The organism is Marinobacter sp. (genome assembly GCF_039977835.1).
In the GTDB taxonomy this organism is placed as follows: Bacteria; Pseudomonadota; Gammaproteobacteria; order Pseudomonadales; family Oleiphilaceae; genus Marinobacter.
Genome location: NZ_JBDWCL010000027.1, coordinates 1 through 95465 on the forward strand (window position 1 = coordinate 1; position 95465 = coordinate 95465).

Consider the following 95465-nt stretch of genomic DNA (forward strand, 5'->3'; position numbering starts at 1 on the left):
AGCCACTCGTTCAGGCTCGGGGGAAGAAGCAGTTCCTGATCAGGTGAATAGGGGCGGAAGGTGGTTCCCATCGGATTCTCCGGTGCTGAAGAATTTTTACGTATTATGCCAGAAGGTGGCTCCTGCCGCGCAGACTCCTAGTTAACTTCTTTGCGACTGGTGTAATGGTGGGCGTCAGCGCCTGGGACTGTCGCACCAGTCTCAGCCGTGGTGATATGGATGCTGCCCTTGGGCATGGTTTGGCTGTGGCTGGCGGCAGCGTTTTCCTCGCATCCCCTTTGCTGGCCGGATTGCTGGCGGTACCCGGTTGGGGGTGGGCGTTGCTCGGGCTGGGTGTTGTGTTGGGTGGTAGCGTGTTTGCCGCTATTGTTACCGACAGCGAAATTGAGCGTGTGCTGAAACAGGGTCCCTTTGGTCTGGGACCGGCCCATAAGGGGCTTCCTGCTGACGATGCCGTCTACTATCCCCAGTTGCTGAGCCAGCTCTCCCCGGTAACGGTATCCGCCGAGCGCTATGGAAACCTGAGTGGCGCGGAACAGGCGATGTTCGCGAACCATAGCCCCTCCCCGGACGACTATAGGGTGACCGTGCGTTCTCCCCTGATCAGTCGCTTCAAAGTTGGCCAGAGTCCTCAGGACAAGGCAGGTGGTAAGAAGCCAGACTTGAGGCTTGGGATTCAAGAGTTGGAATACACCCATAGTACGATGCAGACCCCCGCCGGTCAGGTCGATGAATATCATTTGAGCCGAAACACACCTTTGAAAAAGGTGACAACCTGGGTTCCTGTGCCGGAAGACCACGCCGTGCATTTTCTGATAGAACGGAACCTGGCCGGCAGCGAAACCCATGCGTTTGGTGATAGTGAAAGGCGAACCATCAGCCTGAGGGTGGTCTTGCAGGCAAGGATCGAGAGCGAAATAGGGTCATTCAGGGCCCCTATGCCGGTACTTGATGATTACGAGGCGTTTGATACCAGTCGCCACAGTGCGCTGCCGGACAAACAGCCCCAGGCTTTGAACCCGTTTGATAATGAGCCAGTGCCCTACTGGACAGTGAAAGAGGTTGCCGTGTGAGCGAGAGTGGCCAAACAAACAGTCAAGGGAAAACCGGTTTCCGGGCGGATCAGATTCCGGCATTGCCGGAGTCTCCAAAGAAGCGCGAACGACTTGGTGAGGACCTTCAACCTGTTGGTGACTACGTCGGTATCGAGCCCTATTACCGGGCGTGTGAGGATGTAGGCGCCGTCCAGCATCAGAACCAGGACGATCCAGATGGCTTTGAACTCGGGGAATGGTGGTGGGACCAGCGGCAGATTCGCTTTCTCAGCGGTAAATCGTTTATTGGTCTTTCTGCTCTGGTTCTGTTGATACCTTATGTCTGGGGTGGTGTAGTTTTGGTCGGTGGTGGCGTCGCCACAGTGTACTATTTGCTTCTCATTACAACTGATACGGCATATTTTCTTCGAGTTCTAGTGATTCTGTTTGCAGTTTTCGTTTGGATGCCAGTTTCATTCTATATTCTCATAAAAACTATGCCCTTGGTTGTGGGTGGCTTCGCCTTTCTGCTGAGGCCATTCGACAAACTACTGGGTAAACTCTTGGACCGCAGCCTAGAGGCGGGTGAAAGCTCCTTCAATCGTGAGACGGGTGAGGTGAGCTTTCCCCTGTCGGGAGGAAGGAGGCTGACAGCCCCGTTTGTGGAGTTCGATGCCTACGTGGAGCGGGTAATCCAGCATGGTGGTATTTTCTACCGTTTGATCTTTGTTCACCGCTACACCGCCAAGCAGTTCATCCAGACTTCCATGGGCCGTATTGAGCCCACGAAGGAAGAGGTTATGGCTCTGTGGGACATGCTCCAGCGATACATGGATGTTTCCCAACCGTTGCCGGATATGCCGAGGCTGGAGCCCTTCCGTCACCAGGACCCCGTAACAGCGGAATATGACCAGAAAACCGGACGCAACCCCCGATTCTGGCGTGATCTGGATCTGGACGCCTGGAAACAGGGGGAAGGGGCCGAATGGCTGAAGCGTCAGGCGGAATACCCCTGGGACAAGCGCACCTGCCGGCTGACGCCTCAGTTGGGAAAGGTGTCCACGCAGGCGTACCGGGAGTTGCGCCCGCAAGACGCTTATCCTGTTTGACTGCCAGTCGTCACGGCGCGCTGCCGGATGGGAAACTCCAGGCCTTGAACCCGTTCGACAATGAGCCAGCGCCCTACTGGACAGTGAAAGAGGTTGCCGTGTGAGTGAGAATGGCCAAGCACATCGCCAAGGGAAAACCGGTTTCCGGGTGGATCAGATTCCGGCATTGCCAGGGTCTCCAGAGAAACGTGAACGACTTGGTGAGGACCTTCAACCTGTCGGTGATTACGCCGGTATCGAGCCCTATTGCCGGGTGTGTGAAGATGTAGATGCGATTCAGCATCAGGACCAGGAAGATCCGGATGACTTTGAGGCCGGAGACTGGTGGTGGGATCAGCGGCAGATTCGTTTTCTTAATGGCAAGGCATTTCTTGGTCTCTCGGCTTTGCTGCTGTTGATACCTTATGTTTGGGGCACGGTTTTAGTTGGTGGCGGTGAGATGTTCGTTGTCTACTGTTCCTATTTAGTGACAGAAGAGGCGCCTCGCTTTGTTCGGTTCTAGCAGCCTGTCGGACTTGCACCTGACAGGCGTTATTTAACGTTGTCTGTTCGCTTGGTTTCCCGAGTTTGACCGTTAGGTGGTCATCAGGGAGTCCAGATTGGCCTCTATGGCACTTTTAGGTGCTCCAGATAAGGCCTTTGGGTGGGTGAAAAGGCCCTCACTGCGCCATTTTCAACACGCTCATCCGCTTCACATTCCACGCCAGCGTGGCTAACGTCCACTCGCCCGCAACTTTCTCCAGCCCCCTCATCGAGAACTGTCTCAAGCCCATCACCTGTTTGATAATTCCGAACACGGGCTCCACCGTTTGTTTTCGCAGTGCATACAGTGCTCGTCCGGACTGGGTTGTTAACTGGTGTTTCATCTGTGTCACCGGGTCGTCCGTGACAGGCGCCGGATGATCGGGTGCGAACCGATCAAACACGGATAAGTGGTGTTGATCGCGCGCCACCGCCAGTGACGGCCGGATGTTTTTCTCCCTGCATGCCTGGACGTTGGCTTTGCTGAAGTACCCTGTATCGGCCAGCAGATCCGTCACGGTACCCAGGGCTTGCGGCAACGCGCCTATCCGGGTGATGGCTGGAGCGATCTGTTGTTTGTCGTTTGTCGCCTGGGTCATGTGCGTACTGATCACCAGCATCGTCTCGGTATCCACCCCGGCCTGAGCGTTGTAACACTGCTCAAAGCCGCCGCCGGAGACGGGCATGATGCGCGATTCTTCATCGGTCAGATTCACCTGATCGGTATCCCGAGGGCCGGGCTGCGGTGGTTTAGGCGCCCGGCCCCGAGGCTTTTTTCCGGCGTCCCTCTGGGCCTGCCGTTTGGCCTGTTTTTGCTGGTAGTCGGCCTGTTCCTGTTCGAAGCGCTCTTGCGCTCGGGCCTCCATCGTCCGCTTCGCTTCCGCCAGTGCTTCCAGCCGGGCTTCACGCCGGGCGATCTCAGCGGGGATGTCCATGCCCTCAACCACCGGCGCCTGATCTGCCGCCTCTGCTTGGGCGGCCAGTGCGCTCACTTCCGCCCTGAGTTGCGTCTCGATCTTTTTTGCATGTGCATAGGACAACGCTTTGTGCTTACTGGCGTTCGCTTTCACCTTGGTGCCATCCAGAGCGATCCGGCCCAGCTTCACCAGATTCATTTCCCTCGCCAGCAGCAGAACCTGGACAAACAGAGTCTCAATCTGCGGAAGGAAGCGTCGGCGGAAGGTGGCAATTGTGTCATGATCCGGATGCGTGTTGGCCGCCAGATAACGGAACGCAATCGAGTCGTGGGTGGCGCGTTCAATCTTGCGGCTGGAGAAGACGCCGGTCGCGTATCCATAAATCAACAAGCTGAGCAATACGCCAGGATGATGGGCCCGCGAACCGCGCCCCGTATATTGCCGGGTGAGCTCAGACAGATCGAGTTGATCAACCACTTCAACGACAAACCGAGCCAGGTGATCCTCAGGCAACCAATCCTGAATGGAAGGGGGAAGCAGGAAGTCAGTGTCCCGATCAGCAAGTACAAAATGTCCCATCATTGAAGTCCGGTTATGGCCCCTGTTGTATTGATTATCTCACTTCGACACTGCGTGGTTAAGTCCGACAGGCTGCTAGGTTATTCTCTTTGCTGGCCTCACTTGGATGCCAGTTTCATTTTATATCCTCGTAAAAACGATGCCTTGGGTCGTCGGCGGCTTTGTCTTGGTACTGAGACCATTCGACAAGCTGCTGGGAAAACTCCTGGACCGTGGCCTGGACGCAGGCGAGAGCGCCTTCAACCGGGACTCAGGCGAGGTCAGCTTTGCCCTGTCGGGAGGCAAGAAACTGACGGCGCCCTTTGAGGAGTTCGATGCTTACGTGGAACGCGTGATCCAGCATGGCGGCATTTTCTATCGTTTGATGTTCGTTCATCGCTACACCGGCAAGCAGTTCAGCCAGACATCCCTGAGCCGGATTGAGCCAACCAAGGAAGAAGTCATGGCTCTGTGGAATATGCTGCAGCGATATATGGACGTTTCCCAGCCGCTGCCGGACATGCCAAGGCTGGAACCCTTCCGCCATCTCGACCCGGTGACGGCAGAGTATGACCGCCGTATCGGGCGGAATCCGCGGTTCTGGCGTAGTCTGGATCTGGATGCCTGGCAACAGGGCGAAGGAGCCGAGTGGCTGAAGCGCCAGGCGGAGTACCCTTGGGATAAACGCACCTGCAAGCTGACACCGCAGATCGGAAAGATTTCCATGAATGCCTATAGGGTAAAGGTGGCGTCCTTAAGTGACCTCGGAGAGGTTAAAGCATCGACAGGGTGAGTCAGAGGCATGGGCCTCTGACTCAGAACGTCTAAGCCTCCCTCAATTCCCGAGCCGCAGCCACCATCTCCCTCAACGCCGGAATCACCTCATCCCACGACCGGGTTTTCAGCCCGCAGTCCGGGTTAATCCAGAGCCGTTCTGCAGGAATCCGTTCCGCAGCCTTGTTCATCAGCGAGACGATCTGCTCAGTGCCCGGCATATTGGGTGAGTGGATGTCATACACCCCCGGGCCGATGTCGTTGGGATACTGGAAGCCCTTGAATGCGTCCAGCAGCTCCATGTCGGACCTGGAGGTTTCGATGGTGATGACATCGGCGTCCATGCGGGCGATGGCTTCGATGATATCGTTGAATTCCGAATAGCACATGTGGGTGTGAATCTGGGTTTCGTCTTTCACACCATTTGCGGCTATGCGGAAGGCTTCGATGGCCCAGTTCAGGTAGCTCTGCCAGTCGCTCTGCCGCAGGGGCAGGCCTTCACGGAGCGCGGCTTCGTCGATCTGGATGATGTTCACCCCGGCCTGTTCCAGGTCCAGCACCTCTTCGCGAATAGCCAGTGCCAGTTGCAGGCAGGTGTCTTTCCTGGGCTGGTCGTCGCGGACGAAGGACCAGTTCAGGATGGTGACCGGGCCGGTAAGCATGCCTTTCAGGGGCTTGTCGGTCAGGGACTGGGCGTAGCGGATCCAGTCCACGGTCATGGCTTTTGGTCGGGAAATATCGCCGAACAGGATGGGTGGTTTTACGCAGCGTGAGCCGTAGGACTGCACCCAGCCAAAGCGGCTGAAGACATAGCCTTCCAGTTGTTCGCCGAAGTACTCCGCCATGTCGTTGCGTTCCGCCTCCCCATGGACCAGTACATCCAGCCCCAGCTTTTCTTGTTGCTGGACGCAGTGGCGAATTTCCTCGCGGATTCGTGCTTCGTATTCCTCCGGCTGGAGTTCGCCTTTGCGAAACCTGAGTCGCGTCTGGCGGATGTCCTTGGTCTGGGGGAAGGAGCCTATGGTGGTTGTTGGGTAGCGAGGCAGCTTCAGGTGGTTTGCCTGGATGGCTGAACGTAGCTGGTAATCGCTCTTGCGCTGCCCCAGTTCGGGTGTGATCGCCGCGACTGCTTCGCGGACCTTTGGGTCTCTCACCCGTGAAGAGTTACTGCGGCTATGGATCGCTGCCGCATTGCTTTCCAGTGCTTCGGCGACCAAATCCCGACCTTCAGTGAGGGCCGTTGCCAACAGCTGTAGTTCTTCCAGTTTCTGCCGCGCGAAAGCCAGCCAGGAGCGGATTTCAGGATCCATGGTGGTTTCATTGTCCAGGTCTACCGGCACATGGAGGAGCGAGCAGGACGGTGCAAGCCACAGCCGCTCCCGCAGTTTTTGGTGCAGTGGTTCGAGCCAGTCCAGGGTTGCCAGCAGGTCGGTTTTCCAGATATTGCGACCGTCGACCACGCCCAACGAGAGCACTTTGTGCCCGGGCAGCCAGTCGGTTACGCGGGCAACTTCGTCTTTGGCATTGATGGCATCCAGGTGCAGGCCAGCCACCGGCAGTTCGCAGGCCAGTTGCAGGTTTTCGCGAAGCTGTCCGAAATAGGTGGTCAGTAACAGCTTAACCGGGCTTGCCTTGAGGTTGTGATAGGCCAGGTTCAGGGCGTGCCGCCACTCGCCGCCCAGTTCGGTAACCAGTATTGGTTCGTCGATTTGTACCCACTCTGCACCATTGTCTGCAAGAAGCTGCAGTAGTTCGCCGTAAACCAGCAGCAGGTTGTCCAGCAGGCTGAGCCGGTCGGTCTCGTCCTTCGACTTGCCAAGCCAGAGATAGGTGACGGGGCCGATGATCACCGGTTTGGCGTTCACGCCTGTTGCTTTTGCTTCCGCCAGTTGCTCCAGCAGCCGCGTTGGATCAAGGGCGAACCGGGTGTTGGCGTCGAATTCCGGGACAATATAGTGATAATTGGTGTCGAACCACTTGGTCATTTCGCCGGCGTGGACGCCGCAGCATTCGTCGTCAGCGGGGGAGCGGCCACGGGCAATTCGGAAATAGCGGTCGAGAGCGTTTTCATCGGCCTTGCCGGCACGGTCTGGCAGGTTGCCAAGGGTTGCGCTCATGTCCAGTACCTGGTCATAGAGGGAAAAGTCTCCCACCGGTGCCAGGGTCAGTTGCTGTTGGTCTTTCCAGTTGCCAGCTCGGAGTCTGGCAGCGGTTTCCCGCAGGGACTCTTCGTTCAAGTCGCCTTTCCAGAATCCTTCTAGGGCAAACTTCAGTTCCCGGCGCTCGCCGATCCGGGGAAAACCCAGATTGTGTGTGGTAACCATGGTGAATCTCCTGTTCGTTGTTCTCAATCAGGCACCAAGGCTAGCGATGATGGGTCATGAACAAAAATGGTATTATCTCATCAATCCATGAAATTAATTCAATAAAGGCCTTGGCATGATTGAACGTAACCACCTCGAGATCGTCCGTGAAGTGGATCGGTGCGGTTCTCTGACAGCAGCAGCGGAGGCCCTGTGCCTGACCCAGTCGGCGCTCAGCCATGCGGTGAAAAAGCTGGAGCAGCAGCTTGGCACCGACGTATGGGTTCGGGAGGGAAGGAAACTGCGGCCGACCCAGTCGGGCCTGTATTTGCTGTCGCTGGCGAATCGTTTGTTACCGCAGTTTGAGCATGCCGAGGAGCTGGTGGGCCAGATTGCCCGCGGCCAACGGGGCAGCCTGCGGATCGGGATGGAATGCCATCCCTGTTACCAGTGGCTGCTCAAGGTGGTGGGGCCATACCTGGAGCAGTGGCCGGGTGTAGATGTGGATGTGAAGCAGCGCTTCCAGTTCGGTGGCATTGGCGCACTGTTTGGTTACGACATCGATGTGCTGGTAACGCCGGACCCGTTACACAGGAAGGGACTGGTGTTTGAGCCGGTGTTTGACTATGAGCAGGTGCTGGTGGTGCCTCGGAGCCATCCATTGGCCACGAAGCCTTGGGTGGAGCCTGCGGACCTTGAAAGCGAGACCTTGATTACCTATCCGGTGGATGCGGAGCGGCTGGATATCTACACCCGGTTCCTGGTGCCGGCTCACAGCAGCCCGGCGCGGCACAAGACCATCGAAACCACGGACATCATGCTGCAGATGGTGGCAGCCGGGCGCGGCGTCTCCGCGCTCCCCCGGTGGCTGGTGGAAGAGTACGCTCACCAGATGCCGATCAAGCCGGTGAAGCTGGGGCGCAAGGGTATTGATAAGCAGATTTTTCTTGGCCTTCGTGAGCGGGATGCCAATGTGGACTACCTGCAGTCGTTTATGGCAATGGCCCGGAAGACCACCTGGGGCCTGGTTTGAATGTGTTTTCTGGAGTTACATTGCCCGGGATGTTCGCGGGGGCGTCTTTCTTCGGTTAAAATGCGCGAAATTATTCATCGGGGAATCTGACCATGAGCGAAACACCCGCAGACCTGAAATACATTGAGACTCACCAATGGGTGCGTGTGGCCGATGATGGCACTGCAACCGTCGGAATCACGGACTTTGCCCAGGATCAGCTGGGGGACATCGTTTTTATCGGTGTTCCGGATGTGGGGGCAACGGTGACCGGCGCTGAAGAGGCGGGTGTTGCGGAGTCTGTGAAGTCGGCGTCAGATGTGTTCAGCCCGGTGACTGGTGAGGTGATTGAGGTCAACGAGAGTCTTGAGGATGAGCCGGAAAAGGTGAATGAGGATCCTTATGGCGATGGCTGGCTGTTCCGGGTGCGGCTGGCGGATCCGGGGGAGCTGGATGGGCTGATGGATGCTGTGGCCTATGCGGAGCATGTTGCTTCTGAAGAGTGATCTGATCTTTGGAGCATGGATCAAGCCGGGTGGGCCTTCCAGAAAACGCCTCAAGACGTCCCTGTGCGGCTTGGGCTCCGCCATCCATGGCTCCGCACATTTCTGGAAGGCCCACCCGGCTTGATCCCCGGTCTGCAGCGCTGGACTCGTCTATACAAGCACTAAGCTTTCTTTTTATTCTTTCTTCAGGCGGCTCTCTATGAATTTCCCGGTTTTATACCTCCGAAAAGGCGCCGAGCGCAGGCTCAGGGCTGGTCATCTGTGGGTTTACAGTAATGAGGTGGATACCCGCCGATCCCCACTTACAGAGTTTGAAGCCGGTACTCAGGCTGAGTTGCGCGCTGCCAATGACAAGCCGATGGGGACGGTGTTTGTGAATCCCCATGCTCTGATATGTGGACGTCTGATCAGCCGGAATGCTGCCCACGGCATGACGCCGCAAAGGCTCACCGAGCGGGTTGAGACGGCGCTGGCGTTGCGGGAGCGGTTATTCGATAAGCCATTTTATCGCTGGGTTTTCGGTGACAGCGACGGGCTGTCCGGGTTGGTGATTGATCGGTTTGCTGATGTGGTGGTGGTTCAGATCTCCACCGCCGGCATGGAGCAGATGAAGGAGTCGATTGTCCGGGCCGTGCAAAGGCTGGCTCATCCTCGGGCGATTATTCTCAAGAACGACGGCAAGATGCGTAAGGTGGAGGGGCTGGATACCTACGTTGAGCAGGCCCATGGGCCGGAAATTGATCTGCTGCCGGTTGAAGAGAACGGGGTGCGTTTTGAGGTGCCCATGGAAGGTGGACAGAAGACCGGCTGGTTCTATGACCACCGCATGAACCGTCAGCGCCTGCAGGCCTATGCGCCGGGCAAGCGGGTGCTGGATGTTTTCAGTTACGTGGGCGGCTGGGGTATTCAGGCGGCCTGTGGGGGGGCTACGCAGGTGACCTTTGTGGACAGTTCCGCCGGTGCCATCGACTCGGTTCACCACAATGCGAAGATCAATGGGCTCGACAACATCGAAACCATTGAGGGCGACGCCTTCGACGCCCTGAAAGCGCTGTGTGACGAAAAGGAAAAGTTCGACATTGTGGTGTTGGACCCGCCGGCGCTTATTCCACGGAGGCGCGACCAGAAGGCCGGGGAAGAGGCTTATGCCCGCCTGAACCAGTTGGGGTTGAGGCTGCTGGACCGGGATGGGTTGCTGGTGTCGGCTTCCTGTTCCATGCATCTTTCCCAGGAGAAGCTGACGGACATTATCCGTAGCAGTGGCCGCAAGATTGACCGGTTTGTGCAGTTGCTGGAGCAGGGGCACCAGGCGCCGGACCATCCGGTTGTTCCGGGAATTCCGGAGACGGATTATATCAAGAGCTGTTTTGTCCGGTCTTTAACAGGGTTTCTTTAAGCCTCGAGGTGGTCATTAACCTCTAAGGCTCATGATTTTCCAGCCGTTTTCTTTTGCAATGCATTCAAGTGTCGGATCCGGATCTACCGCTACAGGATTCGCTACTTTGCGCAGTAAGGGTGCATCGTTGTGTGAGTCGCTGTAGAACCACGCACCGTCCAGGCTTTCCCCTGTTGATTCGAGCCAGTCGTGCAGGCGGGTTACCTTGCCATCCTGAAAGCTGGGAACACCCGCAACCGCTCCCGTGTAGCGTCCGTTGACCAGCTCCGGCTCGGTGGCGATCAGATGCTCAATGCCCAGAAGTTCCGCCACTGGCTCGGTGACAAAGCGGTTGGTGGCGGTGATGATCAGCAGCGTATGCCCCTGGTCCCGGTGGCTGTTGAGCAATTCTGTGGCGCTGGCTTGCATCATCGGCCGGATTTTTTTCTCCACGAACTGCTCACGCCAGGCCATAAGCTGCTTCATGTCGTGCCTCGCCAGAGGCTGCAGGGCGAAGCTCAGGTAGCGCATGATATCCAGTTCACCATTCAGGTACTCCTGATAGAACCTGTCATTGGCCTGCCGATATTCCTCTGCATCCACAATGGACTCTTCCACCAGAAATTCGCCCCAGGCATGGTCGCTGTCCCCGGCGAGCAGGGTGTTATCAAGGTCAAAAATCGCAAGGGTCAACGTCGGTACCTCCGGCTGGTATGGCGAATGTCACAGGCGCAACAGTCTAGCATGACATGCCGCCGCCGGCTCCGTTTGCCGAAGCCTTGGGATTCTGTAAGAATGAGAGCAACTTGGATAAATCCGGCTGGTGAATTTTTAATCCGGCCAACCGACTTTTAAGAGGACTGTGCCGTGATAGATTCAGACGGTTTCAGACCCAATGTCGGAATCATTCTGGCCAATCACAGGGGGGAAGTCCTCTGGGCAAGGCGAATAGGGCAGGACTCCTGGCAGTTCCCTCAAGGTGGCATCAAGCACAACGAATCACCGGAGGAGGCTCTCTACAGGGAGCTGGCAGAAGAAATTGGTCTCGGGACAGACGATGTGGAAGTCATCAGCTGTACCCGTGGCTGGCTGAGATACCGCCTCCCTCGCAGGATGGTGCGGCACAATTCGCACCCCATCTGTGTGGGACAGAAACAGAAATGGTTCCTGCTGAGGATGCTTTCGCCGGATGCGCAGGTGCGCGTGGACGGCACGGACTCGCCGGAATTCGACGGCTGGCAGTGGGTGAGTTACTGGTACCCTCTGGGGCAGGTCGTCTCGTTCAAACGTGAAGTCTATCGACGTGCGCTGCGAGAACTCGCACCGCGACTGTTTTATGACATGGAACAGTGGCACCGGAGCGAGCAGTCCCGGCGTACGAAGGATCAACAAAAATGACGGATTGAACCCGCCATGCTGAGCATACTGCGAAGTCTTGTACAAGAGGTAAACAGCGCCCGCGATTTGCAGGAGGCGCTGGATATTATCGTTTCGCGTGTGCAGAAAGCCATGGATACCGAGGTATGCTCGGTCTATCTCCTTGACCCGGCCACTAACCGCTACATTCTGATGGCCACAGAGGGCCTGTACCAGCAAGCCGTCGGCCAGGTTAGCCTTGGCTACTCCGAGGGCCTGATCGGCCTGGTGGGCTCACGTGAGGAACCCATCAATCTAGAAGATGCACCCTCTCATCCCCGCTACCGTTATTTCCCCGAGACGGGTGAAGAGCGTTTCCGCTCGTTCCTCGGTGTGCCCATTATTCACCACCGTCGGGTGCTGGGCGTTCTCGTTGTTCAGCAAAGGGAAAGTTCACGCTGCTTTGATGAAGGTGAAGAAGCCTTCCTGGTAACAGTGTCGGCGCAGTTGGCCGGTGTGATCGCTCATAGTGAAGCCACGGGCGCCATCAGCGGCCTATCTCTGACCGGCGAAGAAGCCACGGACGTCAGCTTCAGTGGCGTGCCGGGGGCGCCGGGTGTTGCCATCGGTAAGGGTGTGGTGGTCTATCCGGCCGCGGATCTGGACGTTGTGCCGGAAAAGCCCACGGATGATGTCGAACTGGAATTGTCGCTGTTCAATGGCGCAGTCACTGCGGTGCGCGAAGATATCGAGCGGGTGGCGGCCCGCCTGGCTTCACAGTTGCGGCCGGAAGAACAGGCGCTTTTTGATGTATACCTGCGCATGCTGGGTGACGATGCCATGCCGGGCGAGGTCTCCAATCGGATCAGGGAAGGTTTCTGGGCCCAGGGTGCCCTGAAGCAGGTGGTTCAGCAGTATGTGCGTCACTTCGAGATGATGGAGGACCACTACCTGCAGGAGCGGGCGGTGGATATCCGCGATTTGGGTCGCCGTTTGCTGTCTCACCTGCAGGAAGGGGAGCAGAAAGACACGGTTTACCCCGACAACACGGTACTGGTCAGTGAAGAGCTGACCCCGGCCATGCTTGGGGAAGTGCCCAAGGGGAAACTGGTTGGCCTGGTGTCGGTGAAGGGCTCCAGCAACTCCCACGTGGCCATCCTCGCGCGTGCCATGGGAGTGCCAACGGTCATGGGGCTGGTGGATATCCCGGTGAACCAGCTGGATGGCAAAGACCTGATTGTGGACGGGTTTGAGGGTCAGATCTTTGCGTCTCCCTCGACGGATCTGCGGAATTTCTACCAGGAAATCTGCGACGAGGAAGACGAGCTGGTCAAGGGGCTGGAGGCTCTGCGGGACCTGCCCTGTGAAACCACGGATAACCACCGGGTATCGTTGTTGGTGAACACCGGCCTGATGACGGATGTGGTGCGCTCGCTCAGCCATGGTGCCGAGGGCATCGGGCTGTACCGTACCGAAGTGCCCTTCATGATTAAAGATCGCTTTCCGTCCGAACAGGAACAGCGGGAGTATTACCGCGAGCAATTGGAAGCCTTTGCCCCCAATCCGGTCACCATGCGCACGCTGGATATTGGCGGCGACAAGGCTCTGACCTATTTTCCGATTCAGGAAGAAAACCCCTTTCTCGGCTGGCGTGGTATCCGCGTAACCCTGGATCATCCGGAGATATTTCTGGTTCAGGTGCGAGCCATGCTCAAAGCCAGTGAAGGGTTGAATAATCTGCAGATCATGCTGCCGATGATCAGTAATATTTCGGAAGTGGAAGAATCCTTGCACCTGATTTACCGGGTCTACCACGAGGTGAGGGAAGAGGGTTTCAACATACATATGCCCAAGGTCGGGGTGATGGTTGAGATACCGGCGGCGGTGTACCAGATTCGCGAATTGGCCGACCGTGTCGATTTCCTGTCGGTGGGCTCGAACGACCTTACCCAGTATCTGCTGGCAGTGGACCGCAACAACCCGCGTGTGGCCCAGCTGTACCATTCCTACCATCCGGCGGTCTTGCAGGCGCTTGTCCGGGTTGCCCAGGATGCCCATGCAGTGGGCAAGCCGGTGGGCATTTGTGGCGAGCTGGCGGGGGACCCCGGTGGTGCCCTGCTGCTGATGGCCATGGGGTACGATTCGCTGTCCATGAACGCGGCCAGCCTGCCCAAGGTCAAGTCTGTCATCCGCAGTGTCAGCCGCGAATGGGCGGCCCAGCTACTTGAGGATGTGCTATTGCTGGATTCCCCTCACGTTATCAAGAGTTGTGTGGATCTGGCGCTTCGCAATGCGGGCTTTAGCCGTTATCTGCGCCCGGGCAAGTCAAGCTCCATTGCCCATGCCGAGAAGGCCCTTTCCTGATGAGTTGCTATCTGTGGGGTCCATATAGGGTGTGCACTCTAAATTGGGCTGCTACGGTGGAAGGCATTAGCCACCAGTACCCGCAAGGGGATAGCGAATAATGGCAGCAACGACAGCAATAAAACCCCGGCCCCGAATCGGCCTCGCACTTGGAGGCGGTGGCCCCCTGGGTGGAATCTACGAAATCGGGGCGTTGCGTGCGCTGGATGAGGCGCTGGACGGTCTCGATTTCAACGATATTGATGTGTACGTCGGCGTGAATGCCGGGTCTTTTGTCGCTGCGAACCTGGCTAACCAGATGACGACGGCCCAGTTGTGCCGGATTTTTGTACGCAACGAGGCTGAGGTTCACCCATTTCACCCCGAGGTGTTCTATCGCCCGGCATTCCGGGAGTTGGGTAGCCGTCTGCTGGCGGTACCCGGTCTGGTCACCACTGCGGTTCGCAGGTTTATTAATAACCCCTATGATCAAAGCTTGCTGGAGGCGATGACAGTCCTCGCTCAGGCGGCGCCGGCGGGGTTGTTCGATAACGAGGGTCTGCATGAATATCTGCGGCGGGCTTTTACCATGCTCGGCCGTACCAATGATTTCCGGCAGCTTCGTCGCAGCCTGTACATTGTGGCCGCGGATGTCGAGAGCACCGAAGCCGTCTGTTTCGGGGCCCCGGGGTTTGACCACGTGCCCATATCCAGGGCGATTCAGGCCAGCATGTCCTCTCCGGGTATTTATGTGCCGGTTGCCATCGATGGGCGCTTCTATGTGGACGGCACCCTGAGAAAAGGCCTGCACGCGTCTGTCGCTTTCGAAGACGGCGCTGATCTGGTTTTTGGGGTGAATCCCCAGGTGCCCATTGATGCCAGCGCAGCGGTGCGGGCCGGTACCATGGCGCCGGGGGAACTGACTCGCTCGGGCATGCCCAACCTGCTGTCCCAGATGTACCGAACCATGGTTTATTCCCGCATGCAGTCCGGTATCGCCCAGTATGCACGAGATTATCCGGACAAGGATATCCTGTTGTTTGAGCCCACCCGCGACGATGCCAAACTGTTTTTCTCGAACGTATTCAGTTTCCAGTCCCGCCGGATGGTGTGTGAGCATGCCTACCAGATGACCCGACGTGACCTGCTGACTCGTGCGGATGAGCTGGAACCGAGGCTGGCGAAATACGGCATTCGCCTTCGCAGGGATCGCCTGGAAGATGAGCAACGGACCATCAGCACCAGTCTGTATGGTGAAATGTTACCGCTCTATGTTGCGAAGGGGCGCAAGAAGAAGGCCCAGAAGGGGCGTCTGGCAACGGGGCTGGATAACGTGTCGGAGCTGTTCAGCAAGGCGTTGTAGAGTGTATTGAAAGAAAGAGGAAGGCAGGGCGCCATTTTTAGAGGCGCCCTGATTGAGCGAGGCCTGAGTCAGAGAATATAGCGGCTGAGGTCTTCGTCTTCTGCCAGTTCACCGAGTTTCTCATCCACAAACTCGGCGGTTACTTCAAAGTTTTCGGTAACCTGATCGCCAGCCTCAAACGACAGACTTTCAAGTAGCCGCTCCAGCACAGTGTGCAGGCGCCGGGCACCGATATTCTCGGTGGTCTCGTTGACCTTGTAAGCTACTTCCGCAATACGGGCGATAGCAGCTTCCGTGAAGGTCAGCGTAACCCCCTCAGTGCCCATCAGTGCTTCGTACTGCTGCACCAGAGAGGCGTCCGGCTCGGTCAGAATTCGCTTGAAGTCGTCCGGGGTCAGCGCCTGCAATTCCACACGAATGGGCAGGCGGCCCTGTAGCTCCGGAATCAGGTCTGACGGCTTTGAGAGGTGGAAAGCACCGGATGCGATGAACAGAATGTGATCTGTTCTTACCGCGCCGTACTTGGTACTGACCGTGCTGCCTTCTATCAATGGCAGAAGGTCCCTCTGCACGCCTTCCCGGGAGACGTCCGACGAGGTGTTTTCTGAGCGCTTGGCCACTTTGTCAATTTCATCGATAAAGACTATGCCGTTCTGTTCAACGCTCAGAATGGCCTTTTGCTTGATCTCTTCCTCGTTGACCAGCTTGGCGGCTTCCTCATCGCGAACCTGCTTCATGGCGTCTGCCACTTTCATCTTCCGGGTCTTGCGCTTTTCCGAGGACATGCTGGAAAACATGTTCTGCAACTGGCTGGTCATCTCCTCCATACCGGGGGGCGCCATGATCTCAACACCGGCGCCGGTGTTACGCAGATCCACCTCGATTTCCTTGTCGTCCAGCTCGCCTTCGCGCAATTTCTTGCGGAACAGCTGGCGGGTGGAGGAGTCTTCCGCTTTCTGGCTGTCCTCCTTGAAGTCCCGGGGTGGTGGAAGAAGAGCGTCCAGTATGCGTTCTTCGGCGGCGTCCATAGCACGATGCTCGTGGCGCTTCATTTCCTTCTCGCGCAGCATCTTGATGGCCATGTCGGCGAGGTCGCGGATGATGGACTCCACATCCCGGCCTACGTAACCCACTTCGGTGAACTTGGTGGCTTCCACTTTCAGGAAGGGGGCATCGGCCAGTTTTGCCAGCCTGCGGGCTATCTCGGTTTTGCCGACGCCGGTAGGACCGATCATCAGTATGTTCTTTGGTGTGATTTCTTCGCGTAGCCCACTCTCAAGCTGCATCCGGCGCCAGCGATTACGCAGGGCAATGGCGACCGAACGCTTGGCCTCTTCCTGGCCTACGATGTGTTTGTTGAGCTCGTGGACGATCTCACGGGGGGTCATTGCAGACATGCTAGCTCCGGCTCAGTCGTTGGCAGACAGCACTTCAAGGGTGCGATTGTGGTTGGTGTAGATGCAGATGTCGGCCGCGATATCCAGGCCTTTCTCCACAATCTCGCTGGCTTTCAGGTCGGTGTTTTCCAGCAGGGCCCGGGCGGAAGCCTGGGCAAACGGTCCGCCGGAGCCGATGGCGATGAGTCCCTGCTCGGGTTCGATAACATCACCATTGCCGGTGATGATCAGCGAGGCGGTCTTGTCGGCAACGGCCAGCAGGGCTTCCAGGCGGCGCAGGGCCCGATCCGTTCGCCAGTCCTTTGCGAGTTCCACAGCGGCGCGGGTCAGGTTGCCCTGGTGTTTCTCCAGCTGCGCCTCGAAGCGCTCGAAAAGAGTGAAGGCATCTGCGGTGCCGCCTGCGAAACCGGCCAGCACCTGGTCGTGATAGAGCCGGCGAACCTTTCGGGCGTTGCCCTTCATTACGGTATTGCCGAGCGAGACCTGGCCGTCGCCACCCATGGCAACTTCATCGTCGCGCCTGACAGAAAGTATGGTAGTCATTATGGCTCCACTTGCCTGATAGAAAACGGTATTCAGCAGTTATGGAGGCGGGTGCCTGCTTTTCAAGGGTGGCAGGCAAGAGAGTCGGGGGGCGGCTCAGCCCTCCTTGGGAATTTTCCGGACCAGGGGCTGAATGTTCAGTCTGACCAGTTTGTCGACGGCGGCGTTCATCTGGCTGCGGGAAGTAAACGGGCCCACGTTCACCCGATACCAGGTACTGCCACTGTCAAGATCGATGCGTTTGACCTCGGCCCGCAGGCCCTGGAATGCAATCTCGGCTCGCTGCCTCTCAGCGTCCTGTTGTTTGCGGAACGAGCCGGTCTGCACCATATAATCGAATGTTTGCTGATTGGGTCCTGGTGTATATTCTTCCACCTCTGGCGGAATAACTTCGGAGTCGGGCAGCATGTCGTAAAATCGGAACCCTGGCTTTTCCTCCTTGGCCGTGGTGGCCGGGGTCTTTTCTTTGACCGCAGGGGGCTGGGCCGGCGCCGTTTTCGGTGGCTGCTGGTCGGGTGTTGGCAGTGAATTCAGATAGGCAATAAAACCGATAAACCCACCAACGGCGGCCAGGGATAATATCCAGCGCACGGAGAGGCCTCCGTGCTGCGTCTTTGCCGCTGCCGGCCGTCTTACGGGCTGTTTCGGTTTCCGCGCCGGTTTTGCTGTTCTTGTCGGTGTGGCCGACTTGCTGGCTGGTCTGGATTTGCGCGCGTAATCTCGGGACATGCCGGGTGATTTCCTGTTGCTTGCCTGGATATTCAGATCGGTGATACAGAGCCGTAACCGCTACATTTCTTCCGGGGCGCTCACTCCGAGCAGGTCAAGGCCGTTGGCAATGACCTGTCGGATGGCAAGGTACAGTGTTACCCGTGCATCACGAACGGCGGTATCCTCGATCAATACCTTGTGGGCGTTGTAATAGGTGTGGAACTGCCCCGCAAGGTCCCGCAGATAATGAGTAAGATGGTGGGGTTCCCGCAGCCTGGCAGAGCTGGCGATAAGCTCGGGGTATTTGGCCAGCTGATTCGCCAGATCCTTCTCCTCGTCGAGCGTTAACAGTGACAAGTCCCCAACACACTCCTTCAGCCCCCGTTCAACCCCTTCCTCGTTCAGTTTTCTCAGCACACTGCAGATTCGGGCATGGGCATACTGAATGTAATAAACCGGGTTTTCATTGGTCTGGGAGCGGGCCAGGTCGATATCGAAAGTCAACTGGGAATCCACCCGCCGCGCGGCCAGGAAAAAGCGGGTCGCGTCACGGCCCACTTCATCAATAAGGTCGCGAACGGTGACGTAACTTCCGGCGCGCTTGGAGATTTTCACTTCCTGGCCGGAACGGGTCACCATAACCATCTGGTGCAGCACGTAGTCTGGCCAACCCTGGGGAATGCCCGCTTTCAAGGCCTGGAGGCCAGCGCGAACCCGGGTAACGGTGGAGTGGTGGTCCGCCCCCTGCTCGTTGATGACAGTGGTAAAACCTCGCTGCCACTTGTTCAGGTGATAGGCCACGTCCGGCAGGAAGTAGGTGTAGCCGCCATCCTTTTTGCGCATCACCCGGTCTTTGTCATCGCCGAACTCAGTGGTTTTCAGCCACATAGCGCCGTCGTGCTCGTAGGTGTAGCCGTTTTTCTGCAGGCGTTCAACGGTTTGCTCTACCTTGCCGTCTTCATAAAGAGAGGACTCCAGGAAGTACACGTCGAATTCCACGCCAAAGGCTTTCAGATCCAGGTCCTGCTCACGACGCAGGTAGGCAACGGCGAATTCACGGATAGCCTGCTGGTCTTCCGGGTCGGCCTTGCCGGTGACTTCGCGGTCATCGGCGGTGACGGTTTCGCCGGCCATGTAGGCGTGGGCCACATCCGTAATGTAAGCACCACGGTAGCCGTCAGCGGGCCAGTTCTCGTCTTCAGGTGTCAGCCCTTTGACCCGCGACTGAACGGACAGCGCCAGGTTATTGATCTGGGCGCCGGCATCGTTGTAGTAGAACTCACGGGTAACATCGTAACCGTTGGCCTCCAGCAGGCGGCTCAGGCAGTCACCGATCGCCGCGCCACGGCCATGGCCCACATGCAGGGGGCCAGTGGGGTTGGCAGACACAAACTCCACCTGGACCTTCTCGCCCTTTCCGTTGTCGTTGCGGCCGTATTGCCCGGCCTGGTCAAAAATCGCGTTGACCACTTCAAAGGCGCTGGCTGTGCTCATGAAGAAGTTGATAAAACCTGGCCCGGCAATCTCCACTTTCTCTACCGCTGCACTTTCCGGAAGTCTGTCGACCAATGCTTCTGCCAGCTTTCTCGGAGGACAGCCAGCCGCCTTGGAGGCCACCAGAGCAATGTTACAGGCGTAGTCACCATGGGATTTATCCCTGGTGTTGTCTACCTGTGGTGTGAACGTCTGGTCGGCGGGCAGGGCGCCTTCGGATTGAAGGGTGGCCAGTGCAGACTGGAGCAGGTCGGATACGGTCTCTTTCATGCTGGCGGATGACTCGGGTTACAGAGAATTGGAGAACGGCGGCATGTTGTCCGCCGGAGAATCGAAGGGCGTTATTATCGCGGAAAGTTGGAGTGTTGGCAAAATGCCCGGCGCTGGGGCCGGGCTAGGAATAACTTATAAGTTCACAAAATCTTCCACCGGGTTACCGCCCGGAGGCGTCACTACCACTTTCAAAATAGAAGGTTCGGTAGCAGTCGCATCTGCTTCAGCATCTACGCAAGCAACATACGCTGACTCTGCGACGAGATTCTTACCGCTGCCAATTGTTTTGCTGGCTTGGCTTTCGGTGATAATGGTGCCTGCTGTAGTTGAAAACTCAATTGTTGTGCCGCTAGGTGGGGCAACGGTGGTCGGGCCATCAACTTCGTCGTTAATGGTCGTTGAAGTTGAAGCACAATATTCACCCCCGCCCGCATCAGTCAGCGTTACCTGAACGTTGTCCGAGCTACTTTGAACTAGTGTTGAAATGTTTTCCAGCGTAGCAAACTCATACGAACAGTCGCTAGACGGGAGGTGACAGTCCGTCCCAGATATAAGCCGCTCACCTTGCGTATATGCAACAATTTCAGGGCGGGCTTCGCGCGTATTAAGGCTCTCCCACGTTACTGTACATGTGCCGGAATCATTGAGTTCACAATCAGGAGTGATTTTGCCGTTAGATGTTGTGAAGTTGATGATTGTGTTGCCACGAATGGCATTTCCTTTTCGATCTGCGGCGTCGACTCTAACCTCAACTTGAGTGCCATTGATTCTCCAGGCATCAGGTAAAAAGGTATTGAGCCCTAACGCAAAATTACGCTCTGTAGGAATGTAAGAATTGATAGCGATCGGGGCAGAGGTTGTTTCGATTGGCTCTCCTTCGGAGTTTGTTGTGCTGGCGATAACGCGAACAACTTCATGGGTGGAGCCTGCACGTACTACGGCGCTCACATACCCCTCAGAGTCCGTTGTGCCGGTTTCGCTCGACAATGTGGAGTCGCTATCCGCAGGGAAAAGGCGGAAAGTTACATTTTGCTGTTCGACGCCATTGCGGTTCTCATCTATCAAACGGAAAGGAACGTCGGACACGGGAGCCCGGGCTTCGGTCGCATTGCCGGAGGTGTCCGTCGGGGAGATAGAGTTTGGTTCTGGGGGGAGCGTTACAAATGCAAGAGGTTCAGATGCTTCAACGTTTAGCATGACGCTTGCTTCTGCGCCGGCTGCTCGTGCAGTTACGAGATCGTCGCCAACGCACCCCGCTGCAGTGTAGGTTGTCTGGGCTATGCCAGAGGAGGCCGTGACTGGGTTGGCGGACAGCGTCGCCCTACCTTGGTCGACGCATCTCGAGGTGAAGCTGACGCTCATTTCTTCGCCTGTTAGAAGGGTGTTTCCGTTCTGTTGGTCAACGATCGAAACTTGTAGGACTGCTTTGCCGCCCGGAAGTAGTGCATCATTTTCCCCTGGCGCCAAGTTTGTGGTGGATGCCTCAATCTGTCCTTGCGTAAAATTTCCCTCTGAACCGGTCCCGAGTGCTATCACAGAAGTGTTGGAAGCTTCGTCGTCACCAGAGTTGTTGCCAGTTGAATCATCTCCACCTGTTGAGGTTTCCGGGTTTGAGCCATCTGAACCAACATTCACAATTGGTGCGGAGTCATCGTCTCCTCCACAAGCGGCTAACAATACTGCTAACGACAAAGCTGACGCACGCGCAAGGAATTTCCCTGACATTTCTTATCTCCAGTTTTTTTAATTACAGCAAAAGCCATTTCGCCGCGCATTCCCTGCATGAGACACGCAAGCTCAGGTATTTCCGTGGATTTACATTGTTAGTTTGCTCAAAATCATAGCACAGGATGTGTAGCCGGAATGGTGATTCATATTCATTTTTGAAAAAGTTTGTAATGCAGTGCGGTAGAAAGGTAATAAACAGATCAGCCGGTCTCCTGAGGGTCCACATCGATCATCCATTTCAGTCCGGCGGGCTGTTTCTTTTGGTCCAGTGTCTGACAAGCGCCAGCAAGCTGACGGTTCAGGTATTTGCGGTTGCTGCAAAGCAGAACCAATTGTGCCCGATGGCGGTCTGCCCGGCGTGCGATCAGGGCGGGGAGAGGGCCCCAGACTTCCACCCTGTTGGAGAGTGCCTGCGGCTTGATGGTATCCAGCAATTGCAGGCTTTTTTCCATTGTTTCTGCCTCAGCCCTGAAAATGGCCATGGCACGGTAAGGGGGTAATTGCCCCGTTTCCCGCTCTGTCAGCATCTGGTCGGCCAACGGCAGGTAATAGCCTTCGGCCAGGGATCTCAGCAGTGGGTGGTCACTATGGCAGGTCTGTATCAACACTTCCCCGGGCTTGTCCCCGCGGCCTGCCCGGCCGCTCACCTGCAGCAGGGTCTGAATCAACTGTTCGGGAGCGCGGAAGTCCACACTGAACAGCCCACCGTCGGCATTGACCACAACCACTAAAGTAACATTCGGGAAGTCGTGACCCTTGGCCAGCATTTGCGTGCCTACCAGAATGCAGGGGCGACCGCTGTTCACCGTCTTGAGGATTCCCTGGATACTGCCCTTGCGTTGGGTGCTGTCCCGGTCCACCCGTACCACGGGTGTTTCGGGGAACTGCGTGGCCAGAATGTCCTCTGTGCGCTCGGTGCCCTGGCCTACCGGTTTGAAGGCGTCGCTGTCGCACTTCGGGCAGTGGTCCGTGGCGGCGGTCTGGAAGTCGCAGTGATGACAGCGCATGGCGCGGTCCCGGCGATGATAGGTGAGCCGTGTGTCGCAGCGGGGGCACTCGACCATATGGCCGCAGTCAAAACACATCATGATGGGGGCAAATCCCCTGCGGTTCACGAACACCAGCGCCTGCTGGCCGTCCTGGAGGCATTTTTCGATGGCCTGCGCGGCAGGGCGGGACAGCCCACCTTCCAGAGGGCGGCTGCGGATGTCCAGTAGTTTGATGTGCGGTGGTCTGGCGTTGCCTGCCCGTTCTTCCAGCTTGATCAGGGCGTACTTGCCGGTCAGCGCGTTATGGTATGACTCCAGGGAGGGTGTGGCCGAGCCGAGGATGATAGGGCAGCGATTGAGATGTGCCCGATAGACGGCCACATCCCGCCCCGAGTACCGAAATCCCTCGCCCTGCTTGTAGGAGCTGTCGTGCTCTTCGTCCACGACTATGGTTTTCAGGGCCGTAAAGGGTAGCAATACCGCGGAGCGGGTTCCGATCATTATGACCGGCTCGCCGTTGCGGACCTTGAGCCAGGTAGACAACCGCTCCCCATCATTCAGGGACGAGTGCCATACCACAATGCGTGTGCCGAAGTAATGCTCAAAGCGCGCGACGGTTTGTGGGGTGAGGTTGATTTCCGGAACAAGCACCAATGCCTGATCGCTTTCGCCCAGATAGTGTTTCAGATAGTAGAGGTACAGTTCGGTTTTGCCGCTTCCGGTAATGCCAAACAACAGGGATGCGGCAAAGCCGTTGTCAGGCACGGGGAGCTGACTTGCGGCATCGAGCTGCGCCTGGGAAAGGGTTGGTATACGGTTGCGGATTTCTTCGGGGACGCCGGCCGGGTCGGGCGGTGGCACCTCGCAGATCAGTTCCTTACCCTGAAGGCTTTTGACTTGCGACTGGGTAAAGCCGGCCCGAACGATCTGTTTGCTGCTGACGCTCCCCCGCTGGCGTTGCAGCCAGCCCAGAAGTTCTTTCTGCCGTACTGCATTAGCTGGCAGAACGGCCGGGTCACCGCAGGCTTGCCAGTAGGTTTCTTTTTTCTCTGTTGCAGGTCTTCCGCGACGAAGGGCGGGTGGCAGCGCCGTGAACAGACACTCACCCAGCGGATGCTGATAGTAATCCGCTGCCCAGCTTAACAGTTTGAAGGTTTCCGCCGGCAGTGCGGGCCACTCTTCACAGGCCGATCTTACCGGTTTCAAGGTAATGCCCTCTGGCGGCTGGACATCTGAATCGACAACAAGGCCGGTGGCAGACTGCCGCCCGAAGGGTACAGTCACGCGCTGGCCCGGTTGGAGAGTCAGGTTGTCCGGCACCAGATAATCAAACAGCCGCCGGAGAGGGCGGTTCAATGCTATGCGCGCAGTTCGGGGCACATGAGGCTCCATGGGGATGATAAGACGGTCCGGGACTTGCCTGAGGCGACAATTGCAAGTAAGATTCGCGGTCTGTTTCCGGCAGGGCATGATTGTGCCCCGTCTTGTCAATTGATTCAAACGTGCGGTGCCTGGCACCTGGAGCAATTCGAGCTCCCGTGATCAGGTAGCGGCACGACCCGACAGAGGTTCGCCATGAAAGAAGGTATTCACCCCAAGTACGAAGACATTAACGTTACCTGTTCCTGTGGTAACGCCTTCAAGACCCGCTCTACATTTACTCAGGATCTGCAGCTGGATGTGTGTTCCCAGTGCCACCCATTCTACACTGGCAAGCAGAAAGTGATGGATACCGGCGGGCGTATTGATCGGTTCCAGAAACGTTTCGGTGGCCGTATCGGCGGAAAGAAAGACTGATACCGTACTGAGACAAAAAAGCGCCTTTCGAGGCGCTTTTTTTGTGTCTGCCTTTTGTCCCGGCGAGCGCCATTCAAGCGGGGATGTACGCAAAATGGCTTATTGACTGATCGAGAAATGGCCAGTGGGGCCTTGTCTGATGTTGACCTTCACGCCATAATGTCGCGCTCCGCTGGGCAAGCCCCGGTGGCTTTTACCTTTTAAACGTGACAAACGGAACAGTGGCAATGTCTCAAGATCTGAAAGAAGCAGCCCTTGAATATCACGCCAAGCCGCGGCCTGGTAAGCTGAGTGTTGAAATCACCAAGCCCACCAAGACCTCCCGCGACCTTTCTCTGGCGTACAGCCCCGGGGTTGCCGAGCCGGTCCGCGAGATCGCGAAGGACCCAGAGAACGCGTACAAATACACCGCCAAGGGCAATCTGGTGGCCGTTATTTCTGATGGCTCCGCGATTCTTGGCCTGGGTAACCTGGGCCCTCTGGCGAGCAAGCCGGTAATGGAAGGCAAGGGCGTACTGTTCAAGCGCTTTGCCGGTATTGACGTGTTTGATATCGAAGTCAATTCCGAGAGCCCCCAGGCATTTATCGAAACGGTTGAGCGTATCGCCGACACCTTCGGCGGCATTAACCTGGAAGACATCAAGGCGCCGGAGTGTTTTGAAATCGAGCGGGCACTGATCGAGAAGTGCAACGTACCCATCTTCCACGATGACCAGCACGGTACTGCTATTGTAACGGCAGCCGGCATGATCAACGCACTGGAGCTTCAGGGCAAGAAGATCGAGGAGGCCAAGGTGGTCTGTCTTGGCGCTGGCGCTGCAGCTATCGCATGCATGAAGCTGCTGATCAGCTGCGGTGTTCGTTCCGAGAACATCTTCATGCTGGACCGCAAGGGTGTGATTCACTCTGGTCGTGAAGATCTCAACCAGTACAAGGCGATGTTCGCCAATGACACCGACAAGCGCACACTTGACGATGCGATGGACGGTGCGGATGTATTCCTCGGTCTTTCCGGCCCGGACCTGTTGAGCGCCGAGCAGCTCAAGCTGATGGCGCCAAATCCTATTGTGTTTGCGTGCTCCAACCCGGATCCGGAAATCAGTCCGGAAGTGGCGTTGGCTACCCGTGATGATCTGATCATGGCAACCGGCCGTTCAGATTATCCGAACCAGGTAAACAACGTGCTTGGCTTCCCGTTCATCTTCCGTGGTGCGCTGGATGTTCGTGCCACCGCAATCAATGAAGAGATGAAAGTGGCGGCCGTTCACGCGATTCGTGAGCTTGCCAAAGAGCCGGTGCCGCTGGAAATCTGCGAAGCCTATGACGTTGCCAGCTTCGAGTTTGGCCGGGAATATATTATTCCCAAGCCGATGGATGTGCGTCTGCTGGAGGTTGTTCCAGCTGCGGTTGCACGCGCCGCGGTTGATTCGGGAGTTGCCCGCAACGGCTACCCTGCTCATTACCCGTTGAAGTCAATGGACGACATTATCTGATCAGTCGTTCCGGGCGTTTAGGCCACAAAAAAACCGGCGGAGTAACATCGCCGGTTTTTTTGTGGCCGTAGAGTGAGAAGCCGTTAGTCGGACCGATCAGAAAATCTGTCTGGACAGGCCTCCATCGTCACCGTTCTCATTGCCACCTGAGGACTCGTCTTGCGGGTCTAGCGGGGGTGGCGCATCCTCCTCTTTAAACAGTTCAAACATTGCACCTTCCTGACCGGGACGTGCGCGCTTGCCGGTTTCCGGGTCGATACGGATGTTGACAATTCCGTTGGGCCTGGGCATCAGGGAAGGGGGCTGACCTTCAAGCGCCACCTTCATGTAGTCAAGCCAGACCGGCAGGGCGGTGCTGGCCCCGAATTCACGCCGGCCGAGTGGCTGGGGCTGATCGAAACCAACCCATACTGTTGTAGCGATGTTGTGGTTGAATCCGCCAAACCAGGTGTCGCGCTGTTCGTTGGTAGTGCCGGTCTTGCCACCGATGTCTTCTCTTCCCAGTGCCAGCGCTCGTCTGCCAGTACCCAGCCTGATGACGTCTCGCATCATAGAATGGAGGATATACACTGAACGCTCATCAGCGAGTCTTCTTGCAATTCGGGCATTGCGATCTCCTGCAGCGATCTCTTTCTGCGCCTGCTGGCAATTGTCGTCACAAAGGATGACCTCCGGCGCTTCGAAAATATCGTCGCCGGTGACATCTGAGATACTGCTGACGAGGTAGGGTTCGACGTCATAACCGCCGTTAGCGATAACTGCAAAGCCTCGCGCGAGATCCATGGGGGTCAGTAGCCCGCTCCCGAGCGACAGTGACAGGTTTTTCTGCATGTCCTCAGTGGGTATTCGCAGTTGGTCGAGGTAATCGATAGTGTTCTGTATTCCCAGGTCCCTCAGAAGGCGTACGGAAACCAGATTCCGTGAGCGGTACAGGGCCTCCCTCAGGCGGGTAGGCCCATAAAACTGTCCTGAGGAATTTTGCGGCCGCCAGGCTGTTTCGAGTTCAGAGTCTTCGAAGACAATGGGCGCGTCATTATAGATCGTTGCCGGAGTCATTCCCTGTTCAAGGGCGCTGAGATACAGAAATGGTTTGAAGGTAGAACCTGGCTGTCTTTTAGCCTGGGTTGCACGGTTGTACTTGTTCTGGCTGAAGCTGTAACCGCCTGCAAGAGCTTCAATGGCCCCTGTTTGCGCATCCAGTGATATCAGGGCGCCTTGAACCCTTGGAACCTGAGCCAGGGCAACCCGCCTGACGTCAGGTAAATCTCCGACCGGCTGGTCGTTGTTTTGTCCGGAGTCTTCTTCGGCACCGTCGGCTGGTGGTTCCGGAGTCATGATAACCATGGGCTTCACATAAACGATATCGCCTGCTGAAACCACGTCAGAGGGCTTCTCGGGTTCCGGGCCAGTGAGGTTCTCGGTCTTGTATCGTCGGGCCCACGTCATGGTGTTGAATGCCATGACCGATGTGCCCAGCCCGCGGGCGTGAAGGTCCACCTCGCTGTCTGCGTCTCGCACGTCAGTGACAACGGCGGGGACCAGTTCCGCTACGCGTGGATAATTGGCCATCAGATTGTTCAGGTTGTCCGGGGCCAGTTCGTCTTCGCCAACCTGGCCAATCGGGCCGCGAAAGCCGTGGCGTCGGTCATACTCCTCCAGGCCTCGTCTCAGAGCCAGGGTGGCTTCCCGCTGTTTCTCGCTATCCACAGTCAACTGTACTGTGTAGCCATCCGTGTAGGCAGCATCTCCGAAACGCCTGACCATTTCCGCGCGCGCCATCTCCGCCACGTAGTCTGCGTCCACCTCTGTGGAGGCCGCGTTGAAGCTTGCGGTCAGCGGGGCGTTGGAAGCCAGTTCATAGGCGTCCTGGGAAATGTATTCCAGATCCCGCATGCGACCCAGGATCCAGTTTCTGCGAGCTTCCGCGCGACTTGCATTGGCAAGGGGGTTATAGGCTGAGGGTGCCTTGGGTAGGCCTGCCAGCATGGCCATTTCTGCCAGTGAAAGTTCGGTCACTGGTTTGTCGTAGTAAACCTGGGCAGCGGCAGCAATCCCATAGGCGCGATTGCCGAGATAGATCTTGTTGAGATAGAGCTCCAGGATGCGGTTTTTATCCAGTTCACGCTCAATCTGAAGAGCCAGAAGTATCTCGTTGAACTTGCGAATAAACGTCCGGTCGCGTGACAAAAAGTAATTTTTTGCAACCTGCATTGTGATGGTACTGCCCCCAGACTGGATCTCTCCGGTGGAGACCAGTTCGATGGCAGCCCGCATCAGGCCTTTGAAGTCGACCCCGAAGTGCTCATAAAAACGGGCGTCTTCAGCTGCCAGGAAGGCATGTAACTGAATTGTAGGGATCTGTTCGATTGTGATAGGTGCCCTTCTCTTTTCACCGAATTCTGCTATTAATTTGTCGTCTGCGCTGTACACCCTCAGAGGGGTCTGCAGCTTGATGTCCAGGAGTTGTTCGACAGGAGGCAGCCCCGGACGAAGATAAAGGTAAAATCCTGACGCCACGATTGTGGCGAGACTGAATCCAGTGAGAAAAAGCCATGCAAACAGGCGAGATGTACGTAACAAGTGAGACATTTTTTTCTGACAACTGTTGGATATAGGTCTATCATTTGAGAAATTGCTTTAGGAAGGGCGAGCCACTTCCCGGGTACAATGTTTCCCAATTAAAGAAGAACGAGCATTGTAGACGGAAAACTGAAGAAATTCTCTTAAATAAAAAACACATATGAAAGAGCTCCGTCTGGAGCTTTTATAACCCGGTGCATGTAACCAGGTATAGGGTGAGCGCGTGTTCGGATTGTTCGGAAAGAAGTCCAGTGCTGTCTTGGGTGTGGACATCAGCTCCAGCTCGGTGAAGCTTCTGGAATTATCAAAGCAGGGCGACCGCTTTAAGGTCGAGAGCTACGCAGTAGAGCCGTTACCGGCAAACGCTGTTGTAGAAAAAAACATCACGGATGTCGAGGCGGTCGGTGAGGTGCTGAAACGCGTCGCATCCAAGTCCCGTACAGGCGTCAAGCAGGTGGCTGTGGCTGTCTCCGGTTCCGCCGTTATAACCAAGCTGATCCAGATGGACGGTGGTCTTAACGAGTTCGAGATGGAAGACCAGATCACGCTGGAAGCTGACCAGTACATTCCGTACCCCCTGGATGAAGTGGCAATCGACTTCGAGGTGCAGGGACCATCTGAAACCAATCCTGATCAGGTCGATGTCCTTCTGGCAGCGTGCAGGAAGGAGAACGTCGATATCCGCGAAGACGCTCTCGAGATAGCCTCGCTGACGACCAAAATTGTGGATGTGGAGGCTTACGCACTCGAACGGGCCTACTCACTTATCGAGTCCCAGCTTGACTCCCAGGGCGAGGAGCTCGTGGTTGCGATTGTGGATGTCGGCGCAACTATGACAACGCTCAGTGTCCTGGCTGAAGGCAAAACCGTCTATACCCGCGAACAGATTTTCGGTGGCAAGCAGCTTACCGAGGAAATCCAGCGTCGTTACGGGCTGTCTCTGGAAGAGGCTGGCCTCGCGAAGAAGCAGGGTGGCCTGCCGGACGACTACGATTCCGAAGTGTTGACGCCATTCCGTGAAGCAGTCGTCCAGCAGGTTGCCCGGGCACTCCAGTTCTTCTTCGGCGCAAGTCAGTACAATGCGGTTGACTACGTGGTCCTGGCTGGCGGTACGGCATCGATCCAGGGGCTCACAGAGATGGTTGAGGAAAAAACAGGCACGCCAACGCTGGTCGCAAATCCATTTGCGGACATGGCGGTTGGTTCCCGGGTGAATGCATCGTCGCTGAGCAACGATGCCCCTTCGCTCATGATTGCCTGCGGGCTGGCAATGAGGAGCTTTGACTGATGGCAAAGATTAACCTCAGACCCTGGCGCGAAGAACTCCGGGCAGAAAAACAGAAGCAGTTCGTGGTCATGATTCTGGGCGCCGCGATTATCGCCGGTGGCCTGGTGTTCCTATGGAAAACGGACATGGATAACCGTATCGCCTACCAGGAATCCAGGAACGCATACATCGAAACTGCAACTAAACAGCTCGACAAGCAGATCAAGGAAATTGAGGACCTCAAGCGCAAGCGTGACGAGCTGCTTTCTCGCATGCAGGTGATCCAGGATCTCCAGGGCAAGCGCCCGGTCATTGTACGGGTGTTCGATGAGTTGGTTCGCACACTTCCGGACGGTCTGTACTACACCAGCCTCAAGAAAACTGGCGAGCGGGTGGACATTGTCGGGATGTCGGAATCCAACAGCCGCATCTCGTCCCTGATGAGGCGCTTCGAGGGGTCCGACTGGTTCAGCGATCCCAATCTCTCCAACGTCGCTGCTGCCGACAGTGCCCGTGCTGGCTACAGCCAGTTCAACCTGTCGGTTCAACAACAAACACCAGAGCCCGAAGGGGAGGATAAGTAATGAGCCTCGCGGACTCACTTAAAAGTCTCAATGAATTTGATATCAATGACCTGGATGTCAATAACGCCGGTATATGGCCGGCGCCGGTCAAGGCAATCGTCGCGCTTATCATTTTTGGCCTGATTCTCGGTGGCGGCTACTGGTTCTTCATCAAGGACCAGTATGCCCAGTTGGAGCGGGTCGAAAATACCGAACAGGAACTGCGCAAGCGTTACGAGGACAAGGCCTACCAGGTTGCCAACCTTGAAGTCTTCAAGGCCCAGATGGAAGAAATGGAAGAGACATTCGGAGCTCTGGTGAGACAACTTCCCAGTGAGACCGAAGTGCCGGGCCTGCTTGAAGACATCACCAATACAGCATTGGGTAGTGGTCTTGATCTGGAGGAGGTCGAGTTGCAGGGGGAGCAGCAGCGGGATTTCTATGCCGAGCTTCCGATCAATATCCGGGTGACCGGAACCTACCATGAGCTGGCGAGTTTCGTCAGCAGTGTAGCGAGCCTGCCACGTATTGTGACGTTGCACGACTTAACCATAGAACCAACGGGCGGTGATGGAGAGCAGCTGAATATGCAGGTTCTTGCACGTACCTACCGCTACCGGGCTGGAGAATGAGCATGGCGAAACAGCATGCGGCAAAAGCCTGGATAGGTATTTGTCTGGTATCTTTTCTGACGGCGTGTTCCCAGGGAAATGGCTTTTCCGATCTGGACAAGTTTATGGCAGATACGCGCGCCAAGCCCCGTGGGCACGTGGAGCCCTTGCCGGAGTTCAAGGCGTATGAGGCATTCAGTTATTCGGCTGCGGATCGGAGGGCACCTTTCGAGCCACCGATTGATGTCCAGCTCACCATGGTGGATCAGGAACCCGAAAGTGATGTTGAGCCGGATCTGGATCGGCCGAGAGAGGTTCTTGAGAATTTCGATCTGAAGGCACTCAGTATGGTGGGAACTCTGAGCGATACCTCCGGAAGTCTGTTTGCGCTTGTTAGAGACAATGAAGGTGGTATCCACAGGGTGCGTACCGGTAACTACATGGGGCAGAACTATGGTCGGATTATCGGTGTTAATGAAACCCGGGTTGAACTGATTGAGATCGTTCCCAATGGCCGGGGCGGATGGGTCGAGCGTCCGCGCTCGCTGTCGCTGGATGAAAACGAAGGCTAGGGGAGCGGCAATATGACTATTGAAAGAAACATGCATGAACAAAAAAGTTTGGGGTCGAGGCTAGCGATGTTCAGAAAACTCAATGTATACGTCGGCGTGATTGCTTTTGGGTTGTTGTCCGGCCTGGCCAATGCGGTCACGCTGGAAGACGTGTCGTTTTCGTCGCTATCCGGAGACCGGGTGGAAGTGACGCTGAAATTTGATGGTCAGCCGCCGGAACCGACCGGGTACACCATTGAGCGACCGGCAAGGATAGCCGTGGATCTCCGGGACACCAATAGCGGACTTGCCAGCCGCAATATCTCGCTTGGCTCTGGCAATGCCCAGAGTATGACGGTAGTCGAAACCAAGGATCGCACACGCCTGATTTTCAATCTGGCAGAGCTGGCGCCTTACCAGACAGTGCGCGACCAGAACAGGTTGGTTGTGACGATCGGTAGCGAGGGCGGTGCTACGGCATCTGCTTCTGGACCCTCTGCAGCGTCTTCTTCCGCATCGTCCGGGCAATCGGGCGCGTCTTCCTATTCATCTTCAAACCAGCTCGCGGGCGTGGACTTCCGGAGAGGCGGGGACGGAGAGGGTCGAGTGATTGTGGATCTGGGCAGTGCCAGCACGCCGGTTGATCTTTCCGAGCTTGGCGGTCGAATCCGCTTGACTATGGATGGGGTGAGTGTTCCCGACAACCTTCGTCGTCGACTGGATGTGACGGATTTTGCAACACCGGTCACTCGTATTGATACTTTCACTGAAGATGGCAATGCAGTTGTGGAAATTCGCCCCGAAGGCAATTACGACTACATTGCTTACCAGTCGGGCTCCCAGTTTACAGTCAGCGTAGAAAAGCTGACGGAAGAGGAAGCTGAGTCCCGTCGGGAAGAGAAGTTTCCGTACACAGGCGACAAGCTTTCCCTGAACTTCCAGGACATCGAGGTCCGTTCGGTGCTGCAGTTGATTGCCGATTTCACCGGCCTTAATCTGGTGGCCAGCGATACGGTCAGTGGCAGTATTACTCTGCGTTTGCAGAATGTCCCTTGGGACCAGGCTCTGGATCTGATTCTGAAAACCAAGGGCCTGGACAAGCGCCAGATAGGAAACGTACTTTTGGTGGCGCCCGCTGACGAAATTGCAGCCCGCGAAAGGTTGGAGCTAGAAACCAACAAACAGATTGCTGAATTGGCGCCGGTCCGACTGGATATCATTCAGGTTAACTATGCCAAGGCGGCGGATGTAGTCGCTCTGATTCAGGCGGACGAGGAGCTAATATCATCACGTGGATTTGTGTCCTCTGATGCTCGGACCAATACCATCAGCGTGCGGGAAACCGCGGAAAAACTGGACGAAATCCGTCGCCTTGTTTCCACGTGGGATGTGCCGGTACGGCAGGTTTCCATCGAGGCCCGTATAGTTCGCGCGCAAACCAACGTCGCTGAAAGTCTGGGTGTGCGCTGGGGTGGCGCAGCCTACGATGTGAGTGGTAATAATGTTGTTTCTGTAGGCGGTTCCCAGGGGGCTGTTGAAGAAGCGCGGCAGGCAGCGGGGGGTACAAATAATACCATCACCTTCCCCGGCGCACTGGCAGTGGATCTCGGTGTCTCCGGCGAGGGTGCTTCTTCCTTTGCCATTGGCTGGGGGAGCGACGATTTCCTGGTGGATCTGGAGCTTTCTGCACTGGAAAGCGATGGTCAGGCTGAGGTGGTTTCCCAGCCACGCGTGGTAACCGCTGACCGTCAAACCGCCAAGATCAAATCCGGTGAAGAGATTCCCTATCAGGAGGCTTCTTCCAGCGGTGCTACGTCAGTCTCCTTCAAGGAAGCGGCGTTGTCGCTCGAGGTTACTCCGCAAATTACGCCAGATGACAAGATCATTATGGATCTGGTGGTCAACCAGGATTCCAGAGGTGAGGTTACTGCCGGTATTCCGGCAATCAATACCAACGAGGTAACCACGCAGGTTCTGGTTGGCAACGGTGAGACTGTGGTTCTGGGTGGTATCTTCCAGTCCGAAGTGGCAACCACCACAACAAAAACACCGTTCCTGGGCGACATTCCCTACCTGGGCCGGCTGTTCAAGCGGACCGAGCATATTGATGAGCGTAGCGAACTGCTTATCTTTATCACCCCGAAGATCATTAAAAGTGACCTGATTCAGTAATTCGGTCACGCTTGAAAAAACCCGCCGTCCTCGTACGGCGGTTTTTTTTGCCTGTCCGTTTTTCCAATCTTATGGAAAACGTTACCCTGTGCTATTCTCACCCGCCGGAATACAGATGAGCGGAAGTTATGTCCTTGCCAAAACGAATAGTCCTTGTGGGCCCGATGGGGGCTGGCAAAAGCACGATTGGTCGCATGCTGGCCAAGGAGCTGGGCTATCGTTTTCTCGATTCCGACCGCATTATCGAGGAACGCTGTGGAGCGAATATTCCCTGGATATTTGATGTCGAAGGCGAGGATGGTTTCCGCCATCGCGAAACCGCCATGCTGGCAGAACTCTCTCAGTATCCAAAAACCGTCCTGGCGACCGGTGGCGGAGCCATCATGCGCGAGGAAAATCACGCTCATCTGAAGCGTGATGCAGTGGTGGTCTACCTGAAAACATCGATAGAACAGCAGGTGGAACGAACACGGCGGGACAGAAACCGTCCCTTGCTGCAGAACGATGATCCGGAAGCCGTTCTCAGGAACCTCTTTGCAATCCGGGATCCGGTTTATACAGAACTTGCCGACGTTGTCATGTTTACCGATCGCAAAAGCCCGCGGCTGGTGGTGCGGCAACTGGTGAACCGCATTAATCCCCGGACGCCAAGGCATAAACGACAGATACGCAAAGAAGGCAGAAATCATGCGTGATTCAGTGCGGCAGCTGACGGTGGATCTCGGAGAGAGAACCTATCCGATCATAATAGGGCAGCGCCTGCTGGGTAACTACGATCTGACCCCCTTCGTTCACGGGAAACAGGTCATGATTGTCACCAATGAAACCGTAGCTCCCCTGTACCTGGAGTCTGTACAGGCGTGCTTTCCCGGTAAGCAGGTCGATACTGTGGTCCTGCCGGATGGTGAACGGTTCAAGGACTGGCAAACCCTGAACCAGATATTTGATCACCTGCTGGAGATGCGCCACTCGAGAAAGACCACCCTGGTCGCGTTAGGGGGTGGTGTAGTAGGGGATATGACCGGATTTGCTGCTGCGTGTTACCAGCGAGGGGTGCCGTTCATCCAGATACCCACTACGTTGCTGTCGCAGGTGGATTCTTCTGTCGGCGGCAAAACGGGCATTAATCACCCGTTGGGCAAAAACATGATCGGCGCCTTTCATCAGCCTGAGGTGGTGCTGATTGATACGGATAGCCTCCAAACGTTGCCTCCCAGAGAAGTGTCGGCTGGCCTTGCTGAGGTGATCAAGTATGGCCTGATCCGTGATACGGAGTTCCTGGGCTGGCTTGAGCGGAAAATAGAATCGCTGGTTGCTCTGGAAACAGAGGCGCTTGTGGAGGCTATTTATCAGTCGTGTGCCTGCAAGGCGGATGTGGTAGCCCTGGACGAGAGAGAGGGCGGGTTGCGTGCGATCCTGAATCTCGGGCATACCTTTGGCCATGCCATTGAGACGTTTGCCGGATACGGTAACTGGCTGCACGGCGAGGCTGTAGGAACGGGTATGATGATGGCGGCCGACCTTTCCCTGCGCCAGGGGATGATCAGTGAGGAGGACCGCGCCAGAGTGATACGCATTGTTGAGCGGGCGAACCTTCCGGGCCTGGCGCCGAGCGCCATGACACCGGAGGACTTTCGTCGCCTCATGGCTGTTGACAAGAAGAATGTCGATGGCTCGCTCAGGCTGGTTCTGCTTGGGGCGCTGGGCGATGCGGTAGTGACTGATGAGGTGGATACTTTAAAGCTGGATGCGACACTCCGGGCTTTCTGCGCTTTCCATGAAGGCGAAAATACCTGAGTCATTACTGATCAGAAGTATCAGAGAGAGGCACTACAGGGAATGACAGTGACAGATCAGGGGCTCAACAGTCTTGATGGGGGCGGGCTTTTTCCGCGATTGCAGGAAAGGTACGGCTTGAGGGCGAATCCCCTGGACATGGAAACTCCCTTCTATCCGGACGCCTCCCGCCATCATGCCCTGGAAACACTTCGCCATCTCTGTGGTTTTGGTGATCTGGCGCTTTTGCTGACTGGCGACCCGGGCGCTGGTAAAAGTCGGTTGCTGGCGGAATTGATCAGAAGTGAGTCTTCCCGCCTCGACTTTCATCGCCTTCCCACCGCTGCATTGACCAGTATCCAGGCTCTTGCTCGTGCCTTGCTTGGCATAGCGCATACTGGCCTGAAACCGGGAGAGGGAGCACGTGAATCAGTGTATGGCTTCTTCCGCTGGTCTGAGAGCCGGGCGCGAAAGGGGCAGCGCATGGTTCTGTTGATTGATGATGCGGACCGGGCGCCGGCAGAGCTTGTCAGGCTGCTATTGGCCGCTTTCACGGCCGCTGATCGTTCTGCAGCTGCCGTACCGGTTTTCAGTGGCAGTGGTCAGTTGATTGAGATGTTAGGACTTTCGGGAGACGGTGATGGCGTACACCAGATCCATCTCCGTCCCCTCACCAGGGAAGAGGTTGCTGCCTACCTCGAACCCAGAATTCATCGGGCAGGTGGTGACACAAAGGTTTTATTGACGCCCTCCAGGCTCTCGCAGATACACAGGCTGAGCCAGGGAAGCTTTTCGCGCTTGAAGCGCGTATCGCCAGCGGTGTGGCTGGATATGACGTCGTCAGGTAGTGGGAAGGAACGCAGGCGGTCCTTCTCCATGCCAGTCAATTTACGTTGGCCAGCCCTGGCCCTGGTGCTTCTGGCGGGTTCGTGGTGGCTGGTTTCACAGCAGTACGATGACTCCGTGGCGAGGGAGAAGGCGGCGCCGGAAGTCGAAACCGTGCGCAAGAGTATAACCATCGGTCCCGACAACCCTGAGCTCGAGCCGCGAGACGCTGATACAGAACCAGTCAACGTCTCATCTGAATTGACAGCGGATGGTCCATCGCCCCAGTCTGTTCCAGAGCCAGAGCCAGAGCCAGAGCCAGAGCCAGAGCCAGAGCCAGACTTTTCACCGGCCAAGCCTTCTCATTTTGAGGCTCTTGACGACGTCAGGGCCCGCCAGGGCTGGACGGTGCAACTGATCGCCGGCAATCGTGAGCAAACTGTCCTCAGTCTGATTGATCGTTACAGTTCTATTTCAGGAATTCGTTATACCCTGACTGAGCTGCAGGGCGAGGACTGGTTTGTTGGCTTTTATGGAGATTTCCCATCCCGGGAGGGGGCTCAGAGTGCCGTTGAGGGCCTTCCCCAGGCTCTTCAGGATCAGACTCCCTGGATCAGGCGCATGCGTGATTTCTGATGTTTCTGCCCTCTCTGTTTTTGTTTTTAGCGTAATAAAAACAATAACCTGAATCGGGACTGTGGTGGCCGTGTCGTAGACGGTCGCAGTCGTAACCGGTGGTTCCGCTTCCTAAAATAAAACCTCTTTGGTTTGAGTACGTATTTCTACGCGTGTAAAATAGCCAGCCCCCATTTTCAGTGTCAAAGGGTGGGTATAGTGTGTTTTTTCGAATAACCCTTTGATTGAAAAGCATTTCTACGCGAGAGAACGCTTATGATGACAGGTTTGTATCATCCCGACGAATTCAGGGACAACTGCGGTTTCGGTCTGATCGCCCACATGAAGGGCGAGGCCAGCCACAAGTTGTTGCAAACTGCCATCGAGTCGCTGACCTGCATGACCCACCGCGGTGGTATCGCTGCAGACGGAAAGACCGGCGATGGTTGTGGCCTCCTGATCCAGAGCCCCGATGCCTTTTTGCGCAAGGCTGCGAAAGCAGAGTTTGGCAAGGAGCCTGAAGGACTGTTCGCTGTGGGGCAGGTGTTCCTTAGCCCGGATGAAACCAGGGCAGCGGCAGGCCGCGCAGCCGTGGAGAAGCGCCTGACAGAGCAGGGACTGGAAATCATGGGTTGGCGCAAGGTGCCAACTGATGACAGCTGCCTCGGCCCTATGGCGCTGGATTGTCTGCCATGGATTGAGCAGGTATTCGTGGTACCGGCTGATAAGACCGAGCAGGAATTTGCCATCGCCCTGTTTGTGGGGCGCCGCCACGCCGAGCGTGACATGGCGGATGATTCCGAGTTTTACATTTGCAGCCTGTCCCATCGCACTCTGGCCTACAAGGGCCTGATGATGCCGGCAGATCTGGCAAACTTCTACAAGGATCTGGGCGACCCGGATCTGCAGACGGCCATCTGCGTATTCCACCAGCGTTTCTCTACCAACACCATGCCTCGCTGGCCTCTGGCTCAGCCGTTCCGTTATCTGGCGCATAATGGTGAGATCAACACGGTTGACGGCAACCGTAACTGGGCGATTGCCCGTGCAGCCAAGTTCAGTGCACCGGAGCTGCCGGATCTGCAAACCCTGCAACCACTGGTGAACCTGACCGGTTCAGACTCGTCCAGCATGGACAACATGTTGGAAGTTCTGCTGGCAGGTGGTGTCGACCTGTTCCGTGCCGTACGGATGATGATTCCGCCGGCGTGGCAGAACGTGGATACCATGGATTCCGAGTTGCGAGCTTTCTACGAATACAACTCCATGCACATGGAACCATGGGATGGCCCGGCGGGCCTGGTTCTCTCCGATGGCCGCTATGCCGTATGTATGCTTGATCGCAATGGTCTGCGTCCAGCCCGCTGGGTAATCACGAAAGATGATTTCATTACCCTGGCATCCGAGATTGGCACGTACGGCTACAAGCCCGAGGATGTGGTAGCGAAGGGCAGGGTGGGGCCGGGCCAGATGCTGGCCATTGATACCGAATCTGGGGAACTGCTCCATACCAGGGATGTGGATGACCGCCTGAAGTCTGCCCAGCCCTATAAGCGCTGGCTGCGGGAGAATTCTCTGCGGGTGGAAACCACGCTGAACCAGGACACCCCCGATTTCAAGCTGATGCAGTCAGACGAGCTTCACATACACCAGAAGATGTTCATGGTGTCCTACGAGGAGCGCGATCAGGTGCTGCGCCCGCTGGCCGAAAATGGCCAGGAGGCGGTAGGCTCCATGGGTGATGATACGCCCATGGCGGTTCTCTCCAGCCGCGTCCGCCATGTGGCGGACTACTTCCGGCAAAAGTTCGCCCAGGTGACCAACCCTGCTATAGATCCGCTGCGTGAATCCATTGTGATGTCGCTGGAAACCTGTATTGGTGCCGAGCGTAACGTGTTTGAGGAAACAGCCGAGCACGCCAACCGGATTATTCTGACAACACCAGTGCTGTCGCCGGCCAAGTTTCTGAAGATCTCCAATAACGATCGGCCAGGTTTTGAAGTTGCCCGCATCAACATGAGCTATAGCCCGGAAATGGGTCTTGAACAGGCTGTTCAGAAGGTATGCGATGACGCCGAGCAGGCGGTTCGTGACGGTAAGGTTATCCTGATTCTGACGGATAAGGACCTGAAGGAAGGTGAGCTGCCCGTAAATGCCATGATGGCCACTGGCGCGGTGCACCACCACCTGGTCAAGAAAGGGCTGCGGTGTGACTCCAATATCCTGGTCGAAACCGGCTGGGCCCGTGATCCTCATCATTTTGCCGTCCTGTTTGGCTTTGGTGCCACGGCAGTGTACCCGTATCTGGCGTATCAGGTGCTCAATGACCTGATCCGTACTGGCGAACTGATGATGGATCCCATTGATGCGAAGAACAACTATCGCAAGGGCATCAATAAGGGGCTGCTGAAGATTCTGTCCAAGATGGGCATTTCTACCATTACCTCCTATCGTGGCGCCCAGTTGTTCGAAGCCATCGGTCTGGCAGATGATGTGGTGGATTTGTGTTTCAAAGGCGTCCCCAGCCGTATCCAGGGGGCCGGGTTCTTTGATTTCCAGCAGGACCAGGAGCAATTGGCGGCCGTCGCCTGGAAACATCGCAAGCCGATTTCCCAGGGTGGTCTGCTGAAGTATGTTCATGGCCAGGAATACCACGCCTTTAACCCGGATGTGGTTGCCAGGCTACAGGAAGCTGTTACCAGCGGAGATTACGGGCAGTATATGGAATACGCCGGGCTGGTAAACGAACGCCCTGTCTCCACCCTTCGAGACCTGCTGGGCTTCCGTAAAGACATCAAGGCTATTGACCTGTCAGAAGTCGAGCCGGTGGAGAATATCTTTCCACGCTTCGACTCGGCAGCCATGTCCCTGGGCGCGCTGTCTCCAGAGGCTCACGAAGCCCTGGCGGTGGCCATGAATACTCTGGGCGGCCGGTCGAACTCCGGCGAGGGCGGTGAAGACCCTGCCCGCTACGGTACCGAGAAACGCTCCAAGATCAAGCAGGTGGCGTCCGGCCGCTTTGGTGTGACAGCCGAGTATCTGCGCAGTGCCGATGTCATGCAGATCAAGGTGGCCCAGGGCGCCAAGCCCGGAGAGGGTGGCCAGTTACCCGGTGGCAAGGTCAATGATCTGATCGCACGCCTTCGCTACTCAGTACCGGGGGTGACGCTGATCTCGCCGCCGCCACATCACGATATCTACTCTATCGAGGATCTGGCGCAGCTGATTTTTGATCTCAAACAGGTCAATCCGAATGCTCTGGTTTCCGTGAAACTGGTTTCCGAGCCCGGCGTTGGTACCATCGCCGCCGGAGTGGCCAAAGCCTATGCGGATCTTATTACCGTTTCCGGTTATGACGGTGGCACAGCGGCAAGCCCGCTCACATCCATCCGTTATGCGGGCTCCCCCTGGGAACTTGGTCTTAGCGAAACCCAGCAGGCACTGAGGGCCAACGACCTGCGCGGCAAGATCCGCCTGCAAACCGACGGCGGTATCAAAACCGGTCTGGACGTGGTCAAAGGCGCTATTCTGGGTGCTGAAAGCTTTGGCTTCGGCACCACGCCGATGGTCGCACTGGGCTGTAAATACCTGCGAATCTGTCATCTGAACAACTGCGCGACGGGGGTTGCCACCCAGAATGAGCACCTGCGGGAAGAGCATTTCAAGGGCACTGTGGAAATGGCCATGAACTTCTTCCGTTTCGTAGCGGAAGAAACCCGTGAGTGGCTGGCGAAGCTGGGTGTTCGCAGCCTCGAGGAACTGGTGGGCCGTGTTGACCTGCTGGAGCGCCTGCCCGGCGATACTCCGCGCCAGAAGAAGCTGGACCTGACACGGCTGTTGTCCAATGACCATATCCCCGCAGACAAGCCCAACACCTGCCAGGTGGCACGGAACCATCCGTTTGATGAAGGCAAGCTGGCTGAGCAGATGGTGAAAGACACTGCCGATGCGATAGCGGCGAAGGCCGGGGGTACGTGGTCCTACAGGGTGACGAATTGCGATCGTTCGATCGGCGCCCGTCTGTCCGGCGAGATTGCGCAGTTGCACGGCAATCAGGGCATGGTTTCAGCTCCGATAACCCTGGAGTTGACTGGTACCGCTGGTCAGAGTTTCGGGGTCTGGAACGTGGGCGGTCTTAACCTGCTTCTTGAAGGAGATGCCAACGATTACGTGGGCAAAGGCATGACCGGCGGTAAGCTGGTGGTACGGCCGCCATCCGGCAGCGAATTCAAGTCCCAGGAAACCTCGATTGTAGGCAATACCTGTCTGTATGGTGCAACTGGTGGCAAACTGTTTGCTGCTGGTACCGCCGGCGAGCGCTTCGGTGTTCGCAATTCCGGCGCCCATGCCGTTGTGGAAGGCGTGGGTGATCACTGTTGTGAATACATGACCGGTGGTCTGGTCACCGTTCTGGGAAGTACCGGCCATAATTTCGGGGCCGGTATGACTGGCGGTTTCGCCTATGTGCTGGACCTGAACAACACCTTCGTGGACCAGTACAACCATGAGCTGGTGGAAATTCAACGCATTTCCAGTGAAGAGATGGAGTCCTACCGGAACCACCTCCGTGGGGTTGTCCGTGAACATATCTCCGAAACCGCGAGCGAATGGGCAGAGCATATTCTTGACAATTTCGACGACTACATCGGCCGTTTCTGGCTGGTCAAGCCCAAGGCAGCGAACCTTCGCAGCCTGCTGGCCAGCACCCGGGCACGTCCCGAGTAACGGCGAATGAACAGGGTCGGGGCGTTGCCGTTATGGTAACGCCTGTGTCGAAATTGAGTCTGATGAGAGCTTCATAATGAAAGAACGACTGAGTAACGACTTCCAGTTTGTCGAAGTAGGGCGTGTTGACCCCAAGAAAGTACCGGCAAAGAAGCGCAAGAAAGAGTTTGGTGAAATCTATCATCCATTTACTCAGGATCATGCGGCATCACAGGCACATCGGTGTCTCGAGTGCGGTAATCCGTATTGTGAGTGGAAATGTCCTGTCCATAACTACATTCCCAACTGGCTGAAGCTGGTGTCTGAAGGTAACATCATGAAGGCCGTAGAGTTGTGTCACCAGACCAACTCGCTGCCTGAGGTTTGCGGCCGGGTCTGCCCCCAGGATCGACTGTGTGAGGGTGCCTGTACCCTGAATGATGGCTATGGAGCCGTAACCATCGGGTCGGTAGAGAAATACATTACCGACACCGCCTTTGCGTTAGGCTGGAAGCCCGATATGTCCGCGGTGAAGTGGACCGATAAAAAGGTTGCGGTCATTGGTGCTGGCCCGGCAGGTCTGGGGTGTGCCGACGTACTGGTCCGCAATGGCGTAAAACCGGTGGTTTTCGATATCTACCCGGAAATCGGTGGCCTGCTGACCTTCGGTATTCCCGAGTTCAAGCTTGAGAAGTCGGTAATGAGCCGTCGTCGCAAGATCTTTGAGGAAATGGGCATGGAGTTCCGTCTGTCGACAGAAGTCGGCAAGGACGTAGCAATGGCTGACATTCTTGAAGAATTTGACGCCGTTTTCATGGGCATGGGCACCTACACCTATATGAAAGGCGGTTTCCCCGGCGAGGATCTGCCTGGGGTCTATGACGCCTTGCCGTTCCTGGTTTCGAACGTCAATCGCCGTCTCGGATTCGAGGACAATGCCGAAGATTTTATCGACATGAAAGGCAAGCGAGTGGTGGTACTTGGCGGGGGTGATACCGCCATGGACTGCAACCGCACGTCAATTCGCCAGCAGGCAACAAGCGTTACCTGCGCCTATCGCCGTGACGAGAAAAACATGCCTGGCTCCCGTCGTGAAGTGTCGAATGCCAAGGAAGAGGGCGTCAAATTCATGTTCAATCGTCAGCCGATCGCTATCATTGGCGAGGATCGGGTCGAGGGCGTGAAGGTGGTCCAGACCCGCCTTGGTGAGCCTGATGAGAATGGCCGTCGCCGCCCGGAGGTGGTTGCCGGCAGCGAGGAAGTCATCCCGGCGGATGCCGTGCTGGTCGCTTTCGGGTTCCGCCCGAGCCCGGCCGACTGGTTTGGTGAACTGGAGGTAAATACCGACGATTCTGGCCGGGTCAGCGCGCCTGAGGAAGCGGAATTCGGCTTCCAGACCAGCAATCCCAAGATTTTTGCCGGTGGCGACATGGTCCGCGGCTCGGATCTGGTCGTAACGGCTATCTGGGAAGGCCGCCAGGCAGCCGAGGGCATCATGGATTATCTCGATATCTGATCCCTCTGGTTTTTGACCGTGATCAGAAGGGCGGCGTGCTGAAGGCGGGTCGCCCTTTTTTATTGCCACAAACCGGGTATCATTGCCCTCCAAACTTTTGACAGACAGCAGACTGGGAATGCTATGACCGAGCTGAAAAATGACCGTTTCCTGCGCGCGCTGATGCGTCAGCCCGTTGATCGCACACCGGTATGGATGATGCGTCAGGCCGGCCGATACCTGCCCGAATACCGTGCCACTCGCGCCAGGGCCGGGGATTTTCTCAGTCTCTGCAAGAATACCCCGTTGGCTTGCGAAGTGACCCTGCAACCCCTGGAACGTTTTCCACTGGATGCTGCCATCCTGTTTTCGGATATCCTTACCATCCCCGATGCGCTCGGCCTTGGTTTGTATTTCGAAACCGGAGAAGGCCCGAAATTCCGCAACACCATCCGGTCCGCAGCCGATGTGGCCGCGCTGCCAAAGATCAATGCGGAAGTGGATCTGGACTACGTGATGAACGCGGTGTCCACCATCCGGAATGCGCTCAATGGCAGTGTTCCGCTAATCGGCTTCTCCGGCAGCCCCTGGACCCTGGCCACTTACATGATCGAAGGCGGCTCTTCCAAGGACTTCCGCGAAGCCAAAAAGCTTATGTATGGCCAACCCGACGTGATGCATCAGTTGCTGGATCACCTGGCGGACTCGGTGATTGATTATCTCAATGGCCAGATCCGCGCCGGCGCCCAGGCAGTACAGGTTTTTGACACCTGGGGCGGTGTGCTTAGCAGCTGGGCCTATCAGGAGTTCTCCCTGAATTACATGAAGAAAATTGTCGCCGGCCTGATTCGTGAAAACGACGGACGCCATGTGCCGGTTATCCTGTTTACCAAGAACGGCGGTCAGTGGCTGGAGTCCATCGCGGATTCGGGTGCCGATGCAGTGGGCCTGGACTGGACAACAGACATCGGCAACGCACGTGCCCGTATTGGCGATAAGGTTGCCTTGCAGGGCAACATGGACCCGGCCATGCTGTACGCGCCACCTGAGCGGATTCGTCAGGAAGTGGCGGATATCCTGTCCCGCTATGGTTCCGGGCCGGGGCATATCTTCAATCTTGGGCATGGTATTACCCCGGACGTTGATCCGGAACATGCTGGGGCGTTTATTCGCGCTGTGACTGAGCTTAGTCCTCCGTATCACAATCAAGACTGAGAGTTGGGAGTGCCGGGTAGTTGCCGGGCCTTTACAAAACACGCCCGTGAATACGTCCCTGTAGGGCTCGGTCGCGCCATCCTTGGCGCTCCACGGTTTTGGAAAGACCCGGCAACCACCCTTGGTCGCACTTTCGCGTTAACGCCCCCGAAGTTTGCCCTGCCAGGTGCTAGCGCTAGATTGATGTCCCTGTGCGGTCTATAGTCATATCAGATAAGACCGGTAAACAGGAGTAACCCTTGCCAGCCAAATCTCCCGAAAAACGTCGTTTCCACAGAATCTCCTTCGATGCCGATTGTGAGATGCATTGCCAGGATGAAGTGTGGCCAACCGAGGTATTGGATATTTCACTGAACGGCGTTCTGGTGCAGCGGCCGACGGAATGGAATGTTCCGTTGAAGCAGCCGTGCGAGGTGATTATCCACCTTGATGATCATAAAACCGCGATCGTAATGGCGGTGGAACTACGGCATATCGAAGAGCATAGGTTGGGGTTCAAGTGTCAGTATATTGACCTCGAGAGTGCGACCCATCTCAAGCGGCTGGTGGAGTTGAATCTGGGGGACCAGGCGTTGTTGGAGAGGGAGTTTGCGCATTTGATTGAGTGAGGCGGGGAATTCCGGAGATAACTGCGAAGGTTTGTAGGCGGGGTTGGAAGGGCCTTTCCAAAAATGTGCGGAGCCATGGATGGCGGAGCCCAAGCGCACAGGGATGTGCTTGTAGCGTTTTTTGGAAAGGCCCTTCCAACCCCGCCTGGCACCAAACAAGCAGGCTACAAACCGAACCTTAAAGCTCCTCCAGTGCCGACAGAGCATCACTAAGCTTGGTCACCGGAATCACCTTCATCCCCTCAATAACCTTACGAGGCGCATTGGACTTGGGCACAAGGGCTCGGGTAAAGCCGTGCTTGGCAGCCTCGTAAATGCGTTCCTGTCCACTGGGCACCGGCCGGATCTCGCCCGAAAGCCCAACCTCGCCAAAGATTACCAGATCCTGGGGCAGGGCGCGGTCGCGGAAGGAGGACACGATGGCCGCGAGTAACGCCAGGTCCGCGCTGGTTTCGTTGACCTTGACGCCACCGACGACATTCACAAACACATCCTGATCGGAGACATGCATACCCCCATGGCGGTGCAACACCGCAAGCAGCATCGCCAGCCGGTTCTGGTCCAGCCCTACCGCAACACGCCTTGGATAGCCACCCTGGGCCATATCCACCAGCGCCTGGATCTCCACCAGCATCGGCCGTGTGCCTTCCCATACCACCATCACCACGCTGCCAGGGGCCGCCTCCTCCCCCCGGTTCAGAAAGATCGCGCTGGGGTTTTTAACTTCCTTCAGGCCCTGCTCCAGCATTGCGAACACGCCCAGCTCGTTCACTGCGCCAAAGCGGTTCTTGATGCCTCTGAGGGTGCGGTAACGACTGTCACTGGAACCCTCCAGCAGGATGGAGCAGTCAATCATATGCTCCAGCACCTTCGGTCCCGCCAGGCTGCCATCCTTGGTGACGTGGCCCACCAGGAACAGAATGGTGCCGGTCTGTTTGGCAAAGCGGGTCAGGTAGGCGGCGCTTTCGCGAACCTGGGAAACGCTGCCCGGAGCGGATTCCGACTCGGCCACGTGCATCACCTGAATACTGTCCACCACCAGGATGCGGGGTTTTTCGGCTTCAGCTATCTGCATCACCCGCTCGACGCTGGTCTCGGACAACATCTTCAGGTCTTTGGTGGGCAGTCCCAGGCGCTTGGCCCGCATGGCCACCTGTTGCAGTGACTCCTCGCCGGTGACATAGAGCGCTGGAACACTGGAAGCCAGATGGCATACCGCCTGTAGGAGCAGGGTGCTCTTGCCGGCACCCGGATGGCCTCCCATGAGAATGGCAGAGCCCTCCACCAGTCCGCCACCCAGCACACGGTCGAATTCCTGCATGCCGGAGCTGATACGGGGCTGTTCCGCCAGACTGACGTCATCGAGGCTCTTTACTTCCGACAGGCTGCCTGCAAAGCCCTCGAAGCGTGCTCCACGGGCCCCCTTGGCATTGCCGCCACTGACGCCGCGGACCTCACTGATGGTGTTCCAGGCCTGACAGGCAGTGCATTGGCCCTGCCACTTGGAATAGTCAGCGCCACACTCGGTGCAGACGAAGGCGGTTTTGGCTTTTGCCATCAGGCCAGCTTCTTGTACTTCATGCGCTGGGGCACCATCGCAGAGTCACCCTTGCGCTTCTTGTGATCCTCATCGTATTCAGTGAAGTTACCCTCGAAGTACACCACCTCGCCATCGTCCTCGAACGCCAGGATGTGGGTGGCTACCCGGTCCAGGAACCAGCGGTCGTGCGAGATCACGAGGGCGGAGCCGGGGAAGTTCAGCAGCGCCTCTTCCAGCGCGCGGAGGGTTTCCACGTCCAGGTCGTTGGTGGGTTCGTCCAGAAGCAGCACATTGCCGCCTTCCTTGAGAAGCTTGGCCAGGTGCAGGCGGTTGCGCTCACCACCGGACAGGTCGGCCACCCTTTTCTGCTGGTCGGAGCCCTTGAAGTTGAAGCGGCCCACGTAGGCCCTTGACGGGGTTTCGTAGTTACCGATCTTGATGATGTCGTTGCCGTCGCTGAGCTCTTCCCAGACCGTGTTGTCGCCATTGAGATCCCGCATCTGGTCCACGTAGGCCAGCTTCACCGTTTCGCCTACGGTAATGGTGCCCGAATCCGGCTTGTCGTGCCCGGCAATCATACGGAACAAGGTGGACTTGCCTGCGCCGTTACCACCGATGATGCCCACGATGGCGCCGGGAGGTACGCTGAACGACACATCTTCGTACAACAAGTGGTCGCCGAAGGACTTGCTGATGCCCTCCACTTCGATCACCTTGTCGCCAAGCCGAGGGCCGGGTGGGATGTACAGCTCATTGGTTTCGTTGCGCTTCTGGAACTCCTGGGAGCTCATTTCCTCAAAACGGGCAAGGCGGGCCTTGCTCTTGGACTGGCGGCCCTTTGCATTGCTGCGCACCCATTCCAGCTCGTGCTTGATGGTCTTCTGGCGGGAGGCTTCCTGCTTGGCTTCAACTTCCAGGCGTTTTTCCTTGTTCTCCAGCCACTGGCTGTAGTTGCCTTCAAACGGAATGCCCTGGCCACGGTCCAGCTCGAGAATCCAGCCGGCAACGTTGTCCAGGAAGTAACGGTCGTGGGTAATGGCAACCACAGTACCGGTATAGTCATGAAGGAAGCGCTCCAGCCACGCCACGGACTCCGCGTCCAGGTGGTTGGTGGGTTCGTCGAGCAATAGCATGTCAGGGCTGGAAAGGAGCAGCCGGCAGAGAGCCACCCGGCGACGTTCACCACCCGATAGGTTCTTTACCATGGCGTCCCAGGCCGGCAGGCGCAGGGCGTCGGCAGCAACTTCCATCTTGCGCTCGATATCGTGGCCGTCGCTGGCCTGGATAAAGGCTTCCAGTTCTCCCTGCTTTTTGGCCAGGGCATCAAAGTCGGCATCGGGCTCGGCGTAGGCAGCATAGACCTGGTCCAGCTCGGACAGGGCATCGTGGATTCCGGATACCGCCTCGTCGACAATCTCCTTGACGGTTTTGCTGTCATCCAGCTCGGGCTCCTGGGGCAGGTAGCCTACGTTAATGCCCGGCTGTGGGCGGGCTTCGCCAATGTAATCCTGATCTATACCGGCCATAATACGTAGCAATGTAGACTTACCGGCACCGTTCAGGCCCAGTACGCCGATCTTGGCGCCCGGGAAGAAGCTCAGGGAAATGTCCTTGAGAATTTCACGCTTGGGCGGAACCACCTTGCCCACGCGGTTCATGGTATATACGTACTGAGCCATGTCGTCAGAGTCCTTCTTGCGAAGTGTGTTTCAGAAATAGTGAAGGGGTCTGGCTAAGGCCATCGGGTAGGGCGATCCGGGATCGTCAAAATCATGGATGATTTTGTCGAGCGTACAGGGACGTATTTACAGCGTATCCCGGATCGCCCTACCGGATGGCCGAAACTCCAATAGGTAGCCACAACCTATGAATATTGACCGAGTAAGGTATCGAAACCAACCAGGGATAGCAATTGAGCAAAAACCGCCGCTGGCCGCGTGTCGGTATCTGCGGACGGTATAAAGGATGATTTTTTACCCATTTGTAAGATAGAATAGCGGCCCATTTTTCGGGCAGCTAAGCACACAGGGGCAGCGCATCCATGTTTAATCGTGATATGAAAATCGCCGGCTTTGACGACGAGCTCTGGAACGCCATGCAGGCGGAAGAGAAACGCCAGGAAGCTCATATCGAGCTGATCGCGTCTGAGAACTATACCAGCCCTCGGGTGATGGAAGCCCAAGGCAGCGTGCTGACCAACAAGTACGCGGAAGGCTATCCCGGCAAGCGTTATTACGGTGGTTGCGAGTTTGTGGATATCGCTGAAGACCTGGCCATCAGTCGTGCCAGGGAGCTGTTCGGCGCTGCCTATGCCAACGTACAGCCACACTCCGGGTCCCAGGCCAACTCAGCCGTTTTCATGGCGCTGCTGAAGCCGGGGGATACCGTTCTGGGTATGAGTCTGGCCCATGGCGGCCATCTGACCCATGGAGCCAGCGTCAACTTCTCCGGCAAGATCTATAACGCCGTGCAGTATGGTCTCAACCCGGATACCGGCCTGATCGACTACGATGAAGTAGAAAGCCTTGCCCTTGAGCACAAGCCGAAAATGATCATTGCCGGCTTCTCAGCGTATTCCCAGGCGCTGGACTTTGCCCGTTTCCGTGAGATTGCTGACAAGGTCGGCGCCTACCTGTTTGTCGACATGGCGCACGTTGCAGGCCTGGTAGCGGCTGGCGTATACCCCGACCCGGTTCCTCACGCCCATGTCGTTGCGACCACTACGCACAAGACGCTGCGCGGCCCACGTGGCGGCCTGATCCTGGCCTGTGATGATGCTGACCTGCAGAAGAAACTGAACTCTGCAGTGTTCCCTGGCGGTCAGGGCGGCCCGCTGATGCATGTGATTGCGGCCAAGGCCGTCTGCTTCAAGGAGGCCATGAGTGATGAGTTTAAAGCCTATCAGAAGCAGGTCATCAAAAATGCCAAAGCCATGGCCGAGGTGTTTGTGTCACGTGGCTTTGACGTGATTTCCGGTGGCACCGAGAACCACCTGTTCCTGGTCAGTCTGATCAAGCAGGACATTACCGGTAAGGATGCGGATGCCGCCCTCGGCCGTGCCCATATCACCGTGAACAAGAATGCGGTTCCTAATGATCCACGTTCACCGTTCGTGACCTCTGGCCTGCGCATTGGCACCCCGGCCGTTACAACTCGCGGCTTTGGTGAGTCCGAGTGTCGCGACCTGGCGGCCTGGATGTGTGACATTCTGGACAACCTGGAAGACAACGCGGTTAATGACCGGGTTCGTGAACAGGTCGCCAGCCTGTGTGATCGCTTCCCGGTTTACGCCGGCTAATCAGCCCGAACGCACCGTCAGGCGCCTTGCTTTGCGACGCTTGATGGATTGCAGGAGCTTCAGCTTATGCATTGTCCTTTCTGTGGTGAAGCGGATACCAAGGTAATCGATTCGCGCCTGGTGGCCGAAGGTGATCAGGTGCGTCGCCGCAGGGAGTGTCTGTCCTGTCGTGAGCGTTTTACCACCTTTGAATCCGCCGAGCTGGTGATGCCCCGCGTCGTCAAGCAGGATGGCACGCGTCAGCCGTTTGACGAAGAAAAGCTGAGGGCGGGTCTGATGAAAGCTCTGGAAAAGCGCCCCGTCAGCATTGAGGAAATCGAGGCGGCGCTCAATCGTATCCGGTTCCGGTTGCGGGCCACCGGAGAGCGGGAAGTAAAATCCATGCAGTTGGGCGAAGAGGTAATGACCGAGTTACGGCAACTGGACAAGGTTGCCTATGTTCGGTTTGCCTCGGTTTATCGCAGCTTTCAGGATGTAAACGAATTCAAGGAAGAGATTGAGCGGCTTTCCGCGACCTCGGGTGAAGACCCTGTGGATGTGGCCAAGGTTCTGGCAGACAACCATTCCTCCAAAGGACAGGCATGATCGACGCCCAGGACACGGCATTTATGGCCAGGGCGGTGCAGCTTGCGTGGCGCGGCCGCTATTCCACCCATCCAAATCCCCGCGTGGGTTGCGTGATTGCCAGTGGCAGCAGGATTCTTGGCGAAGGCTGGCATGAACGAGCCGGCGAAGCGCATGCCGAGATCCGCGCACTGAGTCAGGCAGGACCGGATGCCCGTGGTGCAACGGCCTACGTTACGCTGGAGCCCTGTAGCCATTTCGGCCGAACACCGCCTTGTGCCAAGGCATTGATCGAGGCCGGGGTTGCCCATGTGTTTGCCGCCACCAAAGACCCGAATCCCTCGGTCTCGGGGCGTGGCCTGGATATGCTTCGGGAGGCAGGTGTTCGGGTGACTGAAGGCCTGTTGGCAGAGGAGGCCGTGAGGCTGAATCCCGGTTTCATGAAGCGGATGAACGTGGGCCGCCCCTATGTTCGACTTAAAATGGCAGCCAGTCTCGATGGCAGGACTGCCATGGCCTCAGGCGAAAGCCAGTGGATTACGGGCCCTGAGGCCCGTCGTGACGTGCAGCGGCTGCGGGCCATAAGTGATGCCATCCTGACCGGCGTGGGAACGGTGTTGGCTGATAACCCATCCCTCACTGTGCGCAGGGGCGAGCTGGGGGACATCGGTGATGCCACTGAACCATCACGTCAGCCGCTGCGGGTAATAGCGGACCGTGATGCCCGTACGCCGCCCGGCGCGACCATACTCCAGGGGGGCAATGTTCAGCTCTATTGCGCTTCGCCGACACTGGCAACAGCACAGGCTCAGGATCTTGCCGCGCTGGGGGTGGGCCTTACAGGCGTTGCCTGGAAAGACAACGGGATTGATGTCCGTGAACTGCTGGACTCACTGGGTGAGTTGGGGATCAACGAACTCCTGGTGGAAGCTGGCCCGACTCTGGCCGGAACCTTTATCAATGAGCGCCTGGTTGACGAACTCTGGCTCTACCAGGCGCCGGTGTTCCTTGGCAGTACCGGCCGGCCAACGGCCAATCTGCCGCTCGAATCCATGGCGGACAAGGTACAATGGAAAGTGCTGGATCGCCGTCAGCTGGGTGAGGATCAGCGACTGATCCTGGCGCCAGCCTGACTGGAATTAAATTCATGGTGGACCGGAGCGGGTAACAGCGCGGTCAGACCAAAAGGGTGCAAAAAACGGTATGGCACTGAACAGCATAGAAGAGATTATCGCAGACATTCGTCAGGGCAAGATGGTCATCCTGATGGATGATGAAGACCGGGAAAACGAAGGCGATCTGGTGATGGCTGCCGAACATTGCACGCCTGAGGCGATCAACTTCATGGCCCGGTTTGGGCGTGGCCTGATCTGTATGCCCATGACCCGGCAACGGTGCGAACAACTTGGCCTGCCGTTGATGGTACAGCAGAATGCATCTGGTTTTGGTACCAAGTTCACCCTCTCAATCGAGGCAACCGAGGGTGTGACCACTGGCATATCAGCCGCTGACCGCGCCCGCACGGTGCAGGCGGCCGTCGCCCGAAATGCCAAGGCATCGGATCTGGTTCAGCCGGGGCATATCTTCCCGCTGATGTCGGACCCGGGAGGCGTTCTCAGCCGCGCTGGCCATACGGAAGCTTCCTGCGACCTGGCGGCTCTGGCAGGATGCGAACCGGCCGGCGTAATCTGCGAAATCATGAACGACGATGGCTCCATGGCCCGCCGTGAGGACCTCGAGAAATTTGCTGAGGCTCACGACCTGAAAATTGGCACCATTGCCGATCTGATCCACTACCGTACCTTGAATGAGCGCACCATTGAGTGTGTGGAACAGTACGACCTGGACACCGAATACGGAGTGTTCAACCTGCGAACCTATCGTGACAATATCCAGGGTTCCACGCATCTGGCCATGGTGATGGGTGACATATCCGCCGACGATCCGGTCCTGGTGCGTGTGCATATTACCGATACTTTGCGGGACCTGCTTGGTGCCCGCCGTGCGGACTCCCGCAGCTGGCCGCTCCATCATGCCCTGGAAAAGATTGCCAGCGTAGGTCGGGGCGTGGTGGTTCTGCTCAACAGTGCGGAAGACAGCTACAATCTTGAAGACCGGATTCATGAATTTTTCGAACAGGACAAAAAATCTGCGGGTAAGGGCAGCTCTGGTGTCTATTTTACCGTCGGCACCGGCTCACAGATCCTGCGGGATCTTGGTGTGGGAAAAATGCGGCTGTTGAGCCCGCCCATCAAATTTTCGGCGATTTCCGGTTTTGAGCTGGAAGTCGTGGAATACGTGCCCTATACCCCCGAATGATGAACCCGGCAGCGCTACGCCAGAAGGGCGGAGTTGCCACTGAAGGAGCCATGCATGGCGGATATCAAAGTTATTGAAGGTGATTTTACCCACTGCAGCGGCAAATACGCGCTGGTTGTTGGTCGTTTCAACGGATTTGTAGTGGAAAGCCTGGTGGAGGGCGCGGTGGATACCTTGCGGCGTCACGGTATTGCTGATGCAGACATCACCATCGTGCGGGTGCCCGGTGCCTATGAAATGCCGCTGGCGGTCAAGCGCGTGGCCGAGACTGGCAACCACGATGCCATCATCGCGCTCGGTGCAGTTATCCGCGGCGGAACTCCCCATTTCGAATACGTCGCCGGTGAGGCGTCCAGTGGCTTGGGGGCGGTCAGCCTGGAAACTGACGTACCGGTTACGTTTGGCGTGCTGACAGTTGACTCCATTGAGCAGGCCATTGAGCGTGCCGGTACCAAAGCTGGCAACAAAGGCGCCGAGGCGGCCATTACGGCGCTGGAAATGGTTAGCCTTTTCAAGAAGCTGGGTGAATGATGAGCGCACCGGAAGACAGTACTGCGCAACCGGCCCCGGCTGGCCAGCCCAAGGCTGGCGACAGGCGACGGGCGCGGGCCCTCGCCATGCAGGGGCTATATCAGCGCCATTTCAGCAAGAGCTCGATTACCGACATCGAGTCTGAGTTTATCGTCGACAATGATATGTCGAAGGTCGATACGGCGTACTTCCGCGATCTCCTCAGGGGTGTCCACCGGGAGCAGGCCGAGCTGGATCGCTTGCTGGAGCCATTCCTGGACCGGCCGATTCACGAAGTGGATGCCATTGAGCTGGCCATCGTCCGGCTGGGCACCTATGAACTCAAATACCGGCTGGATGTTCCTTACAAGGTGGTTATCAACGAAGGGATCGAGATGGCCAAAAAGTTTGGCGGCACCGAAGGCCACAAGTTCGTTAACAGCCTGCTTGACAAGCTCAGCCATCGTCTGCGCCTGGCCGAGACCCGACCGCGCTGAGTGATGGGTGAGTTCGAGCTGATCCGACGCTATTTCTTTCCTATCGCAGAGGCGGGAAACACCTCTGCGGTTCTGCTCGGCCCCGGGGACGACTGTGCAATACAGCGGATCGAACCGGGGAGGGATCTGGTTTTCTCCGTTGATGCGCTGGTTGAAGGCGTTCATTTCCCCCACCACTACGACCCTGAAAAGCTTGGCTGGCGAAGCCTCGCTGTTGCGGCCAGTGACCTGGCCGCCATGGGGGCGGATCCAGTCTGCTTTACCCTTGCATTGACACTTCCTGATGCCGATCCCGATTGGCTGCATGCCTACGCCAGTGGGCTGGCAAGTGCGGCGAGTTGCTTCGGGCTCTCGCTCGCCGGTGGTGACACTACCCGTGGGCCGTTGATGCTTAGCCTTCAGGTCCATGGTACGGTGCCACGGGGGCAGGCCATTCGGCGTTCTGGCGCCCAGGTGGGAGACTATGTCTGTGTCTCGGGTACCCTTGGGGAGGCTGGAGCCGCGCTGAATTATCTGGAGAGCAACAACCCGCAGGCGGATGAACAGGCTGTGCTGGCCAGATATCATTACCCCGAACCACGATTGCGCCTCGGTGCTGCACTACGTGGAAGCGTGTCGGCCGCCGTGGATATTTCTGATGGCCTGATAGCCGATCTGGGACATCTTCTGGAGGCATCCGGGGTGGCGGCGTGCATCGATGTGGCTAAGCTTCCGCTATCCGCGGCATTGAAACGCCTTGTTGGTGAAAACGCGGTCAACCTGGCACTGAACGCCGGAGATGATTACGAGTTGTGCATCACCATCAGCCCGAGGGAGTGGGGGAGTCTGTCGGAAGATATTCGCAGCCGGTTGACCATCATTGGTGAAGTAAAACCCGGAGACGGCCTTGTCATAAATGACGATGGACAGTCTCGAGCCCCCGGTGCCGGCGGCTACGACCATTTCAGAACCTGATTTTTGAGCAGCGATAACAACTTTCAGGAACCCGAAAGTGCGCCGCTCAGTGAATCTGCTGTTCTTCCGGTAGAAGGCGCACTACGTGCAGAAAACGTCTCAATCCAGTTTCTGCGCGTTGGCGGGAGGCGAAGGGCCCACTGTCAAAACCCTCGCGGGTGGTGAAATACCACTTGCTTCCGACGCAGAAGAACCGACTGCTTCGGAACGGTGCGGGGCCGTTTTCTCCGGACCGACGTTGGGTATCCATGCTTTCTCCTGAGCCCTTTATCGTTTTTCTGTTGGCGGGCAGTGGAATGTTTTGTTGGCCGATTGCTTAAAACTAAATCAATTTCCGCCGAATTCAACATTTTTTTACAATATTCGGTCCGTCACGGGCCTGTGTACGTAATCGAAACGTCATTGGGTTACTGTAAACAGGCGGTATGTCTTGCTCTTGGCATTGCCACTCTTCAAAATGCCTTTCAATCTCAAGTGATCATCCGCCGGGTATCGACGGTCTATAGCACAAGGACATAGTATGAGTATTCATCACGTTTTGGTCATTTTCAGGAAAGCGAGCTACCTCTTCGTAGCTTTGTCTGCAGGGGTCGTTCTTGCCGGATGCAGCTCCACCATGGGCAACGTCAAGACCTGGGAGGGCGACGCTGATGAATCCCGGGCTGCCGTGCTCAAGGCCCCCGCCGAGATCAAGGTGCAGCAGGTTAATGGCCGCAGCCAGACCAATTTCCTGATGGACGATCTGGCGCTGGATTTTGATCTGCTTCCCGGTGAAAACCATGTTGTATTCACCTACAAAACCATCTGGGCAAAAAGCGGAGTTGTTCGCAACGGCGAATCCAAGGTGCATGTTGTTGAAACCGCTCCTCAGGAAGCCACCATTGATGTGAAACCCGGTGAAGTCTATCGTTTCGATTTTCAACCCCCCGCGAACAGGCAGGAAGCGGAGGCGTTCGCCGATGATTTTTCCGCTGATATCGTCAATGCGTCGAAGGAGGTGGTTGCCACTTCAAGCGCCTGGGATGGTCGTTCTTCAGGGCAGCCTCCTGTTGCCCGTACCCTTGTCGGCTCCGGCGGTGGCGATTCTGGTGCCGAAGGCGGGGGCACACTGGCAGAACTCAAGGCGCTCTGGGGTGAAGCCACTGAGGAAGAGCGGCGCACCTTCCTACGCTGGGCGTTCGAGTAATGCCGCGGGGGTGGTTTTGACACCGCTCCCTGGTTTTCCCGCCAGCGGTCAATGTCGAAAGCTTTTGAACACCTTTCTCAAGGCACCCTCCATCAGGGTAAGTGCCTCATCCGCCAAGGTCTTATGATTATCCACCTGGTAGTCTGGTTCCTCGCTCTCCGGTGTGAGGGTCGTTGCTGCCTTTTCTATTGCGGACAGGCTGTCTTCAAGCAGGCCTGTCAGTGAGTCACCGTCGGCTACCACATCCGGACACAGGGTGAAGTTTACAGTGAGGCTGCCCTGGTAGCTCACTGCCACGATAACCAGTCCCAGGCTGTCAAAAAGCGGTGCTGAATTGAACTGTCGGACCAGGCGGGCCCCCTGGAGGTATAGGGGAACCTGCGGCCCGGGTACGTTGGTGATCGGCAGATTGAACACCGGCTGGTACCTCTGGGCGATCTGGAGCTCGGAATAGAGACGGGCCGAGAGTGCTAGCATGGTGGACGGCAACAATTCTGTCAGGCGGTCTGCCGCAATGGCTTCCCGGTAGGGCTCGGATTCCACTGCATTCCAGTGGATGCGGTGAATCCGCTTTGCCGGATTCGGCTCGTTGGTTGCCAGATCGAGCAGCATGGCAGACATCTGATTTCCGGTGGCTTTGCGCAGGCTGCTGGAGCGAACCGAGATTGGCGTCATGGCTACGAGGGAACGATCGGTTTCCACGTCGTGGTTTGCCAGATATCGGCGCAGAGTCTCTGCGCAGAGCCCGAGAACCACATCGTTCAATGTCACATTGCCCAGTGTTGCCTTGATGGCCTTGAGGCGGGACAGGTCCAGGCTGGTTGAGATGATCTGCCGGTTCGCAGTGATCTGCCGGTTAAACGGGCTGTGGGGTGCGGAAAACAATGGAAAGGGCAATGGCAGTTTCCGCATCTGTTTCTGAATAAGTCCCCGGGCTGTCGCTTCGGCCGCATTGACGGCCAGGGAAGTCATCTGCAAGGGCTTGCGTAGCAGGTTGGCGCCGGCCTGGAACACTACCCGTTCTTCCGACGGTTCCGGTCTTGGGTTCCATGTTCGAGGGGTTTCTATGGTCCGGGCGTGGGGCGTGTATTCCAGCAGCTTACCAATGATTTCTTCACCGCTGAATGCGTCAATGGCGGCATGGTGGAGTTTTACAATGAGAGCGAAACTCTTGCTGTCGGGGTCATTTTCATCGAGCTGAAAGCCGTCGACGAAGGTAATGTGCCAGAGCGGGCGATCTCTCTTTAACGGTTCCTCCAGTATTCGGGAGGCCAGTCCCATCAGGCTTCCCAACTGGCCATGATCACCAAGGTTAACGTAGGCAAGGTGCCGTTCAATGCTGAAGTCCGGATCATCAATCCAGTAAGGGCGCCCAAGCCTCAGGGGGATCTCCTTGAGGCGTTGACGGAACAGTGGCACCACATGGAGGCGGCTGCGCAGGTAGGCAACAAAGGTACTGAAGGCCAGTGGGTTCTCGCGCTCCCGGGCATCAAAAAGATAGATGCCGCCGATATGCATGGGAGCGGTTTCTGACTCCAGATAGAGGAATGAGGCATCCAGCTCCGACAACTGCCGCATGGTTTGAGCTCCGTTCACAGGTTCTTGCGTCGGGGCAGTATAAACGAACGAGGAGGTTTTCCGTTGGCCATTTTGCCTTTGGTGTGTCTGTCCCCTCGGTCAGCAGCCTGGATTCAGCCCTCCAGCCAGGCTGCAATGGCGCGGGATTTGCCCAGCTTTTCCCAGAACCACATCAAGGCCTTGCCCTGATCCTCCGAGTGCCTTGCCAGGTGGAGCATAATGGGTTGCCGGGGCTCATGTACGTCCAGCGCAATCAGCGTGCCATTGGCCAGTTGCTCGCGTACGCGAGCTTCAGGCAACCAGCCGACCGCCAGTCCAGCCTGCTGGACAGCGATTTTCTGGTCAATGTTGGCGACGGTAATGGTTCGCTGGCGCCGGAATATGCCGGCGTGGCCCGGTGGCAACGACCGAGAGGTGTCTGCAGCCACGGCGGCGGGGAAGGGGGCGATATCTTCCTCGGTCAGTGGTTGCGTTGCCGTTGCCAGGGGGTGGTCCGGCGCGATGGCGTAGACAAACCGCATTTCCCCCAGTGGAGTGGTGGTAAACGAGCCGGCTGGTTTACTGATCTGGTCGGCGCCTACGACAAGGTCCACCCGTCGACTTTGCAATGCATCCCAGGAACCGGCAAAGACTTCTTCCACCAACTGCACTTCCACCGGCACGCCGAGCTCGTAGAACTCTTTAACGGCAGGGAACAGACACTCGGCCGGAAGCAGAGAGTTGAAGCCGATGCGCAGGCGGGTTTCCCAGCCCTGGGCGACCTGGCGGGTGGTGTGGGCCAGGTTTTCGGCAGCTTCCAGCAGGGTGCGGCCTTCTTCCAGCAGGTAGCGACCAGCCGGGGTGAGGGCCGCGCGATGGCCGGTACGGTCGAAGATGGCTACGTTGAGGTCTTCTTCCAGCTTCTGGACGGTATAGCTGATGGCAGAGGGCACGCGGAAGAGTTCGTTGGCCGCGCCGGCGAAGCTGCCCTTGCGGTCAATGGCATCAAGGACTTTGAGGGCGTCTATGGTGATGGCTGTATGCATGTTCGAATTATCTGATTGTGTTGGCCAGAATTGATTGTTTGAGAGCGTAGCAGGGTGGCCGGTATTCTTCCTTTAATTTCTTTTGATCCGGGCTTTGGGGCTCGGATCACCTCACGTTATTTAATTGGAGGCTATATGGGACTTCTCGTTGACGGCAAATGGCATGATCAGTGGTACGACACATCGAAAACCGGTGGCAAGTTTGAGCGTGAGGCTGCAAGGTTTCGCAATTGGGTGACGGCGGATGGGTCGGCCGGGCCGGATGGCGAGGGTGGCTTCCCCGCCGAGTCGGGGCGGTATCACCTGTATGTATCCATGGCCTGCCCCTGGGCGCATCGAACGTTGATTTTTCGGGCCCTGAAGGGGCTGGAAAAGCATATTACAGTGTCGGTGGTGCATCCGGATATGGTGGAGAACGGCTGGGAGTTCCGGCCGGATGAGGTTGCGCATCGGGATGATGTCAACGGTAAACGTTTCCTGTATGAGGTGTACCTGGAGGCGGCGCCGGATTATTCCGGGCGGGTGACGGTTCCGACGTTGTGGGACAAGGAAAAGCAGACGATTGTCAGTAACGAGTCTGCAGATATTATCAGGATGTTCAATTCGGCTTTTGACGGGCTGGAAGGTGTTCGCAGCGACCTGGATTTCTATCCGGAAGAATTGCACGGCGAGATTGCCGAAGTGAACGACCGGGTTTACCACACGGTGAATAACGGCGTGTATAAGGCAGGGTTCGCCACCGCCCAGGATAAGTACGAAGAGGCTTACGGGGCATTATTCGATTCACTTGACTGGCTGGAAGAACGGCTTTCTGGGCAGCGTTACCTGGTGGGAAATCGGCTGACAGAGGCGGACTGGCGGTTGTTCACCACACTGATTCGCTTCGACGCGGTATATTACGGCCACTTCAAGTGTAACCGCCAGAGGATCTCCGATTTCACGGCGCTCTCGGGGTATCTGCGGGATCTTTATCAGGTACCGGGCGTGGCGGATACCGTTGATATCCAGCAGATCAAGCGTCATTACTATGTGAGTCAGCGTACCGTAAATCCGACGCAGATTGTGCCGGTAGGGCCGGCGCTGGATTTTGACGCGCCCCATGGCAGAGAAGCTCTAGGTTAACTTACCCGCGCAACCGCAATCTCGGTCAGCATTACCAGGGCTTCTTTATGACCTGACTCGGGAATGGCCTCCAGGCATGCGGCCGCCAGGGCGGCCTGCTCCCGGGCTTTTTCCATGGTGTATTCCAGTGCTCCAGACTGATTGACGATCTGAAGAATGCGGGGCAGGTCATCCAGCCCTCCCTTGCGGATAGCCCGGCGAATCAATTGCTTCTCGTCGTCACTGGCTTTCGCCATGGCATAAATGAGTGGCAGGGTGGTTTTCCCCTCGGCCAGATCGTCACCCACGTTCTTGCCCATCGCTTGAGCGTCGCCGCGGTAGTCCAATACGTCATCCACCAGCTGGAAGGCCAGGCCGAGGTGTTTTCCGTAAGCGCTTAGTGCCTGCTCCCGGTCTTCATCCGCGCCGGCCAGCAGCGCACCGGTGTGGGAGGCCGCTTCAAACAGCATGGCGGTCTTGTTGTGGATGACTTCCATATACTTCTCTTCACTGACGTCCGGGTTCTTTACGTTCATCAGTTGGAGTACCTCGCCTTCGGCGATGACGGCCGTGGCGTGGGAAAGCACCTCCATAATGCGGAGGCTCTGCAGTTCGACCATCATCTCGAAGGCACGGGCGTAGAGGAAATCACCTACCAGGACACTCGGCGCGTTGCCCCACCTGGCGTTGGCGGTGCTGCGGCCCCGGCGCATGTCTGAGGTGTCTACCACATCGTCATGGAGGAGCGTGGCGGTATGCAGGAACTCTATTACCGCGGCAAGCTTCAGATGGTCCTCTTTATCGTAACCCAGGGCTCGGCTTGAGAGTAAAACCAGTAGTGGTCTCAGTCGCTTACCGCCGCTTTCGATAATGTACTGGGCGATTTTTTCCACCAGTGGAACGTCAGAGGAGAGCCGCTTGATGATCAGATCGTTGACGCGGCTGAAGTCGTCCGCGACGGTGTCGTAAATTCGCTGGGCTGTCATGCGGCTGGTCCGGTCCCTTGTCTGGTGTTTTCGTTGGAAAAATAGGCGGGTGCCGCAATGCTAGGTATTGCGGTGATCAGTGTCAACTTGGCTTGTAAAGCGCCGGCGGTTTTCGTACAATCACGCGCCCAACTCATCCCAACCTGCGCTCCCTGCTATAGGGTTGCCGAAGCGCTTCCCTTAGAACCAGGCGGATAAGAGCAGGGATGGGTCAATCGCGGAGAACGTTAATGTACGCAGTTATTGTTAGCGGTGGTAAACAGCACCGTGTAAAAGAAGGCGAAACTCTGAAGCTGGAAAAGCTGGAAGTGGAGACCGGCGGCAACGTCGAGTTTGACCGCGTTCTGCTGATCGCCGATGGTGACAAGGTTCAGGTTGGTGCGCCGGTTGTTGATGGTGCCAAAGTGACAGCGGAAGTGGTTAACCACGGTCGTCACGACAAGATCCAGATCATCAAGTTCCGTCGCCGGAAGCATTCCATGAAGCGTCAGGGCCACCGTCAGTGGTTTACTGAAGTCAAGATCACGGGTATCCAGGGCTAAGACCCTCGAGTAACCCCTTAGATAAGGAGGCTGGTAATGGCTCATAAAAAGGCAGCAGGTAGTACCCGTAACGGTCGCGATTCCGAGTCGAAACGACTTGGTGTCAAGCGCTTCGGCGGCGAGACTGTATCTGCAGGCAGCATCATTGTTCGTCAGCGCGGTACCCGTTTCCACCCGGGTCACAACGTTGGCCTCGGCAAGGACCACACCCTGTTTGCCACGGCAAACGGTCAGGTCAAGTTCGAAGTGAAAGGTCCTGAGAACCGCAAGTTCGTGAGCATCGTTCCGGCTGCGTAAGCAGCGGCGATCTCGGGTTCTGTCGAACCTTGGGCGGCCCTGATATGATTTGATATCAGAGTCACCTGGAGCCCCGCATAGCTTCCATGAGGCTGCGGGGCTTTTTAGTTTATGCGCAGTGCGCAAAGGGTTGAGTGATGAAGTTCGTAGACGAAGCCACCATCATTGTTGAGGCGGGCAAGGGCGGCCACGGTTGCCTGAGTTTTCGCCGTGAAAAATACGTGCCCAAGGGCGGCCCCGATGGTGGTGACGGTGGCGACGGTGGCTCTGTGTATCTGGAAGCCGACAGCGCGCTCAATACGCTGATCGATTACCGCTTCCAGCGCAAGCACAAGGCCGAGAATGGCCAGCCGGGTTCCGGCCGTAACTGCACCGGTATCAAGGGTGAAGATCTGGTTTTGCCGGTGCCGGTGGGCACCACGGTGGTGGACATGGACACTCACGAAGTACTGGGAGACCTGACCCGCGCCGGTGAGCGACTGAAAGTGGCCCAGGCCGGTTTTCATGGTCTGGGTAATACCCGTTTCAAGTCCTCGGTAAATCGTGCTCCGCGCCAGACCACCAAGGGCTCCGAGGGTGAGCTTCGTAATCTGCGCCTGGAGCTGAAGGTGCTGGCGGATGTTGGCCTGCTTGGCATGCCCAACGCCGGCAAGTCCACGTTTATCCGTTCAGTATCGGCAGCCCGACCAAAAGTGGCGGACTATCCGTTCACTACCCTGGTGCCCAATCTTGGTGTTGTAAGCGTACAGACCCACCAGAGCTTCGTTATTGCTGACATCCCCGGCCTGATTGAAGGCGCGGCGGAAGGTGCCGGCCTGGGAATCCGTTTCCTCAAGCACCTGGTGCGCACACGTTTGTTGCTGCATCTCGTGGACGTGGCGCCTTACGATGGTTCTTCACCCGTGGAAAGTGTTCGAGCCATAGAGCACGAACTGGAAAAGTTCAGCGAAACGCTTGCCAGCAGAGAGCGTTGGCTGGTGCTGAACAAGGTTGACATGGTTTCTGAAGAAGACCGCGAGGCCCACTGCCAGGCGATCATCGACGAACTTGACTGGAAAGGTCCTGTGTTCAGCATTTCCGCGCTCAGCGGCGAGGGCACCAAGCCGCTCACGCAGGCTGTCATGCGCTGGATTGAAGATCAGGCACAGGAAGAGGCCGAAAACCCCGAGTTCGCCGAGCGTGAAGCTAAGCGTCGCCGCCAGATGGACGACGAAGCGCGTGCCAGAATCGAAGCAGAGCGCCAGATCCGCCGCGAAGCCCGTCAGGGTGACGATGATGACGACGACTTCGATGACGATGATTACGATGTCGAGGTGGTGTACGCCCCCGAGTAACGGAGTTTGGAGCCGGTGGGCAGGGCGTTGCGGGACACGCTGTGAATACATCCATGTACGCTCGACAAAAACATCCCTGTTTTTGACGTTCCCGCAACGCCCTGCCCACCGGCTCCTCTATGGACCGAGTTAGCATGAGCAAACGAATACAGCTACGTCAGGCTCGCCGCCTGGTCGTGAAAATCGGAAGCGCGCTGCTGACCAACGATGGCCGTGGTCTGGATGTGGCCGCCCTGGGGTTATGGGTGGACCAGATTGCCGAATTGGTCACGGCGGGCGTTGAGGTAGTTATTGTGTCTTCAGGCTCTGTGGCTGAGGGCATGAGCCGCCTGGGCTGGACCGTTCGTCCTGAGCAATTGCACGAGCTGCAGGCAGCCGCCGCCGTTGGCCAGATGGGACTGGTGCAAACGTGGGAGGCCCAGTTCAAGCGCCATGATATTCATACCGCCCAAATCCTGCTCACCCACGACGATCTATCCGACCGCAAGCGCTACCTCAACGCCCGCAGCACTCTGAGGGCCTTGTTGGATTTCGGTGTAGTGCCCATCGTCAACGAAAACGACACCGTGGTCACTGACGAAATCCGCTTCGGCGACAACGACACCCTGGGTGCTTTGGTTGCAAACCTGATTGAGGCAGATGGCCTGATCATACTCACCGACCAGCTCGGCTTGTTCGATAAGGATCCTCGCAAGAACTCCGATGCTCAATTAGTTGATGAGCGACGTGCTAGTGATTCCGGGCTCGATGCTATGGCAGGCGGTGGGGCAGGCGTCCTGGGCCGCGGGGGCATGCAGACCAAAGTTCGCGCCGCCCGGCTGGCCGCACGCTCCGGCGCTTTCACAGTCATCGTTGGTGGCCGGATCGAAAAAGCCATCGCCCGTCTGCGTGACGGCGAAAGCATCGGCACCCTCCTGCTGCCCGAGCAGGGGAGAATCGCCGCCCGCAAACAGTGGCTGGCCAGCCATCTTCAGACCCGGGGCAAACTCACGCTCGACCAGGGTGCCGTCAACGTTCTTTGCCGGGGCGGCCGCAGCCTTCTGCCGGTTGGAGTAAAAAGCGTCTCCGGTCAGTTCCGCCGCGGCGAAATGGTCTCCTGTGTCGACGAAACGGGCAAGGAAATCGCCCGCGGCCTCGTCAACTACGACGCCGACGAAGCCAGAGCCATCGCCGGCCGCCCAAGCAGCCGAATAACAGAGGTGCTGGGCTACATCTCCGACGAAGAAATGATCCATCGCGATAACATGGTCATTGTCTGATTAACTCTGCAGTTCGGAAGTAAAGGCCGGCAACCCCCTCCCCAAACCGTGCATTGCCAGGGATGGCAATGCCGAGCCCCCAGGGATGGGTTTACGGCGTGTTTGGGGAGGGGGTTGCCGGCCTTTACTGTGCGCCCAGGGAAGCATTCAGGCACAAAAAAACCGGCCAGATTGGCCGGTTTCTTTATTCAAGGTTCCGCAAGGACGTTTTACGCGGTCTTCAGGGCCTTGATGCGGGCACTCAGACGGCTCTTCTGGCGAGCAATCTTGTTCTTGGCGAACACGCCCTTGTTAACCATGCTGTCCATAATCGGCTGAGCCTTCTGGAAAGCGGCTTCCGCTTCTTCCGGCTTGCCGGCTTCAATGTTGGTCTGGACTTTCTTGATATAAGTACGCGCCATGGAACGCAGGCTGGCATTGTGCTTGCGGTTCTTCTCGTTCTGACGTGCGCGCTTCTTGGCTTGCGGGGAATTTGCCACCGTATAACTCCTGAGATCTGTGAAATCCGAAATTCGTGTGAAACGATTCGTAAAAATCGCGGGCGCGCCAAAACCAGCGCGTCGAAATAAATGACGCGGAACTATGCCGCCAACGTCCCAAAATGTCAAGACTCACCGGGATTTCATCCCGGTATCCACAAGGCCTGTGGTAAACTCGCCGCTCAGTGCCGGAGCGTACCTGACGGCCTTAGGTAAATACCGAAACCAAAGCCGGTTTGCGCCGGAAAACACCCGAATCAATCGAACCCATTGTCCAGGCCACGAATGTCGCCCGAACCTGAACAGAGAGAAAAACAGAAGGCACTGCCCAAGCCGCCGGGATTGCTGAGGTCATCCGGCGTTGTCGGCATAATGACGATGCTCTCGCGGGTCCTCGGCCTGGTGCGGGATATGGTGATTGCCCGTTATTTCGGCGCTGGTGCAAGTGCCGACGCCTTCTTCGTTGCCTTCAAGATCCCTAACTTCCTGCGTCGCCTGTTCGCCGAAGGAGCGTTTTCCCAGGCCTTTGTGCCGGTGCTTTCTTCCTATCGGCGGCAAGAATCGGTCACTGACGTCAGGCGGCTGGTGAACGCTGTTGCCGGCTCGCTGGGGCTTGTCCTGCTGGGTGTTACCGCTATTGCCATGCTGGGTGCGCCCGTGCTGACAGCTGTCTTCGCACCGGGCTTCCTGGATGATAGCGTCAAGTTCGGCCTGGCAAGCGAGATGCTACGCATTACATTCCCGTACCTGTTACTGGTTTCGCTCACGGCTTTTGCTGGCGGCATCCTTAACAGCTACGACCGCTTTGCCGTCCCCGCGTTCACGCCGGTATTGCTGAACCTTGCGATGATTGGCGCTGCCATCTTCCTGTCTCCGTTGATGGAAACCCCCATCATCGCACTGGCATGGGGTGTATTTATCGCCGGTGCGCTACAGCTCTTCTTCCAGCTTCCTTTCCTGATGCAGTTGGGGCTGATGCCACGGCCCAGGGTGGATTACAAACATGAAGGCGTAAGCAGGATCCTGAAGTTGATGGTGCCGGCGCTATTCGGTGTGTCTGTCAGCCAGATAAACCTGCTGCTGGATACGGTGCTGGCCTCTTTCCTGCAGACCGGCAGTGTTTCCTGGCTTTATTATTCGGATCGGCTGTCGGAGTTGCCCCTGGGTGTTTTCGGTATAGCCATCGCTACCGTCATCCTTCCGAGCCTTTCCCGCAAGCACGCGGCGGCTTCTGCCGACCAGTTTGCGGCAACGCTGGACTGGGCCGTGCGGGCTGTGCTTTTGATCGGCCTGCCAGCAGCGCTGGCACTGGCCCTTCTGGCAGAACCGTTGATTGCAACCCTGTTTCACTATGGCGAAGTCACCGACCGGGATGTCGCCATGGCGGCCCAAAGTCTGCGTGCCTATTCTGCCGGCCTTCTGGCCTTCATGCTCATCAAGGTGTTGGCGCCGGGCTATTTTGCCCGTGAAGACACCAAGACTCCGGTGAAGATCGGCATCATAGCGATGGTGGCCAATATGGTGTTCAATCTGGCGCTGATCTTTCCGTTGGCGCATGCCGGGCTGGCGTTGGCTACGTCTTTGTCGGCCTGGCTGAATACCGCTCTGTTGTGGCGGGGATTGATAAAGGAAGGTGCGTGGAAATGGCAGCCGGGCTGGCCGCGATTCCTGATCCAGATCGGGCTTGCCAATGGGGCCCTGGCCGTGGCGATTCTGTGGCTGCAGCCGCCGGTTGACCGGTGGCTGGGGGCGGGAGGTCTTCAGCGCGCCACGGATATGGGTATTCTCGTAGTCTCCGGCGTCGCCGTGTATTTTATTGTGTTGGCAATGGCCGGGGTACGGGTAAGACATTTCCGCCACAGGTAGGTTATAATCGCGCGTTTTCTCACCAGTGAAACCATGCACCGCTGGCAAACAAGGGTTCGCTTTACATGCGTCTGATCCGGGGCCTGACCAACCTGAAACACTTTGCGCAGCAGGCCGACGGGCCGCTGGCCAACGGGTGTGTTGCGACCATCGGGAATTTCGATGGTGTTCACCTCGGGCACCAGACCATTATCGACCAGGTGCATGAGAAAGCCCTCATGCTGGGTGTGCCATCCGTAGTCATGGTGTTCGAGCCCCAGCCGCGCGAGTTTTTCCAGGGCCGGGAAGCACCCCCGCGGCTGACAGCCTTTCGGCAGAAATTTGAATCTCTGCTGGCATCGGGCATTGATATTGTTCTGTGCCTGCGTTTTAACGAGCGGTTTCGCAGTTATTCCGGTATGGGATTCATTGAAGAGGTTCTGATTGACGGCCTCGGCGTTCGCCACCTGGTGGTTGGGGACGATTTTCGTTTCGGTTGCGATCGCGCCGGCGACTTTACATTGCTGCGGGAAGTCGGCGAGCAACGCGGATTCACGGTTGAAAACACCCGCACCGTCACTGTTGGCGGTGAGCGGGTCAGTAGCACCAGAATTCGTAAAGTGTTGGCCGAGAACCGGATTGAGGAAGCCGAAGCGCTTCTGGGGCATTCCTACCGCATCCGGGGGCGGGTGGTTTATGGCCGCCAGCTTGGTCGCCAGATTGGCGCGCCCACCGCTAATGTGTTGCTGCCTCATATGCCGGCTTTGAGCGGCGTCTACGTGGTCAGCGCGGCCCTCGCAGATGGCCGGCTGCTGGATGGTGTTGCCAATATCGGTTTACGCCCCACAGTAGATGGCAAGCAGCCATCGCTGGAGGTGCACCTGTTTGATTTTGCTGGCACACTTTACGGCCAGCGACTGGATGTGGTTTTCCGCCATGCCCTGCGGGACGAAGTGAAATTCGACTCGGTGGATGACCTTAAGCAGCAGATTGCCCGTGATTTCCATGACGCCCGGGCGTGGATTGCAGACCATGGCTCCTCAGCCACCGGACACTGACCGACATTTAACAACCTGAGCTACGCACCATTACCATGAGCGACTACAAGCACACTCTGAATCTGCCTGAAACCGCCTTTCCAATGCGCGGTAACCTCGCCAAGCGTGAGCCGGATATGCTCGAACGCTGGCAGGAGCTGGATGTCTACGGCACCCTGCGCCAGCAGCGCGAAGGCCGGGAGAAGTTCATCCTTCACGATGGCCCTCCTTACGCCAACGGCAGCATTCATATCGGTCATGCGGTGAACAAGATTCTTAAGGACATGATCGTCAAGTCCCGCAGCTTTATGGGCTACGATGCCCCTTATGTGCCTGGCTGGGACTGTCACGGCCTGCCTATCGAGCACAAAGTCGAACAGGAAATCGGCAAGGCCGGGGTGAAGGTGGACTACAAGACCTTCCGTCAGGCATGTCGTGATTACGCCACCAAACAGATTGCAGGCCAGAAAGCCGATTTTATCCGCCTGGGTGTGATGGGAGAGTGGGAGAAGCCCTACCTGACCATGGACCCGAAAGTGGAAGCCGGCATTGTGCGGGCACTGGGCAAGATCATCGCCAAGGGACACCTGGTTCGCGGGTTCAAGCCGGTTTACTGGAGCGTGGTTGGCCAGTCTGCGCTGGCCGAGGCGGAAGTGGAGTACCAGGACAAGGTTTCGGTGCAGATTGACGTGCGCTTTACCGCGGTTGATCAGAAGAAGGTGCTTGACCTGTTCAGCACGAATAAAGGGCAGGGTGATGTCTCGGTAGTGATCTGGACCACCACCCCCTGGACCATTCCTGCCAACCAGGCGGTGTCTATCCACCCCGAGCTGGAATACGCGCTGGTACAGACAGACACCGGTAACGGTACGGAGCGCCTGATTGTGGCCGCAGAAATGGTCGACAGCATCATGGCCCGCTGGGAGGTCGAAGATTTTGAAGTGCTGGCGACAGTGGTGGGCGAAAAGCTGGACAGGCTGGCCGTGCGGCACCCGGTTTTCGACAAGCAGGTCCCGCTTGTCCTGGGCGACCATGTGTCCACCGATGCCGGTACCGGTGCCGTTCATACAGCCCCCGACCACGGCATTGAAGACTTTGAAGTGGGCAAGGCCTACGGCATTGACACCATCAGCCTGGTCAAGGCGGATGGTACCTACACCCAGGCGGCTGGCGAATTTGCCGGAGTACACGTCTACAAGGCAGACGACCCGGTGTGTTCAGCGCTGGAACGCGAAGGCAAGCTGGTTCGCGCTGAGAAGTTCAGCCACAGCTACCCCCATTGCTGGCGTACCAAAACACCGCTGATCTACCGCGCTACGCCCCAGTGGTTTATCAGCATGGAAAAAGAAAATCTACGAAACGATGCCCTGGAAGCCATCAAGGGCGTTCGATGGGTACCGGGCTGGGGCCAGAACCGCATCGAGGCAATGTTCAAACAGTCTCCGGACTGGTGCATCTCCCGCCAGCGTACCTGGGGCGTGCCGATCACCCTGTTTATCCACAAGGAAACCCAGGAGCTGCACCCGGATACCCAGAACCTGATTGAAGCAGTGGCGAAAGAAATCGAGAAGGGCGGCATTGACGCCTGGTATGACATCGACACTGCAGACCTTCTGGGCAGCGATGCCGGCCAGTATGAAAAGGTTACCGACACCCTGGATGTGTGGTTTGATTCCGGCGTAACCCATGAATCTGTGCTGCGCCCGCGTGCGGAGCTTGGGCAGTTCCCGGCGGATATGTACCTGGAGGGCTCTGACCAGCACCGTGGCTGGTTCCAGTCATCCCTGAAGACCTCCATCGCGATGAACGGCGTGGCGCCATACAAACAGGTGCTGACCCACGGCTTCACCGTCGATGGTAAAGGTCGCAAGATGTCCAAGTCCCTGGGTAATGTGATCGCGCCCCAGGAAGTCATGAACGAACTGGGCGCGGATATCCTGCGCCTGTGGGTGTCTGCCACCGATTACAGCGGTGAGATGACGGTATCAAAGGATATCCTTAAGCAGACTGCGGATGGTTATCGCCGTATCCGTAACACCGCCCGCTTCCTGCTCAGCAACCTCACCGGGTTTAACCCTGAGCAGCACGCGGTGGCTCCTGAAAACATGATTGCCCTGGACCGCTGGATGGTGGACAAGGCCCTGCGACTTCAGGAAGAGCTGCATGAGGACTACCAGAACTATGCCTTCCTGCGTATCTACCAGAAGGTGTACAACTTCTGCGAGGCGACACTGGGTGGCTTCTATCTGGACATCATCAAGGACCGCCAGTACACGACCCAGGCCGACAGCCGCGAGCGCCGCTCCTGCCAGACCGCCCTGTTCCACGTAGCGGAAGCACTGGTGCGCTGGATTGCGCCGATTCTGAGCTTTACCGCTGATGAAATCTGGCAGCATCTGCCGGGTAAGCGCGGTGATACCGTGTTCTATGAGACCTGGTATGAAGGGCTGACCGCGCTGCCTGACAACGTAGAACTTGGCCGCGAATACTGGAGCCGGATCTACAGTGTTAAAGAAGCGGTGAACAAGTGCCTGGAAGAGGCACGTGGCCGAGGCGAGATCAAGGGCTCCCTGAGCGCGGAGGTTACGCTTTTCTGCGAAGGCGATCTGGCAAAGGATCTGAACTACCTGGGCGAAGAGCTGCGCTTTGTGCTGATTACCTCCGAGGCGGCCGTGAAACCGATGTCGGAAGCCGGTGATGCTGAGCAGGCCTCTCACGAGGGTCTGCTGGTGAAGGTGGCTCCCGCAGGGTATGCCAAGTGCGAACGTTGCTGGCACCACCGGGCGGATGTTGGCCAGAGCGAGCAGTACAGCGATCTCTGTGGCCGCTGTGTAACCAACGTGGAAGGGCAGGGCGAGACCCGCTCCTTTGCCTGATGGAAGCCGGACTGTGGAAAGCATAATGAACAACGCGGAAGCAACCGGTTCCAAACTCCGCTGGCTCTGGCTGGCGGTACTGGTGATCGCGCTGGATCTCGGAACCAAGGCCATGGCGACCGCCATGCTCAGCTATGGCAACCCGGTACCGGTGATGTCGATGTTCAACCTGACCTTGCTGCATAACACCGGCGCTGCCTTCAGCTTTCTGGCGGGTGCTGCAGGCTGGCAACGCTGGTTTTTTGTTACCCTGGCGCTGGTGGTCAGTGTGGTACTGGTGTTCTGGCTCAAGTCCCTGCGTCACCATGAAACCTGGTCGGCTATTGCCATCGTATTAATCCTAGGCGGCGCCCTGGGCAACGTGTATGACCGTGTTGTTCATGGCTATGTAGTCGACTTTCTGCACTTTTACTGGAACGATTATCACTTTCCCGCCTTTAACATTGCCGACACTGCTATCACTATTGGCGCGGGCATGATGATTGTCGACATTTTTCGCAAGCCCCGGGAGCCCGACGGTGATCCGGAGTGAAGGAAGACAGGAGCGATAGCTGCCAATGAAAGAACTTCCGATAGATCAGGGTACCCGCGTCACTCTTCATTTCGCATTGAAGTTCAGTGATGGCGAAGTCATTGATTCCACCTTTGAGAAAGAGCCGGCGACGCTGGAGATTGGTGACGACAATCTGCCGGAGAATTTCGAGGCCTACCTGATGGGCATGAAAGCCGGAGAGCGTAATAGCTATGAAGTGCCGCCGGAGAAGGCCTTCGGGCAGCATAATCCCAACAACGTGCAGACCTTCAAGCGCAGTGAATTCAGCGCCGATATGGTGTTGGAAAAAGGCGTGATGATTTCGTTCGCGGATGCGCGCCAGAGCGAGCTTCCGGGTGTGGTAAGGCGCGTGGAGGGTGATCAGGTTGAGGTGGACTTTAATCACCCTCTGGCGGGGCGTACACTGACGTTTGAAGTGGAAATTATTGATGTGGAGCCTGTTGGGGCTGCTCATTAACCGTATCTTGGCCTGGCAGCTTGGGTGCATGTCAGCCTGCGGGAAGAGCTGTCCCGGGATACGCTGTGAATACGTCCGTGTACGCTCGACAAAAACATCCCTGTTTTTGACGATCCCGGAACAGCTCTTCCCGCAGTCTTCCGCAAACTTGTTTGATATCTCAGGGCAAATCTATGCAAATCCGACTCGCTAATCCTCGTGGCTTTTGTGCAGGTGTAGATCGCGCAATCGAAATCGTGAACCGTGCCCTGGACGTGTTTGGTGCGCCGATTTATGTGCGTCATGAAGTTGTGCATAACAAGTTTGTGGTGGATAACCTGCGTGAGCGCGGGGCTATTTTTGTCGACGAACTGGAAGAGGTGCCGGACGACAAGCTGGTGATTTTCAGCGCCCATGGTGTCTCCCAGGCCGTTCAGAATGAGGCGGCCCGGCGGGGTCTTAAGGTTTTTGACGCCACCTGTCCGCTGGTGACCAAGGTTCACCTGGAAGTGATGAAATATAGCCGTGACGGGCGTGAATGCATTCTGATCGGCCACCATGGCCACCCCGAAGTGGAAGGCACCATGGGGCAGTACGATCACAGCAATGGCGGCGAAATCTATCTCGTGGAAGACGAGAAAGACGTTGCCGAACTGGCTGTAAAAGATCCCTCGAAGCTGTCATACGTTACCCAGACCACACTGTCCATGGATGATACTGCCCGTGTCATCGACGCCCTGCGTGCGAAGTTTCCGGAAATTCAAGGCCCCCGCAAGGATGACATCTGTTACGCCACCCAGAACCGTCAGGATGCGGTGAAGCAGCTCGCGGGCGACTGCGACCTGATGCTGGTGGTGGGCTCCCCGAACAGCTCCAACTCCAATCGTTTGCGGGAACTGGCAGAGAGGATGGGTACCCCCGCCTATCTTATCGACGAAGCCTCCCAAATAGATCCACAATGGCTGGAGGGTAGAACCTCCATTGGCGTAACCGCTGGTGCCTCGGCGCCCGAAGTGCTGGTAAATGATGTGATCGCCAGGCTGAGGGATCTCGGTGGTTCTGTGCCAGAGGAAGTGTCTGGCCGTGAGGAGAATATTGTGTTCTCCATGCCCAGGGAGTTGCGGATTGATGTGGTGGAGGTGTCCTAAGCGGCGTTGGCGTGACTTCAACGTGTGACTTTGGTCACAACCCTTTCCCTATAACAGCCACTTATCTTCATATTTATACCACTCGTCGTATCGACCTAGTGTGGCTTATTGTTGTTCGATATTGTGAAACTGCTTAATGTCGAGGCCAGCTATGCAGAATTCCAAAGGTTTTACTCTTATAGAACTATTAATAACAATTGCTGTTCTGGCGATTATCCTCGCGTTTGCAGTGCCCTCGTTTGTGAATTTGATTGAGAATAGCCGCGTAACCACCCAGTCCAATACGTTGTTGGGAGCCATCAATCTTGCGAGAAGCGAGGCGGTAAAGCAGGGGATTCCTGTGTCAATTCAAAACGAACCGGGTGGCTTTGTTGATGGATGGTGCGTTATTTCCGGTGGCCTTGACGGTTGTCAGAATGCTCGAGATAACGCTCTGATGCTCCGTGAGTTTCCTGCCTTGGAAGGGGTGGCAGTGAGCCAGGGTGGTGTCGCAGGGATAACCTTTGATGCGAGAGGGTATCAGTCTGTACCAGGGGCTAATGTGCAGATTGAATTGGAGCCACCCGGATGTGTCACCGGTGACAACCGTATGAGAGTCGTATCAGTATCGGTTGCCGGGCGCGCATCAGTTGATTTGCAGGCATGTAATTGAGGGTTGGACGAATGAAAAAAGGCTACTGTTGTGCACGGCTGGAGGCACAGGCCGGTATCGCCCTGATCGAAGTTCTAGTGGCTGTGCTTATTCTTGGTGTCGGCCTTCTTGGTATGGCCGCCATGCAGGTACAGTCAAGTCAAATGACCAACGGTGCAGAGCAGCGAACTCAGGCGGTGTTACTGACCGCAGATCTGATGGACAGAATCCGGGCAAACAGGGCGAGCCGCGCAGATTACGATGGTCTTGAGGTTGATCCTGATGACACGGCCTGCGCAACCGACTTTACTCCCAATGCAGCGGCCTCGGTCAGTGCGAACGACATTGCGGAGTGGTCAAATCTTGTTGTTTGTCTGCTGCCTGAAGGCTCGGCAGCGGTGACGGTCAACAACGCGACTGGAGAGGTTACCGTGACGGTGGACTGGGTAAAACAGGATCCTGACGGTACTGCGGTGAATCTCAGGACGGTAATATAAAATGGTAAAGCTTCTTCCCCTCTCAGGTTCACGCACACGTTTTCCCGCCAACCGAAGAAGAATGGCTGGTCTCTCTCTTATAGAGTTGATGATTGCATTGCTCTTGGGCGTCATTCTGACCCTGGGGGCCACTCAGGTGTATCTCGGGACGAGTCAAACCTATCGGTTGACTGATGCCATTGCACATGCACAGGAGAATGTCAGGTTCGCAACCTCAATGGTTCAGCGAGATGTACGAGGAGCGGGTGGGCTTGCGTGTCTGCAAGACACCAGTGGCGTTACCATCAAGCTGCAGGGAACCAGGGTAGTTCCCTTAGGTGACGGTATTTTGGGATGGGAGGCTTCTGGTACCGGGATCGGTGCTGAGCATGATGCCGAGGATGAGTTGGCTGCTGATGCTTCCGGCTGGTCTGAAGGCGCGGGAACGGGCGTCTTCCCAGCAGAGTTGACCGGAGAGGTTGTCGCCGGTACCGATATTCTCATTGTGAACAGTATTGAGACGTTGCCAGTTGAAGTAACGGGCAGTTCAAGTGGCCGAATCGACATAGACGATGAATCCGGCATTCCCCAGGGAAGAATAATCCTAGCTGTGACTGATGATTGTTCTGCTGGCGAGTTATTCCAGAAGGCGAACACGGCAACAGCCAATTCGGTCACAATAGCCGGCTCTGGTTTTGATCCCGGAAATAGCCCCTCGACTTTTGCTTTGTCCTACGCAGGAGGGGCAAAAGTCGCTGCACATAGCACGGTGGCCTATTACATAGGTATTGGCGCTTCCGGTGCTCCCGCTCTGTTTCGCCAGCGCCTGGACACGGAGCCTGAAGGTCCCCAGGAGATGGTCGAGGGTGTGGAGTCCATGCAGGTTCTGTACGGAGTGTCTACTGGCGTCGTGAAGCGGGCGGACACCTATGTAACAGCTGACAATGTGGGCAATTGGCAAGATGTCGTTAGTGTTCGTGTTGCATTTCTCGCACGAAGCAATGATGGTGCGAACAGTGAAAATGTCACCCGGACTTTTAATCTGTTAGGTACCGAGGTCACTTCAGAAAATGACCGTCGAGCCCGCCTGGTTGCTGTATCCACCATTGGTATAAGAAATCGTTTGGAGTAATGGCATGAATATTAACGATTACTCTCAATGTTCACAGTCAGGCAGCGCTCTCATTGTTTCGCTCATTATGTTGCTGCTTATTTCGCTGATTGGTGTTGGCAGTATGCAGGGCACAATACTGCAGGAGCGAATGGCGTCCAATCTACACGACAGAAATATTGCTTTCCAGGCAAGTGAACGCGCGCTCAGAGTCGGAGAGAATTGGCTGGCTGGGTCAGCGGGGACCGCCATCACCAGTGACCGACTTGATACCCCGGAGAGCTGGGACGGCACGGCGGACGGAGGGGTTACTGTCGCAGCGAATGATGATCAGTTGTCGGCTGATCCCTCATACCATACGGGCTGGGTGTCTGATTTTTGTCCCGGCCTGCAGGCAGGAGCTCCGTGTTTTGAGCGATTTGCAGTGACATCAAGGGGGCAAGGCGGTACTGATACATCCGTGGTCATTCTGCAATCCATGTTTATGCCCCAACCACTTTAACTGAAAAGAGCAACCTTCAATTTTATGAAGGAGAGGGATGTGATGAAAAACAAAATTGTTCGAAACGTAGTTCCCAGGAGCCTCAGTGTTGCTGTGGCTAGTTGCCTTTTCAGTCTGATAACCGTTAATTCCGCGTTGGCTGCCCCGGTGGAGATAGCGGACGTGCCCCCGTTTCTGGGTGGGTCGGTCGCTCCTAACATCATGTTCATTATCGATGATTCTGGCTCAATGCAGTTCGAAATGCCCGAAACAAACGATGATCGAGCCACAGAGTATCTATTTCCTCCAGTTAGTAACATGTACGGGGATGGTATATATACTCGCAACATTTTCACTTTTAGTGAAAACAATCGTTACAGTCGGTATTTTCGCTCCTCGGACAATAATCCATTTTTCTATGACCCTACACAAACCTATGAACCCTGGTTCAAAGGCGACAGGTCGCAGTGGCCTGATGCTACACCAAATGCGGCGTATTATTTCCCCGGACGAACTGCATCGGGAACACTAAACCTGATCTCAGAGCGAACATACGATGATTGGGTCGAAGATGATGGGGATTACGAATATAACGATAACCGAAACTATTGGCCGATCACTTATTACAAGCTGCGATCACCCACTGCAGATCCTTGGGATAAGGATAGTTATTTCGAATACGAAATCAGGGGCTCGACTGGGTATGTGAAAGACCTGGGCTCGGGTAACCGGGTTTCTGTGACTGAATTCGTACACGATGGTGTTACGCGAACTGTGGCAGAAGAGGCACAGAACTTTGCGAACTGGTTTTCCTACCACCGTTCTCGAACTTTATCTGCCAGAGCAGGTATCGGTGCCGCTTTTTCTGAGCAATCCGAGGGCATGCGGGTTGGTTATGGTCGGTTGAACAAGGGTTCTGGCGATGTAGATGGTGTAAATACGTCAGTAATAGTAAATGGCGTACGATTGTTTAAGGATACCGATCGGGAGAATTTCTTTACACGTCTTTACACTGACGAAGTTCCTAACGCTGGCACGCCTCTGCGTAACGCGCTTTACCGAGCAGGTAAATACTACGAGCGCTCTGATAATGCCGGTCCCTGGGCTGCGGAACCAGGTGGTAATAATAACGCAGATCACCTTGAGTGCCGGCAATCCTTTACGATTCTGATGACAGATGGTTACCGCAGCGGTTCATTGTCAACGGACCTGGGGAATGTTGATGGATCTGACGGCGACAGCATTGGCGACTACCAATACGAACCTGCCTCCCCATTTGAAGATGACTACAGCAATACCCTGGCCGATGTTGCCATGCACTTCTGGGCACGGGATCTCCGTGAGGATTTGCCGAATGATGTCCCGGTAAGTCAGAAGCAGGGAAATATTGATCCAGCGTTCTGGCAGCATATGGTAACGTTCGGGGTCGGTTTGGGTGTGACAGGGAGCATAGACCCAACCTCAGCGTTCAATGCAATCAGCACTGGCGATAATATCGATTGGCCCAACCCCAACAATGATACCGCGAAAGTGGATGATTTGCTGCATGCTGCCGTTAATGGCCGGGGTGGATTCTTTAATGCCGCAGATCCCGAAACGTTCGCAACCCAACTTGCCAGTGTTCTGTTTGATATCGTGTCCCGTGTGGAGGAATCGTCAACCTCTGCAGCAGCGAGCTCTGCCGTGTTGCGCGAAGATGCTCTGAGTTTCTCCGCCGGCTTTCGGAGTACAGACTGGAGCGGCGCGCTACAAGCAGCGGAGATTCTACCAGGAGGGGGTCGTGGCAGGCTGATTTGGGATGCAGAGTACGGTCTCGAAAGCAAAGGGGCTGCCGGCCGCAACATATTCACTTCCTCGGCGGGCTCGGGGACATCACTGAATACTCTCGGCAGCTTGTCCTCGGTTCAGCGGGATGCACTGAATACTGGCCTTGATGGCACAGTTGACGGGCTCGGCCAGGATCGTATCGATTGGCTGCGTGGGGATAACGCTGCAAACGCCGGATTCAGGGATCGGATGTATGCACCGTCCGACGGTGGCATGGATCGATTGCGCCTGCTAGGGGACATTATCGGTTCAGATCCCCAGTTTGCTGGCAAGACCAATTTCGGCCATCGTCGCCTTCCAGGCGTGGAAGGCAGCTCCTATGCGACATATCGTGCAAGTTCGGATTATCAGGATCGCGCCGACGTAATTTATGTGGGTGCCAATGATGGTTATCTGCACGGCTTTGATTCCCTGACCGGTGAAGAACTTCTAGCCTATATGCCGAGTGAACTGCTGGAACCCGCTGAGGGCTCAGATTTCGCGCAAATCAATTCCCTGATTGATCCCGACTATGGTCATCGCTACTTCGTAGACGGAACACCTACGATTGGTGACGTCTATATTAATGGCCAATGGAAAACAATACTGGTCGGGACGATGGGGGCCGGTGGCAAGACCGTATATGCTCTTGATGTAAGTGATCCCGAGAACTTTGGCGCGAGCGACGTGCTCTGGGAATTCACTGATTCTGAGCTGGGGTATGGAGTTGAAGCGCCGCAGATTGCTCGGTTGCCATCTGGAGAATGGGCGGCGATCTTTGGCAATGGTTACAATAGTGATTCGAATGAGTCTGCGATATTTATCGTTGATATTGCGGACGGTTCATTGATTGCCCGAGTAGAGACCGGTGAGGGTGATTCCGCAACGCCCAATGGCATGGCAACCCCTGTAGTTCTTATCGACCAGAGTAGCGGTATCGCGAAGGCTACTTACGCAGGAGACCTACTGGGTAATCTATGGCGAGTGGACCTGACAGCCGGCAACATGAGTTCGAATGGTGCTAGGGACAAACTCTTCACCGCAGAATCGACTGATGGCACACGTCAGCCGATTACTGCCGCTCCTTCACTGGCTCTTGACCCAAACGGGGGGCCTGGCGAACTTGTTGTGGTATTTGGCACAGGATCCTATTTCCGTGTAACCGACAGTGGGGACAATCAGGTTCAAAGCCTCTATGGCATTTTCGATGATGGCTCGGCCAGCAATGTTGGTCGCGACGATCTGCTGGAACAGGAAATAACTACCCAAACACAGACCAATTATCAGGTTGATAGAGATGGGGTGGTGTCAACTGAATCAGTAGACGTGCGTGTCATATCAGATAATACACTGGGAGCCACGGACGAGGGCTGGTATGTGGATCTCGATACCTCGTCCGGAGAGCGGGTTATCAGTCGTGCGTCATTTCCGTCAGGGTTTCCGGTGAAAAGGGTGCGATTCAGCACACTGATTCCAGATAATAACGATTGCGGTGGTGGTCGCGACGGTTATCTGATGGATATTGACTTGTCCACCGGCGGACAGACTGATGACGCTGTATTCGATCTTAACCGGGACGGCAAATTCGGTACCGCCGATGCTTCTGGATCAGAAGTCGTGAACGGTATTAAAGGAGTGGTGTCAGGGGAAGAAATCCGAGTAGTTCTCGATAATCGAACAGACCTATTTGTAGACTCGGTGATTGAGGAGCTATCTGATGATTACGAGGGTCCTGTCGATCCGACGCCCGATCCCGATGACCCCGATGGCGACGATGGAGATGGCGACGGGGGGGAGCCTCCCTGTGAGGGGCCTGCATGCGGGGATGCAGAGGGATACAATTTTGGGCGGCAAAACTGGGAAGAGTTACGTTAATTCAGGTGCCGCGAAATAGCGTGTAGTTAGAGTGTTCTATGTCATTCATATAGGTGGCTATTTCAGATGTTTAGAAAAACGCAGTTAATGAAATCGGCACGCGGGTTTACTCTTATTGAGCTTATGATCGTTGTGGCCATTATTGGCATAATTGCCGCTATTGCAGTGCCGAGCTATCAGCAATATGTCGAGTCCACTCGGCGAACCACAGCACAGGGAGATTTGCTTGAATTGGCACAGTTCATGGAACGTAGGTATACGAACGGCTACGACTATAGGGATGCAGGAGGTAATGCACCTGCCCTACCTTTTACCACCCAACCCAGACAAGGTGCAGCGGTGTTCTATAACTACGGATTCCAGGGAGCTGTTGGCAGGACTACTTTTGTCCTGCAAGCAACCCCAGCTGGAGGCCAGACGAATGATGATTGTGGCTGGCTGCGTATTGATGAGTCAGGCGTAAGGACCAGTGAATCCGGCGATGCAGATTGCTGGTGACGTTCTTAAAGATATGATGTGAACGGTTTTAGCTACACGAGATGGTTGTGCCGTCACTTTTGTCGACAATATTGTCGCCATCCATGTCTTGGGCAAATCTCACGCGTCCCGCAAAGTTCATGATCAATTGCCGTATAAGGTGCTTCTCGTGGGGGTTTGGGGGGCAGTAGGTCACGTTGCCCAATGTGCCCTTCGCTTCTCCTAAAGGGCCGAACTGAAAATACCTTCGATTATTCGGGGCAGGCTGGAGAGTACCTGCCGAAGGGGCTTTTATCTGCTTTAGGGTTATCTCGTCATTTGTTAGCGACCGACTGTTATCCGGGTCTCGGAAAACAGAAAGCTCTAGATCCCAAGAGTTTCCGCAACGGTTAGCAGCGTCAAGGGGGCAAATCGTGACAATAGAGCCACTGGTAATTGCCTCACTCCTTGCTAGCTTGAATAACTGATAGACGCTTTGTATTGCATGCTGTCCCCTCTTGGTTTTTATGAAATCGAGAGAGTAGGAAGTTGCTGCAAAAGTCACGATGGATAAAATGGTCAGGGCAACACATAGTTCGATGAGAGTTAGGCCGCTCTCGCTTTCAGGGCGTATCATTTTTCATCCTTGAATTAATGAATTACATAGAGCATCCTGCTCTACTTCCTTAGTTTACCTCATACGAACATTTTATTAATAGCAGGTTTATTTGATCTGTTGATGTTTGAGGCGGCGTCACTCCATCCCCAACTTCTTCAACCGATACCGCAATGCCCGGAAACTGATCCCTAGTCGCTTGGCCGCCGCCGTCTTGTTCCAGCGGGTGGCCTCAAGAGCTTTCTCGATGGCCTGCCGTTCAATGGATTCCAGGTAGTTCTCCAGATCAATTTCGCCTTCGGGGAGGGTCAACGAATCCTGTTCTGTAGCCGCACTGCCCGCGTTGCTTGAAGCGGATAGCCCTGTAGCAGCCGGGCCGTTACCTATGTGCAAGTCTTCCGGCCCGATCAGGTCGGCATCGCAGAGGGTAAAGGCGCGCTCCAGAATATTCTCCAGCTCACGGACGTTGCCGGGGAAGTCATGATCTTTCAGGCGTTCAATCGCATCGGGGGTTAGCGATGCGGGTTCGCATTCGTATTCCCGGGCAATGCGTTCGAGGATATGGTTCGCCAGTAGGCTGATGTCATCCGGCCGGTCCCTCAGCGCCGGTACCGGAAGCTCAATGACATTGATGCGATAGAACAGGTCCTGGCGAAAGTTGCCTTCCTGAACAAGCCCCGGCAAGTCTTTGTGGGTGGCGCTGAGCAGGCGAATATCTACCGGCACCTCCCTGGTATCACCCACTGGCCGGACGGCCTTCTCCTGGATCGCTCTTAGCAGTTTTACCTGCATGGCCAGTGGCAGGTCAGCAACTTCATCGAGAAACAGGGTGCCACCATCAGCTGACCGGAACAGGCCATCCTTGTTATCAACTGCGCCGGTAAAGCTGCCTTTCTTGTGACCGAAAAATTCGCTTTCCATCAATTCAGAGGGGATGGCGCCGCAGTTCACTGCAATGAAGGGATGGTCACGGCGCGGCCCCTGCAGATGAATCATGCGGGCCACAAGCTCCTTGCCACTACCCGATTCGCCACTGATGAAAACCGGTGCCTGGCTGCGGGCCAGTTTGCGCACCTGATTCCTGAGGCGTTTGATTTCAGCTGAGTTTCCCAGCAACAGGCCTGGCTCATCAGTGGCGGTTTCGACATCGGATTCCGGTTCTGAGAGTTTCAGGGCGCTGTTAACGAGTTCCCGCAGACGCGGCAGCTCAACGGGCTTGGAAACAAAGTCGAACGCGCCGGCTTTGAGAGATTCGATGGCGGTGTCCATGTTGCCGTAGGCGGTGATGACAGCCACCGGGGTGCAGGGGGTGTGGTGCTGGATCCACTGCACCAGCTCGATGCCATTGCCATCCGGCAGGTTCATGTCGGTCAGGCAGAGCTGTGGCCGGTGCTCACCCAGAAGCTTTTTGGCGCTGGTGATATCCGGCGCGGTCAGCGTGTGAATACCCATTCGGGTCAGGGTAATTTCAAGAAGATCCCGGATATCGGGTTCGTCGTCTACGATCAGCGCTGTGTGAGTGGTCATTGGATTGTTGTCGGTTCCGTGTCGTTGCTCAGGCTACCGGGCTTCCGGATGGTCATATCATTCGCCCGTGGTGGGCAAACGTAATGCGGAAACAACAGCCGGATTGGTTGTTATCTACCAGAGACAGGTGAGCCTGGTTAGCCTCGCACAGTTCCCGTGCCAGATAAAGGCCAAGGCCCGTCCCGCTTTTGTCAGTTGTGAAAAAGGGCTCAAAAACCGATACCCGATGCTCCGGAGCAATGCCGGGGCCAAAGTCGCGAACGTCCACATAGGATCTCTCGCCGTCAGCCGTGGCCCCGGCGTAGAGTTCGATCCTCCGTTGGCCGGTGGCCTGCTCGCTGTAGCGTAGTCCGTTGTCGCAAAGGTTCACCATAACCTGTTCGATCTGGCTCACATCGAAGCGGGCCTGGGGCAGGTTGGCTTCTGCTCTCAAACCGATATCTGCAGCCCCCTGATGGTCATTATCCTGGGTCTGGAGGTAATCGTCACGAAATGCTGAAAGCCAGTGATTTACATCGACGAGGTCGGAATTTGCGGCGCGGCGCCGGGACAGGTCCAGAACGTTTTCAATGATGCCGTTGACCCGTCGGGAATGCCGTTCAATGATATCCAGCATTCTTCGATCGCCATCCTCAAGGTTAGGGGATTCCCCCATGAGCTGGGACGCGTGGCTGATGGCCCCAAGCGGATTGCGGATTTCGTGGGCGATGCCCGCGGTCAGCCGGCCCAGGGAAGCCAGTTTCATCTGTTGGGCCTGCTGCGTCACTTTGCTCATGTCATCAATGAAAACCAGAATCTGGTCTCCCCGTTGCTGGTCAAGCTGGGTAAAATTCACCTGCACCATTGGCGAGGTAGGTGTTGCCTGAAACGGGTCGGTTCTGCGGCTTGGGTCTTTCAGCCAGGCCTCGAGACCCAGGCGCAATGGTTGGGGCAGGGTCCGTCCCCGGCTGGGCAGGGGGCTGGCGTCTTCACCGGCGATCCCAAATAGCAGCTCTTCGGCCGCGGCGTTGGCAAGGCGGATATGCCCGAACCGGTCCAGAACAAGAATGCCCGTGCGCATGCGCTGGATGATCTGGCGGTTGATCTGTTCCAGTTCGGCGATGCTGCGGGCCCGGGAACTGGCAAGTGCCTCACTGCGCAGCATGCGCCGGGAAATGTACTGCAGTATAAAGGCGGCTGCGAAGTAGAGGATGCCCAACGAACCAGCCCGGACAATTTCATCGGCCGAGCTCCCGAATACCATGACGGACCAGGTAGAAATGCCAAGGGAGCAGATCGCACCAAGCGCGGCATAGAAAGTGCCAATTCGGGTGGGCGTCAGGATATTTCCGGCCGCCACGGAGACGATCACCAGATTGGCCAGGCCGTTGGTAATGCCGGTACTCGTTAGCAAAAGTGCGTGGAGGACCAGGATGTCCATCAGGATCGATACGGTGATATGCCGGCTTCGCGGTTGGAAGCCTGCCAGCATTATCAGTGTGATAAAGCCGTTGATGGCCAGATAGGTGACAACACCGGCCTGGTAGTAATCCATGGCCCGGAAACGGGAATCGAAGTTGATCGGATCAACGAACAGCAGCCCTACCAGGATAATACTGACCACCACCCGGTAATGATTGTAGATACGGAAGAGTCTGCCCACCTGGGTGGCCGGAGGGGCGTCCGCGGTCGGATGAAGATCAGTTGTCGATGTTTTTGCCATAATCCGATGGGTATCCCGGGAGAATTCTTATGCTCAGCGGGGTTATAATAGCCTTTTAATGGCAATGAGTTACAGGAGCTGCGTTATGTCCGTGCAAAAGGATGAATCACCCTGCGGTCAGGGGCCCGGAAAGCTGAGAGTGGTCATGGCGCAGCTTGATTTCCTGGTGGGTGATATTCCCGGCAATACCGGCAAGGTGATTGAGGCGACCCGGCGTGCGGGCGCGGAACATCAGGCCGATCTGGTGGTGTTTCCTGAGCTTTGCCTGACCGGTTACCCGCCAGAGGACCTCCTGCTGCGTCCAAGCATGGATGTGCGTATGGCCGAAGCTTTTGAGTCGCTGCGTAACGCTGACCTTGGCCCTGCTATTGTTGTAGGGGCACCCGTCAGGGAGGGCGCGCTGTTGTATAACGCCGCCGTGGTTATTGATGGCGGGAAAGTAACCGGCCGCTATTTCAAGCGGTTTCCGCCCAACTATCAGGTTTTCGATGAAAAGCGTTATTTCGCCGATGGCGCCGATACCCTGGTGATGGATATCCGCGGAGTGCCCGTGGGTATCACTGTGTGTGAAGACATCTGGAGTGATGGCCCGGTGGAAGACGCCGCCGCCGCGGGTGCGAAGCTCATCATCAACCTGAATGCGTCACCCTACGACATCGACAAGCAGAATCGCCGCAAGGCATTGATCGAGCGCAAGGCGTGCCAGAACCGGGTCAGTATCGCCTATGTCAATCTGGTAGGCGGTCAGGACGAGCTGGTCTTCGACGGCGGTTCAATGGTCTACGACCATTCAGGTGCGCTTGCGGCAGAGGCGCCTCAATTCAGCGAGGGGCTCTATCCGGTGGAGTTCATCTGCGAGCACCACTGTCAGCCGATTGTCCAGCCGGCTATCACCGAGCCGTCTCTGGAGAAAAACGTCTACAGGGCACTGGTGCTGGGTGTGCGGGACTACGTCAACAAAAACGGATTCAAGTCAGTGGTTCTTGGTCTGTCCGGGGGCATTGATTCGGCAGTGACGGTTGCCATCGCGGTTGATGCGCTGGGGGCCGACCGGGTGCGAGCGGTGATGATGCCCTTCCGGTATACCTCTGGTATGAGCATTGAAGACGCTGAGGCGGAAGCGATTGCCCTGGGCGTTCAGTACGATGTGTTCTCCATAGAGCCAATGTACGATGCCTTCATGGAAACCCTGGCTGCCCCGTTCGAAGGCACCAGCCCGGATACCACCGAGGAAAACCTGCAAGCAAGACTGCGGGGCGTATTGCTGATGTCGCTGTCCAACAAGTTTGGCTCACTGGTGCTGACAACCGGCAATAAAAGTGAAATGGCGGTAGGGTACTCGACGTTGTACGGCGATATGGCCGGGGGGTTTGATGTACTCAAGGACGTTCCGAAAACCCTCGTGTTCCGTCTTGCCTGGTATCGCAATAGCGTTTCGCAGGTTATCCCGGAGCGAGTCATCACGCGCCCACCGTCAGCGGAACTGGCGCCGGATCAGAAAGACGAGGACAGCCTGCCGGGTTACGATGTGCTCGACCAGATACTCAACCTTTACGTAGAGCGTGATCTGAGTGCGGACGCTATCGTTGCGCAGGGCTTTGACCGTGCGGATGTGGACAGGGTTGTGCGTCTGGTGGACATCAACGAATACAAGCGCAGGCAGGCGCCCATCGGTGTAAGGATTACCGAGCGAGGGTTTGGCAAGGACCGCCGCTATCCCATTACCAATGGCTGGAAAAGCGGCAACTGATTATTCATCACCCATGAGGCCGAAGGTGACGACGCTGGACAATGAGCGGTCCTTGCGCTTGAGGACGTCGGCCTGAAATTCGCCATCGTCATTGAAAGCGGTACTTTCCGGAAAATTATCCTGCAGCATGGCGACGGCATCGGCTGAGGCTTTTTTAAGGTCCATGAAGCGGAAAGTCTCGGCCATAATGATCATCGCTTCTTCCACAGAAGGCGTGGTGGAGTAGTTTTCCACGATAAAACGCGCCCGGTTGTTGGCAGCAATATAGGCTTCGCGGCTGATGTAGTAGCGGGCGGCAAAGAGCTCCAGCTCGGCCAGACGGTTGCGGATGGCAATCATGCGCTGGCGGGCATCGGGAGCGTACTTGCTGGAGGGGTAACGGTTGAGCAGTTCTGAGAAGTCACGGAACGCCTGGCGCTGTTCCCCCGGATCTCTCGCTGCAACGTCAATCGGGAAGTATCTTGCCGCAAGGCCGATGTCCAGATTGTAGGATGCCAGGCCGCGCATATAGAGAGCGTAATCGGCGTGATCGCTTTGGGGATTCAGGCGCAGGAAACGATCCGCCGCCGCGCGGGCGCCCTCCAGATCCAGATTCTGGTAGCGGGCATAAATCAGGTCCAGTTGGGCCTGTTCCGCATAGCGGCCGAACGGATAGTAGGTCTCGAGGAAATCGAGGTTCCGCTCCGCTTCGTTGAAGTTGCCTGAGTTCATTGCATCCCGGGCATTCTCGTAATAGGTTTCTTCCGGCAGCACTTCTTCCTGCTGGTTTGAGGCACACGCACCGATCATCAGCGCTGTGATAGTCACTAGCAGTAATCGAACAACTGTTCTCATGCCGGAATCCCGTATAATGGCGAAAATTCGAATGGTGGGCCATTGTAACGGGGATCTGCTTCCTTGTGCAGTGGCACTCGCAACCGATTGGAAAATTCTGACTCAAACGTAACACTCATTACTGGCCCCGGGGGCTTAATGTCATCTGAAAACCGTATTATTGCCAGCTTCTCTGTTCCGCCGGAGCACAGTGACCGCCGCCTGGACCAGGCGGCGGCGGAGCTGATGCCGGAGCATTCCCGGTCAAGACTGCAGGGCTGGATTAAAAGCGGGGCTCTGACGGTGAACGGGAAAGCCTGCAAGCCCCGCGACAAAGTCATGCTGGGGGACAAACTGGAACTGGATGCTGAGCCAGAGGCGCAAGTCAGTTGGCAGGCAGAATCGATTTCCCTTGATATTGTCTATGAAGACGAGCACCTGCTGGTGATCAACAAGCCGGCGGGGCTGGTGGTTCATCCCGCCGCAGGACATGCTGACGGCACCTTGGTTAACGCATTGCTCAACCATGCTCCGGAGGTGGAAAACCTGCCGCGAGCCGGGATTGTTCATCGTCTCGACAAGGATACTTCCGGAATCATGGTGGTGGCCCGCAGCCTGATAGCCCACACCTCACTGGTTGATCAGTTGCAAACCCGCACCATGGGGCGGGAGTACGAAGCCATCGTTGTGGGCACGCTGACAGGGGGCTCTACAGTGGACGCGCCAATTGGCCGCCACCCTCGCGAGCGTAAGAAGATGGCGGTGGTACCTACTGGCAAACCGGCGGTTACCCACTATCGCCTGATTGAGCGATTCGCCGCCCATACCCATGTGCGGTGCAAGCTCGAAAGTGGGCGCACGCATCAGATCCGGGTTCATATGGCGCATGTAAAGCACCCTTTGGTTGGCGATCCCCAATACGGCGGGCGACTTCGACTCCCCAAGGGAACAACGGACGAGTTGCGAGATGTACTGGCAGGATTTCAACGCCAGGCCCTCCATGCCCGCCAGTTAACGCTGGAGCATCCCCGGACGGGAGAGCTGATGAGCTGGGAAGTGCCTTTGCCCGAGGATATGGAAGCGTTGCTTGCTGCGCTTCGCAAACATGTCAGGGATCTGGAGAACAATGACTTCTGAGTTGCCACTAATCGTCCCGGACTGGCCGGCACCTTCCTGGGTGCGGGCGGCATGCACCACGAGGGGCGGCGGGGTCAGCCAACCGCCCTGGAATTCGCTGAACCTTGGTGCTCATGTGGGCGATAACCCTGACGATGTTTCCAGGAATCGTGCATTGCTCGAGCAATGGGCTGGGCCCGGCGCTCAGTCCTTCGGTTGGCTGAAACAGGTCCATGGCAGCAATGTCGCATTACTGCCTCAGGCGGGGGAGGTGACAGCCGATGCCAGCGTCACTACCCAGCCCGGATCGGTGTGTGTGGTCATGTCGGCGGATTGTTTGCCAGTGTTGTTCTGCGATCCTTCCGGAGGCCGAGTAGCCGCAGCCCATGCCGGCTGGCGCGGACTGTGTGACGGCGTTCTGGAACGGACCGTGGAGCGCCTGGGCAATCCCGCGGCGATCCTTGCCTGGCTTGGGCCTGCCATAGGCCCCGATCAGTTTGAGGTCGGTGCTGAGGTCAGAGAGGCCTTTGTACTGAACGATCCCCAGGCAGCCGTGGCGTTTGTGCCCAGTCCCCGGCATTCCGGGCGTTATTTGGCCGATCTGTATGAGTTGGCCCGGCAAAGGCTGGCAGCTGCCGGCGTCCTCCAGGTATACGGTGGCGGGTTCTGTACGGTAACCGACAGTAAGCGTTTCTTCTCCTTCCGGCGGGACGGCCAGACCGGAAGGATGGCGAGCCTGATTTTCATTTCATGATGCCCGTCAATTTTCTGACACTTCGTGCCTGTGTCCGCTTGAAGTCCTGCCATTCGCCCCTACATTAACTGTCAAAGCAGAGAAATTGCCGCCGGCGCAAACAGCGTGCCGGCCGCACGACAGACATCGGGGAATACCAGACTATGAGAATCGACAAGCTGACCAGCAAACTGCAAACCGCACTGGCGGATGCCCAGTCCCTTGCAGTCGGCAGGGATCATAACTTTATCGAACCCCTGCACCTTATGCAGGCGCTGATGGACCAGCAGGGCAGCTCCATCAAGCCGTTGCTGAAGCAGGCCGGCGCGGAACCAGGCCGTATCCGCCAGGCTGTGGCCCAGGAAATCGAGAACTTGCCGGAGGTAAAGGGTTCGGCCGGCGATGTCTCTATGTCTAATGATATGGGGCGGCTGTTCAATGTTGCCGACAAACTGGCTCAGAAGCGAGGCGATCAGTTTATCTCCAGCGAACTGATGCTGTTGGCAGCGCTGGATGACCGGGGTGCTCTCGGGCGAATTCTGCGTGAGCAGGGCGTCGACAAGGCGTCACTGGAAAGCGCTATTGATACCATTCGCGGTGGTGAGTCGGTTGACGACCCCTCTGCGGAAGAGAACCGGCAGGCCCTTTCCAAGTACACCATTGATCTGACCGAGCGCGCCGAAGCCGGAAAACTGGACCCGGTGATCGGCCGCGATGATGAAATCCGCCGAACCATTCAGGTGCTTCAGCGCAGGCGCAAGAACAACCCGGTTCTCATTGGTGAGCCCGGGGTGGGTAAGACTGCCATTGTAGAGGGGCTTGCCCAGCGCATCGTCAACGGCGAGGTGCCGGAAGGTCTCAAGAACAAGCGTGTTCTGTCGCTGGACATGGGGTCGCTGATTGCGGGCGCCAAGTTCCGGGGTGATTTTGAGGAGCGTCTGAAGGCCGTGCTCAATGAGCTGGCCAAGCAGGAAGGGCAGATCATTCTCTTTATCGACGAAATTCACACGGTGGTGGGCGCTGGCAAGGCTGAAGGGTCCATGGACGCCGGCAACATGCTCAAGCCCGCACTGGCCCGGGGTGAGTTGCATTGCGTGGGTGCGACCACGCTGGATGAGTACCGGGAAAATATTGAAAAGGATGCAGCCCTTGAGCGCCGCTTCCAGAAGGTATTGGTCTCTGAGCCCAATGAGGAAGATACCATCGCGATACTGCGGGGGCTGAAAGAGCGCTACGAAGTCCACCACGGTGTGGAGGTGACAGACGGAGCTATTATCGCGGCCGCCAAACTTTCCCATCGTTACATTGCTGACCGCCAGTTGCCGGACAAGGCCATTGATCTGGTGGATGAGGCTGCCAGCCAGATCCGCATGGAGATGGACTCGAAGCCGGAAGCCCTGGACCGACTGGAGCGCCGCCTGATCCAGTTGAAAATCGAGCGGGAGGCGTTGAAAAAAGAAACCGATGCGGCATCCAAAAAGCGGCTCTCAGAGCTTTCCGATGTGATCACCGGTGTCGAGCGTGAATACGCGGATCTGGAAGAGGTCTGGAATACCGAAAAGGCCGCATTGCATGGTTCTCAGAAGATCAAGAGCCAGCTGGAGCAGGCCAGAATTGATCTGGAGAATGCCCGCCGGGCCGGCGACCTCGGCCGTATGTCCGAGCTGCAATATGGCCAGATTCCGGAGCTGGAGCGCCAGCTGGATATGGCGAGCCAGGCGGAAATGATGGAAATGACCCTGCTCCGTAACCGTGTGACAGATGAGGAGATTGCAGAAGTCGTGTCCAAGTGGACCGGCATTCCGGTATCGAAAATGCTGGAAGGCGAGCGTGACAAACTCATGCGTATGGAAGAGGCACTTCATGGCCGCGTAATCGGTCAGGCTGAAGCTGTTGAGGCGGTTTCCAATGCGGTAAGGCGCTCTCGCGCAGGGCTTTCAGACCCCCATCGTCCCAACGGCTCCTTCCTGTTCCTGGGGCCGACGGGTGTGGGCAAGACCGAGCTCTGCAAAGCACTGGCTTCCTTCCTCTTCGATACCGAAGAGGCGATGGTTCGAATTGATATGTCGGAGTTTATGGAGAAGCACTCCGTTGCCCGGCTGATTGGCGCGCCTCCCGGCTACGTGGGCTATGAGGAAGGTGGTTATCTGACGGAAGCCGTGCGTCGCCGGCCTTATTCGGTGTTGCTGCTGGACGAGGTTGAGAAAGCTCACCCCGATGTATTCAACATACTGCTGCAGGTGCTTGAGGATGGCCGCCTGACGGACGGTCAGGGCAGAACAGTGGATTTCAGGAATACGGTTATTGTGATGACCTCCAACCTGGGGTCGGACATTATTCAGCAGAAAGCCGGTGAAGAAAATTATGAGGCGATGAAGTCAGCGGTCATGGAGGTAGTGGGTACTCACTTCCGACCTGAGTTCATCAACCGGGTGGATGAAGTGGTTGTGTTTCATCCGCTGGCGGAGAGCCAGATTCAGGGGATTGCCAGGATCCAGATCGAGATCCTCAGCAAGCGCCTGAAAGAACAGGACATGAAGCTGGAGCTGGACGATGCTGCGATGCAACTACTGGCAGAAGTGGGTTACGACCCGGTTTATGGTGCCCGCCCGCTGAAGCGTGCGATCCAGCGGATGATAGAGAATCCGCTGGCACAACGACTGCTTCAGGGCGATTTTGTGTCCGGGGATACCATCCGCGGTACCGTGAAAGATCACGCCCTGGAGTTTTCCAGAGCCTGATATTTGGGCGCAAAGGCGGAGCAGGCGGCTCCGCTTTTTTTCGGGCAGAAACCGGTTATTCGGCCAGCGCGGTCACTACTGGGGAGGTTCCCCACAATTCTCTTCGGCGATCTCCTCAAACTTCTCCCGTTGCTCCGCTATCTCGTCCTCGGAGAGGTAGCGCATCTCGCCATTCTCTTCCACGCGTATGCGGCTGTTGCGTTGCAGTATGCTCAGGTTGCTGCGAGCAGTTTCGCAATTGGCTTCACGCTGTTTGCGGCGTGCCTCTTCCACAGCGTTTTCGTCCCGTCGCTCGGCCTGTTTGGCTTCCCGCTCTTCCAGGGCTTTAACCTGTTCCTGTGGACTCTGACGGTTGTTCTCTGAGCGTTGCCCGGTTCGTATGCTGACGGACTCCGCCTGCTGTCCGGTGGGTTGGCGGTCGCCGAAGTGTGTAACCCCGTTCTCATCGGTCCATTTGTAGACGGAGGCAGCCGAAGAAATCGCCGGTGCCGTAACCAGAAGTACTGCCAGGGTGAGAATTTTTCTGTTCATGCCTCTACTCATTCCGCGTTAGCCTTGTCGGAGTACTGCCTTAAACAGCACTATCTCTGTCTAGCCTATGGTTATCATGCCATTTGTAAAGGTAACTTTCTTGAGTCTGGTTCAAATACTGGCACAAAGTATGGCAAACCTTTGTCGGCTAAGGGCAGAGAATACCGCCGCCGCTATTGACAGGGAGTTTCCCGCTGTCAAAATTGCAGATTGCCTGAAGACTGGGGTCAATACGGCAGGCAATCCCGTGCGAGTATCCCCCGTTAATTACCACACTGAATGCCCCGCGCAGGTCGCGGACTGGTTGTTGCTTACGTGCAACCCGTTGATTGGCCGTTCTCCGCAACCCTCAGGAGGGCGGCTGGCCAGGAGACAACCTCTTACAGCTGGTGTGGCGGAATATCCGGTTAAGCTTTCACAAGAAGCTTCATGCCCGGACATCCAGGCAACCGGGGCGTTTCCCCGGCTCATTCACTCGTAGAAGAGGGTAGAACATCGTGGAGTTATTGTCTGGCGCCGATATGCTGATCCGGTCCCTGCAAGATGAAGGGATCGAATACATATATGGCTATCCGGGTGGTGCAGCGCTGCATATTTATGATGCGTTGTTCAGGCAGGACAAGGTCAAGCACATTCTGGTGCGTCACGAGCAGGCTGCGGTCCATATGGCCGACGGCTACGCCCGTGCTACCGGATTACCGGGTACCGTACTGGTCACCTCGGGTCCTGGAGCTACCAATACCATTACCGGCATTGCCACCGCATTCATGGATTCCATTCCCATGGTGGTGCTGTGTGGTCAGGTTGCATCAACGCTGATTGGCGAAGATGCATTCCAGGAGACCGACATGATCGGTGTCTCCCGCCCTGTCGTGAAACACAACCTGAGCGTTCGTCACCCGGAGGAAATTCCGGAAATCATCCGCAAGGCCTATTATATCGCCGCAACCGGTCGACCCGGCCCGGTGGTGGTCGATATCCCCAAGGATATGACCACCCCGAACGAACGTTACGAGTACGTGTTCCCGAAAAAGGTGAAGTTACGCTCGTACAACCCTGCCATTCGCGGCCACGCGGGTCAGATCAAGAAAGCTGTGGATATGCTGATGGCGGCCAAGCGTCCCATTATCTATGCTGGCGGCGGGGTTATTCTCGGCAAGGCGACTGACCAGCTGACCGAGCTGGTCAGAATGCTGGGTTACCCGATTACCAATACCCTGATGGGGATTGGTTGTTATCCGGCTTCGGACAAGCAGCACCTGGGCTGGCTGGGAATGCATGGTACCTACGAGTCCAACATGGCCATGCATCACTCGGACCTGATTCTGTGTGTGGGTGCGCGATTTGACGATCGGGTGACCAATGCAACCGAGAAGTTCTGTCCCGGTGCCCGCATTGTTCACATTGATATCGATCCGGCTTCCATTTCCAAAACCATCGACGCAGATGTGCCCATCGTGGGGCCAGTGGACGCGGTTCTCAAGGAAATGATCACCCTGGTCAGGGAAAGCAAGGAAAAGCCGGATGCTGAGGCAATCGCTGCCTGGTGGAAACAGATTGAAGAGTGGCGAGCGTTCCATGGCATGCGCTATGAAACCAGCCCGGACGTTATCAAGCCGCAGGAAGTGGTGGAAATGCTCTGGCGGCTCACCAACGGCGAGGCGTTTGTGACCTCGGACGTAGGGCAGCATCAGATGTTCGCGGCCCAGTACTACAAGTTTGACAGGCCCAATCGCTGGATCAACTCCGGTGGCCTGGGCACCATGGGATTCGGCCTGCCGGCCGCCATGGGGGTCAAGCTGACCCATCCCGACGACGAGGTGCTCTGTATTACCGGTGAAGGCAGTATCCAGATGAATATCCAGGAGCTGTCCACCTGTAAGCAGTACAGCCTGCCGGTGAAGATCATCAACCTGAACAATCAGGCGCTGGGCATGGTCAAGCAATGGCAGGACATGAATTATGAGTCCCGCCACTCCCAGTCCTACATGGAGTCCCTGCCGGACTTCATCAAGCTGGCGGAATCCTATGGTCATGTCGGGGTCCGCATTGACAGGAAGGAAGATCTGGAATCGAAGCTGAAAGAAGTGCTTGCGATGAAAGACGAGCTGGTATTCGTCGATATCTACGTTGACCGGTTTGAGCACGTCTACCCCATGCAGGTGGCCCGTGGCTCAATGAAGGATATGTGGCTCAGCAAGACGGAGAGGGTCTGATCATGCGTCGAATCATTTCTGTTTTGCTTGAGAACGAACCAGGGGCTCTGTCCCGTGTAGTAGGGCTGTTTTCGCAGCGCAATTACAATATCGAGACGCTGACGGTTGCGCCTACCGAGGACGAGACCCTGTCGCGCCTCACCGTTACCACCACAGGCTCCGACAGGGTCATCGAGCAGATTACCAAACAGCTCAACAAGCTGATTGAAGTGGTCAAGCTGGTGGATCTTACCGAGGGGGCGCACATCGAGCGGGAGCTGATGCTGGTCAAACTCAAGGCGACAGGCTCCCAGCGGGCCGAGATCAAACGTACCGTCGATATATTTCGCGGCCAGATCGTGGATGTCACCAGCTCTGTCTACACCGTTCAGCTTGCGGGTAACAGTGAAAAGCTGGATGGCTTTATCCAGGCGGTAGGGACGTCGGGCGTGCTTGAGGTTGTTCGCAGCGGTGTTTCCGGCATTGCCCGTGGCGAGAAGGTATTAAGCCTGTAACAGGCGTTAGCATCATTCTGTACAATGACGGTCAGAAACGGGCCAATAAACAATATAGAGGTTATACATGCAGGTTTACTACGATAAAGATTGCGATCTTTCCATCATCCAGGGCAAGAAAGTTGCCATCATCGGTTTTGGCTCACAGGGCCACGCTCATGCGTGCAACCTGAAAGAGTCCGGTGTTGATGTGACTGTTGGTCTGCGTCCGGGTTCTTCCTCCATTGCCAAGGCAGAAGCCTATGGCCTGAAAACCAGCGATGTACCGGCGGCCGTTGCTGCTGCTGACGTGGTCATGGTTCTGACGCCGGACGAGTTCCAGGCGCAGCTCTACAATGCAGAGATTGAACCGAACCTGAAGCAGGGCGCTACTTTGGCCTTTGCACACGGCTTTTCGATTCACTACAACCAGATCGTGCCGCGCAAAGACCTGGATGTAATCATGGTCGCACCCAAGGCACCAGGCCATACGGTGCGCACGGAATTCACCCGTGGCGGCGGTATTCCTGACCTGATTGCCATCTTCCAGGACGCGTCCGGCACTGCCAAGAACCTCGCTCTGTCATACGCGAGCGGCATCGGCGGTGGGCGCACAGGTATTATTGAAACCACTTTCAAGGACGAGACTGAAACCGATCTGTTCGGTGAGCAGGCGGTTCTGTGTGGTGGCACTGTTGAGCTGGTCAAGGCCGCTTTCGAAACTTTGGTGGATGGCGGTTACGAGCCGGAAATGGCTTACTTCGAATGCCTGCACGAGCTCAAGCTGATTGTTGACTTGATGTATGAAGGTGGTATCGCCAACATGAACTACTCCATCTCCAACAACGCGGAGTATGGTGAGTACGTCACCGGCCCGGAAATCATCAACGAACAATCCCGTGAAGCCATGCGCAACGCACTTAAGCGCATCCAGACCGGTGAGTACGCCAAGATGTTTATTCAGGAAGGCAGCAGCAACTATCCGTCCATGACGGCTCGTCGCCGCATCAATGCCGAGCATCAGATCGAGACCGTAGGCGAGAAGCTGCGCTCCATGATGCCCTGGATCTCGGCGAATAAGATCGTGGACAAAGAGAAAAACTGATCCGGTTTTCCGGACTGGTTTGAAAAACGCGGCCCGTGAGGCCGCGTTTTTCGTATATACTCCGCCTAAATGCTTTCCGGAGTGACTGGAATGAGTGACGAAAAAAAGCAGGCTAACGCAGCAGCTGGCGCCAATGAGGCCCAGCAGCAGAATGACCCCAAAGAGCAGGAGTATGACCTGGAGACCGGTGAGGTTGTCGAGGAGGAGCTTGTTGAGGGTGCCCCGGTTCGTCGGAAGGGGATTTATCTATTGCCGAACGCACTGACAACGGCATCCCTGTTCTCCGGCTTCTATGCCATTGTATCGGCAGCCAACGGCGTCTTCGATAACGCCGCCATTGCCATTTTTGTCTCCATGATTCTGGATGGCCTCGATGGTCGGGTAGCGAGGCTTACCAATACCCAGAGCAAGTTTGGCGAGGAATACGATAGCCTGGCCGATATGGTTGCTTTTGGTGTGGCGCCTGGGTTGGTGGCGTTTTTCTGGTCTTTGAATAACCTTGGCCAGGTTGGCTGGGCCATCACCTTCATCTATGTGGCTGGCGCGGCATTACGGCTGGCGCGGTTCAATACACAGATCGGCTCTGTGGACAAAAAGTTCTTTGTCGGACTGGCCAGTCCTGCTGCGGCAGCCTGCGTGGCTGGCCTGGTCTGGTGCTTCCATGCGGTGGAGCCGGCCAGCTGGTTGACGTTGATGACTATCATCGTTGTGGGTGGTTGTGGCGTGCTGATGGTCAGCAACATCCTTTACAAGAGCTTCAAGGACCTGGATATGCGGGGGCGGGTGCCTTTTGCGGCCATTCTTCTGGTGGTCCTTGTGTTTGTGGTGGTTGCGCTTGACCCGGCCACGGTGCTGTTTACCGGGTTTCTTGTTTACGCATTGTCAGGCCCGGTTCTGGCGTTGTTCAGAAAATCGCGTCAGTCGGCAAACCAGTCTGCCTGAATTCGGGGTAGATAATGACCACTTTGCTCGCGGATTGAGCAGTCGCGTAGGTGCTAACCGAGACATTGCAAAAATAGTTGTTTAACCTCGTTGACACATGCTCAGAGCTCTGTAGAATGCGCATCTCTTTCGAGGGACACGCCCCTGAGGCGGGTCAGAAATTGAAAGGCAATCGTTTGAATTAGTTGACAATTTTCCGGTTTCGAATCGGAGTCAAAATAAACGGTTGACAAGGCGGTGATTCGATGTAGAATACGCGGCCTTGATCGGGGATTGCTGAAACGCTCCGAACGCTCTTTAAAAAGTTGACCAAGTAATTCGTGTGGGCGCTGGCCGAGGTATTTCGGATACGAAATATCAGGACAGTGACTCGTCGAAATTGAGTTTTGTCTTGAGCAAGAATAGAGGATCTTCGGATTCT

At 56.6% G+C, this 95465-nt stretch carries 80 protein-coding genes; 57 read left to right on the forward strand and 23 right to left on the reverse strand.

Annotated features, from left to right (window positions below):
• Window positions 1–164: 164 nt before the first annotated feature.
• From ABJM11_RS08115 to ABJM11_RS08125, 3 genes are all read left to right on the forward strand, one after another.
• Window positions 165–1073, forward strand: coding sequence for a hypothetical protein (locus ABJM11_RS08115; protein ID WP_348296869.1), 909 nt, complete (start codon window positions 165–167; stop codon window positions 1071–1073).
• Window positions 1070–2143 carry a hypothetical protein gene (locus tag ABJM11_RS08120; protein ID WP_348296870.1) on the forward strand — a complete coding sequence of 358 codons (1074 nt, stop codon included), beginning with the start codon at window positions 1070–1072 and terminating at the stop codon, window positions 2141–2143. Before ABJM11_RS08115 ends, ABJM11_RS08120 begins: the two co-directional genes overlap by 4 nt.
• A gap of 100 nt (window positions 2144–2243) precedes the next feature.
• On the forward strand, window positions 2244–2645 hold the full coding sequence (locus ABJM11_RS08125) for a hypothetical protein (protein WP_348296871.1): 402 nt from the start codon (window positions 2244–2246) through the stop codon (window positions 2643–2645).
• A 157-nt stretch (window positions 2646–2802) separates the two neighbouring features.
• Here ABJM11_RS08125 and ABJM11_RS08130 read toward each other — a convergent pair whose 3' ends face one another.
• Window positions 2803–4161 (reverse strand): IS1182 family transposase, encoded by a 1359-nt coding sequence (locus tag ABJM11_RS08130; protein WP_348296872.1) that lies wholly within the window; start codon window positions 4159–4161, stop codon window positions 2803–2805.
• Between the two features lie 166 nt (window positions 4162–4327).
• Here ABJM11_RS08130 and ABJM11_RS08135 point away from each other — a divergent pair, with 166 nt between their 5' ends.
• On the forward strand, window positions 4328–4933 hold the full coding sequence (locus ABJM11_RS08135) for a hypothetical protein (RefSeq protein WP_348296873.1): 606 nt from the start codon (window positions 4328–4330) through the stop codon (window positions 4931–4933).
• Window positions 4934–4964: 31 nt separating this feature from the next.
• Here ABJM11_RS08135 and metE read toward each other — a convergent pair whose 3' ends face one another.
• On the reverse strand, window positions 4965–7238 hold the full coding sequence (metE, locus tag ABJM11_RS08140) for a 5-methyltetrahydropteroyltriglutamate--homocysteine S-methyltransferase (protein ID WP_348296874.1): 2274 nt from the start codon (window positions 7236–7238) through the stop codon (window positions 4965–4967).
• Between the two features lie 115 nt (window positions 7239–7353).
• On the opposite strand from metE, the gene ABJM11_RS08145 reads away from it, so the two are divergent.
• The 3 genes from ABJM11_RS08145 (at window position 7354) to ABJM11_RS08155 (ending at window position 10131) form a co-directional block, all read left to right on the forward strand.
• Window positions 7354–8250, forward strand: coding sequence for a LysR family transcriptional regulator (locus ABJM11_RS08145; RefSeq protein WP_348296875.1), 897 nt, complete (start codon window positions 7354–7356; stop codon window positions 8248–8250).
• A 92-nt stretch (window positions 8251–8342) separates the two neighbouring features.
• The gene (gcvH, locus tag ABJM11_RS08150; protein WP_348296876.1) at window positions 8343–8735 is read left to right on the forward strand and encodes a glycine cleavage system protein GcvH; all 393 of its coding nucleotides are present in this window, start codon (window positions 8343–8345) and stop codon (window positions 8733–8735) included.
• Between the two features lie 199 nt (window positions 8736–8934).
• Entirely contained in the window at window positions 8935–10131 is a 1197-nt protein-coding gene (locus tag ABJM11_RS08155) for a class I SAM-dependent rRNA methyltransferase (RefSeq protein WP_348296877.1), read from the forward strand.
• Window positions 10132–10146: 15 nt separating this feature from the next.
• Here ABJM11_RS08155 and ABJM11_RS08160 read toward each other — a convergent pair whose 3' ends face one another.
• Window positions 10147–10803, reverse strand: a complete 657-nt coding sequence (locus ABJM11_RS08160) for an HAD family hydrolase (RefSeq protein ID WP_348296878.1) — start codon at window positions 10801–10803, stop codon at window positions 10147–10149.
• Between the two features lie 174 nt (window positions 10804–10977).
• Between ABJM11_RS08160 and ABJM11_RS08165 the strand changes: the two genes are divergently transcribed.
• The 3 genes from ABJM11_RS08165 (at window position 10978) to ABJM11_RS08175 (ending at window position 15172) form a co-directional block, all read left to right on the forward strand.
• Complete coding sequence (locus ABJM11_RS08165; protein ID WP_348296879.1) at window positions 10978–11508, forward strand: RNA pyrophosphohydrolase; 531 nt, start codon at window positions 10978–10980, stop codon at window positions 11506–11508.
• A gap of 15 nt (window positions 11509–11523) precedes the next feature.
• Entirely contained in the window at window positions 11524–13830 is a 2307-nt protein-coding gene (ptsP, locus tag ABJM11_RS08170) for a phosphoenolpyruvate--protein phosphotransferase (protein ID WP_348296880.1), read from the forward strand.
• 100 nt (window positions 13831–13930) lie between these two features.
• A complete protein-coding gene (locus ABJM11_RS08175; protein WP_348296881.1) occupies window positions 13931–15172 on the forward strand; it encodes a patatin-like phospholipase family protein in 1242 nt (413 codons plus the stop codon).
• A 68-nt stretch (window positions 15173–15240) separates the two neighbouring features.
• Here ABJM11_RS08175 and hslU read toward each other — a convergent pair whose 3' ends face one another.
• The 6 genes from hslU to ABJM11_RS08205 all read right to left on the reverse strand — a co-directional run bounded on the left by hslU (window position 15241) and on the right by ABJM11_RS08205 (window position 23699).
• Window positions 15241–16569: an ATP-dependent protease ATPase subunit HslU gene (gene hslU / locus ABJM11_RS08180; protein WP_348296882.1), complete on the reverse strand. Its 1329-nt coding sequence runs from the start codon at window positions 16567–16569 to the stop codon at window positions 15241–15243.
• A gap of 12 nt (window positions 16570–16581) precedes the next feature.
• Window positions 16582–17112, reverse strand: a complete 531-nt coding sequence (gene hslV, locus ABJM11_RS08185; protein WP_348296883.1) for an ATP-dependent protease subunit HslV — start codon at window positions 17110–17112, stop codon at window positions 16582–16584.
• Between the two features lie 96 nt (window positions 17113–17208).
• Window positions 17209–17841 carry an SPOR domain-containing protein gene (locus ABJM11_RS08190; RefSeq protein ID WP_348296884.1) on the reverse strand — a complete coding sequence of 211 codons (633 nt, stop codon included), beginning with the start codon at window positions 17839–17841 and terminating at the stop codon, window positions 17209–17211.
• A gap of 60 nt (window positions 17842–17901) precedes the next feature.
• Entirely contained in the window at window positions 17902–19587 is a 1686-nt protein-coding gene (gene argS, locus ABJM11_RS08195; RefSeq protein ID WP_348296885.1) for an arginine--tRNA ligase, read from the reverse strand.
• Between the two features lie 135 nt (window positions 19588–19722).
• Entirely contained in the window at window positions 19723–21315 is a 1593-nt protein-coding gene (locus ABJM11_RS08200; RefSeq protein ID WP_348296886.1) for a hypothetical protein, read from the reverse strand.
• 203 nt (window positions 21316–21518) lie between these two features.
• Window positions 21519–23699: a primosomal protein N' gene (locus ABJM11_RS08205; RefSeq protein ID WP_348296887.1), complete on the reverse strand. Its 2181-nt coding sequence runs from the start codon at window positions 23697–23699 to the stop codon at window positions 21519–21521.
• 183 nt (window positions 23700–23882) lie between these two features.
• Between ABJM11_RS08205 and rpmE the strand changes: the two genes are divergently transcribed.
• Both rpmE and ABJM11_RS08215 read left to right on the forward strand, forming a co-directional pair.
• Window positions 23883–24104: a 50S ribosomal protein L31 gene (gene rpmE, locus ABJM11_RS08210; protein WP_348296888.1), complete on the forward strand. Its 222-nt coding sequence runs from the start codon at window positions 23883–23885 to the stop codon at window positions 24102–24104.
• A gap of 227 nt (window positions 24105–24331) precedes the next feature.
• Window positions 24332–25597, forward strand: coding sequence for a malic enzyme-like NAD(P)-binding protein (locus ABJM11_RS08215; RefSeq protein ID WP_348296889.1), 1266 nt, complete (start codon window positions 24332–24334; stop codon window positions 25595–25597).
• Window positions 25598–25693: 96 nt separating this feature from the next.
• Here ABJM11_RS08215 and ABJM11_RS08220 read toward each other — a convergent pair whose 3' ends face one another.
• Window positions 25694–28186: a penicillin-binding protein 1A gene (locus ABJM11_RS08220; RefSeq protein WP_407069980.1), complete on the reverse strand. Its 2493-nt coding sequence runs from the start codon at window positions 28184–28186 to the stop codon at window positions 25694–25696.
• A 214-nt stretch (window positions 28187–28400) separates the two neighbouring features.
• On the opposite strand from ABJM11_RS08220, the gene ABJM11_RS08225 reads away from it, so the two are divergent.
• The 12 genes from ABJM11_RS08225 to ABJM11_RS08280 all read left to right on the forward strand — a co-directional run bounded on the left by ABJM11_RS08225 (window position 28401) and on the right by ABJM11_RS08280 (window position 44579).
• Complete coding sequence (locus ABJM11_RS08225; protein WP_348296891.1) at window positions 28401–29465, forward strand: pilus assembly protein PilM; 1065 nt, start codon at window positions 28401–28403, stop codon at window positions 29463–29465.
• Window positions 29465–30028 carry a PilN domain-containing protein gene (locus tag ABJM11_RS08230; protein ID WP_348296892.1) on the forward strand — a complete coding sequence of 188 codons (564 nt, stop codon included), beginning with the start codon at window positions 29465–29467 and terminating at the stop codon, window positions 30026–30028. Before ABJM11_RS08225 ends, ABJM11_RS08230 begins: the two co-directional genes overlap by 1 nt.
• Window positions 30028–30639: a type 4a pilus biogenesis protein PilO gene (locus ABJM11_RS08235; RefSeq protein ID WP_348296893.1), complete on the forward strand. Its 612-nt coding sequence runs from the start codon at window positions 30028–30030 to the stop codon at window positions 30637–30639. The genes ABJM11_RS08230 and ABJM11_RS08235 overlap by 1 nt, the downstream gene beginning before the upstream one ends.
• A gap of 2 nt (window positions 30640–30641) precedes the next feature.
• Window positions 30642–31190 carry a pilus assembly protein PilP gene (locus ABJM11_RS08240; protein ID WP_348296894.1) on the forward strand — a complete coding sequence of 183 codons (549 nt, stop codon included), beginning with the start codon at window positions 30642–30644 and terminating at the stop codon, window positions 31188–31190.
• Between the two features lie 66 nt (window positions 31191–31256).
• Window positions 31257–33341 (forward strand): type IV pilus secretin PilQ, encoded by a 2085-nt coding sequence (gene pilQ / locus ABJM11_RS08245; protein ID WP_348296895.1) that lies wholly within the window; start codon window positions 31257–31259, stop codon window positions 33339–33341.
• Between the two features lie 128 nt (window positions 33342–33469).
• Window positions 33470–34036, forward strand: a complete 567-nt coding sequence (aroK, locus tag ABJM11_RS08250; protein WP_348296896.1) for a shikimate kinase AroK — start codon at window positions 33470–33472, stop codon at window positions 34034–34036.
• Window positions 34029–35138 (forward strand): 3-dehydroquinate synthase, encoded by a 1110-nt coding sequence (gene aroB, locus ABJM11_RS08255; RefSeq protein ID WP_348296897.1) that lies wholly within the window; start codon window positions 34029–34031, stop codon window positions 35136–35138. The genes aroK and aroB overlap by 8 nt, the downstream gene beginning before the upstream one ends.
• Window positions 35139–35180: 42 nt before the next feature.
• Entirely contained in the window at window positions 35181–36578 is a 1398-nt protein-coding gene (locus ABJM11_RS08260; RefSeq protein WP_348296898.1) for an AAA family ATPase, read from the forward strand.
• A 255-nt stretch (window positions 36579–36833) separates the two neighbouring features.
• Window positions 36834–41282, forward strand: a complete 4449-nt coding sequence (gltB, locus tag ABJM11_RS08265) for a glutamate synthase large subunit (protein WP_348296899.1) — start codon at window positions 36834–36836, stop codon at window positions 41280–41282.
• Window positions 41283–41358: 76 nt separating this feature from the next.
• Window positions 41359–42777 (forward strand): FAD-dependent oxidoreductase, encoded by a 1419-nt coding sequence (locus ABJM11_RS08270; RefSeq protein WP_348296900.1) that lies wholly within the window; start codon window positions 41359–41361, stop codon window positions 42775–42777.
• Between the two features lie 123 nt (window positions 42778–42900).
• Window positions 42901–43971 carry a uroporphyrinogen decarboxylase gene (hemE, locus tag ABJM11_RS08275; RefSeq protein ID WP_348296901.1) on the forward strand — a complete coding sequence of 357 codons (1071 nt, stop codon included), beginning with the start codon at window positions 42901–42903 and terminating at the stop codon, window positions 43969–43971.
• A 239-nt stretch (window positions 43972–44210) separates the two neighbouring features.
• Entirely contained in the window at window positions 44211–44579 is a 369-nt protein-coding gene (locus ABJM11_RS08280) for a PilZ domain-containing protein (protein ID WP_348296902.1), read from the forward strand.
• A 178-nt stretch (window positions 44580–44757) separates the two neighbouring features.
• Here ABJM11_RS08280 and radA read toward each other — a convergent pair whose 3' ends face one another.
• Window positions 44758–46137, reverse strand: coding sequence for a DNA repair protein RadA (gene radA / locus ABJM11_RS08285; RefSeq protein ID WP_348296903.1), 1380 nt, complete (start codon window positions 46135–46137; stop codon window positions 44758–44760).
• Complete coding sequence (gene ettA, locus ABJM11_RS08290; protein WP_348296904.1) at window positions 46137–47798, reverse strand: energy-dependent translational throttle protein EttA; 1662 nt, start codon at window positions 47796–47798, stop codon at window positions 46137–46139. Before ettA ends, radA begins: the two co-directional genes overlap by 1 nt.
• Before the next feature lie 362 nt (window positions 47799–48160).
• Here ettA and glyA point away from each other — a divergent pair, with 362 nt between their 5' ends.
• The 7 genes from glyA (at window position 48161) to thiL (ending at window position 54261) form a co-directional block, all read left to right on the forward strand.
• Window positions 48161–49417, forward strand: coding sequence for a serine hydroxymethyltransferase (gene glyA / locus ABJM11_RS08295; RefSeq protein ID WP_348296905.1), 1257 nt, complete (start codon window positions 48161–48163; stop codon window positions 49415–49417).
• 66 nt (window positions 49418–49483) lie between these two features.
• Window positions 49484–50002 carry a transcriptional regulator NrdR gene (nrdR, locus tag ABJM11_RS08300; protein ID WP_348296906.1) on the forward strand — a complete coding sequence of 173 codons (519 nt, stop codon included), beginning with the start codon at window positions 49484–49486 and terminating at the stop codon, window positions 50000–50002.
• Window positions 49999–51114, forward strand: a complete 1116-nt coding sequence (ribD, locus tag ABJM11_RS08305) for a bifunctional diaminohydroxyphosphoribosylaminopyrimidine deaminase/5-amino-6-(5-phosphoribosylamino)uracil reductase RibD (protein WP_348296907.1) — start codon at window positions 49999–50001, stop codon at window positions 51112–51114. The genes nrdR and ribD overlap by 4 nt, the downstream gene beginning before the upstream one ends.
• A 70-nt stretch (window positions 51115–51184) precedes the next feature.
• Window positions 51185–52300 carry a bifunctional 3,4-dihydroxy-2-butanone-4-phosphate synthase/GTP cyclohydrolase II gene (gene ribBA / locus ABJM11_RS08310; RefSeq protein ID WP_348296908.1) on the forward strand — a complete coding sequence of 372 codons (1116 nt, stop codon included), beginning with the start codon at window positions 51185–51187 and terminating at the stop codon, window positions 52298–52300.
• A 54-nt stretch (window positions 52301–52354) separates the two neighbouring features.
• Window positions 52355–52831 carry a 6,7-dimethyl-8-ribityllumazine synthase gene (ribE, locus tag ABJM11_RS08315; protein WP_027830993.1) on the forward strand — a complete coding sequence of 159 codons (477 nt, stop codon included), beginning with the start codon at window positions 52355–52357 and terminating at the stop codon, window positions 52829–52831.
• Complete coding sequence (gene nusB, locus ABJM11_RS08320; protein ID WP_348296943.1) at window positions 52831–53307, forward strand: transcription antitermination factor NusB; 477 nt, start codon at window positions 52831–52833, stop codon at window positions 53305–53307. The genes ribE and nusB overlap by 1 nt, the downstream gene beginning before the upstream one ends.
• Before the next feature lie 3 nt (window positions 53308–53310).
• On the forward strand, window positions 53311–54261 hold the full coding sequence (gene thiL / locus ABJM11_RS08325; protein WP_348296909.1) for a thiamine-phosphate kinase: 951 nt from the start codon (window positions 53311–53313) through the stop codon (window positions 54259–54261).
• 46 nt (window positions 54262–54307) lie between these two features.
• Here thiL and ABJM11_RS08330 read toward each other — a convergent pair whose 3' ends face one another.
• On the reverse strand, window positions 54308–54511 hold the full coding sequence (locus tag ABJM11_RS08330) for a DUF6316 family protein (RefSeq protein WP_137437968.1): 204 nt from the start codon (window positions 54509–54511) through the stop codon (window positions 54308–54310).
• A gap of 270 nt (window positions 54512–54781) precedes the next feature.
• Between ABJM11_RS08330 and ABJM11_RS08335 the strand changes: the two genes are divergently transcribed.
• Complete coding sequence (locus ABJM11_RS08335; protein ID WP_348296910.1) at window positions 54782–55447, forward strand: DUF2057 family protein; 666 nt, start codon at window positions 54782–54784, stop codon at window positions 55445–55447.
• A 48-nt stretch (window positions 55448–55495) separates the two neighbouring features.
• On the opposite strand, the gene ABJM11_RS08340 is transcribed toward ABJM11_RS08335, so the two are convergent.
• Together ABJM11_RS08340 and ABJM11_RS08345 are read right to left on the reverse strand one after the other, a co-directional pair.
• Window positions 55496–57025, reverse strand: a complete 1530-nt coding sequence (locus ABJM11_RS08340; RefSeq protein ID WP_348296911.1) for a wax ester/triacylglycerol synthase family O-acyltransferase — start codon at window positions 57023–57025, stop codon at window positions 55496–55498.
• Window positions 57026–57138: 113 nt separating this feature from the next.
• The gene (locus ABJM11_RS08345) at window positions 57139–58050 is read right to left on the reverse strand and encodes a LysR substrate-binding domain-containing protein (RefSeq protein WP_348296912.1); all 912 of its coding nucleotides are present in this window, start codon (window positions 58048–58050) and stop codon (window positions 57139–57141) included.
• Between the two features lie 135 nt (window positions 58051–58185).
• Here ABJM11_RS08345 and ABJM11_RS08350 point away from each other — a divergent pair, with 135 nt between their 5' ends.
• On the forward strand, window positions 58186–59172 hold the full coding sequence (locus ABJM11_RS08350; protein ID WP_348296913.1) for a glutathione S-transferase family protein: 987 nt from the start codon (window positions 58186–58188) through the stop codon (window positions 59170–59172).
• On the opposite strand, the gene ispB is transcribed toward ABJM11_RS08350, so the two are convergent.
• Window positions 59169–60137, reverse strand: coding sequence for an octaprenyl diphosphate synthase (gene ispB / locus ABJM11_RS08355; RefSeq protein ID WP_348296914.1), 969 nt, complete (start codon window positions 60135–60137; stop codon window positions 59169–59171). The two genes, ABJM11_RS08350 and ispB, sit on opposite strands and share 4 nt — an antisense overlap.
• Window positions 60138–60367: 230 nt before the next feature.
• On the opposite strand from ispB, the gene rplU reads away from it, so the two are divergent.
• The 4 genes from rplU (at window position 60368) to proB (ending at window position 63569) form a co-directional block, all read left to right on the forward strand.
• Window positions 60368–60679 carry a 50S ribosomal protein L21 gene (rplU, locus tag ABJM11_RS08360; RefSeq protein WP_348296915.1) on the forward strand — a complete coding sequence of 104 codons (312 nt, stop codon included), beginning with the start codon at window positions 60368–60370 and terminating at the stop codon, window positions 60677–60679.
• A gap of 36 nt (window positions 60680–60715) precedes the next feature.
• Complete coding sequence (gene rpmA, locus ABJM11_RS08365; RefSeq protein ID WP_150994607.1) at window positions 60716–60976, forward strand: 50S ribosomal protein L27; 261 nt, start codon at window positions 60716–60718, stop codon at window positions 60974–60976.
• A gap of 137 nt (window positions 60977–61113) precedes the next feature.
• Window positions 61114–62310, forward strand: a complete 1197-nt coding sequence (cgtA, locus tag ABJM11_RS08370; RefSeq protein WP_348296916.1) for an Obg family GTPase CgtA — start codon at window positions 61114–61116, stop codon at window positions 62308–62310.
• 134 nt (window positions 62311–62444) lie between these two features.
• Complete coding sequence (gene proB, locus ABJM11_RS08375) at window positions 62445–63569, forward strand: glutamate 5-kinase (protein ID WP_348296917.1); 1125 nt, start codon at window positions 62445–62447, stop codon at window positions 63567–63569.
• A gap of 209 nt (window positions 63570–63778) precedes the next feature.
• On the opposite strand, the gene rpsT is transcribed toward proB, so the two are convergent.
• On the reverse strand, window positions 63779–64048 hold the full coding sequence (gene rpsT / locus ABJM11_RS08380) for a 30S ribosomal protein S20 (protein WP_348296918.1): 270 nt from the start codon (window positions 64046–64048) through the stop codon (window positions 63779–63781).
• Between the two features lie 285 nt (window positions 64049–64333).
• On the opposite strand from rpsT, the gene murJ reads away from it, so the two are divergent.
• From murJ to ABJM11_RS08440, 12 genes are all read left to right on the forward strand, one after another.
• On the forward strand, window positions 64334–65914 hold the full coding sequence (gene murJ, locus ABJM11_RS08385) for a murein biosynthesis integral membrane protein MurJ (RefSeq protein WP_348296919.1): 1581 nt from the start codon (window positions 64334–64336) through the stop codon (window positions 65912–65914).
• Window positions 65915–65979: 65 nt separating this feature from the next.
• On the forward strand, window positions 65980–66951 hold the full coding sequence (ribF, locus tag ABJM11_RS08390) for a bifunctional riboflavin kinase/FAD synthetase (protein WP_348296920.1): 972 nt from the start codon (window positions 65980–65982) through the stop codon (window positions 66949–66951).
• Between the two features lie 35 nt (window positions 66952–66986).
• The gene (gene ileS / locus ABJM11_RS08395) at window positions 66987–69806 is read left to right on the forward strand and encodes an isoleucine--tRNA ligase (RefSeq protein WP_348296921.1); all 2820 of its coding nucleotides are present in this window, start codon (window positions 66987–66989) and stop codon (window positions 69804–69806) included.
• A 25-nt stretch (window positions 69807–69831) separates the two neighbouring features.
• A complete protein-coding gene (gene lspA / locus ABJM11_RS08400; RefSeq protein ID WP_348296922.1) occupies window positions 69832–70338 on the forward strand; it encodes a signal peptidase II in 507 nt (168 codons plus the stop codon).
• A gap of 25 nt (window positions 70339–70363) precedes the next feature.
• The gene (fkpB, locus tag ABJM11_RS08405; protein ID WP_348296923.1) at window positions 70364–70816 is read left to right on the forward strand and encodes an FKBP-type peptidyl-prolyl cis-trans isomerase; all 453 of its coding nucleotides are present in this window, start codon (window positions 70364–70366) and stop codon (window positions 70814–70816) included.
• 173 nt (window positions 70817–70989) lie between these two features.
• The gene (gene ispH / locus ABJM11_RS08410) at window positions 70990–71943 is read left to right on the forward strand and encodes a 4-hydroxy-3-methylbut-2-enyl diphosphate reductase (RefSeq protein WP_348296924.1); all 954 of its coding nucleotides are present in this window, start codon (window positions 70990–70992) and stop codon (window positions 71941–71943) included.
• A gap of 151 nt (window positions 71944–72094) precedes the next feature.
• Complete coding sequence (locus ABJM11_RS08415) at window positions 72095–72595, forward strand: GspH/FimT family pseudopilin (RefSeq protein WP_348296925.1); 501 nt, start codon at window positions 72095–72097, stop codon at window positions 72593–72595.
• A gap of 11 nt (window positions 72596–72606) precedes the next feature.
• Window positions 72607–73071 carry a type IV pilus modification protein PilV gene (gene pilV / locus ABJM11_RS08420; RefSeq protein ID WP_348296926.1) on the forward strand — a complete coding sequence of 155 codons (465 nt, stop codon included), beginning with the start codon at window positions 72607–72609 and terminating at the stop codon, window positions 73069–73071.
• Window position 73072: 1 nt separating this feature from the next.
• Window positions 73073–74182 carry a PilW family protein gene (locus ABJM11_RS08425; RefSeq protein WP_348296927.1) on the forward strand — a complete coding sequence of 370 codons (1110 nt, stop codon included), beginning with the start codon at window positions 73073–73075 and terminating at the stop codon, window positions 74180–74182.
• Between the two features lie 4 nt (window positions 74183–74186).
• Window positions 74187–74663, forward strand: coding sequence for a PilX N-terminal domain-containing pilus assembly protein (locus ABJM11_RS08430; protein WP_348296928.1), 477 nt, complete (start codon window positions 74187–74189; stop codon window positions 74661–74663).
• A 42-nt stretch (window positions 74664–74705) separates the two neighbouring features.
• Complete coding sequence (locus ABJM11_RS08435; protein ID WP_348296929.1) at window positions 74706–78323, forward strand: PilC/PilY family type IV pilus protein; 3618 nt, start codon at window positions 74706–74708, stop codon at window positions 78321–78323.
• Between the two features lie 66 nt (window positions 78324–78389).
• Window positions 78390–78821: a type IV pilin protein gene (locus tag ABJM11_RS08440; protein WP_348296930.1), complete on the forward strand. Its 432-nt coding sequence runs from the start codon at window positions 78390–78392 to the stop codon at window positions 78819–78821.
• A gap of 28 nt (window positions 78822–78849) precedes the next feature.
• On the opposite strand, the gene ABJM11_RS22490 is transcribed toward ABJM11_RS08440, so the two are convergent.
• The 3 genes from ABJM11_RS22490 to ABJM11_RS08450 all read right to left on the reverse strand — a co-directional run bounded on the left by ABJM11_RS22490 (window position 78850) and on the right by ABJM11_RS08450 (window position 82624).
• On the reverse strand, window positions 78850–79416 hold the full coding sequence (locus ABJM11_RS22490; RefSeq protein ID WP_407069981.1) for a GspH/FimT family pseudopilin: 567 nt from the start codon (window positions 79414–79416) through the stop codon (window positions 78850–78852).
• 117 nt (window positions 79417–79533) lie between these two features.
• Window positions 79534–80922 (reverse strand): sigma-54 dependent transcriptional regulator, encoded by a 1389-nt coding sequence (locus ABJM11_RS08445; protein WP_348296931.1) that lies wholly within the window; start codon window positions 80920–80922, stop codon window positions 79534–79536.
• Window positions 80923–80974: 52 nt separating this feature from the next.
• Window positions 80975–82624: an ATP-binding protein gene (locus tag ABJM11_RS08450; RefSeq protein WP_348296932.1), complete on the reverse strand. Its 1650-nt coding sequence runs from the start codon at window positions 82622–82624 to the stop codon at window positions 80975–80977.
• 85 nt (window positions 82625–82709) lie between these two features.
• On the opposite strand from ABJM11_RS08450, the gene ABJM11_RS08455 reads away from it, so the two are divergent.
• Complete coding sequence (locus ABJM11_RS08455; RefSeq protein WP_348296933.1) at window positions 82710–84374, forward strand: NAD+ synthase; 1665 nt, start codon at window positions 82710–82712, stop codon at window positions 84372–84374.
• Here ABJM11_RS08455 and ABJM11_RS08460 read toward each other — a convergent pair whose 3' ends face one another.
• Window positions 84375–85208, reverse strand: coding sequence for an outer membrane protein assembly factor BamD (locus ABJM11_RS08460; protein WP_348296934.1), 834 nt, complete (start codon window positions 85206–85208; stop codon window positions 84375–84377). It lies immediately after the preceding gene.
• Window positions 85209–85346: 138 nt separating this feature from the next.
• Here ABJM11_RS08460 and rluD point away from each other — a divergent pair, with 138 nt between their 5' ends.
• The 3 genes from rluD (at window position 85347) to clpB (ending at window position 89777) form a co-directional block, all read left to right on the forward strand.
• A complete protein-coding gene (rluD, locus tag ABJM11_RS08465) occupies window positions 85347–86324 on the forward strand; it encodes a 23S rRNA pseudouridine(1911/1915/1917) synthase RluD (RefSeq protein ID WP_348296935.1) in 978 nt (325 codons plus the stop codon).
• Window positions 86314–87057 carry a peptidoglycan editing factor PgeF gene (pgeF, locus tag ABJM11_RS08470; protein WP_348296936.1) on the forward strand — a complete coding sequence of 248 codons (744 nt, stop codon included), beginning with the start codon at window positions 86314–86316 and terminating at the stop codon, window positions 87055–87057. The genes rluD and pgeF overlap by 11 nt, the downstream gene beginning before the upstream one ends.
• A 143-nt stretch (window positions 87058–87200) precedes the next feature.
• Window positions 87201–89777: an ATP-dependent chaperone ClpB gene (gene clpB, locus ABJM11_RS08475; RefSeq protein WP_348296937.1), complete on the forward strand. Its 2577-nt coding sequence runs from the start codon at window positions 87201–87203 to the stop codon at window positions 89775–89777.
• 75 nt (window positions 89778–89852) lie between these two features.
• On the opposite strand, the gene ABJM11_RS08480 is transcribed toward clpB, so the two are convergent.
• A complete protein-coding gene (locus tag ABJM11_RS08480; RefSeq protein ID WP_348296938.1) occupies window positions 89853–90308 on the reverse strand; it encodes a DUF4124 domain-containing protein in 456 nt (151 codons plus the stop codon).
• Between the two features lie 497 nt (window positions 90309–90805).
• Here ABJM11_RS08480 and ABJM11_RS08485 point away from each other — a divergent pair, with 497 nt between their 5' ends.
• From ABJM11_RS08485 to pssA, 4 genes are all read left to right on the forward strand, one after another.
• Window positions 90806–92524: an acetolactate synthase 3 large subunit gene (locus ABJM11_RS08485; RefSeq protein ID WP_348296939.1), complete on the forward strand. Its 1719-nt coding sequence runs from the start codon at window positions 90806–90808 to the stop codon at window positions 92522–92524.
• 2 nt (window positions 92525–92526) lie between these two features.
• Window positions 92527–93018 carry an acetolactate synthase small subunit gene (gene ilvN / locus ABJM11_RS08490; protein ID WP_348296940.1) on the forward strand — a complete coding sequence of 164 codons (492 nt, stop codon included), beginning with the start codon at window positions 92527–92529 and terminating at the stop codon, window positions 93016–93018.
• A 67-nt stretch (window positions 93019–93085) separates the two neighbouring features.
• Complete coding sequence (gene ilvC, locus ABJM11_RS08495; RefSeq protein WP_348296941.1) at window positions 93086–94102, forward strand: ketol-acid reductoisomerase; 1017 nt, start codon at window positions 93086–93088, stop codon at window positions 94100–94102.
• Between the two features lie 90 nt (window positions 94103–94192).
• Entirely contained in the window at window positions 94193–95044 is an 852-nt protein-coding gene (pssA, locus tag ABJM11_RS08500; RefSeq protein ID WP_348296942.1) for a CDP-diacylglycerol--serine O-phosphatidyltransferase, read from the forward strand.
• Window positions 95045–95145: 101 nt separating this feature from the next.
• On the opposite strand, the gene ABJM11_RS08505 is transcribed toward pssA, so the two are convergent.
• Window positions 95146–95465, reverse strand: a 320-nt coding sequence (locus tag ABJM11_RS08505) for a hypothetical protein (RefSeq protein ID WP_348300292.1), incomplete at its 5' end; no start/stop codon positions are given.

Coding starts and splice junctions, on each gene's coding strand:
- glyA (WP_348296905.1), top strand. CDS start 48,161: ATGTTTAATCGTGATATGAAAATCGCCGGCTTTGACGACGAGCTCTGG.
- ispB (WP_348296914.1), bottom strand. CDS start 60,137: ATGACAGCCCAGCGAATTTACGACACCGTCGCGGACGACTTCAGCCGC.
- rpmE (WP_348296888.1), top strand. CDS start 23,883: ATGAAAGAAGGTATTCACCCCAAGTACGAAGACATTAACGTTACCTGT.
- pgeF (WP_348296936.1), top strand. CDS start 86,314: ATGACTTCTGAGTTGCCACTAATCGTCCCGGACTGGCCGGCACCTTCC.
- ABJM11_RS08450 (WP_348296932.1), bottom strand. CDS start 82,624: ATGGCAAAAACATCGACAACTGATCTTCATCCGACCGCGGACGCCCCT.
- nusB (WP_348296943.1), top strand. CDS start 52,831: ATGAGCGCACCGGAAGACAGTACTGCGCAACCGGCCCCGGCTGGCCAG.
- ABJM11_RS08480 (WP_348296938.1), bottom strand. CDS start 90,308: ATGAACAGAAAAATTCTCACCCTGGCAGTACTTCTGGTTACGGCACCG.
- ilvN (WP_348296940.1), top strand. CDS start 92,527: ATGCGTCGAATCATTTCTGTTTTGCTTGAGAACGAACCAGGGGCTCTG.
- ABJM11_RS08260 (WP_348296898.1), top strand. CDS start 35,181: ATGACAGTGACAGATCAGGGGCTCAACAGTCTTGATGGGGGCGGGCTT.
- ABJM11_RS08235 (WP_348296893.1), top strand. CDS start 30,028: ATGAGCCTCGCGGACTCACTTAAAAGTCTCAATGAATTTGATATCAAT.
- rluD (WP_348296935.1), top strand. CDS start 85,347: ATGTCATCTGAAAACCGTATTATTGCCAGCTTCTCTGTTCCGCCGGAG.
- ileS (WP_348296921.1), top strand. CDS start 66,987: ATGAGCGACTACAAGCACACTCTGAATCTGCCTGAAACCGCCTTTCCA.
- ABJM11_RS08240 (WP_348296894.1), top strand. CDS start 30,642: ATGGCGAAACAGCATGCGGCAAAAGCCTGGATAGGTATTTGTCTGGTA.
- pilQ (WP_348296895.1), top strand. CDS start 31,257: ATGTTCAGAAAACTCAATGTATACGTCGGCGTGATTGCTTTTGGGTTG.
- ABJM11_RS08345 (WP_348296912.1), bottom strand. CDS start 58,050: ATGCATACAGCCATCACCATAGACGCCCTCAAAGTCCTTGATGCCATT.
- ABJM11_RS08330 (WP_137437968.1), bottom strand. CDS start 54,511: ATGGATACCCAACGTCGGTCCGGAGAAAACGGCCCCGCACCGTTCCGA.
- ribBA (WP_348296908.1), top strand. CDS start 51,185: ATGGCACTGAACAGCATAGAAGAGATTATCGCAGACATTCGTCAGGGC.
- pssA (WP_348296942.1), top strand. CDS start 94,193: ATGAGTGACGAAAAAAAGCAGGCTAACGCAGCAGCTGGCGCCAATGAG.
- rplU (WP_348296915.1), top strand. CDS start 60,368: ATGTACGCAGTTATTGTTAGCGGTGGTAAACAGCACCGTGTAAAAGAA.
- ispH (WP_348296924.1), top strand. CDS start 70,990: ATGCAAATCCGACTCGCTAATCCTCGTGGCTTTTGTGCAGGTGTAGAT.
- ABJM11_RS08430 (WP_348296928.1), top strand. CDS start 74,187: ATGAATATTAACGATTACTCTCAATGTTCACAGTCAGGCAGCGCTCTC.
- ABJM11_RS08460 (WP_348296934.1), bottom strand. CDS start 85,208: ATGAGAACAGTTGTTCGATTACTGCTAGTGACTATCACAGCGCTGATG.
- proB (WP_348296917.1), top strand. CDS start 62,445: ATGAGCAAACGAATACAGCTACGTCAGGCTCGCCGCCTGGTCGTGAAA.
- ribD (WP_348296907.1), top strand. CDS start 49,999: ATGATCGACGCCCAGGACACGGCATTTATGGCCAGGGCGGTGCAGCTT.
- clpB (WP_348296937.1), top strand. CDS start 87,201: ATGAGAATCGACAAGCTGACCAGCAAACTGCAAACCGCACTGGCGGAT.
- ABJM11_RS08230 (WP_348296892.1), top strand. CDS start 29,465: ATGGCAAAGATTAACCTCAGACCCTGGCGCGAAGAACTCCGGGCAGAA.
- ABJM11_RS08415 (WP_348296925.1), top strand. CDS start 72,095: ATGCAGAATTCCAAAGGTTTTACTCTTATAGAACTATTAATAACAATT.
- ABJM11_RS08340 (WP_348296911.1), bottom strand. CDS start 57,025: ATGCGGCAGTTGTCGGAGCTGGATGCCTCATTCCTCTATCTGGAGTCA.
- ilvC (WP_348296941.1), top strand. CDS start 93,086: ATGCAGGTTTACTACGATAAAGATTGCGATCTTTCCATCATCCAGGGC.
- ABJM11_RS08270 (WP_348296900.1), top strand. CDS start 41,359: ATGAAAGAACGACTGAGTAACGACTTCCAGTTTGTCGAAGTAGGGCGT.
- nrdR (WP_348296906.1), top strand. CDS start 49,484: ATGCATTGTCCTTTCTGTGGTGAAGCGGATACCAAGGTAATCGATTCG.
- fkpB (WP_348296923.1), top strand. CDS start 70,364: ATGAAAGAACTTCCGATAGATCAGGGTACCCGCGTCACTCTTCATTTC.
- argS (WP_348296885.1), bottom strand. CDS start 19,587: ATGAAAGAGACCGTATCCGACCTGCTCCAGTCTGCACTGGCCACCCTT.
- ABJM11_RS08220 (WP_407069980.1), bottom strand. CDS start 28,186: ATGTCTCACTTGTTACGTACATCTCGCCTGTTTGCATGGCTTTTTCTC.
- ABJM11_RS08335 (WP_348296910.1), top strand. CDS start 54,782: ATGAGTATTCATCACGTTTTGGTCATTTTCAGGAAAGCGAGCTACCTC.
- ABJM11_RS08115 (WP_348296869.1), top strand. CDS start 165: ATGGTGGGCGTCAGCGCCTGGGACTGTCGCACCAGTCTCAGCCGTGGT.
- ettA (WP_348296904.1), bottom strand. CDS start 47,798: ATGGCTCAGTACGTATATACCATGAACCGCGTGGGCAAGGTGGTTCCG.
- murJ (WP_348296919.1), top strand. CDS start 64,334: ATGTCGCCCGAACCTGAACAGAGAGAAAAACAGAAGGCACTGCCCAAG.
- metE (WP_348296874.1), bottom strand. CDS start 7,238: ATGGTTACCACACACAATCTGGGTTTTCCCCGGATCGGCGAGCGCCGG.
- ABJM11_RS08350 (WP_348296913.1), top strand. CDS start 58,186: ATGGGACTTCTCGTTGACGGCAAATGGCATGATCAGTGGTACGACACA.
- ABJM11_RS08200 (WP_348296886.1), bottom strand. CDS start 21,315: ATGTCAGGGAAATTCCTTGCGCGTGCGTCAGCTTTGTCGTTAGCAGTA.
- ABJM11_RS08190 (WP_348296884.1), bottom strand. CDS start 17,841: ATGTCCCGAGATTACGCGCGCAAATCCAGACCAGCCAGCAAGTCGGCC.
- ABJM11_RS08145 (WP_348296875.1), top strand. CDS start 7,354: ATGATTGAACGTAACCACCTCGAGATCGTCCGTGAAGTGGATCGGTGC.
- ribF (WP_348296920.1), top strand. CDS start 65,980: ATGCGTCTGATCCGGGGCCTGACCAACCTGAAACACTTTGCGCAGCAG.
- ABJM11_RS08455 (WP_348296933.1), top strand. CDS start 82,710: ATGTCCGTGCAAAAGGATGAATCACCCTGCGGTCAGGGGCCCGGAAAG.
- ABJM11_RS08175 (WP_348296881.1), top strand. CDS start 13,931: ATGGCAGCAACGACAGCAATAAAACCCCGGCCCCGAATCGGCCTCGCA.
- radA (WP_348296903.1), bottom strand. CDS start 46,137: ATGGCAAAAGCCAAAACCGCCTTCGTCTGCACCGAGTGTGGCGCTGAC.
- pilV (WP_348296926.1), top strand. CDS start 72,607: ATGAAAAAAGGCTACTGTTGTGCACGGCTGGAGGCACAGGCCGGTATC.
- gcvH (WP_348296876.1), top strand. CDS start 8,343: ATGAGCGAAACACCCGCAGACCTGAAATACATTGAGACTCACCAATGG.
- hslU (WP_348296882.1), bottom strand. CDS start 16,569: ATGTCTGCAATGACCCCCCGTGAGATCGTCCACGAGCTCAACAAACAC.
- ABJM11_RS08425 (WP_348296927.1), top strand. CDS start 73,073: ATGGTAAAGCTTCTTCCCCTCTCAGGTTCACGCACACGTTTTCCCGCC.
- rpmA (WP_150994607.1), top strand. CDS start 60,716: ATGGCTCATAAAAAGGCAGCAGGTAGTACCCGTAACGGTCGCGATTCC.
- hslV (WP_348296883.1), bottom strand. CDS start 17,112: ATGACTACCATACTTTCTGTCAGGCGCGACGATGAAGTTGCCATGGGT.
- hemE (WP_348296901.1), top strand. CDS start 42,901: ATGACCGAGCTGAAAAATGACCGTTTCCTGCGCGCGCTGATGCGTCAG.
- cgtA (WP_348296916.1), top strand. CDS start 61,114: ATGAAGTTCGTAGACGAAGCCACCATCATTGTTGAGGCGGGCAAGGGC.
- aroK (WP_348296896.1), top strand. CDS start 33,470: ATGTCCTTGCCAAAACGAATAGTCCTTGTGGGCCCGATGGGGGCTGGC.
- ABJM11_RS08205 (WP_348296887.1), bottom strand. CDS start 23,699: ATGGAGCCTCATGTGCCCCGAACTGCGCGCATAGCATTGAACCGCCCT.
- ABJM11_RS08215 (WP_348296889.1), top strand. CDS start 24,332: ATGTCTCAAGATCTGAAAGAAGCAGCCCTTGAATATCACGCCAAGCCG.
- ABJM11_RS08130 (WP_348296872.1), bottom strand. CDS start 4,161: ATGGGACATTTTGTACTTGCTGATCGGGACACTGACTTCCTGCTTCCC.
- ABJM11_RS08445 (WP_348296931.1), bottom strand. CDS start 80,922: ATGACCACTCACACAGCGCTGATCGTAGACGACGAACCCGATATCCGG.
- aroB (WP_348296897.1), top strand. CDS start 34,029: ATGCGTGATTCAGTGCGGCAGCTGACGGTGGATCTCGGAGAGAGAACC.
- lspA (WP_348296922.1), top strand. CDS start 69,832: ATGAACAACGCGGAAGCAACCGGTTCCAAACTCCGCTGGCTCTGGCTG.
- ABJM11_RS08440 (WP_348296930.1), top strand. CDS start 78,390: ATGTTTAGAAAAACGCAGTTAATGAAATCGGCACGCGGGTTTACTCTT.
- gltB (WP_348296899.1), top strand. CDS start 36,834: ATGATGACAGGTTTGTATCATCCCGACGAATTCAGGGACAACTGCGGT.
- ptsP (WP_348296880.1), top strand. CDS start 11,524: ATGCTGAGCATACTGCGAAGTCTTGTACAAGAGGTAAACAGCGCCCGC.
- ABJM11_RS08155 (WP_348296877.1), top strand. CDS start 8,935: ATGAATTTCCCGGTTTTATACCTCCGAAAAGGCGCCGAGCGCAGGCTC.
- ribE (WP_027830993.1), top strand. CDS start 52,355: ATGGCGGATATCAAAGTTATTGAAGGTGATTTTACCCACTGCAGCGGC.
- ABJM11_RS08435 (WP_348296929.1), top strand. CDS start 74,706: ATGAAAAACAAAATTGTTCGAAACGTAGTTCCCAGGAGCCTCAGTGTT.
- thiL (WP_348296909.1), top strand. CDS start 53,311: ATGGGTGAGTTCGAGCTGATCCGACGCTATTTCTTTCCTATCGCAGAG.
- ABJM11_RS22490 (WP_407069981.1), bottom strand. CDS start 79,416: ATGATACGCCCTGAAAGCGAGAGCGGCCTAACTCTCATCGAACTATGT.